Annotated in this window: 84 protein-coding genes and 1 pseudogene (1 of these 85 running past the window's edge); 55 read left to right on the top strand and 30 right to left on the bottom strand. The window is 37.0% G+C overall.

The window, feature by feature from the left end; all coding sequences use genetic code 11:
* From CLV62_RS11455 to CLV62_RS11385, 15 genes are all read left to right on the top strand, one after another.
* Positions 1–1,163, top strand: partial view of a RagB/SusD family nutrient uptake outer membrane protein gene (locus CLV62_RS11455; protein ID WP_110310918.1) — the 3' portion only. It extends 754 nt beyond the left edge of the window; only the last 1,163 of its 1,917 coding nucleotides appear in the window; the start codon falls outside the window, past its left edge; it ends in the stop codon at positions 1,161–1,163.
* Between the two features lie 19 nt (positions 1,164–1,182).
* Positions 1,183–2,796 (top strand): DUF5123 domain-containing protein, encoded by a 1,614-nt coding sequence (locus CLV62_RS11450; protein ID WP_170120049.1) that lies wholly within the window; start codon positions 1,183–1,185, stop codon positions 2,794–2,796.
* 109 nt (positions 2,797–2,905) lie between these two features.
* A complete protein-coding gene (locus CLV62_RS11445; protein WP_110310916.1) occupies positions 2,906–4,543 on the top strand; it encodes a glycoside hydrolase family 28 protein in 1,638 nt (545 codons plus the stop codon).
* 34 nt (positions 4,544–4,577) lie between these two features.
* Entirely contained in the window at positions 4,578–5,960 is a 1,383-nt protein-coding gene (locus CLV62_RS11440; protein WP_110310915.1) for a pectate lyase family protein, read from the top strand.
* A gap of 110 nt (positions 5,961–6,070) precedes the next feature.
* On the top strand, positions 6,071–7,243 hold the full coding sequence (locus CLV62_RS11435) for a glycoside hydrolase family 88/105 protein (protein WP_110310914.1): 1,173 nt from the start codon (positions 6,071–6,073) through the stop codon (positions 7,241–7,243).
* Positions 7,244–7,377: 134 nt separating this feature from the next.
* Complete coding sequence (locus CLV62_RS11430) at positions 7,378–10,524, top strand: SusC/RagA family TonB-linked outer membrane protein (RefSeq protein ID WP_245904080.1); 3,147 nt, start codon at positions 7,378–7,380, stop codon at positions 10,522–10,524.
* A gap of 18 nt (positions 10,525–10,542) precedes the next feature.
* A complete protein-coding gene (locus tag CLV62_RS11425) occupies positions 10,543–12,201 on the top strand; it encodes a RagB/SusD family nutrient uptake outer membrane protein (RefSeq protein ID WP_110310913.1) in 1,659 nt (552 codons plus the stop codon).
* Positions 12,202–12,283: 82 nt separating this feature from the next.
* Entirely contained in the window at positions 12,284–13,237 is a 954-nt protein-coding gene (locus CLV62_RS11420) for a pectinesterase family protein (RefSeq protein WP_110310912.1), read from the top strand.
* Positions 13,238–13,302: 65 nt separating this feature from the next.
* Positions 13,303–14,853, top strand: a complete 1,551-nt coding sequence (locus CLV62_RS11415) for a glycoside hydrolase family 28 protein (protein ID WP_110310911.1) — start codon at positions 13,303–13,305, stop codon at positions 14,851–14,853.
* 57 nt (positions 14,854–14,910) lie between these two features.
* On the top strand, positions 14,911–16,542 hold the full coding sequence (locus tag CLV62_RS11410; protein WP_110310910.1) for a rhamnogalacturonan acetylesterase: 1,632 nt from the start codon (positions 14,911–14,913) through the stop codon (positions 16,540–16,542).
* 6 nt (positions 16,543–16,548) lie between these two features.
* Positions 16,549–17,334, top strand: a complete 786-nt coding sequence (locus tag CLV62_RS11405) for a rhamnogalacturonan acetylesterase (protein ID WP_110310909.1) — start codon at positions 16,549–16,551, stop codon at positions 17,332–17,334.
* A gap of 5 nt (positions 17,335–17,339) precedes the next feature.
* Positions 17,340–18,962 (top strand): glycoside hydrolase family 43 protein, encoded by a 1,623-nt coding sequence (locus CLV62_RS11400; protein ID WP_394337203.1) that lies wholly within the window; start codon positions 17,340–17,342, stop codon positions 18,960–18,962.
* A 102-nt stretch (positions 18,963–19,064) separates the two neighbouring features.
* A complete protein-coding gene (locus tag CLV62_RS11395; RefSeq protein ID WP_110310907.1) occupies positions 19,065–20,051 on the top strand; it encodes an alpha/beta hydrolase in 987 nt (328 codons plus the stop codon).
* A gap of 152 nt (positions 20,052–20,203) precedes the next feature.
* Entirely contained in the window at positions 20,204–20,803 is a 600-nt protein-coding gene (locus CLV62_RS11390; protein WP_110310906.1) for a LuxR C-terminal-related transcriptional regulator, read from the top strand.
* Complete coding sequence (locus CLV62_RS11385; RefSeq protein WP_110310905.1) at positions 20,800–21,498, top strand: hemerythrin domain-containing protein; 699 nt, start codon at positions 20,800–20,802, stop codon at positions 21,496–21,498. Before CLV62_RS11390 ends, CLV62_RS11385 begins: the two co-directional genes overlap by 4 nt.
* A gap of 62 nt (positions 21,499–21,560) precedes the next feature.
* On the opposite strand, the gene CLV62_RS11380 is transcribed toward CLV62_RS11385, so the two are convergent.
* From CLV62_RS11380 to CLV62_RS11370, 3 genes are all read right to left on the bottom strand, one after another.
* Complete coding sequence (locus CLV62_RS11380) at positions 21,561–21,929, bottom strand: VOC family protein (RefSeq protein WP_110310904.1); 369 nt, start codon at positions 21,927–21,929, stop codon at positions 21,561–21,563.
* A 93-nt stretch (positions 21,930–22,022) separates the two neighbouring features.
* Positions 22,023–22,826, bottom strand: a complete 804-nt coding sequence (locus tag CLV62_RS11375; protein ID WP_110310903.1) for an AraC family transcriptional regulator — start codon at positions 22,824–22,826, stop codon at positions 22,023–22,025.
* Between the two features lie 154 nt (positions 22,827–22,980).
* Positions 22,981–24,243, bottom strand: coding sequence for a phosphoglycerate kinase (locus CLV62_RS11370; RefSeq protein WP_110310902.1), 1,263 nt, complete (start codon positions 24,241–24,243; stop codon positions 22,981–22,983).
* Between the two features lie 598 nt (positions 24,244–24,841).
* Here CLV62_RS11370 and CLV62_RS11365 point away from each other — a divergent pair.
* The 15 genes from CLV62_RS11365 (at position 24,842) to CLV62_RS11295 (ending at position 41,001) form a co-directional block, all read left to right on the top strand.
* The gene (locus CLV62_RS11365; protein ID WP_050709890.1) at positions 24,842–25,834 is read left to right on the top strand and encodes an AAA family ATPase; all 993 of its coding nucleotides are present in this window, start codon (positions 24,842–24,844) and stop codon (positions 25,832–25,834) included.
* A gap of 123 nt (positions 25,835–25,957) precedes the next feature.
* Complete coding sequence (locus CLV62_RS11360; RefSeq protein ID WP_110310901.1) at positions 25,958–26,836, top strand: DUF58 domain-containing protein; 879 nt, start codon at positions 25,958–25,960, stop codon at positions 26,834–26,836.
* A 72-nt stretch (positions 26,837–26,908) separates the two neighbouring features.
* A complete protein-coding gene (locus CLV62_RS11355) occupies positions 26,909–28,018 on the top strand; it encodes a hypothetical protein (RefSeq protein WP_110310900.1) in 1,110 nt (369 codons plus the stop codon).
* A gap of 14 nt (positions 28,019–28,032) precedes the next feature.
* Entirely contained in the window at positions 28,033–29,016 is a 984-nt protein-coding gene (locus CLV62_RS11350; protein WP_110310899.1) for a vWA domain-containing protein, read from the top strand.
* Between the two features lie 70 nt (positions 29,017–29,086).
* Positions 29,087–30,109, top strand: coding sequence for a vWA domain-containing protein (locus CLV62_RS11345; protein ID WP_110310898.1), 1,023 nt, complete (start codon positions 29,087–29,089; stop codon positions 30,107–30,109).
* Positions 30,110–30,179: 70 nt separating this feature from the next.
* Positions 30,180–30,920 (top strand): tetratricopeptide repeat protein, encoded by a 741-nt coding sequence (locus tag CLV62_RS11340; RefSeq protein ID WP_110310930.1) that lies wholly within the window; start codon positions 30,180–30,182, stop codon positions 30,918–30,920.
* Between the two features lie 5 nt (positions 30,921–30,925).
* Positions 30,926–32,182: a BatD family protein gene (locus CLV62_RS11335; RefSeq protein ID WP_110310897.1), complete on the top strand. Its 1,257-nt coding sequence runs from the start codon at positions 30,926–30,928 to the stop codon at positions 32,180–32,182.
* A gap of 100 nt (positions 32,183–32,282) precedes the next feature.
* Positions 32,283–34,118, top strand: a complete 1,836-nt coding sequence (locus tag CLV62_RS11330) for a BatD family protein (RefSeq protein WP_110310896.1) — start codon at positions 32,283–32,285, stop codon at positions 34,116–34,118.
* A 7-nt stretch (positions 34,119–34,125) separates the two neighbouring features.
* Positions 34,126–34,884, top strand: a complete 759-nt coding sequence (locus CLV62_RS11325; protein ID WP_110310929.1) for an SH3 domain-containing protein — start codon at positions 34,126–34,128, stop codon at positions 34,882–34,884.
* A 272-nt stretch (positions 34,885–35,156) separates the two neighbouring features.
* Positions 35,157–35,885 (top strand): phosphatase PAP2 family protein, encoded by a 729-nt coding sequence (locus CLV62_RS11320; RefSeq protein ID WP_110310895.1) that lies wholly within the window; start codon positions 35,157–35,159, stop codon positions 35,883–35,885.
* Between the two features lie 56 nt (positions 35,886–35,941).
* Positions 35,942–36,196, top strand: a complete 255-nt coding sequence (locus CLV62_RS11315; protein ID WP_110310894.1) for a DNA-binding protein — start codon at positions 35,942–35,944, stop codon at positions 36,194–36,196.
* 7 nt (positions 36,197–36,203) lie between these two features.
* Positions 36,204–37,322: a universal stress protein gene (locus tag CLV62_RS11310; protein WP_110310928.1), complete on the top strand. Its 1,119-nt coding sequence runs from the start codon at positions 36,204–36,206 to the stop codon at positions 37,320–37,322.
* Between the two features lie 171 nt (positions 37,323–37,493).
* Positions 37,494–39,551, top strand: a complete 2,058-nt coding sequence (locus CLV62_RS11305) for a dipeptidyl-peptidase 3 family protein (RefSeq protein WP_110310893.1) — start codon at positions 37,494–37,496, stop codon at positions 39,549–39,551.
* Positions 39,552–39,763: 212 nt separating this feature from the next.
* Positions 39,764–40,426, top strand: a complete 663-nt coding sequence (locus CLV62_RS11300) for an outer membrane beta-barrel protein (protein ID WP_110310892.1) — start codon at positions 39,764–39,766, stop codon at positions 40,424–40,426.
* On the top strand, positions 40,420–41,001 hold the full coding sequence (locus tag CLV62_RS11295) for a hypothetical protein (protein ID WP_110310891.1): 582 nt from the start codon (positions 40,420–40,422) through the stop codon (positions 40,999–41,001). Before CLV62_RS11300 ends, CLV62_RS11295 begins: the two co-directional genes overlap by 7 nt.
* Positions 41,002–41,087: 86 nt before the next feature.
* Here CLV62_RS11295 and dapA read toward each other — a convergent pair whose 3' ends face one another.
* The 3 genes from dapA to ligA form a co-directional block, all read right to left on the bottom strand.
* Positions 41,088–41,981, bottom strand: coding sequence for a 4-hydroxy-tetrahydrodipicolinate synthase (gene dapA / locus CLV62_RS11290; protein WP_110310890.1), 894 nt, complete (start codon positions 41,979–41,981; stop codon positions 41,088–41,090).
* Positions 41,982–42,168: 187 nt separating this feature from the next.
* On the bottom strand, positions 42,169–42,690 hold the full coding sequence (locus CLV62_RS11285; RefSeq protein ID WP_110310889.1) for a DUF6913 domain-containing protein: 522 nt from the start codon (positions 42,688–42,690) through the stop codon (positions 42,169–42,171).
* Positions 42,691–42,778: 88 nt separating this feature from the next.
* A complete protein-coding gene (gene ligA / locus CLV62_RS11280; protein ID WP_110310888.1) occupies positions 42,779–44,776 on the bottom strand; it encodes an NAD-dependent DNA ligase LigA in 1,998 nt (665 codons plus the stop codon).
* Positions 44,777–45,218: 442 nt separating this feature from the next.
* Between ligA and CLV62_RS11275 the strand changes: the two genes are divergently transcribed.
* The 7 genes from CLV62_RS11275 (at position 45,219) to CLV62_RS11245 (ending at position 59,532) form a co-directional block, all read left to right on the top strand.
* Positions 45,219–48,209 (top strand): SusC/RagA family TonB-linked outer membrane protein, encoded by a 2,991-nt coding sequence (locus CLV62_RS11275; RefSeq protein WP_110310887.1) that lies wholly within the window; start codon positions 45,219–45,221, stop codon positions 48,207–48,209.
* Positions 48,210–48,226: 17 nt separating this feature from the next.
* Positions 48,227–49,900 carry a RagB/SusD family nutrient uptake outer membrane protein gene (locus CLV62_RS21505; protein WP_146212730.1) on the top strand — a complete coding sequence of 558 codons (1,674 nt, stop codon included), beginning with the start codon at positions 48,227–48,229 and terminating at the stop codon, positions 49,898–49,900.
* Positions 49,901–49,913: 13 nt separating this feature from the next.
* The gene (locus CLV62_RS11265) at positions 49,914–50,855 is read left to right on the top strand and encodes a PKD domain-containing protein (RefSeq protein ID WP_170120048.1); all 942 of its coding nucleotides are present in this window, start codon (positions 49,914–49,916) and stop codon (positions 50,853–50,855) included.
* Between the two features lie 10 nt (positions 50,856–50,865).
* Positions 50,866–52,302 (top strand): DUF4832 domain-containing protein, encoded by a 1,437-nt coding sequence (locus CLV62_RS11260; protein ID WP_110310885.1) that lies wholly within the window; start codon positions 50,866–50,868, stop codon positions 52,300–52,302.
* A 276-nt stretch (positions 52,303–52,578) separates the two neighbouring features.
* Positions 52,579–56,682 carry a hybrid sensor histidine kinase/response regulator transcription factor gene (locus CLV62_RS11255; protein ID WP_110310884.1) on the top strand — a complete coding sequence of 1,368 codons (4,104 nt, stop codon included), beginning with the start codon at positions 52,579–52,581 and terminating at the stop codon, positions 56,680–56,682.
* Between the two features lie 96 nt (positions 56,683–56,778).
* Entirely contained in the window at positions 56,779–58,362 is a 1,584-nt protein-coding gene (locus tag CLV62_RS11250) for a glycoside hydrolase family 31 protein (protein ID WP_110310883.1), read from the top strand.
* Positions 58,363–58,413: 51 nt separating this feature from the next.
* Positions 58,414–59,532: an acyltransferase family protein gene (locus CLV62_RS11245; protein ID WP_110310882.1), complete on the top strand. Its 1,119-nt coding sequence runs from the start codon at positions 58,414–58,416 to the stop codon at positions 59,530–59,532.
* 80 nt (positions 59,533–59,612) lie between these two features.
* Here CLV62_RS11245 and CLV62_RS11240 read toward each other — a convergent pair whose 3' ends face one another.
* The 9 genes and pseudogenes from CLV62_RS11240 to CLV62_RS11200 all read right to left on the bottom strand — a co-directional run bounded on the left by CLV62_RS11240 (position 59,613) and on the right by CLV62_RS11200 (position 75,681).
* A complete protein-coding gene (locus tag CLV62_RS11240) occupies positions 59,613–60,230 on the bottom strand; it encodes a 4'-phosphopantetheinyl transferase family protein (protein WP_110310881.1) in 618 nt (205 codons plus the stop codon).
* Between the two features lie 241 nt (positions 60,231–60,471).
* On the bottom strand, positions 60,472–61,236 hold the full coding sequence (locus CLV62_RS11235) for a carboxylesterase family protein (protein WP_110310880.1): 765 nt from the start codon (positions 61,234–61,236) through the stop codon (positions 60,472–60,474).
* Positions 61,237–61,320: 84 nt separating this feature from the next.
* Positions 61,321–63,075 carry a family 43 glycosylhydrolase gene (locus CLV62_RS11230; RefSeq protein WP_110310879.1) on the bottom strand — a complete coding sequence of 585 codons (1,755 nt, stop codon included), beginning with the start codon at positions 63,073–63,075 and terminating at the stop codon, positions 61,321–61,323.
* 71 nt (positions 63,076–63,146) lie between these two features.
* Complete coding sequence (locus tag CLV62_RS11225; RefSeq protein ID WP_110310878.1) at positions 63,147–64,508, bottom strand: glucoamylase family protein; 1,362 nt, start codon at positions 64,506–64,508, stop codon at positions 63,147–63,149.
* A gap of 116 nt (positions 64,509–64,624) precedes the next feature.
* Positions 64,625–66,893 (bottom strand): annotated as a pseudogene (bglX, locus tag CLV62_RS11220) (beta-glucosidase BglX).
* 23 nt (positions 66,894–66,916) lie between these two features.
* Entirely contained in the window at positions 66,917–67,951 is a 1,035-nt protein-coding gene (locus tag CLV62_RS11215) for a glycerophosphodiester phosphodiesterase (protein ID WP_110310877.1), read from the bottom strand.
* 60 nt (positions 67,952–68,011) lie between these two features.
* A complete protein-coding gene (locus CLV62_RS11210) occupies positions 68,012–69,547 on the bottom strand; it encodes a RagB/SusD family nutrient uptake outer membrane protein (RefSeq protein WP_110310876.1) in 1,536 nt (511 codons plus the stop codon).
* A gap of 19 nt (positions 69,548–69,566) precedes the next feature.
* Entirely contained in the window at positions 69,567–72,611 is a 3,045-nt protein-coding gene (locus CLV62_RS11205; protein WP_110310875.1) for a SusC/RagA family TonB-linked outer membrane protein, read from the bottom strand.
* A gap of 271 nt (positions 72,612–72,882) precedes the next feature.
* On the bottom strand, positions 72,883–75,681 hold the full coding sequence (locus CLV62_RS11200; RefSeq protein ID WP_110310874.1) for a triple tyrosine motif-containing protein: 2,799 nt from the start codon (positions 75,679–75,681) through the stop codon (positions 72,883–72,885).
* Between the two features lie 260 nt (positions 75,682–75,941).
* Between CLV62_RS11200 and CLV62_RS11195 the strand changes: the two genes are divergently transcribed.
* The 6 genes from CLV62_RS11195 to CLV62_RS11170 all read left to right on the top strand — a co-directional run bounded on the left by CLV62_RS11195 (position 75,942) and on the right by CLV62_RS11170 (position 82,386).
* Positions 75,942–77,378 (top strand): TldD/PmbA family protein, encoded by a 1,437-nt coding sequence (locus tag CLV62_RS11195; RefSeq protein ID WP_110310873.1) that lies wholly within the window; start codon positions 75,942–75,944, stop codon positions 77,376–77,378.
* A gap of 128 nt (positions 77,379–77,506) precedes the next feature.
* Positions 77,507–78,226, top strand: coding sequence for a DUF1003 domain-containing protein (locus CLV62_RS11190; protein WP_110310872.1), 720 nt, complete (start codon positions 77,507–77,509; stop codon positions 78,224–78,226).
* Positions 78,227–78,343: 117 nt separating this feature from the next.
* Complete coding sequence (locus CLV62_RS11185) at positions 78,344–79,054, top strand: DUF5020 family protein (protein ID WP_110310871.1); 711 nt, start codon at positions 78,344–78,346, stop codon at positions 79,052–79,054.
* Between the two features lie 20 nt (positions 79,055–79,074).
* On the top strand, positions 79,075–80,394 hold the full coding sequence (locus tag CLV62_RS11180; RefSeq protein ID WP_394337202.1) for an NCS2 family permease: 1,320 nt from the start codon (positions 79,075–79,077) through the stop codon (positions 80,392–80,394).
* An 85-nt stretch (positions 80,395–80,479) separates the two neighbouring features.
* The gene (locus CLV62_RS11175) at positions 80,480–81,811 is read left to right on the top strand and encodes a TldD/PmbA family protein (RefSeq protein WP_245904078.1); all 1,332 of its coding nucleotides are present in this window, start codon (positions 80,480–80,482) and stop codon (positions 81,809–81,811) included.
* Positions 81,812–81,825: 14 nt separating this feature from the next.
* Positions 81,826–82,386: a zinc ribbon domain-containing protein gene (locus CLV62_RS11170; RefSeq protein WP_110310870.1), complete on the top strand. Its 561-nt coding sequence runs from the start codon at positions 81,826–81,828 to the stop codon at positions 82,384–82,386.
* A gap of 91 nt (positions 82,387–82,477) precedes the next feature.
* On the opposite strand, the gene CLV62_RS11165 is transcribed toward CLV62_RS11170, so the two are convergent.
* Together CLV62_RS11165 and spt are read right to left on the bottom strand one after the other, a co-directional pair.
* Positions 82,478–83,791, bottom strand: coding sequence for a T9SS type B sorting domain-containing protein (locus tag CLV62_RS11165; protein ID WP_110310869.1), 1,314 nt, complete (start codon positions 83,789–83,791; stop codon positions 82,478–82,480).
* Positions 83,792–83,902: 111 nt separating this feature from the next.
* Complete coding sequence (spt, locus tag CLV62_RS11160; RefSeq protein WP_110310924.1) at positions 83,903–85,114, bottom strand: serine palmitoyltransferase; 1,212 nt, start codon at positions 85,112–85,114, stop codon at positions 83,903–83,905.
* Between the two features lie 360 nt (positions 85,115–85,474).
* On the opposite strand from spt, the gene CLV62_RS11155 reads away from it, so the two are divergent.
* From CLV62_RS11155 to CLV62_RS11125, 7 genes are all read left to right on the top strand, one after another.
* Positions 85,475–86,341 carry a murein hydrolase activator EnvC family protein gene (locus CLV62_RS11155; RefSeq protein ID WP_110310868.1) on the top strand — a complete coding sequence of 289 codons (867 nt, stop codon included), beginning with the start codon at positions 85,475–85,477 and terminating at the stop codon, positions 86,339–86,341.
* A 7-nt stretch (positions 86,342–86,348) separates the two neighbouring features.
* Positions 86,349–87,497, top strand: coding sequence for a 1-deoxy-D-xylulose-5-phosphate reductoisomerase (locus tag CLV62_RS11150; RefSeq protein WP_110310867.1), 1,149 nt, complete (start codon positions 86,349–86,351; stop codon positions 87,495–87,497).
* Between the two features lie 110 nt (positions 87,498–87,607).
* Positions 87,608–88,945 (top strand): RIP metalloprotease RseP, encoded by a 1,338-nt coding sequence (gene rseP, locus CLV62_RS11145; RefSeq protein ID WP_110310866.1) that lies wholly within the window; start codon positions 87,608–87,610, stop codon positions 88,943–88,945.
* Positions 88,946–89,050: 105 nt separating this feature from the next.
* Complete coding sequence (locus CLV62_RS11140) at positions 89,051–90,001, top strand: methylenetetrahydrofolate reductase (protein ID WP_110310865.1); 951 nt, start codon at positions 89,051–89,053, stop codon at positions 89,999–90,001.
* A gap of 80 nt (positions 90,002–90,081) precedes the next feature.
* Positions 90,082–91,200, top strand: a complete 1,119-nt coding sequence (locus CLV62_RS11135) for a DNA polymerase III subunit (protein WP_110310864.1) — start codon at positions 90,082–90,084, stop codon at positions 91,198–91,200.
* 139 nt (positions 91,201–91,339) lie between these two features.
* Positions 91,340–92,926, top strand: a complete 1,587-nt coding sequence (locus tag CLV62_RS11130; RefSeq protein WP_110310863.1) for a PSP1 domain-containing protein — start codon at positions 91,340–91,342, stop codon at positions 92,924–92,926.
* On the top strand, positions 92,874–93,398 hold the full coding sequence (locus tag CLV62_RS11125; protein ID WP_245904077.1) for a gliding motility lipoprotein GldH: 525 nt from the start codon (positions 92,874–92,876) through the stop codon (positions 93,396–93,398). The genes CLV62_RS11130 and CLV62_RS11125 overlap by 53 nt, the downstream gene beginning before the upstream one ends.
* A gap of 98 nt (positions 93,399–93,496) precedes the next feature.
* Here the strand turns inward: CLV62_RS11125 and hemH are convergent, their stop codons facing one another.
* The 3 genes from hemH to CLV62_RS11110 all read right to left on the bottom strand — a co-directional run bounded on the left by hemH (position 93,497) and on the right by CLV62_RS11110 (position 96,643).
* Positions 93,497–94,465: a ferrochelatase gene (hemH, locus tag CLV62_RS11120; protein WP_110310861.1), complete on the bottom strand. Its 969-nt coding sequence runs from the start codon at positions 94,463–94,465 to the stop codon at positions 93,497–93,499.
* A 543-nt stretch (positions 94,466–95,008) separates the two neighbouring features.
* Positions 95,009–95,986, bottom strand: coding sequence for a type I phosphomannose isomerase catalytic subunit (locus tag CLV62_RS11115; RefSeq protein ID WP_110310860.1), 978 nt, complete (start codon positions 95,984–95,986; stop codon positions 95,009–95,011).
* A gap of 204 nt (positions 95,987–96,190) precedes the next feature.
* Positions 96,191–96,643, bottom strand: coding sequence for a YhcH/YjgK/YiaL family protein (locus CLV62_RS11110; RefSeq protein WP_110310859.1), 453 nt, complete (start codon positions 96,641–96,643; stop codon positions 96,191–96,193).
* Positions 96,644–96,875: 232 nt separating this feature from the next.
* Between CLV62_RS11110 and CLV62_RS11105 the strand changes: the two genes are divergently transcribed.
* Positions 96,876–98,435, top strand: coding sequence for an NAD(P)/FAD-dependent oxidoreductase (locus CLV62_RS11105; RefSeq protein ID WP_110310858.1), 1,560 nt, complete (start codon positions 96,876–96,878; stop codon positions 98,433–98,435).
* A gap of 61 nt (positions 98,436–98,496) precedes the next feature.
* Here the strand turns inward: CLV62_RS11105 and CLV62_RS11100 are convergent, their stop codons facing one another.
* The 3 genes from CLV62_RS11100 to CLV62_RS11090 form a co-directional block, all read right to left on the bottom strand.
* On the bottom strand, positions 98,497–99,765 hold the full coding sequence (locus CLV62_RS11100; RefSeq protein WP_110310857.1) for a replication-associated recombination protein A: 1,269 nt from the start codon (positions 99,763–99,765) through the stop codon (positions 98,497–98,499).
* Positions 99,766–99,797: 32 nt separating this feature from the next.
* On the bottom strand, positions 99,798–100,865 hold the full coding sequence (locus CLV62_RS11095) for a tol-pal system YbgF family protein (protein ID WP_110310856.1): 1,068 nt from the start codon (positions 100,863–100,865) through the stop codon (positions 99,798–99,800).
* 111 nt (positions 100,866–100,976) lie between these two features.
* A complete protein-coding gene (locus CLV62_RS11090) occupies positions 100,977–102,041 on the bottom strand; it encodes a hypothetical protein (RefSeq protein ID WP_110310855.1) in 1,065 nt (354 codons plus the stop codon).
* Positions 102,042–102,436: 395 nt separating this feature from the next.
* On the opposite strand from CLV62_RS11090, the gene ilvA reads away from it, so the two are divergent.
* The 3 genes from ilvA to CLV62_RS11075 all read left to right on the top strand — a co-directional run bounded on the left by ilvA (position 102,437) and on the right by CLV62_RS11075 (position 106,409).
* The gene (gene ilvA, locus CLV62_RS11085) at positions 102,437–103,699 is read left to right on the top strand and encodes a threonine ammonia-lyase IlvA (protein ID WP_110310854.1); all 1,263 of its coding nucleotides are present in this window, start codon (positions 102,437–102,439) and stop codon (positions 103,697–103,699) included.
* A 440-nt stretch (positions 103,700–104,139) separates the two neighbouring features.
* Complete coding sequence (locus CLV62_RS11080; RefSeq protein WP_110310853.1) at positions 104,140–105,012, top strand: endonuclease/exonuclease/phosphatase family protein; 873 nt, start codon at positions 104,140–104,142, stop codon at positions 105,010–105,012.
* A 173-nt stretch (positions 105,013–105,185) separates the two neighbouring features.
* Positions 105,186–106,409, top strand: a complete 1,224-nt coding sequence (locus CLV62_RS11075; RefSeq protein WP_110310852.1) for a GNAT family N-acetyltransferase — start codon at positions 105,186–105,188, stop codon at positions 106,407–106,409.
* A 102-nt stretch (positions 106,410–106,511) separates the two neighbouring features.
* Here the strand turns inward: CLV62_RS11075 and proS are convergent, their stop codons facing one another.
* Complete coding sequence (gene proS, locus CLV62_RS11070) at positions 106,512–107,993, bottom strand: proline--tRNA ligase (RefSeq protein ID WP_110310851.1); 1,482 nt, start codon at positions 107,991–107,993, stop codon at positions 106,512–106,514.
* 280 nt (positions 107,994–108,273) lie between these two features.
* Positions 108,274–110,055, bottom strand: coding sequence for a biotin/lipoyl-containing protein (locus tag CLV62_RS11065; protein ID WP_110310850.1), 1,782 nt, complete (start codon positions 110,053–110,055; stop codon positions 108,274–108,276).
* A gap of 585 nt (positions 110,056–110,640) precedes the next feature.
* Here CLV62_RS11065 and CLV62_RS11060 point away from each other — a divergent pair.
* Positions 110,641–111,276, top strand: a complete 636-nt coding sequence (locus CLV62_RS11060) for an ExbD/TolR family protein (RefSeq protein ID WP_110310849.1) — start codon at positions 110,641–110,643, stop codon at positions 111,274–111,276.
* Positions 111,277–111,451: 175 nt separating this feature from the next.
* On the opposite strand, the gene gldD is transcribed toward CLV62_RS11060, so the two are convergent.
* The 5 genes from gldD to CLV62_RS11035 all read right to left on the bottom strand — a co-directional run bounded on the left by gldD (position 111,452) and on the right by CLV62_RS11035 (position 115,023).
* On the bottom strand, positions 111,452–112,045 hold the full coding sequence (gene gldD / locus CLV62_RS11055; protein WP_110310848.1) for a gliding motility lipoprotein GldD: 594 nt from the start codon (positions 112,043–112,045) through the stop codon (positions 111,452–111,454).
* Between the two features lie 160 nt (positions 112,046–112,205).
* A complete protein-coding gene (locus tag CLV62_RS11050; protein ID WP_110310847.1) occupies positions 112,206–112,685 on the bottom strand; it encodes a single-stranded DNA-binding protein in 480 nt (159 codons plus the stop codon).
* Between the two features lie 190 nt (positions 112,686–112,875).
* Positions 112,876–113,394, bottom strand: coding sequence for a mechanosensitive ion channel family protein (locus CLV62_RS11045; RefSeq protein ID WP_110310846.1), 519 nt, complete (start codon positions 113,392–113,394; stop codon positions 112,876–112,878).
* Between the two features lie 151 nt (positions 113,395–113,545).
* The gene (locus CLV62_RS11040) at positions 113,546–114,058 is read right to left on the bottom strand and encodes a ferritin (RefSeq protein WP_110310845.1); all 513 of its coding nucleotides are present in this window, start codon (positions 114,056–114,058) and stop codon (positions 113,546–113,548) included.
* A gap of 221 nt (positions 114,059–114,279) precedes the next feature.
* A complete protein-coding gene (locus tag CLV62_RS11035; RefSeq protein ID WP_110310923.1) occupies positions 114,280–115,023 on the bottom strand; it encodes a TPM domain-containing protein in 744 nt (247 codons plus the stop codon).
* Positions 115,024–115,343 lie beyond the last annotated feature (320 nt).

Below are 115,343 nucleotides of genomic sequence, written 5' to 3'. Positions count from 1 at the left end.
GAAGATCAGATTATCTTGAATATTATAAGATAGCACGTACTCAGTGTCTGGAGATAATGAATGTAGGAAAATACAGACTGAAATCCAGCTATGTAGATATTTGGAAAGATGTGTGTGCATTGAAGGCTGATGGTCTTAATGGAGAGAACCTTTATGAAGTTGCACTGGGATTAAGCCAGAGTGGAGAAATAGGGTATAGTATTGGTGTGAGATTTTATACTAATACCAAATATGGATATGGTAATAACTCGAATGTTGTAAATACAAGTGCTTATTATTACTATTCTTTCGAACCGGAAGACCCTCGTAGAGATGCTACTATTACTACTATAGCATATAGTAATGCAAGTGGCGATCAGAAAGAGGTATTCCAAAGTAATCCCCTTTCGTACAACTTTGCAAAATGGGATCAACGCTGGATGGCTGAAAATACAAAATGGCTGGATCAGAATAAGGAAGCAAATGGAAAATGGGGATACGGTGTAAACTGGATCAATATGAGATATGCTGATGTTTTATTGATGTTCGCCGAAACAGAAAATGAGCTAAACGGACCTACGGACGCAGCCAAAAATGCTTTGAAAGAAGTACGTGCCCGAGCGTTTGCCGGAACCAAAAATGAGTCCAAGAATGTAGCGGATTATGTGAGCAATTTATCATCGAAAGAACAATTTTTTAATGCACTTATAAATGAGCGTGCATGGGAATTTGGAGGAGAAGCGATTCGCAAATTTGACCTTATTCGTTGGAATCTGTTAGAGAAAAAAATCTTAGAGCAGCGCAAAGCATTTCAAGATATGATTAGTGGTGCAGCTGTGGAGGTGTTTGATAAAAAGTATTCATCACTGCCTCAAAATTTATTCTATAAATACAAAGCCGATAAGGAAAATATCGATAAAGACAGTACAAGTTATTATGTGGTAAATGCGGAGTTAGAGGCTTTAGATGACAATCAATTGAAGGCTCGAGGATATACTAAGGTGAAGTGGATGTCGGGATTCTCGGAAGAGAATAAAAGAATCTATAACGAAAGAATCCAGCTATTTAGCTCAGGACTTTTCAAAGATTATAACGGTGTATGTGTTAACCGTTATTTATACCCTATTCATAGTAGTGTGATTGGAGATTACCAAGGAATTGTTACAAATTCTTATGGCTATTAACCCATTAAAAATAAACAGAATGAGAAAGAACTTTTTATTTAAATATATATTAAGCGGTCTGTTAATTTTAGGACTTGCAGTTTGTTTTACATCTTGCGAGGATGTGAATGATTGGGGAACAGATGACAGCTATAATAGGGTATTCAGTCCTGTAACTTTCGAAACATCCAGAATCGGAGCTACATCTGTCGATCTAGTATTCTCGAATGTGTCTAACGCGGGGGCGTATGTTATGGAATTTAGTAAAGACAGTTTAGAGTTCAAGACAATAACTAATACTATTGAAATACCGGCTGACAGTATTGTTCTCGATTCCACATTTGTTTCACAGTTATTCATGATTACAGTAAAAAAGCTTGATCCTGAGATCAGATACTCTGTTCGTATGAAAGTGACTTCGAATAAAAACTTGCCGGAGTCAAGATGGGTAGCTTTGACTTTTAAGACTCCCGGAGAGCAGATTCTCAATGCAGTAAGTGATATTACAGAAAGTTCGGCAACTATAACATGGGAAGCAGAATCGGAAGTAACTCATATTTTGTTATCAGGAGGAGGTTTTAATAAGAAAGAGATTAGATTATCAGCGTCAGAGATAGCTGAGAGTAGACTCGAATTAAAAGACCTGAAACAGAATACACTATATAGTATTGAAATTTATAACGGAGAGAAAAGGAAGGGAGTAAAAACATTTACTACTGCTCAAAAAATATCGGGTGATGGAAAGCAATATGTCCTAAAAGGAACTGAGAATATTGTTGAGTTCTTAAATACTATAAAAGATACTGAGGTCGTACTGGTAATCCCTACTACCGCAAAATTTGAGATAGGTGATGCTTGGACACTTCCTGCACATATCAAGTCTCTTACATTATGGGGACTAGCCGGAGAAGGACAAGCGTCCATTAACTTTAAAGAAATAAAGCTGGATAATTCGGTTTCAAACTTTAAAATCTGGATACATAACATGAAGGTTTCGGGAACTGATGCTGCGGCTGACTATGTATTAAATGATAATCCGACTACTGCAAGATCAATCTCTGAATTTAAGATGGATAATTGTATTATAGATTCATTTAGAGGAATTATCCGCATGCGTGCAGCATTAACAGTGGGACTGATTGATATAGACAACTGTATAATCAGCAATATTGGAAGTTATGGTCTTGTATCTATTGATGCGACTTCTGTATCGGTAGGAGATATTAGCTTGAAAAACAGTACTGTGTCTAAGTTGAATAATACAAATGTTATTACCTGTAAATCGAAACCTGCATTAGTAAGCATTAGTCACTGTACATTCTATGACGCACAGGCAAAAGATAAATATATTATAAACTTTGATGGTAAAGCTGCTAATATGGCAAGCCGGTTGGGTATAAACGATTGTTTATTTGCTGCTTCAGATGCTTCAATTTCTACACGTGCAACCAACCCCAAGTTAGAAGATACGTTTGTTTTTGATTCATACAAAACAACCGATTATACAGTTGCTTCGGGTTATCCGTTGACTGGCGTATCAGATTATAATAATACTTCTGCCAATTTATTTACTGATCCTTCAACTGGTAATTTCAAGATTAAGGATACTAGTATAGGTGGCGATAAACAACCGGGAGATCCTCGTTGGTGGTAAGTGAAATAAAGAGCTAATTATAAATTAAGATAGGGGAAGTAAGAATTGTAGCTGTAAAACAAATAGGTATAGTCTGTAATCTTACTTCCTTTATTAAAATAGAAAAAGAATGAACACATTTAAAAAGATTGTATTTATCCTGACTGTTTGTCTTCCGGTATCGGGTTTACTTAATGCCGGTGACAGATATACTTATTTGTATAAGGATTTACCCTTCGAAATGCCGATCTTGGATCGTCCTGTATTTCCAGCAAATAATTTGTCAATCACAGATTTCGGAGGAGTACCCGATGGTGCGACTTTAAATACTGAAGCTTTTGCGAAAGCGATAGACGCTTTATCTAAAAAAGGAGGAGGAACCCTTACTGTGCCTTCGGGTATTTGGTATACAGGTCCTATTGTTTTTCAGTCGAATATAAATCTGCATCTCGAAAAGGGAGCTTTAATACTATTTTCGTCGGACTTCAATTTGTATCCATTGGTACATACAGTATTCGAAGGGCTTGATACTCGTCGTTGCCAGTCTCCTATCTCTGGTCGTAATTTGAAGAATATTGCTATTACAGGTGAAGGTTCTATAAATGGTTCTGGTGATACTTGGAGACCTTTGAAGAAAAGTAAAGTGACTGATAGCCATTGGCAAAGAGTCGTGAAGTCGGGCGGAGTTGTTAAAGATGGTAATTATTGGTTTCCGACAAAAGGTTCTCTAAAAGGGAACGACATGAGTGACATGAATGTTCCTAAAGGCGATTTATCTGATGAAGAATGGGATTCAGTAAAAGACTTTTTGCGTCCGGTAATGGTTAGTTTTATCGAATGCGAAAATGTTTTACTCGAAGGAGTTCTTTTCGAAAATTCTCCGAGTTGGAATATACACCCATTGATGTGTAAGAATGTGATTGTAGATAATGTATTTGTTCGTAATCCGGGCTATTCTCAGAATGGAGATGGACTGGACTTAGAATCATGCACAAATTCTATTATAATAAATAGTACCTTCGATGTGGGTGACGATGCAATCTGTATCAAATCCGGAAAAGATGAGGATGGACGTCGTCGTGGATTACCTACCGAAAATGTAATTATTGATAACTGTAAAGTATTTCAAGGGCATGGCGGTTTTGTTGTAGGAAGCGAAATGTCGGGAGGTGTCCGTAATATATCGGTTTCGAACTGTCAGTTTTTAGGAACAGATGTTGGCTTAAGATTTAAGAGCCGTAGAGGAAGAGGAGGTGTTGTAGAGAATATTTACGTCAGCAATATAAACATGTTCGATATAGCTACCGAATCATTCCTGTTCGATCTGTATTATGGAGGCAAATCGGCATCCGAAGCATTAGAAGATGGAGACGAAACACCGGCAGATAATATTGTTTATGAAGTAGATGAGACTACCCCTGTATTCAGAAACATATATGTGAAGAATTTAACTTCAAGAAATGCAAGGCGTGCGATGTATTTCAATGGCTTGCCCGAGATGAATATAACAAATATTAATCTAGAGAATACAACTATAACTGCAACTTATGGAGGTGAGTTATCTGAATCGGATGGTATCACATTTAAGGATGTGAAGATAATAGCTAAAGAAGGACCTGCACTAATCTTGAATAATGTAAGAAACATGGATGCTACAGGATTGAGATATCCGAATTCATTGAAAGAAGTTGTGAAAATCACAGGTAAACTTACCGAGAATATAAAGTTGCCTAAGAGTCTTAAGCCAGAGAATATTACTAAAGAATAGATAATATAACTCTACAATCTTAAAACAAAGGATAATGAAAAAAATACTATTGTTTTTGTGTTGGATATTGCTTTGTTGTACCATTCAAGCCCAGACTCCGGCTTTTCCGGGGGCTGAAGGAGGAGGAATGTACACTACTGGAGGACGTGGAGGGAATGTTTATTATGTAAATACCTTACAAGACACAGTTGTCGGGAATAAAAACACGAGAGAAGGTAGCCTTCGCTGGTGTCTCAAAGGAGAAGAACCGAAGGTTATCTTGTTTAAGGTTGCAGGAGTGATTCATCTGAAATCGAAATTAAATATTCTATCGAATACAACCATTGCCGGGCAAAGTGCGCCCGGTGATGGTATTTGTATTGCTAATTATCCGGTAAAGATAACAGGCGATAATGTTATCATTCGCTTTATTCGCTTTAGAATGGGCGATTTATCTGGCGTTGAAGATGATGCTTTGTCAGGTAATAAGAATAAAAATATTATTATAGATCATTGCTCCTTAAGTTGGAGTACCGATGAGTGTGGGTCTTTTTATGATAACGAAAATTTCACCCTACAATGGTCTATCTTATCTGAAAGCCTGAGAGCGTCTGTTCACCGAAAAGGAAGCCATGGTTATGGCGGAATATGGGGTGGCCAAAAAGCATCTTTTCATCACAACCTATTGGCACACCATGATAGCCGCAATCCTCGGATGTGTGGAAGTCGTTATACTGCGACTCCCGAATTGGAACTGGTAGATTTCAGAAATAATGTAATCTACAACTGGGGGAGCAATAGCGGATATGCAGGGGAAGGAGGCAGATACAACTTTGTGAATAATTATTACAAGGCATCGGCAACATCTTCTCATCCTAACAGAATATTTTCACCCAATGCTGATGAAGGAGCCAATAAACAAGCTCAAGGTGTCTGGGGGCAATTTTACCTAGCCGGAAATTATATATATAATGATGAAGTGACAACCGAAAATAATATACTTGGCTTTCAACCAAATCCTTCAACTAAAAATAAAGAAGAACTTATATCGTTAGTACCATTTGAAGTATCTTCTGTTGAAACCGATGATGCTGAAACAGCTTTTACAAAAGTATTAGCAAAAAGCGGAGCCAGCTACAAAAGGGATAAAACGGATGCACGTATCATAACCGAAGTAAGAGATGGTTTGACTCCAGTGAGAGCTTCCCGTGATAGTAAAACTAGACCCGGAATGATTGATTCTCAAAACGATGTTGGTGGATGGGAAGTGTACAGCTTCAATTCTCAAGATGTAGTTTTAGACTCTAACGGAGACGGAATTCCCGATGGATGGTTAGAAGCCAACTATCCTAATAAAACAGCAGCTGAGCTTAATTCAGAAGGATATACCTATCTTGAAGTCTATCTGAATAGTTTAGTTGAAAATATAATGGAATAAGGCTAAGACATAAGACTTTATTATTCTGTAATTGCAATACATCTATTAGTTCTTACATGGGGCTAATATTCAAATATTTGCTGTTGTTTACCTAACAAATCAAAAGAATCATGAAAAAACAATTTTTGATATTTATTATTCTGTTTGCAACTATTTGTAGTGGATCGGCTTTTGCGAAGAAGCCTTATTCGGTATGGATGGTTGATTCTGAAATAAAGAGGAATCCCGAATCATGGATGCTTGATTTCTCGAAAGAGCCAAAATGGAACTACTGTCATGGTTTAATGCTGCAAGCAATACTTCAAACCTGGCAAAAAACAAACAATCAGGAATATTTTGATTATGCCTATTCTTATGCGGATCTGATGATCTCCGAAGATGGACAAATCAAGACATACAAACCCTTAGAATATAATATCGACAGGGTAAATACCGGAAAGATACTATTCCCTATCTATGCAAAAACAAAAGAGGAGCGTTTCGCAAAGGCCATGACTTTGTTACGTAACCAGATGAAAACTCATCCACGTACAGCAGATGGAAGTTTCTGGCATAAAAAGATATATCCACATCAGGTGTGGCTGGATGGTCTTTATATGGCTTGTCCGTTTCTGGCTGAATATGGAAAAGTATTTAATGAGCCCGAGTTATTTGATGAGGTTACCTTGCAGATATTGGATGCACATAAATATCTGTATGATTCAAAAACGGGATTATATTATCATGGATGGGACGAAAGTCGCGAACAGAGATGGGCAAACAAAGAAACAGGACTGTCTCCAAATTTCTGGTCACGCAGTATAGGGTGGTATGTGATGGCAATCGTGGATGTTTTGGATTACCTACCGGAAGATCATCCGAAAAGACCCGAAATAATACAAATATTGAGAAATGTAAGTGCTGCTGTAGAGAAATACAGAGACCCTAAGACAGGTATGTGGTATCAGGTGACCGATATGGGTTACAGAAAAGGTAATTATATAGAATCGAGTGGTTCCGCCATGTTTATATATACATGGGTTAAAGGTGCACAGAAAGGTTATCTGGACAAATCATATACTCAGAAAGGAAAAAAAGCATATAATCAATTTGTCAAGCGATTTTTGAAGAAAGAAGCCGATGGAACAATTTCTATAACCGACGGTTGTTCGGTAGCGGGATTGGGCGGAGAAAAGGTATATCGTGACGGAAGTTTCGAGTATTACATCTTAGAACCAATAAGGGATAATGACCCTAAAGCGGTTGGACCATTTATTATGTTGAGTTTATTATTAGGTAAATAAAGAAGAAAAAACATTTTGACTACCCTGAGTAGTCAAAATGTCCCCCGTGAAACTGGTAAATATACTTTACTATTGCAACAAGTTAACTATATAAATCAAAACTTTAGACCTTAATTCCTTAATTTAACCACACCATGCAAAAGACAATTATGAAGACTTTGTCTGTAATGTGTGCCCTCTTTTTCCTCGTGTCTTGGCAAAGTGCATATGCACAGGGAAAGGAAATATCGGGTACAGTAACAGATTCAAAAGGAGAGACCTTAATAGGGGTTTCTGTTACAGTAAAAGGTTCTACTACAGGTACAATAACAGATTTAGACGGAAAATATTCGTTGTCTGTTCCCGGTACTTCAAAAACTCTGGAAGCCAAGTATATTGGTATGCAAACTCAGGAAATACCAATTACGGGGGCTGTTGTAAATATTGTAATGAGAGAAGATTTCTCCCAATTGGATGAGGTCGTTGTTATCGGATACGGAACAATGAAGAAAAACGACCTGACAGGGTCGGTCGGTAGTGTTTCATCAGATAACCTTGTTGCAAGAGGTGCAACAAGTGTGTTGGAATCACTGCAAGGACAAGTAGCCGGAGTTAATATTTCTCAAAACTCAAGTAGAGCAGGTGGACGATTTGATATTCAGATCCGCGGTAAAAGTTCGATGTTAGGAGGAGGTCCTCTTTACGTTGTTGACGGGGTTGTAACTGATGGTATTGACTTCCTGAATCCTGCTGATATTGAGCGTCTTGATGTTTTAAAAGATGCTTCTTCTACAGCTATTTTTGGTTCGAGAGCAACCAATGGAGTTGTTATGGTGACCACCAAGCAGGGCAAGCCTTCCGATACCGGTAAAGTTTCTATCACTTATGATGGCTTTTATGGTTCTAAAAACGTAGCTCGTATGCCTGAGTTTATGAATGGAGACGAGTTTTCAGATTATCGTTTTGCAAGATATAATACAATGACTAGCGACCAGCTAAAAAATGCATATGCAACGGGTATACCTCAATATGCTATAACGAGCGGCGATCTCAATAATTTCTGGAATGGTAGTGAGGTGATGAAAAAAAAGTTCCGAACCAAAGATTATACAAACTGGCCGGATCTGATTACACAAAACGGACAACAGCAGAATCATTTTATAAGTATAAACGGAAATAATAGAAATCTAGCTTATCGTATAGGAGTCGGTTATCAGGATGAAGACGGAGTTTTCGTAAACGATAACTATAAAAGATACAATATCAAGGGATCTGTAGATAATAAGATTAACGATAAATTTTCGGTTGGTTTTTCTGCGAATATGGCTATGACGGAAAAAGATTTCGGAAGTAATAATGCTGTTTTAAACAGTTTCAGAACCAATCCGTATTTTATACCATATGATAAAAATGGCGATTTGGTATTACTTCCCGGAGGAAAAGATATATTTAAGGGTAGCGGACAGTTTTCGGGGATCATAAATCCTCTTATTGATTTGCAAAATGCAGATGATAATACTAAAGCTTATGATGTGCTGGCAAATGTATATGTTCAGTATAATCCTGTAAAGGAGATAACTATAAAGAGTAATTTTCTACCGACTTATAACAAAAGCCGCCATGGAATCTACAACGGAGTAAATACTGCAGCTCAGTTTGCTGCAGGTGTTAATGCCGCAGAGGTGACAAATGAGGAGAGATTTACATATACATGGGATAATCAGGTTAATTATCAGAAAACTATAGGAGACCATGATTTCAATGGTATGTATTTATTTAGTATTTATGACAATAGCTACAACAAAGATTATACAAAGGTAAGAGGTATTCCATTTGAGACAAGTTTTCATAATCTGGAATCGGCGGCTAATATCGAAAAAGTACTCAGTGATTTTCAGCGTATAACGATGCTATCTCATGCTCTTCGATTTAATTATACATACAAAAGCAAATATCTGGCTACAGTAACAAGTCGTTGGGATGGCTCTTCTAAGTTTGCCAAAGGTCATAAATGGGGTATGTTCCCCTCTATGGCATTGGCATGGAGAGCATCGGAAGAGGACTTTATGAAATTTGATGCATTAAGCAACCTTAAAGTAAGAGCGAGTTTCGGTTATACCGGAAATAATGGAGGAGTAGGGCCATATGATACACAAGCTCTTGCCAAACAGAAATACTGGTATGATTATGGAGGTATGGCGGTTAATGGTTATGGACCTAACGGATTGGTATATACTAATCTTTCGTGGGAGAAATCAAGAGAATTCAATTTCGGACTAGACTATGGATTTTTTGGAGGGCGTATCAATGGTACAATCGATTATTATAATAAATTATCAAGTGATGTTATTTACAAACGTACTATGCCTCTCGAAACAGGAGCACTTGGTGGGGTAATGTGGGATAATGTAGGTAAAATTAGAAACAGTGGTATTGAACTGGCTCTGACTACGATGAATATTGTCACAAAAGATCTTCAATGGTCTACTACTTTTGTATTTGCTGCCAATAAGAACGAAATAGTAGAGCTTTATGGTGCAAAAGTAGATGACAGAGGAAACAAATTATTTATAGGTGAATCTTTAGATGCCCTTTACAATTATAAAATAACGGGAGTATGGACTGCTGCTGAAGCTGCTGAAGCTGCTAAATACGGTCAGTATGAGGGACAAACCAAAGTACTTGACAGAGATGGAAATTATGTTATAGATGAAAAAGATAAAATGATTCTCGGATCTGCTTTACCTGACTGGACAGGAAGTGTTACATCTAATCTGAGCTGGAAGGATTTTGATTTTTCATTTTCGATTTACACAAAACAGGGGGTGAATGTATTGAGTCCTTTTATGGTGGAATTTACAGACTATAAGGATCGTGGACGTAACAAATTAAAGATGGATTACTACATTCCTGCAGGTGCAGCTATACTGAATGCGGATGGTACAGTAGGAATTTCAACCGGGCATAATAGTCAGGCATACCCTTATCCTAACAATAGTGGAATTAATAATGGAGGAGGTAGATTCTGGAGTATCTCAAGTGATGCCGAAGCGGGTGCAAATAATTATGTGGATGCATCATTTATAAAAGTTCAGAATATAACTTTTGGATATACACTTCCTCGCAAATTATTGTCAAATATCGGAGTATCAAACCTGAGGTTATATGTAAATGTTTTGAATCCTTTTGTATTTACCGACTATAAAGGCTTTGATCCTGAGTGGGCTGCGGCATCTATTTCAGATGGTAGTGGTGGACCAAGCTCTGTAACTTATCAGTTTGGTGTAAATCTTAAGTTCTAATAATAAATTGAGCAAAAAATGAAAAAAATATATTATATATTATTCCTACTCATTCTTCCGTTGGTTGGATGTAGTGATTTTTTGGAACAGGATAATAAATCGAATGTTCCCAGAGATCAGTTTTATGGAACGGCTGAAGGTTATGGAAGTTTAATGAATACTGTATACTCTTCTTTACGTGCGGTATATGGAATAGAACCTTGGATATTTTGTGCAGGAACCGACCTGTATGCTTCGGGTAGAAATAAAGTTCCCGATGGACTGGGTACTTACAAAGGTTTGTTGAATTCCGATGGTGATGTAAAGAAATTTTATGCAAGTTGCTATGCAGGTATTCAGTTGGCAAATACGGCTATTTATTATGCCGATCATACAGAGGCGACAGATTTGTTAGGTCAATATAAAGCAGAAGCCCGATTTGTTCGTGCATATTACTATTATTTGCTGGTTCAGAACTTTGGAGGAGTAGCTCTTGTGAAAAATATGATAGATTCGCCGATAGTATCATTCGAGCGTGAGTCTGCAACTGCTACATATGAATTTATAATTACGGAAATGGAAGACTTGAAAAAAAGTCTGCCTGCTAAAACATCTGTATTTGGAAGAGTCGATCAACGAACAGTCAATCATTTTCTGGCAAAAACATATTTGTGTCGTGGTTATGAAACATTTGGCACTGTCTCGGATTTCACTAAAGCTGCCGAATATGCAGATGCAGCTATAGGTGGTCAAGTATTATCGATCAACTTTAACGACTTATTTTGGCCTGAAAAGAAGAATCAGGAGAATGAAGAGGTTATATGGTCTGTGCAATACGATGCTTCGTCAATATCTAGCCCTACTGCGGGAAATATGCAACAGGCATTTTTTGGTACTTATTTGGGTGGAGCTGAAGATGGAAATAAATATACAACATCAAATCTTACTCCTACTATCCGCCTGCATCAGTTATTCTCAAAAGGCGATACTAGATATGAGGGAACTTTCATGGTTCAATTTTATACTCATTATTACGATTTCTATACTAAAAACAAGCAATTAGATGCCGAGAGGGTGCTATATTACTATCCTCCTGCATGGGCAGTTGCAGATACGGCTGCATGGCGTGCTGCAAATCCGGCTACAAGGTCTAGAACAGTTATTATCCCTATGCAGGAAAATACACTTACAGTATCGGGTAAGCCAACTACTTATATTGCTGCGATGTCGGGTGATGTATATGGTGTAGCTGTAGTACGCAAGTTCGATGATCCAAACTCCGTTTTCAGTACCACAAGCAGTACCCGTGATGTAGTATTGGCACGTGTAGGAGAAACTTATCTGGTGGCAGCCGAAGCTTATTACAAGGCGGGTAATAATGCAAAAGCTGTAGAACGTATAAATGTAGTTCGTAAGCGTGCTGCTGCTGCAGGTTATGATATGAGCGTAAAAGAATCCGATTTGTCAATAGATTTTATTTTGGATGAAAGAGGCAGAGAATTGGCTGGTGAATACCACCGATGGATGGACTTGAAGCGTACAGGCAAACTGATTGAGTATGCTGTAAAATATAATCCAAATGTTGTTGGTGCTGATTATTTTAAAGGTGTAGATGGACAAAATAAAATATTGCGTCCGATACCTTTAGATGCTATAAATCTAAACCATGCAAAAGTAGAACAGAACCCCGGATACTAATTATTTTAGTGTCTACTAGATAAAAATCGTAAAGGGTAAATAATTTATTACCCTTTACGATATTAACCCAATTTTTGATCTTATGAAAAAACTTATTTTACTCTGCCTGTTATTTATGTCGTTGGGTATTTTCGCCCAAGGTGAACGTGATATTGTTGTAGACCGTAATGGACGAGGCCATTTCCGTACCATTCAGCAAGCCATAGATTCAGTTCGGGCATTTGACCCGGCAGGACCTGTCACTATTTATATTCGTGCAGGAGTTTATAAAGAGAAACTGATACTTCATTCATATCTTACAAATGTAAAACTGTTGGGTGAGGATATGGAAAAGACGATCATCACCTATGACGATCACGCCAATATAAATAAGATGGGAACATTCAAAACATACACGTTCCTTATTCGTGGAAATGATATTACAGTGGAGAATCTTACCATTGAAAACTCATCACTACAATTAGGGCAGGCTGTAGCTCTGCATGTCGAAGGTGACAGGGTTATATTCCGCAAATGCCGTTTCTTAGGGCATCAGGATACTATTTATGCCGGAAAGCAAGGACAAAGGCAATATTTTGAAGATTGCTATATTGAAGGTACCACAGATTTTATTTTCGGACCATCGACCTGTTGGTTTGAACGTTGCGAAATTTTTTGCAAAAAGAACTCTTATATCACGGCAGCCAATACTCCGGAGGATATAGAATTCGGATATATTTTCAATAATTGTACAGTAAAATTAGCCGAAGGGGTTAACGAAATGTATTTAGGCCGTCCATGGCGTGCTTATGCTATGACTCTCTTTATGAATACATATTTACCCAAAGGCATCAAACCCGAAGGATGGGATAACTGGAGAAATCCGGAGAATGAAAAAACAGCCCGTTATATGGAATACAACAACTCGGGAGAAGGTGCGAATACCTCTGGACGTGTAAAATGGGCAAAAATATTAACGAAGAAAGAAGCTGAAAAATATACGATTGTTAATGTTCTGAGAGGATGCGACAATTGGAATCCTACAATAAATAAGTAATGTGAAATAGTACCTATTGATGCTGCACTTATTAAAATACAAAAAAGACCTTAAAATATTTAATTATGAAGAAGACGTTTCTACTCATTATATTTTCGCTCTCGCTGTTGGCGTTAGAAGCCAAAGTCTACAATATGCAGGCTTTGGGTGCTGATGTGACAGGAAAGAAAATCTGCACGGATTTAATCAATAAAACAATTAAAAAAGCAGCAGCCGAAGGTGGAGGAACTATTTATTTCCCTGCCGGAAATTATCTGACAGCGGCTATACACCTCGAAAGCAATATTACTCTAGATTTGGAATCGGGGGCTGTACTCAGTTTCTCAGACAGATTCGAAGATTATCTTCCTTTCGTAAAAGTACGCTGGGAGGGTGTGTTTATGAATAGCCTGTCACCGCTAATTCATGCCGAGAAGGTCGAAAATATCACCATCAAAGGTCGTGGAAAGATAGACGGACAAGGCTTTAAATGGTGGGACGAGTCGAGACGTTTCATCAACGAGATTAATGCTAGCGGAAAAACATCGTCAACCAACCAATTGCAACAACAATGGCTGGATGCAAATAAAGATATAAAGGTTTCACCTTATTATGAGAAGACCTTAGAGCGTAAATTTTTCCGTCCTCCTTTTATTCAGTTTTTGGAATGTAAGAATATCCACATAGAGGGGATCACCATTGTAAACTCACCTTTCTGGACAATCAATCCCATTGGATGCGATGATATTGTGATACATGGTGTAACTATTAATAACCCATCGAGTAACCCTAAAGGGCATAATACGGATGGAATTAATCCCGAATCGTGTCGAAATGTACGTATCTCGGATTGTTTTATAAGTGTGGGTGACGATTGTATTACCATTAAGTCGGGGCGTGATGAAGATGGGCGCATATACGGCAGACCCTGTGAAAATCTAACGATAACAAACTGTGTAATGCTTGCAGGTCACGGCGGCGTAGTTATAGGCAGCGAAATGTCGGGTGGAGTAAAGAAAGTTACTATCTCTAATTGTGTTTTTAATGGAACTGATGCGGGAATCCGTCTAAAAGCTTCCAGAGGTCGTGGTGGTATTGTTGAAGAGATAAGAGTTACTAATATTGTGATGAATAATATTCAGCGTAATGCTTTTATCTTCGACCTGTTCTATGATAAAGATTCAAAGGAAGAACCAGTTTCGGATCGTACGCCTGTTTTCCGTAATATACATATCAGTGATGTTACAGGTAGTGATGTGAAAAAGGTCGGTTATATAACAGGTATAAGTGAGATGCCAATTTCTGAAATTTCATTTTCGAATATAAACATGACTGCCGATGATGGTTTTACGGCTAAAACAGCGACCAATATTCAATTCCACAATGTCGATTTAGCAGTGAAGAAAGGCGCTTCTTTCGCTTTTGATGATTGTAAAGACATTGTATTGAATAACGTAAGGTCGAAAGTTCCACTAAGCAATCAGCCGATTGTTGAATTGAAGAATGTAAATAATGTTTTGGTGAATAATTGTTTTCAATTGGTTCCGGCTGATATCTTTTGCCAGATAACCAACAGTAATGTTATATGGGGAAATAATTTCCTGAATAACGTAAAAACACCAAGACTCGATAAATAAGGTCACAAACCTTTTTTATTACTTTGCTCTGTATAATACCAATAGTTTATTAATGTTATGAGATATCGTAAATTACTTATCACCTTTTTGCTTCTGTGCACTCTTTTTTTAGGAGGAACTCTTACCGCTCAAATTAAGATTCTTACTATTGGAGACTCAACAATGGCAAACTATGATGAGGATAAAAATAGCGGAGAAAAGGAAATGAGAGGATGGGGACAAATGCTGCCTCTATTTTTGAAAGGTGATATTCGATCGGTAAATGCGGCTAAAAACGGGCGAAGTTCCAAATCGTTTTATTATGAATTTTGGAAAAATCTAAGAAATAGCCTAAATCCCGGAGATTATGTTTTTATTCAATTCGGACATAACGATGAAAAGGCCGCCGGATTGGATACTGATCCTAATGATGAAACCGGACGGGGAACAGCCGCTTGGGGACAATATCAAGGCTATCTTAAAAGATATATAGACGAGTCGCGTGAGAGGGGAGCTATGCCTATTTTATTTACTCCTATAGTCAGGCGGTTATTCGATGAAAATAATCAAATCACGGGTCAAGGATTGCATAGCCTGACGGAACTGGCTCCTGACGATTCAACAATGAACTATCCTATGGCGATGCGGTCTCTTGCCCATGATTTATCGGTGCCATTGGTTGATATGACTCTTTTGACACAAAAGATGGTTTTAGAATATGGAGCAGAAAAATCGAAAGAAATTATCTATGCTAATAATGATAATACTCATCTAAAAGCAATGGGAGGAATATTATATGCAAGATTGGCTGTTGAGGATCTTATGAAGCAGAATATATTGACCGATTACTTGACCTTGTCGTCAGATATAAATATAAAGCCTGCGGAATGGGATTTCGGATCGCAGTTTTTAGGAAAATCAACAGTAAAGATGTTTACCTTGCAGGGATTAGATCTTACTCCAAAATCCGGAACAGTAGAACTTACTGTTGAATCTCCGTTTGAATTATTAACTAAGCAAAATGGAACACCTCAGAATAAATTAACGGTATCCTACACTGATGGTAATTTAAGTTATCCTGTTTTTGTGAAATTTAGTCCGGAAAAGGTTGAAAAATACGAAGGGAATCTGACCCTGTTGTCGGACGATAATATACGTCAGGAAATTAGTCTGAAAGGTATTGGTTTTTCCCTTAAAGGAGCTGAAAAGAAGCAAACCGACTGGTCTGTTATTTCTCGAGACACCCCATTAATAAACAATAATGTTGAGGTGAGAGCTAAAGCTGTAGGTCTGGAATTTGTGGATAAGAATAATGAAGTATTAGTAACTATATTGGATAATAAATGGCCTTCGGGGGATATCGATTTGAATGCTTCCCGTTATTTAGAGCTGGCTATAACAGCACCGAAAGGTACATTCTTTATAGACTCACTGCACTTTGAAATGGGAGCAGTTGGTGGCAAATATATGACCTTTACAGCTCAGGGATCAATCGATCAGAGTTTTTCTGAAACCGAAGATATTACGATTATGGATGATTTGCCGAACGAGAAGTTTAAGACATATACATTCAATAAAGTATTGAAGATACCTCAGGGTGAAACATTCTATATTCGGTTCTATCCCTGGTATAAAATGGAGGCATCAGATAAGTATATCAATCTAAAGAATGTTCAGGTTAAAGGGTTTTTATTCGAAAATAGTAATTAAGCACCAATGAAAAAACTCCTGCTTATATCTGTCACCTTTGTTACCTTATGCCTGTTTTTTGCAGGGACCAAAAGACCTGTGCATATATTTATGGCAGGCGATTCCACTATGGCACTTAAGCCTCTGTATAAAAATGTGTGGGATAGTATTGCAGGTGATAGTATTAAGGAAGCTTTTCCCGAAAGAGGATGGGGGCAGCTTCTCCCTGAGTTCTTTAACGATAATGTTGTAGTCGAAGACTATGCCCAAAATGGAAGAAGTTCACGCACTTTTATAGAACAAGGCTGGTGGCAGAAGATTATAGACAATATACAAAAAGGAGATTATGTAGTTATTCAGTTTGGACATAACGATTCGGCAGAAGATCGCCCGGATCGCTATACTTCACCAAAACAGTATGTTGAAAATCTTTCTCGTTTTGTGGATGAGGTAAAAGCAAAAGGAGGAAAACCAATAATTTGCACTTCGGTAGTACGAAGGCGATTCGACTCGAATGGAGTATTTCAGGATTCGCATGGTGAGTATATAGAATTGGCTCGGCAAGTCGCGAAAGATAAAAATGTAGAGATGATAGATATGTATGAAAAGAGTAGAAATCTATTGATTAGCTTGGGAAAAGATCAGTCAGCTTCATTATTTTTGCATATCGCATCAGGCGAAAATAGAATCTTTCCGGAAGGGAAAACAGATAATACGCACTTCAAAGAAAACGGAGCACGAATAATGGCATCCTTATTCGTAGAAGGATTGAAAGAGAATGATGTAAAACCTTTAATCAAAGAAATAAAATAATGAAAATGATCAGAAAAAGCATACTTGGCCTATTGCTATGCTGCGCAATGTCAGGAATGAATGCTCAAAATAGTATCTCAAAAACATGGGTTGCCGATCTGGGTAATGGCTCTTATAAAAATCCTGTTCTGTATGCCGATTACTCCGATCCTGATGTTTGTAGGGTTGGCGACGATTATTATATGACAGCGTCCAGCTTCAATTGTGTACCCGGATTGCCGATACTTCATTCGAAGGATCTGGTAAACTGGACTATCATTGGTTATGCCATTGATAAATTGACACCCGACTCAATTTTTTCGAAAGTAGAGCATGGTGGTGGAGTTTGGGCTCCTGCGATCAGATACCATAAAGGCGAGTTCTATATTTATTATGGTGATCCCGATCAGGGAATATTTATGACTAAAACAAAAGATCCGGCAGGTGCATGGGAACCTCTTGTTATGGTGAAAGAGGGAAAAGGTTTGATCGACTCCTGCCCGATTTTTGACGATAATGGGGATGTGTATCTGGCTCATGCTTATGCCGGTAGCCGTGCAGGCATCAAAAGTCTTTTGGCTGTAACAAAGCTTACTCCCGACGGAAAGAAAGCAGTAGGAGAGTCACGTATTATCTACGATGGACACGATCTTGATCCTACTATTGAAGGACCAAAATTCTATAAACGTAATGGATATTATTACATATTTGCTCCTGCAGGAGGGGTTGCTACAGGATGGCAATTAGCTATGAGATCGAAAGATGTTTTCGGACCTTATGAGCGTAAAGTGGTAATGGATCAGGGAAAAACACCCATTAACGGGCCGCATCAAGGGGCATGGGTAGATACTCAAACGGGTGAAGATTGGTTTATACATTTTCAGGATGTGGGAGCAGTTGGTCGAATTACTCACTTACAACCAATGGTCTGGAAAAATGACTGGCCTGTAATTGGCGTAGACAAAGACGGCGATGGCTGTGGTGAACCTGTTCTTACACATAAGAAACCCAACGTAGGCAAAACGTATCCTATTGCAACGCCTGCCGAAAGCGATGAGTTTTCTACCAATACTTTGGGTTTGCAGTGGCAATGGCATGGTAATCCTCAGTCGTGGTGGCATTTTGCGAATAAAGAGCAAGGTTGTTTGAGTTTATATTCGGTACCTGTTTCGGACGATTATAAAAGTCTGTGGGATGTGCCTAATTTATTGTTGCAAAAGATTCCTGCACCGGATTTTACAGCTACTGTAAAATTGACTCTAAAACCTGATCTTCGATTTACAGGTGAGAGAACGGGATTAGTAGTGATGGGTTTGGACTATGCTTTACTATCATTTGAAAATACTGCTGATGGATTTATTCTTTCTCAATCGGAATGTACAAATGCAGAGAAAGGTACTAAAGAATCGGTTAACTCATCTGTAAATCTAAAAGACGCTACTGTTTATCTACGGGTAAAAATGACTTCGGGAAACAAATGCATATTCAGTTATAGTACTGATGACAAAAAATATATAACATTAGGTAACGAGTTTAAAGCGAAAGAAGGTAAATGGATTGGTGCTAAGATTGGTACATTCTGCTCTCGTCCTATTCCCAAAAATGATGGAGGAAGGGTCGATGTAGACTGGTTTAGGTTGGAAAAATAATCAAGATTGATTATTAGTTTTTTTTATCTGGTTATGGTTATTAAGAGCGGAGGTTTGTAAAGTAGTTTTACCTCTGCTCTTAATTTATTTAGAAAATAGCTTATGAGACATTTATTTATAGTGATAACTTTTCTACTGACAGGGGGAAGTACTTTGTCTGCTCAGGTAATAATAGATGGTATCCCTCGCGATACGTCTTTTACGGTTTATAGTACCTATATAAAGGAAAGCAAGAAACGTACGTATATAAAAATAGTGAAGCCTCTCTTGCCTGATAATGTTATTGCAAAGGACGGAATAATATACTCTACGCCTTCCGCAAACAGATCTTTACATCTCAATATTTATCGCCCTGATGATGAAAAGAAATACCCTGCTTTATTGATGATACATGGAGGTGGCTGGAGTTCCGGCGATTTATCTTTGCAAATACCTATGGCAGAACAAATAGCCGCTAAAGGATATGTTACCATTCCGGTAGAATACCGATTATCTCCCGAAGCTATTTATCCCGCAGCAGTGCACGATCTTAAAACGGCTCTTCGATGGATAAGAGCAAATGCCGATCAGTACGGAATTGATACAACACGAATCGCAGTATCGGGATGCTCGGCAGGTGGACAACTTGCAACTTTATTGGGAGTAATTAACGGACAAGCATCTTATGAGGGATTAGGAAGAGAGTACTCCAACCACACAAGTAATGTGCATGCTGTAATAAACATTGATGGTATTTCCGATTTTACTACAAAAGAATCGCTTGACGGAGTTTTAGAAGCAATTTCTAAAAATAAAGTATCAGCTTCCGTTAAATGGTTTGGTACTACTTATGATGAGAATAAAGAACCGTGGATAGAAGCTTCGCCTGTCTATTGGGTCACAAAAGAATCTGCCCCGGTTTGTTTTATAAACAGTTCTATACCGAGGTTTCATGGCGGACGGGATGAATTAATAGAGAAACTGACGGTTTATAATATTAGTACAGAAATATATTCTTTGCCTGATACACCTCACCCCTTTTGGTTATTTGAGCCCTGGTTTGAACCAACAGTGAAGTATATGACCGATTACCTCGATAAAGTATTCTAGGTATTGCAAGGGTATCTTTGCTTAAAAGTCGATGTATCAATAGGCTGATGTGATATTTTTCTGTTAAAACTTTAAACCAACACTTGCCTGCTCGGATTTAAATAACGTTCTTTGTGCTTATAAAGAATGATTCTAGATAAGGAGCTGAAACAATGGCAAATTTAAGTAAAGTTTTAGCGGTTGCTGAAACTTCGTATATAATAAGAAAGGGATTAGTATACACTCTATCTCAATTACCTATCGTATCGAAGGTGGTTGAACTGAAAGAATTGGAGGATATTAATTATCAGCTTGGAATATTGAAACCGGATGCAGTACTCATCAATCCGATGTTGTTGGGACATTCGCATAAAGGGGACGTAAGGCAGCATTTAAATATAGAAAAACATATACCTTTGATCGCATTGGTGTATAATATGATAGACGAGCGATTTTATCAGTCCTACGATGCTGTGATCAGAATAAACGATTCGGAATCTAAGATTGAAGAAGTCCTCTCGGCTTGTCTGAATAAAGATGTCTCGAAAGTTTCCGATCAGAGTGAATTAAGTGATCGCGAGAAAGAGATATTAATAAGTATTGTAAAGGGTATGAGTAACAAAGAGATTGCCGAACACCATAATATATCGATACATACAGTTATTACACACAGACGAAATATAGGACGGAAATTAGAAATACATAGTGTTTCGGGACTTACAATCTATGCAATATTAAATAAATTAGTGGACATTAAAGACATACAATTATGAGCAATATAACGGTGAAATATAGTAAGGCAATGAAAATGTCGGATCTTATTGATGCTGATTACAAATTATTGCTTTTGTTGACTCGCCTTAAATTTTCATTAGGCTTTGGAGATAAAAGTGTGGGGGCTGTTTGCGAACAGTACGGCTTCAATCCCGAATGTTTTTTGTTCTTGGCAAATATTCAGTCAAACAAACCTATTATGGATGTTCAGGAAGCATTTAATAAGCTTCCGTTGCAGCCATTTCTGTATTATTTGAAATGCTCTCATGAGTATTTCTTGGAAAGCAGGCTGCCTAATATCAGAAGGAAATTGAAATTGATTTTTTCAGAGGAAGAATCAAGCCTCGAAAAATTGGTGTTAGACTTCTTTGATAATTACAAGAAAGAAGTATATGACCATATGAAGTACGAGGATAATACGGTGTTTCCATATGTTCAGTCTTTAATGAATAAGTCAAATGAAGATAAATACTCTATCAATATCTTTGAAGAGCGACATAATAATATAGAAGAAAAGATTGCCGATTTAAAACGTATTCTTCTTAAATATGTTTCAGGGGTAAAGGATCAAACTTTAATGACTAATATTCTACTTGAATTATATATGTCGGAAGAAGAACTAGCGTCACATACATTCATTGAAGATAGCCTTGTTATACCTCGGGTGAAAACAATTGAGAAAGGCGTTCTTTAATACGTGACTAAAGAGATTTAGATATAAAGAGTCAGTATTTATTGAATACTGACTCTTCTTTTTTATAAATCGGAGTAAAGTCCTATACTATTACCTTCTGAATCTAAGCAAACTGCGAAGTAGCCTCTGTTTTCTGCCTCAATTTTAGTCTTTGGAATAAGAATCTTTCCACCTTCTTTTTCGACAATAGAAAGTGACGCCTCCATATTCTCGCAATTAAGGCTAATTAAGATACCATCTTTCGAAGGTTTAAAAGTGGGTGACCACGAAATAGCTCCGGGACATATTCCATCTTCTTCTGGAAAGAATGCCATTTTCTCCTGTCCCCAATCGTGAACTGAAAATTTAATCTTAAAAACTGATTGGTAAAACTTGACAGCCCTTTCTAGATCGGTTGCAGGAATCTCAAAGAATGCAATTAACTTTTTCATAAAATCTGATTTTTAGTGGAAATATTACTCTTTATTTGACTTTACAAAAGTAGAATTACATGTCTCTGAAAACTTGTAAAAAAAGGACATTCATTAAAGGGTTGAGAAATAGTCGGAGTAGGGCGGACAATTTGCCATAAATTCGGTAGGGGTACAACCTGAAAAGGTTTTGAACTCTTTTATAAGATGAGGTTGGTCGTAATAGCCACACTCAAAAGCTAATTGAGTTAGACTTATCTGAGGATTTGTCTGCAAAATATATAACGCCCGTTGAAAGCGGATGATTCGTGTAAATTCTTTAGGTTTAGCGCCCACGTACTCAGTAAATATGCGTGTGAATTGTTTGTTACTGAGACAGGTCATATCTGATAATGAATTAATGTTTATCAATGGTTGGTTATTCACTGCTTCGATGGCGGTAACTATCCGTTTATAATTGTGGTCATCAAAAGAATGAAGCTGTTTTATGAAATGCTTTTCGATAAGTGCTATCGATGATAAGCTATCCGTATTATCTTGGATTTGATTCGCAAGCTCTTTAAGTGAAATATCTCCTATATCATTTACAGAAATGCAACTATTGAAAAACTCACTCATGGGTAGAGCGAAAAATGCTCTGGCACCGAAGGGTTGAAATACAACAACTATCATATCCACATTTCCGGTTGAGGTAAGTTCTGTAAATTCGGTGGATAGTCCTCCGATAAATGATTGGGGTTGTAGCTCTTTAGAAGTCTCCGAAAACATTCTGCTTCCCCTATGAAAGATGAGGTTAATACAACCAACAGGAATACTAGTCTCTGATATCTCGGAAATAGTATCGACTTTCAATAACCAGTAATACCTTATATAAGGGGCAAGTACAGGTGATGGATATATAATATTGAAAGTTTCCATAACAGATTAGAATATAGCAGTTAGTTGAACCTCAAAGTTAAAGGATAATTTGTTTTTGTAATTGTAAAAAAAGGACATTTAAATTTTAGATAGAAAAAGAGCTTATTCCAATTAGGAATAAGCTCTTTTGGCTTTATGTATTTAAGCTTTTAACTTAAAATCCTCTGATCGCTTTGATTCCTGGAAGAACTTTACCTTCGATAAATTCAAGTAAAGCACCACCACCAGTTGATACATAAGAAACCTGATCGGCAAGACCAAATTTGTTTACACATGCAACAGAATCACCACCTCCTACAAGAGAGAAAGCACCGTGTTTAGAAGCTTCGGCAATAGCTTTAGCAACAACTTCAGATCCGTGAGCAAAATTGTCGAATTCAAATACTCCAACTGGACCATTCCAAAGAATCGTTTTAGAGTTTTTGATAACTTCCGAAAACTCAGCTTCACCTTTAGGACCAATGTCAAAACCAGACCATCCGTCAGGAATTGCATTAGCTTCAGCAAATTGAGTGTTAGCGTCGTTGCTGAATTTGTCTCCTAATTTAGCGTCGCTGGAAAGTATTATGTTTACATTGTTAGCTTTCGCTTTAGCCATAATTTCTTTTGCCAACTCTAGTTTATCGTCTTCACAAAGAGAGTTACCGATCTTTCCACCTTTAGCTTTTTCGAAAGTAAATGCCATACCACCACCGATGATAAGGTTGTTTACTTTAGAAAGTAGGTTCTCGATAATATCAATTTTAGAAGAAACTTTAGATCCTCCGATGATTGCAGTAAATGGACGTGCTGGCTCCAACATGATTTTGTCTACAGCGTCTATTTCTTTTTGCATCAAGAATCCAAACATTTTGTGTTCTGCATCAAAATAGTCAGCGATCAATGCTGTAGAAGCATGAGCACGGTGAGCAGTACCAAACGCATCGTTCACATAAACATCAGCGTAAGAAGCCAAAGTTTTAGTGAAATCTTTTTGTTTTTCTTTGATTGCTTTTTTTGCAGCAGCTTTTTCGTCATCAGAAGCATCATCAGCTAAACCTCTTGGTTTGCCTTCTTCTTCAGCATAATAACGAAGGTTCTCTAACAATAGAGCTTCTCCGGGTTGTAGAGCGGCAGCTTTCATAGCAGCTTCTTCTCCTGCACAGTCATTTGCAAATTGAACATCAACACCCAAAAGTTCAGATACATGTCCAAGAATGTGCTTCAATGAATATTTGTCTTCAACTCCTTTAGGACGACCCAAGTGCGATGCAATGATTGGGCTACCTCCGTCAGCAAGGATTTTTTTCAAAGTAGGAAGAGCTGCACGGATACGTGTGTCATCAGTGATGTTGAAATTAGCATCAAGAGGCACATTAAAGTCAACTCTCACAAATGCCTTTTTACCGGCAAAGTTGAATTTGTCAATTGTTATCATAACTGTTTGTAATTAAAAATATTTAGTTTTTATCGTTTTAGCTTTTCCTAAGTGGGTTTTGAATCCAAAGGGACACAAATATACAAAATTATGTTTGAAGATATTTTTTGTTCTATTACAAAATCGTATAAGTAACGTAAAATAGTTACGAGCTAACAGCCAACTGTTATCAGTAAACATACTTGTTAGCTCGTGTACATATAATTGATAACTGACAACAGGGAAGGTCTGAGACCTTAATAAAAGTAAAACAAGATTCATTATATATTGATAATTGGATTTATTGACTATTTTTACGACCGATCGTTGGAGGGATGGTTGTTTATTGTGTCATCGAGTGTTTTAGTTGGAGCATGTAAAGGTGTTTTCTGTAATAAATGAATTTTCGGGAATTGGATAATTCAGTTTTACAAGAAAGTTGAGGTAAGCCCGAAAAGGCACATTTACAGATGATTTGTTGAGTTTGAGAACGATTTGGAAATTGTATTGATGGCTTAATCTTTTTTAACGACAAAATATTCATTCTGACATTTAACATTTATAAATTTGTCACGCTTTTAACGAAAATCAAAAAATAACAATATAATATTTTCTACTTATGGCTCAAGTTGATATTCGAGAATTAAATGAACGTATAGAGAGTAAGAGTGCGTTCGTTAATATGATAATGATGGGTATGGACAAGGTGATTGTCGGACAAAAACATTTGGTCGAATCACTATTGATCGGACTATTGTCTGATGGTCATATATTACTGGAAGGTGTACCCGGATTGGCAAAAACGCTTGCAATCAAAACACTAGCTTCGTTAATTGAGGCAGATTATCACCGTATTCAGTTTACCCCCGACTTGTTGCCTGCCGATGTTGTCGGTACAATGATATACAGTCAAAAGAACGAAGAGTTCCTTATCAAGAAAGGACCTGTATTTGCTAACTTCGTATTAGCGGATGAGATTAACCGTGCTCCTGCTAAAGTACAAAGTGCTTTACTTGAGGCTATGCAGGAACGTCAGGTAACTATTGGCGAAACTACATTGAAATTACCAAAACCATTCCTGGTAATGGCAACTCAAAACCCGATAGAGCAAGAAGGTACATATCCGCTACCGGAAGCTCAGGTAGACCGTTTTATGTTGAAAGTGGTAATTAACTATCCTAAGAAAGAAGAAGAAAAACTAATTCTTCGTCAAAATATCAATGATGCTTACGAAGAAGTAAAACCTGTATTGAAAGCTGATGAAATACTTGAAGCTCGCAAGGTTGTAAAGGATGTATATTTGGATGAAAAAATAGAGAAATATATTGTTGATATAGTATTTGCAACACGTTTCCCTGCTGATAATGGTCTTCCATCATTGAAGAATATGATTGCATTTGGTGCTTCACCTCGTGCATCTATCAGTTTAGCACTGGCTTCAAGAGCTTATGCATTTATCAAACGTAGAGGATATGTAATTCCCGAAGATGTAAGAGCTGTTGCTCACGATGTATTACGTCACCGTATCGGTCTTACATACGAAGCGGAAGCAAGTAATACTACTTCTGACGAGATTGTTAGCGAAATACTAAACAAGATAGAAGTTCCTTGATCCTCGGTTGGATAATAACCGATACAAAACGAGTATCCTTTTATTATAGCATTGCAACATGTTTAGGTTGTGATGTTAGCCAAACCAATCAAAAGGTCTGTGACCTTAAAGAAAACGTAGGACATGGAAACAAGTGAATTACTAAAGAAAGTACGTCAGATAGAAATCAAAACCCGGGGATTGTCTCGCAATATTTTTGCCGGACAATATCACTCTGCATTTAAAGGCAGGGGGATGGCATTCTCGGAGGTAAGGGAATATAATTATGGTGATGATATTCGTGATATTGATTGGAATGTGACTGCCCGATATAATAAGCCTTTCATCAAGATTTTTGAAGAAGAACGCGAAATGACGGTTATGTTGCTAGTTGATGTGTCTGGAAGTCTTGACTTTGGAACTCAGAATGCAACAAAACGCGATATCATTACTGAAATAGCGGCTACCTTGTCTTTCTCGGCTATTCAGAATAATGATAAGATAGGTGTGATATTCTTTACCAATAAGATAGAGAAGTTTATACCTCCTAAAAAAGGAAAGAAACACATTCTATACATAATTCGTGAGCTTCTTGATTTTCAACCCACTCATACACAAACCGATCTTACTATGGCATTGAAGTTTTTGACTAATGCCATAAAAAAGAGATGTACAGCTTTTTTAATCTCCGATTTTCTGGATGTGTTTGACTATCAGAATGCTTTGACTATCGCTAATCGTAAGCACGATCTTGTGGCATTGCAGATATATGATAAGCTTGAAGTTGAACTGCCTTCGGTTGGTTTGATGAAGATGGTCGATGCCGAAACTCAGGAGGAAACTTGGATTGATACATCCTCTAAAAAAGTCAGAGAGCGTTATAACAGATATTACCAGAAGATGCTGTTTGAAGTACAACAGTCTTTCACAAAGAGCAGGGTGGATAATGTATCGATGAGTACCGATCAGGATTATGTAAAGGGTCTTTTGGCTTTATTTCAGAAACGAAACTATATGAGATAAATACGGGTCTTTTTGAGAGATTACTCAATAAATAGACTTGTAACTCGTAACTTATAACTTGTAACTACATATATGCTAAGGAAAAAGATATTAATACTAACTATTCTATTCAGTTGTATTTCTATACAGTTTTCGGTTGTTGCCCAACGATCAACAGCTAAAGCCACTGTACAGCCTTATGAAATAGCGATAGGACAGCAAGCTACCATTAGCTTAGAAGTTATTGCCCCCAAAGGGCGGCAAGTGGTGATGCCTGTTTTTGCCGATACTTTGGTAAGCGGCGTAGAGGTTCTCGCTATGCCTAAGGCAGATACCATTTATGCACACGAGGTAATGACTATCACTCAACGGTATATAGTTACTTCATTCGATTCGGCATTGTATCATATACCTTATATACCTGTTATAGACGGTAAGGATACAATCGAATCAAATGGTTTTGGGCTCAAAGTTGTATCACCCAATCTATCGGAAGCTACTCTCAGTTATCTGGAGCAATTAAAAACGCAACAGACCGATTCTGTCGAATTTGACAAGTTGGGAGTTTATGATATAAAAGCAATTCAGAAACCACCTTTCGTATGGCAGGATTATATTATTTATATCGTTATAACCTTGTTGGTACTCCTTCTTTTGGCAGCTATCGGTATCGGTATATATATGTATATTCAGAAAAAGAAGAAAGGTTATTACTTCAAACCTGTTGTTGTTGAACCTCCTCATGTTATTGCCTTACACGCTTTGGATCATGTGAAAGTAGAAAAACTTTGGCAGCAAGGCAAAGAGAAAGAATACTTTACGGAAGTAACCGATATATTACGGAAATATATAGAGGATCGTTTCGGTGTTAGTGCTTTTGAGATGACATCCGACGAGATACTCCATATTGTGAATAACTTTGTGACTGCCGAATCGTCGAGTGACAGCTTAAAACAGATATTGAAATTAGCCGATTTAGTGAAGTTCGCTAAATATAAACCATTTCCTGATGAAAACGATTTAAGTTTGGTAAATGCCTATTTGTTTGTGAATCAAACGAAGAAAGAAGAGGTTGCACCTCCTGCTGATCCGAACGAACCGAATCAGGGTAGTAGCACATCACAGGGAGAAGAGCCTATAAACTGGCGGATTACCGGAGACAAAGGCGGTAGTGAAAACAAGTCAACAAATGCTAATAGCTAAAAACTAAGTCCAAAATGGAATTTGCAAACCCTCGATATTTATTTTTGCTTTTATTACTGATTCCGCTCATTGGGTGGTATATTTTTAAGCTGAGAAAGGTTCAGGCGACCATCAAAATGTCGTCTACTGCCGCTTTCAGAGGAATCAGATCATCCTGGAAAGTACATTTGAGACATCTCCCTTTTGTTGTACGGCTTGTTGCAATAGCTTTAGTTATAATAGTTATAGCACGTCCTCAGGCGAGTAATTCGTGGGAAACATCACAATCGGAAGGTATTGATATTGTGATGGCGCTCGATGTGTCGGGATCAATGTTAGCACAAGACTTGAAACCTAATAGGGTAGAAGCTGCCAAAAAAGTAGCAGCCGAATTTATTTCGGATCGTGAACAAGATAAAATAGGACTTGTGATCTTTGCCGGAGAAAGCTTTACACAAGCTCCTTTGACTACCGATCATGGTGTGCTATTGAATTTGCTGCATGAAATAAGACCGGGTATGATTGAAGATGGTACTGCAATCGGTTTAGGACTGGCAAACGCAGTAAACAGATTAAAGGATAGCCAATCGAAATCTAAAGTAGTCATATTATTGACCGACGGCTCTAACAATAGAGGACAAATCGCACCGATAACAGCAGCTGAGCTTGCTCAAAGTTATGGTATACGTGTTTACACAATTGGTGTGGGAACGCAAGGTACTGCACCTGCTCCGGTTATGACTCCTTTTGGTGAACGTATCCAGAACGTACCTGTTGATATAGATGAAAAAACGCTTACTGAAATAGCTTCTGTTACTGGCGGAGAATATTTCAGAGCGGTTGACAATCAAAGTCTTAAGAATATATATACGCAGATTGATGAAATGGAGAAATACCTGATCAGTGTAAATAAAGTTACCCGTAAACAAGAACTGTATTTGCCTTATGCTTTGATGGCTATAGCCTTATTGTTGGGTGAACTTGTTTTGCGCCGAACAATATTCCGCAGTATTCCATAAGTGTAGCAATGTATATGGTATTAAGTAGTAATAAAAAGGTCTTAGACCTCACCGAATATAAAATTTAGATATGTTTCGATTTGCTAACCCCGAGTATTTGTATCTGTTGTTTATACTGCCTGTTCTGGTAGTAGGATTTATCCTGTTGAATATACAGAAACTGAAAGTTGTAAAGAAATTGGGAGATTTAAAGCTGATAAAGCGATTAATGCCCGAACTTTCTTTAAAACGTTCGTATTTGAAATTCTGGTTGATTTTTGCTGTAATTGTTTTTGGCGTAATTGTAGCTGCGCGTCCTCAATTCGGTACAAAAATAGAAAAAGTAGATAAGAAAGGTATTGAATTGGTGATCGCCATTGACGTATCTAATTCGATGTTGGCACGAGATGTAAATCCTGACCGATTATCTAAGGCTAAGCAAATCTTGACTCGAATCATTGATGAGAGAAAGAATGATAAAGTGGCTATTGTAGTATTTGCCGGAGAGGCTTATGTACAATTACCGATGACTACGGATATTCAATCGGCAAAGATATTCCTCGAAAATATAGATCCCTCTTTAGTACCTGTTCAGGGAACTGTAATTGGAAGTGCTATCAATATTGCCATGAATAGCTTTACGAGTGATAAAGAAGTCGATAAATCGATAATTCTTATTACTGATGGTGAAGACCATGAGGATAATGGAGTGCAATTGGCAGAACAAGCCGCAGCTGCAGGTATTCAGATCAATGTAGTAGGGGTAGGAACTCCCGAAGGTTCACCTATTCCCGTATCTCCTACAAGCAATGAAATGAAGAAAGACAGCGAAGGTAATATTGTTGTTACTAAGTTGAACGAAGATATGTGTAAGCAAATCGCTCAGGCAGGAAAAGGTATGTATGTAAGAGCTGATAATTCTAATAATGCATTAAAAAGCTTGCAAGCCGAACTTGATAAACTGCAAAAGAAAAATGTAGAAGGAAGTGCATACTCTGAATACGATGAGAAGTTTCAATTCTTCGCTTGGTGTATGTTGATTCTGTTGTTAGTTGAAATATGTATTTTCGATAAGAAAAATAGAATATTCAGAAACATCAGATTATTTAGATAATAAAGGTCAATACTTCTGCTTTGGTAGAACGATATGACAAAAAATGGTTGAAAGTACTTATAAGGTGATTATGAAACAAATAACTCTTACTATATTAATGTTAGCCGTTTCTTTCGGGCTTTTTGCTCAGCGTGAGGTGAGAAAGGCTGTCAGAGAAGGAAATAAATCGTATAATGAGCAATTGTACAATGCAGCCGAAGCCAGTTACAAAGATGCTTTGACTAAAAACGTATCTTCAAAGGAAGCTATTTATAATCTGGCGAATACATATTATAAGCAAGGTAATATAGATGAGGCTTTGAAAACTTATCAACAATATCTTGCTGCCGAGAATACAGATCCTGTAAAGATGAGTACTGCATGGCATAACGTAGGAAACTCTTTCCTGAGAAAAAAAGACCTTAAACAATCGATGGAGTCTTATAAAAAGGCATTGAGATTAAATCCTAATGATGAGGAAACCAGATACAATTTGGCAACGGTTCAAAAGATGATTCAAGATCAGGACAATAAGGATAAGGATAAAGACAAGGATAAGGATAAAAACAAAGATCAGAACAAGGATCAAAATAAAGACCAGAATAAAGATCAAAATAAGGATCAGGATAAAGATAAAGATCAAAAACAAGATCAGAAGAAAGACGATCAGAAACAAGATCAGCAAAACCAGATGTCGCAGGAAAATATTCAACAATTACTGCAAGCGATCGAACAAGACGAAAAAGAAACACAAGAGCGTGTTCAACAACTAAAAGCTGCAGAACGAAAGAAGCAGAACGAGAATAATAGAAAACAAGGTAAAGACTGGTAAGATAGATGGGTGTGACTAATAAGGCTGCAACATTTAAGTTTCTTGTTATTTTACTTTTGTTTGCTTCTATTGAAATGCTGAACGCTGGAGATATAACTTTTGAAGTAAAGTATCCTCGGGTGGTTAATGCTGGTGAAACATTTCGTTTAGAATATATCTTAAAAGGGAGTAGAGAGGGGATAAATTTCATGCCTCCTAAGTTTTCTGATGGATTTGAAATGAAAAGTGGACCACATATCTATAACTATTCAGGCTCATCGGATGGCGATTATGAGATATGGAAGTCATTTCTTTACATTGTGCAGGCTAATAAAAAAGGAGTTTTTACAATACCTGTTTCTGCTATAGAAGTTGAAGGAAAAGAATATAAAACAAGTATAGTTGAGTTGAAAGTACTTGGAGAGCATGAGAGTAAGGAAGAGTATTACGACATTGATGCTTTTTTGAGAACGCAAGTTTCAAGACCAGAGATATATGAAGGTGAAGCTGTTGTTTTATCTTGTCAATTGTTTACAAAAGTACGGTTGCTTTCAGTCAAACAAATAGACTATCCCGTATTGGATGATTTTGAAGTCGGAAGTAAACCTTTTTATGATCATCAGGGTATTCCGGTTTTTAGAAAAGAAGATTACAATGGAAGCCAATATTCGGTGTCGGATTTACGGAAAATTATTATCTACCCCAATCGTACAGGTAAACTGGCTATAACAGAGGTTGAAGCGTCTTTGAGTTTTGATACAAGGATATTGGATCGGACAAAAAGAGGATATTATGCCGGTGAAGATCAAGTTAGAGGTGTAGATAAGTTGTTTAAGTCTGAACCAATATCAGTAAGAGTTGTTAGATTACCTGGGAATAAACCGGACGATTTTTCAGATGCAATAGGTAAATTTAAACTACGATCCGAAATTAAAGGTTCTCAGCCAAAGGTTGGAGACCTTTTTGCTCTGAGCTTGATTGTTGACGGGGTGGGTGATTTAAGTATAGCTTCGGCTCCGGTTTTAGATCTGCCTGAGGGTATTGAGGTGTATGATATGAAGAGTGAGGATTATTCGTTCTTTGGAGATTTGGGAATACAGAGTGACAAAACTTTTGGATATCTGTTGATCGCTCAGAAAGCAGGTACTTATAGAATTCCTCCCGTGAGGTTTGTGTATTTGGATACCGATTCGGGTACATATAAAGTACTCACTTCTTCGGAGTATACGGTTACAGTAACAGAGCCTAAGCTCAAAGGTACTGTAGTTGCCGGTCTATATTGATATATATATTTATATTTGCAGAAATATAATAAATGAGAATAAACCAGTATTTATATAAATAGGGATTAGTTAAAGAAATATGATAATGTACAGGCTAAAGATGCAAAGACATTTGTTATTATGGATACTTTTATTCCTTAGTTTAGGATTAAATGCCCAGAATGTAAAATTTACAGCTAATGCTCCTGCCGCAGTTGCTAAGGGAGATCAATTCAGACTGGTTTACACATTAAGGGGAGGAGACGGAAGTAATATTAATGCCCCGTCGTCGATCAAAGGATTTGAAATTTTATATGGACCGGCTATGTCGTCGAGTTCCAGTACTCAGATTATAAATGGTAATGTGACTACAGATTCTTCGGAGTCTTATATTTATACATTAAGTGCCAGTTCGGAAGGTACATTCACTATTCCGGCAGCTACAATAACGGTTAACGGTAAAAGTTATACTTCAAATACGGTTCAGGTAAAAGTATTACCTCCCGATAAAAATGCACAAGCTCAGCAATCGGGCAATGGTGGAGGCGGAGGCGGTCAAGCTTCCACTGCAACATCTACTGCTCAGAATATAAATTCTACAGATGCCTTTATACGGGCGATAGTATCTAAATCGAAAGTTTCAGAGCAAGAATCTTTTGTAGTTACTTTCCGTTTCTATACTACACTTGAAGTTCGGGATATTGGTAAAATAGAATTTCCCGAATTTGATGGTTTTATGGTTGAAGAACAACCTTTAACACCTACTCGTCAGATGGTTTTTGAGCATTATAATGGTCGAAACTATTATGCTGTAGATTTAAGAAGGACACTTCTTTTTCCGCAACGGTCGGGTAAAATAACTATACCGTCGGGTAAGATAGAGATGGTATTTAATGTGAAGTCAGGCAAAACCGTTCAAACGTTTTTCGGACCTCAATATGTAATGACCGATGTCAAGAAAACCATGACTACAAGCCCTCTTACTATTGATGTAAGCCCATTGCCGGACGGAAAACCTGCTGATTTCTCAAATGGAGTAGGTACATTCTCCATGACACCTTCTATCTCGGCTACGGATATAAAAGCAAATGATCCTGTGACAATCAAGCTGGTTATTTCGGGTACAGGTAATATGAAGTTGATTAAGACCCCCACATTGGAACTTCCTAAAGATTTTGAGTCTTACGATCCCAAGATCACCAATGATTTGAAATATACGGATAATGGTCTCACCGGAACAAAAACGATTGAATATCTGTTTATTCCCCGTTATCAGGGTACGTTCAAAATACCACCTTTGTCATTATCCTATTTCGATATTAAGACAAGGTCGTATAAAACAATTTCTACACCCGAATATACACTGAATGTGGCGAAAGATCCGCATGCAGGAAGTAACTCGGCTACGAGCTTCACCCAGTCGGATGTTCAGGTAGAGCAAGATATCAGACATATTAAAACAGGTAAACCCTCTTTGGTTTCTGTAGACAGCTTTGTTTTCGGATCACTTGGTTATTGGTTGTGGTATATAATACCATCGCTCTTATTTGTAATTTTCTTTATTCTCTATCGAAAACAAATTCAGGAGAATGCGGATATTGCCAGAATGAAAACCAAGCGAGCTAATAAAGTGGCAGTTAAGCGTCTTAAATTGGCAGGAAAATATCTACAGGCTCATAAGAAAGAGCAATTCTATGAAGAGATATTACGTGCGGCTTGGGGTTATTTAAGTGATAAGCTTGTTATTCCTGTAGCTGAATTGAGCAGGGATAATATCGAACAGGAACTGATCAGATTCGGGGCTTCTCAGGAACTGATAACCAAGTTTATTTCCATATTGGATACCTGCGAGTTTGCCCGCTATGCTCCTGTTGAATCAGACACGGCAATGGACGACCTGTATAAGGATGCAGTGGATGCAATTGGTGAAATGGAAAATTCTAGAATCAAAAAGTAAGTTTGGTATGAAACAGTTATTAATATCATTTTTAATCATAATTTCCACCTTTGGCATAAGTGCTCAAAATGTGGCGGAACAAGCTGCTAAAGCATATCAGGAAGGCGATTTCAGAGATGCTATAACCCTTCTCGAAGGCGAAATAAAGGCTCAGAAAGAACAAGGTAAAGTGTCATCCGAATTATATTATAATTTAGGTAACGCATATTTCAGGGTGAATGAAATTCCTTTGGCTATACTGAATTATGAACGGGCTCAGTTATATAATCCGGGAGACCGCGATATAAAGCATAATATAGAGTATGCCCAAACGAAAATAGAAGACAAAATTCTTACAGCAGATAATTTCTTTCTTAAGATGTGGTTCGAAGGCGTAAGGGATCTTCTTCCTTCCAATAGTTGGGCTATGTTGTCAATTGTATTCTTTATTTTTTTTGTAGGTAACCTGTTCTTGTTTTTCTTTAGTGCAAAACTGGTATTGAAGAAGACCGGATTTTATACGGGAATAGTATTGTTCGGACTGCTTATCTTTACAAATGTATTTGCTTATACTCAAAAGAAGAATGTCGAGAATAGAGATACGGCTATCGTTATGGCAGGTTCGGCTCCTGTTGTGAGTTCGCCAAACACCACTTCCAAAGAATTATTTGTTTTACATGCAGGTACTAAGGTTACAATAACCAAAGTGGATGGTAGCTGGTATGAAATAGAAATTGCTGATGGTAGTGTTGGTTGGATTCAGGTAGATAAATTAGAAATAATTTGAGGAGTTACAGGAAACAGTCTGAGTAACTTATTATGATACGAATTTATCTATCTAGCAGAGAACCGTAGCGGCGTAAAAAAACAGTAAACAAGGGAAAAATAAAACCCGTGAAAAAAGTGTTACTTTTGTTACCTTTGTAACCTTTTTGACGATTATCGTTTGATCTATAGTTGTTTACCTAAATCTCAAAAGTGACACTTTTTTAGTCATCTACCGTTACTTTTGTTACCTTAATTGTTTACTTTCTGTAACTAATAACTTATAACTGGCATATGATAGAAACTAATCCCGAGAGTCTGGTTGAACAGATTTTACCTTACGAAAGAGAAACTTTCCTTTGGTTAAATGAATTCCATAACGTCTTTTGGGACAGTTTTATGTGGATGTATAGTGGTAAAGCAACTTGGATTCCTTTGGTATTAGTTGGTTTAGGTGTTTTTTTCTATAAAATGCCGTGGAAACAATCTGTATTATTACTTGTCTGCATGGTATTGGTCGGTTTATTGTGCGATCAATTATCAGCAGGAGTAATAAAACCGATATTCGAACGATTGCGTCCGACCCATCATCCCGATTTTAAGGATTATGTAACTATTGTAAATAATTACAGAGGGGGGCGGTTCGGCTTTATCTCCGCTCATGCAGCCAATGGTTTTGGTATTGCAACTTTTCTGTCCCTGGTATTTAAATACAGGCGTTTTACAGTCGTTATCTTTTCGTGGGCGACTCTTACATGTTATTCACGTATATATTTAGGTGTTCATTTTATATCGGATGTAATAGGTGGAATGCTTTTAGGCGGTATAGTGGGTTTTCTTGTATATCTGCTTTTCCAATACGGACGTTTACGGCTTCTAAAGCAAACTCCGGAAGAATTACGTGTACCTGCTTACTCTCATTTTCGAGCCAATATTGTCTGTATAACCATAGCTGTGATAGTCATAACACTTTTTATCATAAGCTTTATGAATTTTATGTACGGGTTTCGTTGGTTCTTTTAAAATGATTGCTTAATTTTAAAGCAACAATCTTAGTCTGAACCTTAACATATTTCATCATGACAAAAACTATTGCATACAATGAGCTTCGTAAGATTAAAGACAGTTTGCCCGATGGAAGTATTCATAAGATGGCAAAAGAATTGAACCTGACTGTAGAAACCGTACGGAATTATTTCGGTGGACATAGTTACAAAGAGGGTCAAAGTTGTGGGGTACATATCGAGGCAGGTCCCAATGGTGGGATTGTATTACTCGAAGATACCTCTATACTGAATATGGCTTTAGAGATGATTGACAAAGAAAAAAAGTAAAAACATTATGGGCGATAAATTCGTAACACTTGCCATTCATACAAATGAAAAGGCTCAGATTTTGAAATCGGTACTTGAGAGTGAAAATATCTCGGTGTTGATGGAGGATGTCGGGGACAAAGATTCCAATGCAATAACAGGGGTACGTCTGAGAATTAATGAATCGGATTTACCTAAGGCATTGAATGTAGTGGAAAGTCGTAACTTATTTAGCTACAGTGAACCCGAGACCTACAGAACAGACGATGGACGCAAGCGTATTCTGGTACCTGTCGATTTTTCAGATTACTCATTAAAGGCTTGCCGGATAGCTTTTAATCTAGCCAAAGAAATTAAGGCTAAGGTTAAAATTATCCACGTATATTTTAATCCCTACTATCCTACCGCATTACCTATGGCAGAGGCATTCGCCTACCAAGGTAAGGAGGAAGCCGATTTTCAAAATATACTGGAAAGGGTAAATAAGGATATCCAAAAACTATGTAATACTATTGATGAAAAAATAGCAAGCGGAGAATTTCCACCAATCAATTATTCTTATGTACTGAAAGAAGGATTGCCCGAGGAGGAAATTGTAGCTTATGCTAAGGATTATAAGCCTTCATTGATAGTGATGGGAACACGAGGTAAAGATCAGAAAAGTGCTGATCTGATCGGTAGTGTTACAGCAGAAGTTATTGAGATGACCGGAATACCTCTATTGGCAATCCCCGAGAGAACGTCTTTTACCGATTTCCACCAAGTAAAGAATATTTCTTTTCTGACTAATTTCAGTCAAAGAGATTTAGTATCCTTTGCTGCAATGATGGAGTTTTTCAATCATGAGGAGGTTAAAATACATCTGACTCATATTGAAGATAAGAAAACGGATAAGTGGACTCTTATAAAACTGGAAGGAATACAATCGTATTTCGAAAAACAGTATAGTAATATTAAAATTGATTATAAACTGATATCGAGTACTGATAGCCTCGTAAGTCTAGAGCAGTTTGTAGAAGCGGCCAATATAGATATAATAGCATTGACTACAGCAAAGAGGAACTTATTTACACGTATGTTCCGTCCCAGCGTATCTCGCAAAATGTTATTTCAATCTGATATCCCGTTATTCGTTTTACGGGGGTAACTACTTATTTGTTTTTGCAAGCATATCGAATATAGAATCCGCCCGTTTATTATCGGGTAGATTCTATATTTGTTGTAAATAAGGTCTGAGACCTTTTTGTAACTTCGATAAGTAAAATAGCAAAACCTGCTATGATTTATAGATGCATCATTATATACTATTAATAAACCAATGAAGAAGACTATCGCGATGGCAATGACAGGACTGTCGATCGTCTTAGGAAGTTGTGGGGGGAATAACCCGCAGAATACAACTTCGCAAGATGATGATTTTAAGTATGAAGTAGACGCATTTGCAGATTTGCAGATATTGCGTTATAAGGTTCCCGAGTTTGAGTCCCTGACTTTGGAGCAGAAAGAACTAGTATATTATTTGGCTCAGGCAGCAGCCGAAGGGCGTGATATTTTATTCGATCAAAACGGAAAATACAATTTGGCAATCCGTCGTACATTAGAGGCTATATATGCAAATTATAGTGGAGATAAAACTGATAAGAATTATCAGGAATTCGAAACTTACTTGAAAAGAGTTTGGTTCTCGAATGGAATTCACCATCACTATGGAGAGGAAAAGTTCTTACCGGGATTTTCAAAAGAATTCTTTGAGGCAGAAGTCAAAAAGCTTCCTGCGGATAAAGTTCCTGTAATGGAAAATCAAAGTATTGACGATTTCTTTGCAATGATAGAGCCTGTGATGTTCGATCCGAATGTAATGGCGAAGAAAGTAAATCAGGCTGACGGTGTAGACTTAATCAAAACCTCTGCTAACAACTATTATGGTGAAGGAGTAACACAGGACGAGGTCGAAGCATTCTATGCCAAAATGAAGAACCCGAACGATTCCACTCCAATCATGTACGGAATGAATAGTCGTCTGGTAAAAGAAAACGGCAAATTAGTAGAGAAAGTCTGGAAAGTGGGAGGATTATATTCTCCGGCAATAGAACGCATCGTAGGGTGGCTCGAGAAAGCTAAAGGTGTTGCCGAAAACGATGCGCAAAAGACCGTTATCGAAAAACTTATCTCATTCTATACAACAGGTGATTTAAGAACATTCGATAAATATGCTATAGCTTGGGTTCAAGATTCATTATCGCGAGTAGACTTCGTGAATGGATTTACCGAAAGCTATGGAGATCCTCTGGGAATGAAAGCCAGTTGGGAATCTACAGTTAACTTCAAAAATACCGAAGCTACAAAGCGTACCGAGATAATCAGTACGAATGCACAGTGGTTCGAAGATCATTCACCCGTTGATCCACGTTTCCGCAAAGAAGAGGTAAAAGGCGTAACCGCTAAGGTTATTACCGTTGCCCAATTGGGAGGTGACTGTTATCCTTCTACGCCTATTGGTATAAACTTACCTAACTCGAACTGGATACGTAAAGACTATGGGTCTAAGTCTGTGACTATCGAAAATATAATGGAAGCATACGATAAGGCTGCCGAGCATAGCGGATTTAGCGATGAGTTTGTATGGTCGCCTGTTGAATTGGATTTGCTTCATAAATATGGTTTTATCACAGATGTATTACATACAGATTTACACGAGATACTGGGACATGGCTCGGGACAATTGATGCCTGGAGTTGATCCTGATGCTCTGAAGGCTTATGGTTCGACTATTGAAGAAGCTCGTGCTGACCTGTTCGGTTTGTATTATATTGCTGATCCTAAATTAGTAGAGCTGGGTATTATTCCAAGTGCAGATGCATTTAAAGCAGAATACTATCGCTTTATGATGAATGGCTTGATGACTCAGTTGACACGTATCGAGCCGGGCAAAACTATAGAGGAAGCACATATGCGTAATCGTCAACTAATCGCCAGATGGGTATATGAAAAAGGTAAATCTGATAATGTAGTTGAATTTAAAGAACGTGACGGCAAGACTTTTGTTGTTGTAAATGACTATGCTAAACTACGCAATCTGTTCGGTCAATTATTGGCTGAAATACAGCGTGTGAAATCGGAAGGAGATTTTAATGGAGCTAAGAGTCTGGTCGAAAATTATGCTGTACAGGTAGATCAAAAGCTGTTAACAGAAGTTCTAGCGAGGTACAAAGCTCTTAATTTAAAACCATATAAAGGTTTTGTGAATCCTGTTTTTGAGGCTGTAACAGACAAAGACGGTAAAATTATTGATGTCAAGATTTCCTATAAAGAAGGCTATGTAGAGCAGATGTTGAGATATTCTAAAGACTTCTCCTCATTGCGAACCTATAATTGATTAACTCACGATCATTGATAAATGTGAAAAGAGCTTGCCATTTTATTCGGCAAGCTCTTTTTTAATTGGGGGTAAAGATATTTATTGCTACATTAGGAATAATGCAAATTTTGATTATTTTTGCACTATCTAATCCTAACTTATAAGTGAGAGAATATACTCTCATCCTTAAAGAATCAACCTTAAATATAATAACTAACCATCTTGTGATTATGAGTAAAAAACTATTCTGTACACTACTGTTGACTCTATTGGTCGGCTATTCTTTTGCTTCGGACTTAGATTCCGACGAACCGACCCAGAAACGAGAAACATTACATGACACTAAAACCTCTTTCAAGGATTTTAGGTTTTCTGTCGGTGGTGGCTATGCCAGACGCCTTGGTAAAAAAGACGACATGGGCGATGCAACCCTCAATAAATTATTAGATAAAGTACAAAATCAAGTATTTCTGGAAATTGACGGACAATATTTTTTCAAAGAAACATGGGGCATAGGTCTTAGTGTTAATAATGCTTTTGGATCAGGAGACGTTCAAGGGCAAACATTTAAGACTAATCTTTTATATGTTGGACCTACTTTTTCTATGCGTTTCGATTTTGATAAATTTCTTTTATTAGGTAATATTGGTTTCGGACCTTTGTTTTATGGTGAAGATTATCAGGGAATTATTGCAGATACGTTTAATAAAACAACACTTGGATTTCAGACCAATTTCGGAGCAGAGTATAAATTAAACCGAAACTTGGGTTTGGGTATAAAACTGGGATGGATTTCCGGGAGTTATAATTTAGAAATGAATGGTGGTGAAGACTATAGAATGAATCTCTCCAATTTTAATATTGGTACTTATTTAAGCTTTAGAACATGGTAAAGAAGAACATACTAACCGTCTTATTGCTGGCTTGCATTGCAATGGTCAGCACAAGTGCTACTGCTTCGAAGAAGGTGACGCCCGATTCAGGGAAGTGTCTGATATATTTTATCCGTCCCGGAGCGTCGGCATTAGCTATCAAATTTAAACTATACGACAATGAGGTGCTCGTAGATAAATTAGGACATAGTAATTATATTGCCTATGAGTGTGATCCGGGCGAGCATATTTTTGTCATCAAATCAGAGAATACCGATTACCTGGAAGCAAATCTCGACGCAAATAAAGTTTATCTGGTAGAATGCTCAGTCCAGCCGGGAATAGTAAAAGCCAGGGTTGCGTTTGATCCGATTTCTCCTGAGCACAAGAAATTTGAAAAGAAGAAAAAGGATATTTTGAAGCTAATCGGTAATGCCAAGAAAGGCAAAGAAGCAGACCAAGACGAAGACGAGACCGAATTTGAAGGGATGAGTTCTACCATGAAGAAATTTTATGAAAATAAGGAAAAAGGGAAGAAGATAAAACAACTTAATCCTGATATGGCTGTAGAACTCGAAATGGAAGAAATACTGTAACTTGTTTCTATACTTATAATAAAATCCTGATTTTGATTCAAAATAGATCAAAGTCAGGATTTTATCATTTTAACACTGGTGTCAAATCAGCATTTTATATTCAGTTCATTTAGTACCAATCGTATTTGCTCGAATGTAGTGATACGTGTAGGCACTAAGGGTAAACGAAGCTTATTTTCGATATATCCCATCATGTGCAACATCGATTTTACTCCCGCAGGATTTCCATCTATAAATAGAAGCTTGAAGAGTTCGCTAAAGCTATGATGTATAGTGAGTGCACTTTGATAATCTCCTTCTAGAGCAAGGCGAGTCATTCGGCTGAACTCCTTAGGAAAAGCATTTCCGATAACAGATATAACACCAATTGCACCTAATGTGATAAGCGGAAAGGTAATACCATCGTCACCCGAAATAACATCAAAATTTTCAGGCTTACGTTTGATTATGTCATCCATCTGGGCCATATCTCCCGATGCTTCTTTAATAGCCACTACATTACTAAATTCATTAGCTATGCGGAGTGTTGTTTCAGCAGTCATATTTACCGCTGTGCGTCCGGGTACATTATAAAGTATAACCGGTAGCTTAGATGCTTCAGCAATAGCTTTGTAATGTTGGTATATGCCTTCTTGCGAGGGTTTATTGTAATATGGAACGACAGATAGAATAGCGTCAATTCCCTCAAAACTATCGTTTTTCAACTGATCAACAATTGCACGGGTATTATTTCCTCCAACACCCAAAACAATGGGTATTCTTCCGTTTACTCTATGGATAACTGTTTCTACAATTTTAGTTTTCTCAGCTTCGGTCAGAGTAGCAGTTTCGGCGGTTGTTCCCAGTACAACAAGATAATCGGTGTTGTTTTGTATCTGATAATCAACAAGTCTGATCAGAGCTTCATAATCGACACTCTCATCTTCTTTGAAAGGAGTAATAAAAGCGACTCCTACACCTCTTAGATTAATTCTTGACATAAGTTCAATTCAATCTTTTTTCTTGTTGACCTTCTTTCTGAAAGTTGATGTAAAGATAACACAATTTTAACTAGTGTAAAATACTATAAGTCTCTTTTTCAGTTATAGAAGTATCAATTTGTAATATTACAATTATAACTATCTATCGTTATTCTATTTATCGAAGCAATAAAAAGGTGTAAAATTTTTATTGTATATGTGCCAGATAAATTTTCAACTGTTCGTATGCTTCGAAAAGGCTTTGGTCTTCTTCTTTGAGAATTATAAAATCATACAATTTCTCTTCTCTCTTTGTAAAACCTAAGCAAAAATTACTTTTGTTGCGTACAAGTAGAGATTTAGTATAATCATTTGGCTCTAAAGATAAATCGAGAAAAGTATCATATTTGAGATTATCAAATTCAGCAAGTATGGCAGGACGAATCAAACGTTTCCAGTCAAGATCCCTGTGAGTATCTATAATTCTCACATTAGAAGGCAGGGTAGGTAATGGTGCTTGTCCTTGTACCGATTTGGGTTTTACTGTCCATGGCATAACGTATTTGCCGTGTTTTTTCATATCCTCGATAATAGGAACCACCATTTCCCAATCCTGAATATCAAATAACACAACAACATTTTGCATTCTCTCAAAATTGAGAAATTTATGTTGTCTCTTGTTGTTCTTTAATTCAGACTGTATACTTCTCTGTAAAAAATAATCGAGCATATATAAATAAAGTGTTTAATGATAAACTTTAGAATTATAGCTAGCTATTGTAGTCATACTTGCCAAAGTAATAAAAAGATCTATGACCTTATTCTATCATTTTTAAAAACTCATCCTCTGTGAGGATATTTACACCTAGTTTCTGCGCCTTCTCTAATTTAGCAGGCCCCATATTAGCTCCGGCCAGAAGGTGATTTGTTTTAGCAGAAATAGAACCACTGTTTTTACCACCATTAAGGTCTATCAGTGTTTTATATTCGTCTCTGGAATGTTTCTCGAATGTTCCGCTTATTACAATTGTCAAACCACTTAATTTATTGGTCTGTTGATCTGTAATAGTTTCACAAGTTTCGAATTGTATTCCAAACTGACGTAATTTACTAATAATATCTTGATTTTCTTCTTTCCTGAAGAAATCAACTATACTTTGTGCAATGCGTTCGCCTATTTCATCGACTTCAACAAGCTGTTCAACAGTTGCTTGCATCAATAAGTCTATTGAAGGAAAGGCTTTAGCAACTTTTTTAGCCACTGTTTCACCTACAAATCGTATTCCCAGTGCATAGAGCACTCTCGGATAGGGTATGTTTACCGAATCGGCAATGCTTTGAATCAGATTCTTGGCACTCTTTTCAGCCCATCGTTCGAGTTCTGCAACTTGCTCCCATTGTAAGGTATACAGATCGGCTACATTATGTATGAGCCCTGCATTGAAAAGATGTTCGACTGTTTCGGAACCGCCCGCAATATCCATTGCTTTGCGGGTAAGATAATGTTCGATTCGTCCTTTAATTTGAGGAGGGCATCCCATATAATTGGGGCAGTAATAAGCAGCTTCTCCTTCGTCTCTAATCAGAGTTGTTCCACATTCGGGACATTCTGTGATAAATTCCACTTTAGGATTGCCTGCCTCTCTGGCATCAATATCCACACGAGTTATCTTAGGAATTATTTCGCCTCCTTTTTCTACATATACCATATCATTGATATGCAGATCCAGTGCATCCATGGCATCGGCATTATAGAGTGATGCCCGTTTAACTGTAGTGCCCGACAGTTTTACGGGATCAAGGTTTGCAACGGGAGTAATTGCTCCTGTACGCCCCACCTGATATGAAACAGACAATAGGCGTGTAACTTCTTGCTCTGCCTGAAATTTATAGGCAATTGCCCATCGGGGCGATTTAGCTGTATACCCCAGATTCTTTTGTTGCAACAAAGAATTTACTTTCAAAACGATACCATCAGTAGCAACAGGCAAGTTTTTTCGTTCGGCATCCCACTTCTTTATAAAAGCAAATACTTCATCTAAAGTGCTGCATTTAATTGTAGCATCCGATGTCTTGAAACCCCATTCACGTGCTTCTAGCAGGTTTTCGTAATGACCATTTGCAGGCAAATTTTCGCCAAGCATGTAGTATAAATAAGCATCCAGTTTACGAGATGCTACAATCTTAGAATCTTGTAACTTAAGAGTTCCCGAGGTTGCGTTCCTGGGATTTGCAAAAAGGTTCTCTTCCTGCTCTGCTCTTTCTTTATTTAAATCCTCAAATACTTTCCAAGGCATTAGTATCTCTCCCCTTATTTCAAATGAAGGGGGATAATTATTGCCTCTCAATGATAAGGGTATACTTCTGATTGTTTTTACATTGGCTGTAATATCGTCTCCTTTTACACCGTCTCCTCTGGTTACTGCTTGAGTCAGTTTTCCGTTGGTATAGGTGAGAGATATAGAAGCTCCATCGTATTTTAATTCACAAACAATTTCGAAATCATCGTTCAGGTCTTTTTTTACTCTATTGTAAAATTCCACCACTTCGGCTTCCGAATAGGTATTCGAAAGTGAAAGCATCGGATAGATGTGTTCTACCTGATTAAATGTTTTGGTAATATCGCTACCCACACGTTGAGAAGGAGAACTAGAGTCTGCGTATTCGGGGTGAGCAGTCTCTAGATCGATAAGTTCTTGCATTTTCTTATCGAAGTCAAAATCTGATATTGTGGGGTTAGACAACACATAATAGTTGTAATTATGTATGTTAAGTTCTTCTCTTAACTGGTCGATTTGTTGCCCGATAGATTCCATTTGTTGATATGTTATAATTCTCTTAGATTACAAAAATACGAAATTAATTAGAAATGCAGATGACTACTTAAAAACAAGTAGTTGCTATTAAATGTTTTTAGGTGACAATATCAACAGAAAAGGATCTGAAATACGATTTAAAGCAACCTTCCCATTGCCAATTTATTACCATTTTTATGCGATGAAATACCATGATTAAAGCTGCTCACATATCCTATCACCATACTCAAAAAGCTGTACCGGGGTAGTCGTTTCATAGTCACGGTGAATAATTACATTCTACTCCAAGTTTCTTTTCATCTAAACACATTACTGCATAATCAGACAAGAAATTATTACAATCAGACAAGGCTTTCTATCTCCTAAGTGATACCTTTGTTTATCAGAAAAGCCAATTCTCAGGTTGGCATTTGTTAACGAATCTAATACTAAATGAAGTTTTATGAAAAATCTAATACTGATTTTATGTTTGACGTGTCTGCCGTTTTTATCTTTGGCTCAAACGACCAAAGTTCAAGGTAAGATTATTTCGTCAGAAGATAGGATGCCCTTAATAGGGGCTACCGTAAAGGTTAAAGGAACAAATATCTCGTCCAGTTCCGATTTGGATGGTAATTATGTTATCGATGCAGACGCCAAAGCTACCTTAGTTTTTTCTTATATAAGCTTTGAGACAAAAGAAGAGTCGGTAAATGGAAGAAAAGAAATTAATGTTTCCCTTTCTTCTGATGCTAAGATTTTGGAAGATGTTGTGGTAATGGGGTATTCCAGCATGAGGAAAGCCGAACTTTCGAGTGCTGTTGTTACCTTAAAAGGCGATCAGGTAACGGACATAACTACGTCCGATATAGGTAACATGATACAGGGGAAAGTTGCCGGGGTTATGGTATCCAGCCCATCGGGGCAACCGGGGTCTACAGCTGTAATACAAATAAGAGGAACAGGTTCAATTTCTGCGGCTCCGGATCCTTTGTTTGTCGTTGATGGAATACCGGGAGGTTCATTCAACCCCAATGACGTAGAGACGCTTACCGTATTAAAAGATGCAGGGGCAACCGCACTATATGGTTCTGCAGCTGCCGGAGGTGTCATTGTAGTTACCACAAAAAGTGCATCAAAAGACCAGCCGACCAAAGTAAACTTCAAATCCAACATTGGATTAAAGAATGCCCTACAAGGAAATTTTAGTATGATGAATGGTGCTGAAATCTATGATGTACATGCTCAGTTATTTCCTGAAGCAATCTTACTAAATCAACGTCCCGAAGAACTGAGAAATAGGAATTTCGATTGGCGTAACGCTGCTTTTCAGACCGGTAATATACAAAACTACTATCTTTCGACCTCGGGAGGAACAGCAGGACTTAACTATTTCTCCAGTATAGATTATTATAAGGAAGATGGTACATTGAAAAATACTAATTTCGACAGAATTTCTGCGAGATTAAATTTGAACAGAAAATTGTATGACAATTTAGATATGAATATTCGCCTCAATTATACTGAGAATAATGGTCGCGAAGCTTCAAGCTACATTAATCTGGAAGGAGCATACGGAAGTATGCCTTGGGATAATCCTTTCGATGAAAATGGCAATCCCGTAAAAATTAATGGAGATAAACGTCCTGACAATGGTCAACCTTGGTATACTCAGGATAAACGTAATTTTTTCTTCAACGAACAATACAATTATGCCAAAAATAAGGCACAAGACCTCGTTGCAGATCTTCAACTAAACTGGAATATATACAAGTGGATGTCATTATCTACAACGAATCGTGCATCCAGAAGTAATTACAAATATTCAAGGTATATAGATTCAAGAACAATTGATCCCGAATATGCAACCGGATATTTACTAAATAATATTGGTCTGCATTCTTCATGGGGTTCTACTAATCTTCTAAAATTAAACCATAGTTTTAGTGATCACTCTTTGTCGGGTATGTTAGGTTTAGAATTTGGAAAGAGCGTTGACGACTTTTCATCCGCAGCGGGAATAGGTATGCCCGGAGGCATGGATGCACTTGGTGCAGCTACACCTAAATCTGTTGACGGACATAAATACACGGCTGCGTCATGGTCTGCTTTTGGTCAAATTCAATATAATTATATTAATAAATACTTCCTTACCGCTTCTTTTCGAGCGGACACTAATTCCAGATTTGGAAAAGATACACGCACAGGTTACTTTCCCTCCGTTGCAGGGTCTTGGTTGCTAAGCAATGAAGCTTTTTTATCAAATAATGATGTTATTTCTTTCTTAAAACTCAGAGCAAATTATGGAGTAACGGGAAACTCCAATATAGACCTTTTCAGGACAATGGCTGTATATACACTTAGTTCGATTACTTCGAGCTATCAGAATAATGTAGGAGCAGTAGCGGAAAGGCTTGCCAATCCCGATCTCTCTTGGGAATCAGCTTATATGTCAGGTTTGGGTGTAGACATAAGTTTGTGGAAGAGACTACATATAAATCTAGACGTTTATAATATTGATAATAAAGACTTGCTGCTGGAAGTGCCAAAACCTACAAGTACAGGCTTCTATAATAGACTTGAAAATGCCGGAAGCGTACGCAACAGAGGGGTGGAAATACAAATTAGCTCTGACAATATTAAAACAAAAGATTTTAATTGGAACACGTCTTTTAATATAGGTTTTAATAAAAATAAGGTGATGTCATTACCTAACAACGAAAGTTTCCTTCAAAAATACGGAACTACATCTATCGCTCAACAAGTGAAAACCGGTCAGGATATTTTCAGCTGGTACATGCCGAAATGGCTTGGTGTTGACTATGTAAACGGTGATCCTGTTTGGGAAAAATTAATCAGAGACGACAATGGAAATGTCATAGGAAGTGAAGGTACAAACGATTATGCCCAAGCCGATTTGCAAGTGGTTGGTAAAGCAAGTCCAAAATTTACCGGAGGTTTTACCAATACTGTTGAATATAAAGGCATTGGTTTATATATTGCAGGTAGCTTTGTTTATGGCAATGATGTCTATAATTATACCCGTGAAAAATATGATTCGGATGGAGCGTATTTGGGATATAACATGATGAACTTACAATCGGGTTGGATTCGCTGGCAAAACCCCGGTGATGTTGCAACCCATCCGAAACTGGTAATGAATGGGAATAAGAATTCAAACAAAACATCGTCACGTTTTCTGGAGGATGGTAGTTTTCTGCGAATAAGAAATATTACACTATCCTATAATTTACAGAAAACATGGATCGAAAAGTTGAAAATGCAATCATGTAAAGTTTTTGTTTCGGTCGATAACGCTCTAACTTTTACTAAATTCTCAGGAACAGATCCTGAAGTGAATATGAGAAAGGCGTCATGGAGCCTGCCCGGTTTATATTCTGAGAGCTATCCTGTAAGCCGACAGTTCATATTTGGTATTGATATTAATTTTTAAAAAGAAATAATATTGTTATGAGAAAAATAATACTACTAATGGCGGTGACATTGTCGATGATTTCATGTGAAATGGATTATCTGCCTAACGATAAGTTAACCCCGGAACAGATGGAAAAAGATCCATCGAGTGCCGAATACGTTACTGAAGGAAACTACTCCATGTTTAAAAACCAAATGGAGTATCAAAATGAAACATACAGCGGCAATACATATGTACGGCATTATTTTCAGATGTCGGAGTTTATAGGAGATAATGTCTGTCTTGCGGGACGCACAAGCGATCCCTTATATGAGGCTTTAACATATAAACGAGCAGCCAACCTATATAATATAAATTACCTGTGGTGGTGTAGCTATAAAATAATCAATGGTGCTAGCTCTGTAATAGAATCGGTTCAAGAGGGTGCTAGTGTTGAAACAGACCATCTTAAAGGCGAAAATTATTTTATTCGTGCCATAGTAAATTTTCATTTATCCACACTGTGGTCTAAACATTATTCTCAGGGACGTGACAATATAGGAATCGTAATAAGAAAAAGCTCGAGCGATACGGAAACAAAACGTGCTACAGTAGGCGAAGCTTACGATTTAGTAGTTTCGGATCTTGAAAATGCCATTAGATTGATGAGTCAGGGCAAACGTAGAGGAAATGCCGGCTATATTTCCAAAGAGGCAGCTCAGGGGTTGCTGAGCCGTGTATATCTATATATGGGGGAGAATGAAAAAGTAATCAGCGTTGTAAATGAAATGTTAGCAGGAAATACTCCCGATTCAAAATTAGAACCATCAAGTAGTTTTCCTAATTATTTTGCTAAGGCACTTAGCTCTGTAGAAACGCTTTGGGCAGTAGCTCACACTAATCTGGAGTCGCGTGGAGCATCTTCTATCGGTTCGATGTATTTTACTGCCCCTGGTCCAACAGGTGGCGGCTGGGGCGAAATTTACGCTTCCGATCCTCTATTGGATTTATACGAGAGAAATAAAAATGACTTGCGGTATGGCTTCATTAGTCCTAAAACAATTTCGAAAACCAATTATATGATACGTTGGGCTATTCCCACCGATGATGATTTCTATCAGAACGAATTGAGGGACGTTACTTTCGATGCAGGTGCAAATAAATATTATTTCATGGACGAGTCTTCTCAGATATATGTTGAAAAAGAAAAAGTGAACGGATACGAACAAAACTATATAAATTTCAAAGGAGAAAAATTAAGGGTAAGACTTTCTTTGAAAATGGAAAATCGTTACGGATGGCCTAAATATTTCGTTACGAAGTTTTCATACCAGGATGGTGACCCAATGCTTAGTTCACCCGTAATGCTTCGTTGGGGCGAGGTTATTTTGAATAGAGCCGAAGCATATGCCAAAACCAACAATACGGCCAAAGCTCTTGATGATGTAAATACCATACGCAAACGAGCAGGATTGTCGGGAAATCAGCTTTTTAGTACAACTAATATGCAAGGCTATTCCAATGTTTTGGATGTTGTTTTAGATGAACGAAGACTCGAACTCGCTTTTGAAGGACACCGTGCCTTTGATATTTATCGTAATAAACTTTCTCTCGACAGAAGATACTCGGGGGTACAACCTTGGGAGGTTGTTGAATACAGCGATAACAGATTACAATATTTAATTCCTTTAGATGAAATCACAACAAGTGGAATACCTCAAAATCCTTAAAATACATAGAATTATGAAAAATATCATTTTAATATCGAAATTACTTTTGTTGACGGTTGTATCATTTACCATATCATCTTGCTCCGATGATGAACCGATACAAATAGCATTGTATTTACCAATTGCCGATTTTTCTCACGAAGATTTTGACAAGAAAATTGTATTTACTGATAAATCGGAAAATGCGGATAGTTACTATTGGACTTTTGGAGATGGAGAAACTTCAACAGAGCAAAATCCGACACACTTTTATAGGACGAACAAGAAGTTTACGGCTGAACTGACTATCAGAGGAGAGAAAGGAAAAACAAGCTCAAAAAAGATGATTATTGATTTGTCGGATGGGAATTCTCCCGGAGGAACAGAAGACGTGAAGATTACTTTAGATGGAAACTTTAGCGATTGGTTAGCCGTACCTGCTTCTATGCTGGCAACTTCTAAAATAGCTTCGTATGTAACCGATTTAGTGTCGCTGAAAGAGGTTAAACTCTGCGGAAACGAAGATTATCTGTTCTTCTATATCAAAGCGGATGGAACCAAGTTTAATGTCGTTCAGTTTTATATTGACAAAGATAATTCGGAGGAAAGCGGTTTCTTGGGATGGTCATGGGCTAATATGGGTGCCGAATTCTTGTTCGAGGGTGGTAAAGCTGAGAATCTTGCTCCTACAGTGTTTGAATACGATGATGCAAAGGGCAACGGAGGTACCGAATGGGCTTGGATAGAACGCTATAAACCGGATAGTAAGGCAATAGAGATTTCTAATTTTGTAGCCGGAGAAAATAATATAGTAGAAGTAGAGGGTAGAATAATTCGTTCTTTTATTCCAAATCTCGGTCGGACTATTAAGGTAGGTGTTGTCGGTGTAAATGCTGAATGGGCACAATCGGGGTTACTACCGTCTAAACTCGAAGATGGAGGTTTAAATCAAGCAATGACTGTAAAACTACCATAAACTTATCAATATGAAGCTAATGAATATTCTGGTTTACTTCTCATTATTATTTATGGGATTGTCGTGCAATGAAGAATCCACCACTATCCCCCAAGAACCATATCTTGAAAAATATTATATTGAGAGTGGTAATGTTATAATGAATCCTGAAAGGGGATTTTATACTTACCGTGAATTTGTTTCGGGTAAAGCAACACCTCTGACAGCGGAAGCGGTTAAAGGGATTTATAACGAGGGGTACAGTCTCATATATACTGTTTACTATATGCCCGACTTTACGGATAAACTCATCTCAAACGATTATTTGCAGGTGATTAAAGCTAATATGGAGGCATTAAGAGCCGGGGGTTGCAAATCTGTCCTGCGGTTTGCTTATTCTTATGACCAAAAGCATACGCCATCGGATGCACCTTGGGATTGGACGAAGCAACATATTGCACAGCTTAAGCCTATTTTACAGGAATATGTTGATGTTATTTATGTGCTTCAAGCAGGTCTTGTAGGAACTTGGGGGGAATGGTATTATACCGATAACTATATCTTTGAACCTAAAACAGAAGAGGACTTTATACCACGAAAAAATGTAATTGATGCTTTATTAGATGCACTGCCTCAGGAAAGAATGATCGGTATAAGAACTCCCGGAGCAAAGATTAAATCATACAACCTTACTGTTGCAGATACTGTAACTGTATCAACCGCATTTAATGGTAGTAAGATGTCTCGTCTGGGAGGTCATAACGATTGTTTCTTGGCTGATAATGACGACCGGGGAACATACAATGGGGCTAACAGAGAATACAAACGTTTTTGGCAAAACGAAACCCGTTATCTGGCGATGGGTGGCGAAACCTGCCAGCCTTCGAGCTATTCGGAATGTTACAATGCCTTGGAGGAATTTGAGAGATACCATTGGTCATATATCAATATGGATTATCACGCATCTGTAATAAACGATTGGCTGGTGAATGGTTGTATAAACGAGATAAAAAAACGCTTGGGCTATCGGTTGGTTCTTCTTTCGGGTAAATATACAAATGAGGCTGGAGCAGGAGATGCGTTTGAAATAAATTTAAAGCTTAAGAATATGGGATGGGCATCTCCTGTTAATCCCCGAAATGTAGAAGTTATATTTATATCTAAAACAGATAATAAAGAAAGATATAAAGTAGCTGTTGATACGGATCCACGTTTATGGTATCCGAAAGAAATACAGGAACTTAATATTAAGCTTGGAATTCCTTCCAATATTAAACAGGGCGAATATGATATTTATTTAAATTTACCGGATCCTAAATCTACTTTATCCGAAAATAAGGAATTCAGCATTCAATTGGCAAATACCGATATGTGGGATAGTAGTACAGGGTATAATAAACTGCATACTGTAAAAGTATCAGGCTCTAAAGGTAACGCATATTCAAACGATGTATTGAAAGCATTTTAATCTAATAGATTACCCAGAGTGGGAGGGTATATCAAAAGAGATTTAGCACACAGAATACACTGATATTACAGATTTTTTTTAAACGCAAAGTCGCAAAGACGCAAAGTTTTCTTATGCACCCTTTCATTCTTTACTCCCTCTCAGTAGGAGAGGGTTGGGGTGAGGTGCCGAAATCTGTATTATCAGTGTATTCTGTGTGCTATCCAGACTTTTGAGACAGCTTCTTGTTATACTTTAGATGGACAATAAATAGGTCTGAGATTTTAAAATGAAACTATGAAAGGAATTGTGTTAACACTATTGGCATTATTATTTACCGGGATTACTTTTGCACAAAGTAATTCAGGTCTTTCCTTCAATCATCTTACACGCAATGATGGTTTACTGCATAATAATGTCACGTGTGTACGACAAGATTCCCTTGGTTATATCTGGATTGGAACGCATCGGGGTCTTAACAGGTATGATGGATATAAACTCGATTCGTACAAATACGGATCGAATGATATAAACTCGGTTTACAACAACAGAATATATTCTATTGAAATAGTTAATCACATTTTGTTTATGGCTACCGAAGCAGGGCTTGTTTGCTTTGATATTTGCTCCAAAAAATATATCAGCTATAATTCAACAGATAATGAATCTGCCTTCTATTCGCAAGTTGTTGACATAAAAAAAGATGGGAATAATAGGCTTTGGCTCATCTCACGGCAGAATACAGTGAGAGTGGTTGATATCTATAATAAAGGCAGGTTGTTGTTAAACCCTAAAGATATAGGTAAAGAAAAGGAATTTAAATCTTCGAAGGGTAAGCCTAAGTTCACGTGTGACGAAAAAGGGAATATCTATATTTTCGGGAAAGAAAAGCTTTCATACTATTTTAATAACAGCATGGGCGAAATTGTTTTTGGCGGATATGTGGTTGAAAATTTAGATCCCTGGATTCAGGAAATAGCAATGGATAATGACTGTATATGGGTTTGCGATGCAAATAAGTTACAGAAATACGTGCTGCGGAATGATCGCAATATGGTTTTGGAAAAAGAGATTTTATTTAAAGAATACAATATTTCAACATTTTGTATAGATAAAGAATTTGTTTGGATAGTTACCAATGATGGCTTGTTGAGAGTGAAAAAAGAAGGGGAGAATGCCGGCTTTATGAAGTATAGCAATATTCCGTGGGATAAAAGCTCTATCAGTAACGACATTAATAATATTTATATTGATAATAATGCAAATATATGGATTCCCAGTTGGGATAGCGGACTATCGTATACTAATAATGAAACAAAGTTCTTTAAGCTTATAAGGTATAACCCTGAGACTTCAACAACCAAACTGAAATCGGAGTTTATAAGTTCGCTCCACTACAACGATGATTATGTATATGTAGGAACTAAACATGGCGGTATTAGCCGGTTTAATACAAAGACTAAGGATGTCGAACTTTTTCTGTACGACAAAAGCCTCATACCTTCTGTCACAAGTATTATAGCGGATGGTAGAAACGTATATGCTGCTGTTTCCAACAGCATTGTTATTATTGATAAGAGCAGTAAGAAAATTTCAGAAAAAATAGTAGCCTCAAATTACATTTTCTGTTTAGCTTTTGATAAATATAACCGGGTATGGGCTGCTACTTCCGAAGGACTCGATTGTTTCGAACCATACGGAGGGCGTTATAAGAAAGGGTTTACGGTGACAACCTCATCTTCAAAACCTTTGTCGACAAATCTTCTACATAGTATATATTCGGATTTGGAAAAGAATGAGTTAATAATCACCTCCGCATCGGGAATCAATAGAGTTCTATTTGGTAAAGCCGGTACTATCGAGGATATTATTCATTATAAATCGCAGCATGGAAAATCAGGAAGTTTAAGTAGCGATTATTTGTGGCCAATCGACAAGGAAAACGATTCTACATATTGGGTCGGTTCACTGGGCAGCGGATTAAACAAGGTAATATTTAGAGATTCGGATAGTAAGTACGACTACAAAGCCGATTTTTTTGGTGTGGAATCGGGAGCACCTTCAAATGATATAGAAAGTGTGGAAATAGACAAATATGGCAATGTTTGGTGTGGAGGTTACTCGTTAACCTGTTTCAACCCAAGTTCTAAAAGATTCAATACTTTTGATGTAAGCGATGGACTTCAAAGCTATATGTTTGGAACTTCTTCTTCCTGCAAAGATGCTGATGCGAGTTTGTATTTTGGAGGAGCCGATGGTATGAATTATTTTACACCCTCCAATAATATTGATGAGACCGTTTCGCCTACCGTTTCTTTTTCAAGAATATATCTCGATGGAAAACCGGTAGATTCTGACATCGAATACTCCACTACTATCACTTTAAAACACTACAATAATAATTTCTCGATAGATTTTTCTCCTTTACTTTATAAAAAAGGAAAACACACCCGATACAGGTATAAATTAGATGGATACGATATAGATTGGAGATATATAGAAATGGGAGAGGAGCTCAAAGTCTCCTACCATAAAGTTCCTTACGGAGAATATACTCTTAATGTTAATTCGGGAGGATGGAAAAGCTGGGATGAGGAGATGTCTGTCATTAACATAACAATACTTCCTCCGCTTTGGTTGTCATGGTGGGCAATTACACTCTATTTCATTCTTTTGGTTACGCTCGTTTATTTTATCAGCAGATCATTAATTAAATGGTTGCAGATGAAGCAAACCATTGTTTTGCAAAAAAAACGTGAAGAGCAAAACGACGAAATCATGCAAATGAAGATAGATTTCTTTACGGATGTCGCCCATGAATTCAGGACACCATTAACTCTCATCAATACCGGAATTGCGGAAATAGAAGAATTATACACAGACGTAAAAAAAGATAAGTTCTTCGGGTTAATCAAAAAGAATAATAACCGTTTATTGAGGCTCATAAATGAACTATTGGATTTTTATCGTTTTGACATTAACGGGATAAGCCTAAATACAACATATGTATCAGTGGCTGATTATTTTAATCAAATATTTGAAGAGTTTTCGGATTGGGCACATTTGAAGGAAATCGAAATGCAAATCGAAATGCCTCCAAATGATATAAACCTATGGCTGGATGAAGAACATTTGAGTAAAGTAATTTCTAATATCGTATCGAATAGTATTAAAAATTCCACTAAGGAAGATGCATTTATAAAAATATCAATCTTGGTAGATAATTTATCAAAAGATGCTCCGTTCTTTAAATCCTCCTATTCCTATCTTGATAATTTGTATGGAGAAAAGCATCTGATAATTAAAGTTCTAGATAATGGAATAGGAATAGAATCACGATTTTTGCCTTTGATTTTTGAGCGTTTCTATCAAATAAGCAATAAATCCAATAAAGGTTCGGGCATTGGTCTTTCACTGGTTAAATCTATCCTGAGAATACATCATGGAGGACTAATTATAAGTAGTGAATTAGGCAAAGGTACTGAGTTTGTAATAGGAATTCCTTTGGATGGCTCTTATCTCAAGGAGATAAATAAATCAGAAATAAGTAAATTTAATAAAGAAGAGTCGCCATCCAGTTTAGTGAGTGAGCATCAGGAACTGAATAATCGGGAAGAAGTAAACATTACAAATAGTAATAAGCCTACAATCCTTTTAGTTGATGATAATAAAGAGATTTTAATGGTTCTTAAATCGGTATTAAAGAATGATTACAATATCCTGACAGCTTTGGACGGAGAAGAAGCTTTACTAATATCTAATTCGCACTATCCTGATCTTATTATTACTGATGTAATGATGCCAAAAATGAATGGTATCGATCTTTGTGCCGGATTAAAAAATAATCTGCAAACTTGTCTGATTCCTGTTATAATACTTACAGCAAAAGCCTTGATCGAAAATCAGATAGAGGGAATAGAGAGTGGTGCAGATGCTTATATTGCAAAACCTTTTGATCTAAGGTTAATAAAAGCAACAGTAAACAATTTGCTCAAAAAGGTAAAACAAATACAAGAATTAAATCAAAACAACACCTATTTAAATCAAGGTATAAAACAGAAATTGAAAGATGAAGAAACCTATCTCTTTTTTACAAGGTTTGTGGAATTAGTCGAAAAAAATCTTTCCAATTCCAGCTTCTCTGTCGATTTCCTTTGTTCTGAGTTAATGCTGAACAGGACAAGGCTGTATAGTACGATAAAGGATATAACGGGTATGACTTTAGGGCATTATATTTTAAAACTTCGGCTTGAGAAGGCTGCCAATCTTTTAAGGACAACTAATCTGACAGTCACAGAAGTAGTCTTTAGTGTGGGAATCGAAAGCCCGTCGTATTTCACTAAAGCTTTTAGAGCTCAATTCGGAGTTTCACCTTCTGATTTTAAAAATAAACATCATTGATAAATAAGCTCGCAGAGCTATTTGTTGCTTTGGTAAGTGTAACAACTGGAGCTAGTTATATTTGTAAAATATATCATTTAATACTTAACAATAACCATGAAGAAAATTATCTTTTTTTATTTACTCTTTTTATCGATAAATCTAAGTGCTCAACATACTTCGGAAATTGCCATATTGCCTAACGAAAAATGGTGGGGAGGAGCAACCAAGCAAGGCAGCTATATGCCCTATACCGAAAGTCCTGTGATTGACTTGAGATATGATAATTTCGACAATCAGACCGCACCGTTTTTAGTCTCTAACAAAGGGCGTTATATCTGGAGCGATGCTCCCTTTACCTACCAATTCAAGGATAATAAAATACATATTACATCTTCGAGCGAAAAAATAGAGGTGAGTATGGCGGGAAATACTTTGAGAGAAACTTACTTGGCTGCCTGCAAAGCCCACTTTAACCCATCGGGGGAAATGCCTCCACACATTTTGTTTAATAAGCCTCAGTACAATACATGGATAGAGCTTATGTACGACCAAAGTCAGGCGGGCGTGCTTGAATACGCAAAGAATATTCTGGCTAATGGATTACCTTCTGGAATTTTAATGATAGACGACAACTGGCAAAAGTATTATGGAAATTTCGAGTTTAAGAAAGAAACTTTCCCTGAACCCAAAGCTCTCGTAGATGAGCTTCATTCCAAGGGATTTAAGGTGATGTTGTGGATATGCCCTTTTGTTAGCCCCGATAGCAGGGAGTTCCGCTACTTGAAAAGTAAAGGATACTTAATCAAACAGAAAGGAACCTCAGAACCTGCAATGATACATTGGTGGAATGGTTATAGTGCGTGTTACGACTTAAGTAATCCGGAAGCTTATAATTATTTGCTCTCTACACTTAAAAATCTTTGTGAGGAGTACAAGATAGATGGATTCAAATTTGATGCAGGAGACGCTAAGATGTATAGGGAGGAAGATATTGATGTGTATGACGGAAAATCATTTGGAGCTTATCAAAGTGAACTATGGGCTAAGATGGGATTAGAATTTCCCTACAATGAATATCGTGCCTGTTGGAAAATGGGAGGGCAAGCACTTGTGCAACGTTTACACGATAAAACTTATTCGTGGGAAGATATACAGCTATTGATTCCCGATATGCTTTCACTCGGTCTTTTAGGGCAAGCTTATAGCTGTCCGGATATGATTGGCGGCGGAGAATATTCCAGTTTCCTTAACACTAGTTCCGATAGTTTTGATCAGCAATTAATCGTCAGATCATGTCAGATTCATGCCATGATGCCCATGATGCAATTCTCTGTAGCCCCTTGGAGAATATTAGACAAAAAACATTTGGATATGTGTGTCAAATTTGCAAAACATCATGAAGCTTTGGGAGATTATATTCTTTCCTATGCAAAAATAGCATCCCAAAAGGGTGAACCGATAGTGCGTTATATGGAATACTCCTTTCCCAATGAAGGCTTTGAAAATTGCATAGATCAGTTTATGTTAGGTGATAAATACTTGGTTGCCCCCGTTTTAACAAAAGACAATTCCCGAAAAGTCAAGCTGCCTGTCGGAAAATGGCGTGATGACGAAAATAAAATATACAAAGGAGGAAAAGAATATATGTTGACCGATATTCCATTGGATCGTTTGCCTTGGTTCGAACAAGTTAAATGAAGAATCGGAGGTTAATTAAATACTATTAAACTTTTAAACTCATCGTAGAACATGGAAGAAGTAATAAAAATAGAAACAAAATCGGAACGCCTAGCCTCAATTGATATTTTAAGAGGGTTCGATATGTTCTTTTTAGTAGGTGCGGGCGATATATTACGCCGACTATTCGGATCGATTAATTCAGATATGGTAAACCCTATAATGTATCAGCTTGAACACGCGGATTGGGTCGGGTTTACTGCATGGGATATTATTATGCCATTATTTCTTTTTACGTCAGGATTGTCGATGCCCCTGTCGTTCGAAAAACAGATAAATAACGGATTAACAAAATCCGAATTGCATATCAAGGTTATCAAACGTTTTTGTAAGCTTTTCTTTCTGGGATGGATCGTTCAAGGAAATTTGCTTGATTTAGATCTTGGTAGTTTTCATGTGTATAGCAATACGCTTCAAGCTATTGCGGCGGGGTATTTGATTACTTCACTTGTTGTGCTTAATACAAAGAAGCTTTCCACTCGATTACTCTGGGGTAGTGGACTGCTTATATTGTATTGGTTGTTGTTGATGTTTGTACCTGTTCCCGGATATGGAAGCGGTATTTTAACACCCGAAGGCAATTTAGCAATGTATGTGGATAACCTCCTGCTTGGAGGCTTTAGAGATGGCACTCAATATACATGGGTACTAAGCAGTCTGGGGTTTGGAGCAACAGTATTATCGGGTTATTATGCCGGGTATATAATGAAGCAATACCCCGATCCCAAACAGAAATTGATGAAATTATTACTTTTCGGAGCTGCTTTAATAATAGCGGGTATGTTACTGAGTTTGCAAATGCCTATTATAAAAAAAATATGGTCGCCTTCTTTGGTTTTATTCAGTAGTGGTATTTGTTTTATTCTTCTCGCTTTCTTTTATTGGATTACTGATATGCGCAAAATTGATTGCTGGTGGACTAAAGCCTTTAGGTATTTGGGTTTAAATGCAATTGCGGCTTACTTGTTGTACACAACTATGGGGCTTGATCTTATTTCGGAACATCTACTGCGTGGACTTCAACAATACTCTACTGATTTATTTCCATTTTTCATTTCACTAGGTCAGTTTGCTATATTGTTCTTGATTATAAAGTTTATGTATAAGCATAAAATATTTTTGAAAGTATAAAATAAAGGGAGTCAACGAGGGCAACCGCATTAAATCTTTGAACTTTGTCGTATTTTATCTTTAAGCCGGTGAAGATTTTATTAAACCGTATATGTCACCACATAATTATCGGTTACAATATATTGAATCTGAAATTGAAGATTGTTTTCGGTAAATGTTTCGGAAGCCTTGAAGCTTCCTTGCTGCTGAGGAGCAAATGGGTGAATGTGGAAGTTGTTCTTTAAGTCTATCTTTTCCTTACTTAATGCTTTATACATTGTTTCTTTGGCTGACCAGTGTAGTAACAGATGTAGTATTTCATTTTCGGAGTCAATGTATTCCAAATCTGATATAAAGCGGGAACGAACACGTTTTACTCTGTCGGAAATATATTCTATATCAATACCTACCAATGGAGATTGAGAAAGTATAACTGCTACATAATCTTTAGTATGCGATATGGATAGATTTATAGAATGATCTTCGAAATATGGTTTTCCGTTGGGATGATAATTTATTGTCTTTTCTTCATTCAAAAGAGTTTTAAGAAGCACTCTTACAGCTATTCTTTCGAATGTTCGGGCAGAAGAAGACACCGTTTGCGTAAAATCGACTAAGTCCTGCTTATTATTGAGTTGAGACAGTAGCAGCTCAGGGGCTTCTTCCATTTTCCAGATTCCCCACTTGTAGTTACTATTTTCCTCTTTATGAATAAGCATTGTTTTAATATTAAATAAAGGTCTTGGACCAATTTGACTTATACTTCGTGTTGTTGAATACTAGTTGTTACACTTGGCAAATGTACTAAATAAGTAAAAGAAAGTATTTAATTATATATTTTCAAATGATAACTTTCTTTAGTTGTTTCATCAATCAAAAGAATAAAAAGGTTTTAATTTTAAAAAAAGAGTCTTTAAGTATTAGATACTCAAAGACTCTTAAGCTGATTTCTATGAAAAATCATTTTTTGTGGCTGTATAACCACGGAACTAGTTCTTTATTTTGAAACACATTTACCCAACTGCCATGATTCACATCGGGATACTCGGTATATTTAACTTCGTTTCCGGCAAATTTTAAACTCTCGTACATCTGTTGCGAAAACTGTACGGGAACTACATTGTCTGCCGATCCGTGAAATATCCAAAGAGCTGTATTCTTCGTATAATATTGTACTTTAGAAATATCTCCACCACCGCATATGGCAAAAGCTGCGGCAAAAGTATTCGGCATACGCCACAGGAGTTCGTATGTACCCATACCTCCCATCGATAAACCCCCTGCATATACTTTACTTTGATCTATTTTTCCGGAGTTCAACCAATTGGTTATTAAGGAAGTTAAAGTCTCCATAGAAGGTGTTGCTTTATCCGAAAGTCCGAATGTAAATGTAGTGTGATTATTAAAGGTATGCTTTTCTACGTTTGCCCAATAGCTTGTGGCTGGACATTGAGGAGCAATAACTATGGCTGGATATTCGGCTTGAAAACTATTAATCAAGAAATCTTTACCATGTGTAAGTTGTTTTTCGTTGTCATCACCACGTTCGCCGGCACCATGTAAAAATACCAGAAGCGGATATTGTTTGGTTGCGTCGTAATCTTTGGGAAACATTACCTTATAGGGTAGGGTATAGCCGTTGATCATATAGCTTGCTGCCTCAAACTGTGCATAAGTGAGAGTGGAACAGAAAAACAAGAGTACAATGAATAATTTTGATTTCATATTTTCAACAGTTATCAGTTATCAGTCAACAGTAATTGGTTAGCAGTTAGCAGCTATTTGATAACTGTTAACTGCTAACTGACTTTATTTAGCTTCTCCTCGTGTCCAGGTCGATGTACTGTTTTCGTTGATGGCTTCAATGGCAAAATAATAAGGTTTGGTTCTATCCATACCCGCATAGTAATACTCGTTTACATTGTGAACCATAACGCTGCTATATAATTTGTCGGGTTCTATCCCGATATAGATATTGTAAGCGTAAGCATTTTCAACAGGTTTCCATTTCAACCATGCACTACGTTTGTCTGTTTCAGTGCGTAATACCATGAATTGTTCAACGGCGTTAGGTTTTTCACCTGCTCCAAATCCAAATGCACGAAATCCTGAAATTGCAAATTTACCGGTGGGCATATGGATGTTTTCAAGCTTTAGATAGCGTGCTTTAACAGGTTTTTCCAGTTGTACATAGTCATGAGGTACATCTGTTTTATTACTGCTTTTATCTATCAATACATCCCATTTTTTTCCATCTAAAGACGAATATACTTTATATTGATGGAACTTACCTAGAGTTTTACCCATAAATTCGGCATCCTGATCAGCATAATTCAATTGTACGGCATATACTGTCGAAACTTCACCTAAATCAGAGATTAGCCATTCTCCTCTATCGGCAGTTTTAGCACTCCAATAAGTTTTAATGTTTTCGTCTACAATATTATTGGCATAATGTGTGCTCAAGGTAGATGATACCAGTACTGGTTTGTTGTAGTTGAGAAGCATCCATCCTGTAAATTGGCTTTTCAAGTGGTCGGCTTCTCCTGTTGGAATATAGTGTGGATAATCTCCGAAAGTAGTATTACAATACATATTGCCTTCGCTGTCAAATCCGGCAGGCCATATTCCGATACGGCGCTCGAAGTTATTCTTTACATTGATAACCATAGTCGATGTATGCCAATAGTTGTTCCAACGGTCTTGGAAAGTAGCTCCATGCCCTGCTCCACGTATAAAACCTCCGGCTTTCATGCTCAAAGGTAAAGAGGCATGTTCAAAAAAGCCGAGAGGGCTATCGCTTACTGCATATCCATCTGCATAGTGGCTGAATTCAGTTCCGGGACCTCCCCATTGCAGGTAATATTTACCATCGTGCTTTGTCATCCATGCACCTTCCATAAATGGTTTAAGGAAAGTATTATCCATGTGTTCTCCGAAACGATGCCATCCTATTTTTTGATCATCCAGCAATAGCATCTCTTTTCGGGTTCCTATTGGTTGGAATGTTTTTCTGTCTAACTCGATACCATACAATGGGTATACATTGCTGCTGCCGTTGTACATATATAGCTTGCCATCGTCGTCGGTAAAGAATGCTGGATCCCATCCGCCAATGTCGAAATGTTCGACTGCTTTTTCCCATTTATTATTTTTAGGATCGGTACTAATCCAGATAGGGAATATACGAGAGTATGTTGATCCGAAAACAACCAAAGTATCACCCATTGTCCATGCAGCAGGAGCGCAAAGGTCATCCCATTTATTGGCTGTTTGTTCTACTGCTTCTTGTGTAAGGAAAGGACGCGATACAAAGTTCCAGTTCAGCATATCACTACTCCACCAATATCCACTTTGATTTGTTGAGAAAAGATAGTAATCTCCCTTGTAATTTACAATGGCAGGATCGGCGGATGTACGATGTTTTCCCCATTCGGTAAAGTTTGGAATCGGGCAATATCCGTAATCAATATTAATAGGGTTACAATATGTATTTTGCTGTGCATGGGTGTTTAGTCCCAAAATACAGAGCATAAGAAGTAGAGTGTATTTGAATATTTTCATGATGGTTATTAGATAAGTGATAAATACAAAGAGCCTGTCTTTGGAACAAGCTCTTTGTTGTGTTTATGACCTTATTTTAAAGAAGGGCTTCCAAAATTTAATTTTTTCAATCCGTTTTGAACATCAGGATGGCTCATGAATAGTTTCCAAAGCAATTGACTACGGTAGTTCTCTATCATAACAGAGATCGGACCTTGATCTATTGCCAGGTAACGTTGAGGATACCAATTGTCAGTTTCGCTATATGCATCATAGAAACCATATTTACCCCACATTTTGTCTCCCATAGAATAAAGGTTACGCATAACTTTCATTGACTCTTCGGGTGTGTAAACAATTGAAGAAAGAGCAGCGGTTGGGGTAATAACGCCATGATCGCCTCTTTCAGCTGGTTCATGAGCTGCATATCCGACAGTAGAATAACTTGCAGTTAGTCCCCATGCATTTTCGCCATATCCTTTAAAACCTTTAGGGTTACGAATGCAATATGCACGATTAACCAATGTGTAGTTTTTCATTTCTTCGAAATAGTTAGGACTATACTTGTCTTTTAGATCTGTTGGATTCAATCCTAAGAAAGAATAATGAGCCCAGAATAAAGGACCAGCCTCTGTTCCCTGGTAACGTAAGTTTAGTGTGATGCCTTCTATTGTATGGGGCTCTACTATTGCTCCGTTTTCAGCCCAGCCTTCGTGATATACTTCGGCAGGCACTCCGTGAGTTGGAGAAGCTGCTGCAAGAATGTAAGTAATAAGACATTCGTTGAAACCATGAATAGCAAAGTTCATTTCCCAAGAATGCTCAGGACTCCAGTGCCAGTATAATACATTTTTGCCATTACGGTGCCAGTTCCAATCTACAGCTCTCCATAGTTTGTCGATACGGGCGGCCACAGCTTTTTCTGTATCAGTTCCGTTTACATAATATTGATGAGCTGCCAAAAGACCTTGCATAAGGAATGATGTTTCTACTAAGTCACCTCCATTGTCTTTGTCGCTGAACCCTCTTACTTTACCGGTTTCGCCATACCACCAGTGAGGATAAACTCCGTGGAAGCTATCTGCTTTTTCCAAGAAAGAAACAATCTTGTCCATTCTTGCTACACCTTCTTCACGCGTAACATAGCCACGATCTATACCGGCAATGATTGCCATGATACCAAATCCGCTACCTCCTGAGGTTACTACATTTGCATCATCCAGAGGATATTCTCCATCTATATGATAACGTTCGCGAGCCATTCCGCTTGTTGGCTCTGCACCATCCCAAAAATAATTAAATGTACGACGTTGAACACTATCAAGCAGAGCTTCATCAGTAATTTGTACCGATGGGTTTTCCTTACTGACGTCCGTATTATTATTGGTGTTTTTACAATTTGTAAAGACCAATAAAAGACTAAATAGTATAAATGGCGTTAATACTTTTTTCATAAGATAATTTTCTAAAACGTATAAAAATAGGTCTATCTGTGAAATATGGAAAGAGATTGCCCGAATTTGTTCTGACAACCTCTTTCACTTGGCGTTATAGAGAACCTAAGAACAGTTTAATTTAAAGTGAATCGGGCTGTTTTGATATTTTGGCTATCACCACCAATCATTACATCAAAGTCTCCTGGTTCGAATACATATTCTAAATCGTAGTTATAGAATTTAAGTAATTCGGGAGTAATTTTGAAACTTACTGTTTTGGTTTCTCCAGCTTTTAATTCTATTTTCTCGAAACCTTTCAATTCTTTAACAGGGCGAGTTACACTACCCACTAAATCACGGATATACAATTGAACAACTTCTTTTCCATCATATTTTCCGCTGTTTGTTACAGTGATGCTGGCAGTAAGTTCTCCGTTTTGGTCCAATTTAGCAGAGCTAAGAGCAACATCTCCGTATGTAAATTGAGTATAGCTCAAACCGTATCCGAATGGATAAAGAGGCTCATTAGTAACATCAATATAGTTGCTACGGAATTTTTCGAACCATTTGCCTTCAGCTAATGGACGACCTGTATTTTTGTGATTGTAGAAAAGAGGAATCTGACCTACATTTTGGGGAAAAGTTGCTACCAATTTACCACTTGGGTTAACGTCTCCGAATACTACATCTGCAATTGCAGGAGCAGCTTCGCTACCACCAAACCATACATTCAAGATAGCAGGAACATTTTCATTTTCCCATGTAAGAGTCAATGGACGACCTGTGAACAATACCAATACTACAGGTTTACCTGTTTTTAGAAGTTCAGCCAATAATTCTTTTTGAACATCAGGAATATCTATGTTTGAGCGACTGCTTGCTTCACCGCTGAATTCAGAAGATTCTCCCAACGCAGCAACAATAACATCAGCATCTCTTGATGCTTCAAGAGCTTCATTTAGCAATTGTTCTTTGGTACGGTCATCTCTGTTTAATGTACGTCCAAACATAGTTGCATTTTCTTCCAGTTTAGCATCTGCCGTAAGGTTACTACCTTTAGCGTATACTACCTTCACGTTTTTACCGCCAACTGCCTGCATTGCTTCAATAACAGTTTGAGGTTTATCTAAATTAACGGCTACACTCCAGGTTCCGGGCATATTAGAGCGGCTATTAGCCAATGGGCCAACTACTGCTATTTTACCTTGTTTTTTTCAGAGGTAGAACGTTTCCTTCATTCTTTAGAAGTACGAAACTTTCTGATGCTATTTTACGAGCTACAGCACGATTGGCATCTGTATAGATTTCTTTCTTAGCACGTTTAGAATCCATATACTTGTAAGGATCTTTGAATAAGCCCAGTTTATATTTGGCTTCAAGTATACGGCGACAAGCTTGGTCGATATCAGCCTGTGAAACTTTTCCTTCTTTTAATGATTTAGCAATTGTTCCTGTAAACCCTTCGGCTACCATATCCATATCGATACCTGCTTTCAGGGCACGAGCCGATACTTCCTGTAAATCACCGATACCATGTTCTATCATTTCGCTTATTCCCGTAAAATCGGTAACAACAAAACCATTGAATCCCCATTGAGTACGAAGTACATCTGTCATTAACCATTTGTTGGCTGTAGCAGGTACGCCATCCACTTCATTGAATGATGCCATAACGCTGCCTACGCCTGCTTCAACGGCAGCTTTGTATGGATACATATATTCATTCATCATACGAATGCGACTCATATCTACAGTATTGTAATCACGCCCTGCTTCACCCGCACCATATAATGCATAGTGCTTAACACAAGCCATGATGTGTGTATTGTCCGAATAAGTGTTGTCACCCTGATAACCACGAACCATTGCTTTTGCAATCGCTCCACCTAAGAAAGGGTCTTCGCCACTACCTTCCGAGACACGTCCCCAACGTGGATCACGTGAAATATCTACCATTGGGCTGAATGTCCAGAATATACCGTCAGCGCTGGCTTCTATGGCAGCAATACGAGCCGATTGTTCTATCGCTTTCATATCCCATGTTGCAGCCAAGCCTAATGGAATAGGGAACACTGTTTCGTATCCGTGAATAACGTCCATACCGAAAATCATAGGTATTTTCATACGGCTTTCTTCTACAGCTACACGCTGTACGTCACGAATTTTATCAACACCTTTGATATTAAATAAACCTCCAACCTGACCTTGTTTGATCTTGGTTGCAATGTCACTGCTTTTGGCCTGACCGGTTGTTATATCTCCTGCACCCGGTAAATTGAGCTGCCCGATTTTCTCTTCGAGAGTCATTTTACTCATCAGATCGTCGATGAATCGATCCATTTTTACATCTCTTGCATTACTCTGCTGTGCTCCAACACTAATTGCGGCACAACAAAAAAGCATAGTTAATAGTTTTTTCATATCTATTATTTATAATGTGTATCAATAAATTTCAAAAGTAATTCGGGCTCATCGGTAGTAATATAATCGACACCCTGTTGTAGCAGATGTTGCATTTGCTCTTGGGTATTTACCGTCCAAACATTGGTTGTTAAGCCTAGCTGTTTCGCTTTCTCTGTAAGCTTCTCATCGTTATAAAAAGCACTATAATGATAATCTATTCCATCTACTTTGGCTGTAGATAATTCTTCCAAAGTTTTATTAGTTTCCAAGTATGAAATAGTTGCAGTCGGGTCTAATTGTTTTACATGGAGTAGGGCTTCGTAGTCGAAACTTATATAGTCAACCCAAGCCTGAGCCTTGTATTTATGAACCAACTGAACAGCCGATTCTGCAAGAGCCAAACTGCGCTCTTTTCCTTTTTGTGAACCTTTAAGTTCTAACACCAAGCGTGTTTTATTTTGTTGTTGTATACATTCAAGATATGCCTCAAGTGAGGGAACAAAATCTCCATTTTCTAATGGAATCTCCATCAATGTCCGGGCAGGAGTATCTTCTACAACCTTGCCACCTATTGTTGGATCATGAGAAAGAATCACTTTATTGTCGGATGATAGCCAAACGTCAAATTCGGCAGCTTCGCATCCTAATTCTATTGTATTTATTAATGCACTCATCGAGTTTTGGCTGGCTTCATGATTTTTCCATGCTCCTCGGTGAGCTATTACTTTGTTATGGATAAATTCATCTTTCACTAATTCGAAAGCTTTATTACCACAACTGCTTTTTATTATGATTTCGTATCTGAAAGGTGATGATGCAGAGAGTTCTACATCTGCTTTCAACCTAATATAACCGGACTCATCAATTAGAAATAAGTTTGATGTGTCTTTTGCTAAAGTTACATTCTCGTTATTTGAGGATATAAATTTTCCGATTACAGCTCCTTTTACATTGACTGGTATAGTATACTTGTCAAGAGTCGGTAATATTGTGCGTGCTGAAATAGATAAGCACGACATGCAGACTAATAGAAATGATATTGTTTTTTGAGCTCTCATGGAATTTATATAAAAATATAATAGGGACAAAAGTGTGTCCCTATTATATTAATTTATTCTTTAGAAATTAGGGTTCTGTACTAATACTCCGTTCGATTTGTCTATTTCGACCTGAGGTATTGGCAGTAATGCATGTTTATCCTGATAATTAGTTTTACCGGCAGCATGTAATACTTCTTTAGCTATTCCCCAACGTACCAAGTCATAGAAACGATCCGGTTCAAGACCTAGTTCTACGCGTCTTTCGTGGCGAATTGCATCTCTTAATTCTATTTGGCTGGTAGTTGTTACTTTAGGCAGAATAGATGTATTGTTACCACGAGCGCGACTTCTTACTTGTTCGAGATAGTTAAGTGCATCAGAGTTCATACCTAATTCGTTAGAAGCTTCGGCAGCCATTAGAACAACATCAGCATAACGTATTAATCTGATATTTACCCAGAATCCGGCATTTGTAAACAGCTTACGTAAAGCAGGGTCAGTATATGCTTTTTTATTAAATGCAGCACCCATTGCTCTGGATATAGGCGATTCTCCGAAGGGAGTGTTGGTATTCTCAGGAGTTATAGGGGGAACTACATCACCAACCTGACGACGGAAATATAATAAGGTCGCATCTTTACGTGGATCACCCGGCTCGTAAGCTTTATTCATTAGTTCAGTAGTTGCCATATGCCAACCCCATCCTAGATTCCACATGCCTCCTCCTCTGACTCCTTGTACTTCTGCAAATTGGCTTCCTATACTTGTTGCGTTAGGTTTAGCTGAAGTAGACATACATTGTATTTCAAAAATCGATTCAGGAGAATTTTCGCCATTATCAGTGAAAATTTTGTCATAAGGAGTACTTAAATTATAGAATCCCGAATTGATAACGTCTCTTGAAGCAGCTAGCATATTGTTCCAATCATTACGCATCATATAAGTTCTAGCTTGTAAAGATCTTGCTGCTCCCCAAGTTAATCGACCTGTAAAATCATTACCCCAGTGTGTTGGTAAATATTTTACCGATGTTGCCAAATCAGCATCAATAAGTGCATATATATCGGTAGCCGGAGATTTAGGTATGTTTGCCTGAGCAGGATCAGTTATCCTAAAATCTATTTTAGGAACTTCCCCATAAGCTCTAACTAAATTAAAGAAAGCATAAGCTCTGAAAAATTTAGCTTCGGCATAATTAATGCTATCTTCCTTTGTTTTAGTTGATTGCCTTTCAATACCATCTATAGCAGTGTTGCTGTTAACTATGATCTTGTAATTTTCCTTCCAATAGTCAGCAATTGGACCATTAGTAGTATTGTATTCGAAGTTATCGAAGAAAGCTGCTTGATCGGCACCATCATTATCTTCACTACCTTTCTCCGAATCTTCCGAACGGAAGTTATGTATAGCAAAAGCTGGAATTCCTGCGGTTATATGATAACCTCTCACCAGTGCATAAAGCTGAAATGCGCGTCCTTGGTTTATACCTCCGGGTGCATCATCTTCTGTTAAATCTCCTAGAGGGCTTCTATCCAGAAAGTCGCTACAACTTGTTAGAGACAGTCCGGCTATAAGTACTGCCGGAAGTATATATTTTTTTATTAATCGTTTCATAAAAATATTTTTTATATAATTAGAAAGTAAGATTTAGACCAAAAGTGTATATTGCGGGCATAGGGTAAGAGCCATTATCAATACCAAATGCAGTAGCATCTCCTCCTAATTCAGGAGTATAACCTGTATTGTTTTTCCAAGTTTTTAAGTTTTGAGCATTAACAAATACTTTCAATGCTTTTAGACGTACTTTTTTTAGTGCATTTTGATCGAAAGTATAGCCTATTTGAATGTTTCTAATTCTAAAGAAACTACCATCCTCAATATAATAAGTAGAATTCTCATTATTGATTGTACGAGTTGTATTCAATACTGGCTCAGAGTTAGATGTTCCTTCTCCATGCCATCTGTCAAGGCGATGAGACATAAAATTGAATTGAGACCAGTTATAGTTATCCCAGGTTCTGTATATTTCGTTTCCATATACTCCCATGAAATCAATACCGAAGTCAAAATTCTTGTAATTAAGACCTAATGTGATACCATAAGTAAGATCAGGAGTTGGATTACCGATCATGCCCCTATCGGCTGTTGTTATTTTACCATCACCATCCATATCTTTAAATTTAAGATCTCCAGGTTTTACAGTCGTAAGAGTGTTTGGTGTAGAATTTGCTATATCTGCTTGAGATTGGTATACTCCTTCCACCGTGTAGCCATAGAAAAATCCAATAGGATATCCGGCTGTAGTATGTGAAATGTTTTTGTCTCCTTTGATGATAGTATAGCCATCTTGAACCAGTGATTTTACATTGTTGTCAATTGTAGTTAAGTTTCCACTTATGCTATATCCCCAGTCTGAGTTAATTTTGTCATTCCAAGAAGCAGCTACTTCAAAACCTTTATTTTGTATTTCTCCCAAATTTCCTAATCCAGGAGTTGTTCCTGCGATTCCTGGGATTTCAGCTAGAAGGTCTTTTGTGTTTTTCTTGTAATACACACTTTCTATGCGTAATCTGTTTGCAAGCATATTCATCTCAAAACCCGCTTCCCAAGCTTCAATCTTTTCCCATCTTAAGTTGGGATTTGGGATGTACTTCAAAGAGTATGAAGGATATTCTATTGAAGGATTACCAAATATGGCAGATGTTTCATTTGTTAGAAGAGGTTGTGCAGGATATGGAGTCTCCATATTCTGATTACCTAATGTTCCCCAAGACCCTTTTATTTTTAAGAAGTCAATAAAAGACTGATTTTGCATGAAGTCTTCTTCGGACATAACCCAACCTCCACCGGCAGAATAAAAATTTTGCCATTGGTTACCTGTGTAGAAGAATGCCGAAGAACCATCACGACGGAAAGAACCGTTAAATAGATATCTATTCTTATAGCTATAAAGTGCTCTTGCAAGAAGCGATACTGTTGATCTTTCCCATTGCTTGCTATCAGTTTTAGAAGTACTGGGGTCGCCCATGCTTATATACCATTTATCTGGATTGTTAGGAATAGGTAGTCCCGTTCCTTGATTCCTTTCAGCAGTTAGATTAGTCAGACTATTATAGAATGTCGTAAAACCTGCTGTTGCTGTAATATTGTGGTCACTAATCTTCTTTGTATAAGTCAATAAGTAATCAGCTTGTATTTTAGTCTCATCTTCTTTAATTTGTTGTATAGCTGTTCTCTTATCACCTAAGATTTCGGTCGGATTGTCTCCTCCTATTGAAGGATTATATACCGTTATAATTGGCGTATACTTACGACTGTCATCTGATCTGTAGTCAAAAGCAAACATTGTCTTAAAAGTGAAGTTAGTAAGAAAGTTCACTTCTCCGTATATATTACCGCTTCCACGATAATTAAGAGCTTTGGTCGTATTATTTCTGGCACTGATATCTATCATAGGATTTTCAATCTGTGCACTTTGGAAACTAGGTAGAACATGGTATAAGCCAAATTCTTCATTGAATACAGGTGCTACAGGTGCAGCGTATAGAGCTTTAAGAACCGATTTCTGATCCGCAGGTGTCATTCTAGCTCCATTAAATTGAAATCCGACTTTAATATTTTTAGTGAAATTATAGTCGCTACTTAAATTTGCAGTAATCTTACCGAATTTTTCATGTAAGATGTTACCTTCTTCCGTAGAATAACCTACGCCCATATAAAATTTACTTTTCTCGGTAGAACCAGTTACGCTAACGTTACTGTTAGACATAAATCCGGTTTGGAAAATTTCGTCTTGCCAATCTGTATCAGCCTGCCACTTAGTAAAGTCATAAGGATTAGATCCTTGGTTTGCTAATTGCTCATTGTAAAGCTCTTTAAATTGGGCGGCATTCGTCAGCTTAACCTTGTCTACAACCTGTTTGAACCCAAAAGCTGTATTGATATTCACAAGTGTTTGCCCTTCTTTTGCTCTTTTAGTATTAATGATGATAACACCATTAGCACCACGTACCCCGAAAATTGCTAAAGAGGAAGGGTCTTTAAGGATTTCCATTGTCTCGATATCGGCAGGATTCAGGAAGTTAATATTGTCATTAAATAATCCGTCTACTACATACAAAGGCTTGTATCCATTGATAGAGTTTGTTCCCCGGATACGAATTTCAGGATCCTGACCGGCTTTACCTGTATTTATTACTTGGACACCCGCTACTTTACCTTGTATGGAGGCTAATGGGTTTGTTGCTGGTTTTGTGAATACATCATCACCTTTTACTGTTACGATAGACCCGGTTAAGTCTCTTTTTTTCGCTGTACCGTAACCGATAACAATAGCGGTTTCCAGTTGATGTGTATCATCAATTAAAACTACGTCGATCTTACTTCTCGATCCAACCGTAATTGTCTCAGGTTTCATACCTAAGAATGTAAACTGAAGAACGTCGCCTGATTTCACATTAATAGAATAATTACCATCAAAATCGGTAACTGTTCCTGTTGTGGAACCTTTTACTGTGACACTAACTCCAGGTAATGGATCTTTTTGCTCATCGGTGACTACTCCTGTTACTGTAGTCTGAGCAAATGCATTGGAAATGCTTGCTGAGAAGATTAAGAATAGCAGAAGACAAAACTTCATACTTATTCTCCTCGTAGAGGTTAATCTAGTTTCTTTCATGGATTTCTGATTTTACTGTTAAACATTTTTCATTTACCCTAAACAAGTATAACATTCCTTAAATGTAGTGTGTAGATTTTATGGAATATTATCTAATTTTTGCAGTATATGATTTAGAACAAATGTAAAAACAGTAAGTTCAATGGGTGTGAGATTTGTCACATAACGAATACATCTGTCTGTATTTTAACAATAATGATACCTCATTATTACTACTCATTTATTTGTAGTGTATTTGTTTACAGATTTTTATATTATTTTTTTGACTCTTTTATATTTGTAAAAAGAAGTCATTTAAGTGTTGGTGGGAAGGTATATCAAGCTTTTTGCGTAATCTGTAACGGCTATTTTCTACTGCTCTGACCGAAATATTCATTAATGCAGCTATCTCTTTAGAATCTAGGTTTAACTTCAGACAGGCGCAAAGACGTAAATCGTTAGCCGTAAGTTGTGGATAAGTTTCTTTTATTTTTTTAAAGAAATTTGTATGTTTTTGTTCAAATTTGATAAGGAATGTCTTCCAATCCTCTTCACTGTCTAGGCTGCTGTTTAATAAAGTATTGATCTTTTGATATAAAGGAGTCAGAGTTTTGTTATTTTGTTTGGCAGAAAACTCTTCTACTTCATTCTTTATCTTTAAAATAAGTTCATTACGCTGTATTATGAAAGATGTTTGGGACAGAAGCTCTGCATTTTTCTCTTCTACCTCTTTTTGTAAATGCTCATTGATAAGATTGAGGCGTTTAGTCTCTAACAGGCGAAGCTTCTTTATATGGATTTTCTTGTATTTATACTGAATGTATAATATGATAGATGCGATAAATACAATAAACAGCAGGCAATAAGCTAGAACAGCCCAACCTGACTGATGCCAAGGAGCTAAAATTTCGAAAGAGAATCGTATTTCCTCAGATTTATTTCCTTGTCTATCAGTAGCTACTACTATAAACGTGTATTTCCCTTTGGGCAGACGCTCATAAGTCATGGAATTTTGATTTCTCAATGCATGCCATTGATCGTCCAAGCCTTCGAGTTTATATTCAAAGGAGATATTTCGAGTCAGAGTTTCTGCTGTTGAGAAACGAAATTTTATGGTGTTAAATGAATGACTTATCTGATTAAAATTATTATCCAGATAAACAGATTCTCCGTTGGTATTAGATATTTTAATCGACTTAAAGTAGGGTTGTGCTATCGGATCATTCTTAGCTGTCACTTTATTCTGACATAATAGAAAACCATTATCAAGACAGATAAGGCTTAGGTCATTATCTAAAGTGACGATGTTTTCATAATTGTCGATCATCGAAAAGTTTTTATAACCGATGTCTATAATGAATTTTATCTGAGCTTTGTTATCAGCATATATTACATTATAAATAAGATCGTTTCCTATAATCCAGAAATTCTCAGGAGTAATATTTACCACCTCTTTTAGTCCGGCTATATTACTGAAGCATTCGTTTAAGGCATGTTCGGGAACAATCGTTCCTTCAATATCATTGTATGTATAGAATTTATTATTCCCTAAAAAAGCAACACGTCCCCCTACTTTAAATAGTTTCAGTTTGTAAGGAATATCTTGTTTATCTTCATGCCCATAATACTTGAATGATTCTATTTTCGAAAAATCATCATTGAGCCGGGTTCTGTAAATTCCTTTATTCATATGTTGCAACCAGACATTATTTAAATGGTCTGTTTGCACTTTTTTTATCGGTTCTTGTACTTCATTGAGTATATGTAAGGTTTGTGCTTTTTTATCTATAGACATCAAGCTGATATATGTACCTAACAAAAGATGATCTTTATCTTTCTCCATGGTATAAAATACACCGGTATTTATGGTATAAGGAGATGTTACGGATAAATTTTGATCAATAATCAACAAGCCCTGATTGTGAGAACAATATAGTTTGTCATCAATAACATTCAGATTCCATATCTGCCCCCCTGTTTTTGGAAGGAGTGTAAATTTGGATAGCGCATTCATGCTGTAAAGATCATTTTTTTCAATATAATACACCCCTTGATTAGTTCCTATAAATAGTTTTCCCTTATATAATGCTGCGGAATAAACAGCTCCGATTTTTCCTGTTGGGTCGGTCATACAGCTTATACCATTTAGATACTGTATGCAGGAAATACCTCTGTCGAGTCCGGCCCATATATTATTGGAATGATCTTCATATAATGCCAGTACTGTATTATTGTGTAGATATGTTTCGGTATTGAAATGATTCGTAATATTTCCACTTGGAGAGACCTCATAAATACCACTCAATATGGTTCCGAAGTAATAGTTGCCATTACTTGCAGCCAGTCCACAATTTACATTGTTGTCAATAAGAGCTTTGTTGTTGTTCCATACTTTGAATTCCGATCCATTATAAATATAAAGCCCCATCGTAGATGTGCCTATGATGTATTTATTATCAGGAGTAGGGAGTACGGTTTTGACTTCGGTCTGTGAAAAAATCTCACTACCCGGTATTTTTACATATTGATTCCCTACTATCTTAAAAAGACTTCCACCCATTTCCTGAATCCATAATTCATCCTTTACTTTCATAAGGAATAGTATGTTCTTTTCCTGAGGAAATTTATAGACGTTGTTCTGATCGTATATGTATATGTTTTTAAAGGATTGAAAATAAACGAGATTATCTTTTTTCCATATTCTCCAAATATCATCATTGTGGAGTCGTCCACCCGGAAGATTGTCACTCAACGATGTATATTTAAGTATACCACTGATATCTCTGTCCCATCGGCCAAACTCTTCGTATCCTCCTGTAAAGATTGTCTGATTTGAAGTCGCATATATTGCTCTTACAACATCTGCTTTGTGCAATTTGTTGAGGTACCAGTCGATACCGTCGAATTCCAATAATCCGAGATCGTTTCCTATATACATTATTCCTTTTTCGTCTTCACTTAACGACCAGTTTTTGTTACCGGCATGATAATCGTTCCTGCTAAAGTTTATAATGTTAGGATTATTGGCTGTTGCTACGGAATATGATAATATAAAGACACTTATTAATGTCAAAAATATGTGGCGGGTCATTTTTTACTGACTTTTTATTGTATTTAGTGGTATGGTTTCTGTAATGAAAAGATAAAGATATAGAAAAATAGATTAATTTTGATGCACGAAAATAGTATAAGGTTGCAGGTCTGTTTATAACAATCCCTCTTAATCTCCTTTTTTGGGGAAACAACTCCCGTTTTTGAAGGGTTAGAGAGGCTCTAAATGTAACTTTGGTTATGATCCTATTAAAGATATAATTAGGTCTGAGATCTTAAATAGTTGAAAAGAATTAATACATGATAGAATTTAGTGATGATGTAAATATACATACTGTTTTGACTCATTTTCGGGTAACTGCAGAAGATTTACAGAAAGTATTGCATGAGGCTTTATCGAAGGGCGGCGATTATGCTGACCTTTACTTTGAGCATACTATAAATAGCAGCATATCTCTTCGGGATGGAGAGGTAAACAGGACATCTTCGAATATCGATTATGGAGTGGGAGTAAGAGTTGTAGTAGGAGAGCAAACAGGATATGCGTATGTTGAAAATACAGCATTAAGCGATATGCTTAGAGCCGCCCGAACTGCTGCGGGAATTGCCCATACTCCGAAGCAAAGTAATCCTGTAAATATAACAGAGACTCATTTTCCTAATTATTATAAAGTAAGTAAGTCGTGGGAAGATGTTTCGGTAAATGAGAAGAAATCATTTATAGAGAGGCTCAATGCACGAATATTCGAAATGGATCCGCGGGTAATAAAAGCTACCGTTAGTTTGAATCACTCCACATCCTATATCCTGTTTTTTAATTCGGAAGGTATTCTTTCTTGGGATTATCGTCCGATGGCTATAATGTACGGAGGGTGTACCATGGAGCAGGATGGTAAAATAGAAAATGGTTTTGCCTCACGTGCTTATCGCAAAGGATTTGACTTTCTGAATGATGATCTTATCGAAACATTGGCGAGAGAATCAGTCTCTCAAACAGCACTAATGTTTGATGCCGTGAAACCCAAAGGTGGAGAAATGCCTGTAGTAATGGGCGCCGGAGGCTCCGGAATATTATTACATGAGGCTATAGGTCACGCTTTTGAAGCTGACTTTAATCGTAAGAATGTTTCTATATTTTCCGATTCGTTAGGTAAGTCGATTTGTAACTCCAATATAAATGTTGTGGATGATGGTACAATAGAGTTTGCCAGAGGTGCTATAAATTTTGATGATGAAGGTATTGAAAGCCAAAAAACTTATATCGTAAGAAATGGTGTTCTTGAAAGCTACTTGCACGATAGAATCAGTGCTAACTATTATGGTGTAAAACCAACAGGTAACGGACGCCGCCAATCGTTCCGCCATGTACCTATGCCCCGTATGCGTGTAACATATATGGAGTCGGGTAATATGACTAATGAAGAGATGATTGCAAGCGTAAAGCAAGGTGTTTACGTCGATAATTTTAGTAATGGACAAGTTCAGATAGGTGCAGGTGATTTTACGTTTTATGTAAAAACAGGCTATTTGATAGAAAATGGCAAACTGACCCAGCCCATAAAAGATATTAATATCATAGGAAATGGCCCGAAAGCTTTAGCTGATATTATGATGGTGGGTAATAATCTGAAAATTGATGAAAGCTCGTGGACTTGTGGTAAGGATGGGCAAAGTGTACCTGTAGGGCAAGGTCTTCCTTCGGTTTTAGTCAGTAAACTGACAGTAGGGGGAGAGTAAATCCGGTTCTAAATTCGCATCATTAAGTAAATGAAAGTATTTAATAATATACTTTCGAATAGTAGCAGGTTATTGCTGTTGCTTTATCAACGAGATAAAAAGGTATGAGACCTTAAAATGAGAATGTAATGAAAGAATTTATTAGTGATATATCAAACGAAAAATTTCCGATCTCCCAAAGGATTTCCGGAAAATCAATCAGATCATCTATTCTTGAGTTGATTCAAAAGGAGCATCCTGACTTTGATAGAAGTAAATTTCTTGCCATTCCGGAAATGAATCTTTTTCGTGAGAAATACATTTCGGCATATCTGACGGGGCAGCTGGGTGCATTATCGGAACTTGAACAAAAAGTATTGTCCTCTGTCAAAGAGCGTTCAACATTGAGCGATAAACTGGACGATGACGAACAAAATCCAAAACTAACTGTCGGGCAGAAAATTGCAGACCAAGTGGCTACTTTTGGCGGAAGCTGGACTTTTATTATCTCTTTCGGTGTTTTTATTTTTCTATGGATATCATTAAATATATTTTGGTTTGCCAATAAAGGATTCGACCCTTATCCTTTTATTCTTTTGAATCTTCTACTTTCCTGTCTGGCAGCTTTACAGGCTCCGATAATAATGATGAGCCAGAATCGGCAAGAAGAAAAAGACAGAGATCGTTCCAAGAAAGATTACATGATTAACCTGAAATCTGAGCTTGAGGTAAGGGCCCTGCATGAGAAAATAGATCATTTAATGATATATCAACAGCAAGATCTTATTGAGATTCAGAAGATTCAAATTGAAATGATGAACGATATATTGGCACAGGTAGAGAAAAATAATAAGAATAATCAATTCTGAGGCCACAGGCACCTTTATTGCTTGGGAAAGTGTATATTCCACTAAACAATAAAACATTAAATAGCTTACACTTTATTTGTCAACTAACAAAAAGTAATTAATCGAGCAAAGAAATCTATGAAAAAACATCTACTTCTTTCGTTACTTCTATTCGCAGTATCTATTATCTCTTATTCGCAGGAAATTCAACTGCACTTCGATCCACGACACAGTTTAAACAATGATGTTGCCGAACGGAATTATTTTACGGCAACATTTCAGATGTTCAAACCCGATAAATGGGGAACTACTTTTGGTTTTATCGATATTGATTTTAATCAAAGCAAGGGTAATATCGGTTTAGCTTATCTGGAAATTTATAGAAATATAAAGATTGGTAACAGCCCTATTATGCCCCATATTGAATTTAATGGAGGGATTGTAAGAGGTGATAATTTTTCGGGTTTTTCCATTCCTAATGCATATCTGGTAGGGGGAGCATACGACCATGCTTTTGGTCCTGTGTTTATTAGTACCTATCTGACCTATAAGTATAATACTTTTGATAAAGTGAGTCACGACGTACAATGGACAGGAATCTGGAATACTAACTTATTTGACAACAAAGTAACATTAACCGGATTTATTGATGTCTGGACAGAAAATAAAGACCGTGTAACAGGAAAAGGAGGAAAGAAAGTTATTTTACTCACCGAACCTCAATTCTGGTACAACGTGGATAAAAATTTAGCTTTTGGTAGCGAAATAGAGATTACCAATAACTTCTATGCCAACTATAATAATAAGCTATATGTGTTTCCGACTATAGCAGGTAAATGGACTTTCTAATGAATAGATCAATGAATAATATGTTAGAGAATATTTTTAAACTGAAAGACAATAATACAACCGTTCGCACAGAGTTGTTTGCGGGATTGATAACCTTTCTGACCATGTCTTATATTCTGGTCGTGAATCCCAATATTTTAGGAGAAGCGGGTATGGATAGGGCTGCTGTTTTTACGGCCACGGTTTTAGGCTCTATTATTGCAACACTCTTCATGGCATTTTTTACCAATTTACCGGTAGCTCAGGCTCCGGGAATGGGGCTGAATAACTTCTTTGCATTTACTGTGGTGCTCACTATGGGATATACCTGGCAATTTGCTCTGACAGCAGTTTTTATAGAGGGTATTATCTTTATACTTCTTACGTTCTTTAATGTTCGGGAACTGATTGTGAAAAGTATTCCACGAGTTCTTAAAGAAGCCATTCCCGTAGGAGTAGGTTTATTTATCACACTGGTTGGACTGAAAAGTGCAGGGGTTGTAGTTGCTAATGATGCAACACTGGTTTCTTTGGGCGATATGGCGAATCCTCACGTGTGGATTGCATTAGCAGGAGTTGTTATAACTGGTGCATTATTGGCTCTCAATGTCAATGGAGCGATTCTTATCGGTATAGTTGCTGCTACCATCGGCGGTATTTTTGCAGGCGTTGTTCATTTTCCCGAAGGTAATTGGGTAAGCTTGCCTCCTTCTTTATCACCCACATTTGCTCAGTTCGAATGGGATAAGGTTCTTAGTTTCGATATGGCATTGGTTGTATTTACATTCCTTTTTGTAAATCTGTTCGATACTGTGGGAACTCTCATCGGAGTAGTTTCTAAAGCCGGATTAACGGATAGTGAGGGTAACTTCCCTCAGATAAAAAAGGCTTTGTTTGCCGATGCCTTAGGTACAACTATAGGATCTGTTTTGGGAACAAGTCCTATTACTGCATATGTAGAAAGTTCATCGGGTGTGGCAGCCGGAGGACGTACGGGATTAACCTCGGTAAGTACAGCTTTTATGTTTGTGTTGGCTTTATTTTTTGCGCCGCTCTTTCTTATTGTTCCTGCTTCTGCAACATCACCAGCTCTTATAGTGGTAGGTCTGTTTATGATTTCGGCAGTAGCAAAAATTAATTTTGAGGATATTACAGAATCATTACCTGCTTTTATAACTTTGATTTTTATGCCATTTACGTACAGCATTGCACAAGGTATAGTATTTGGTATTCTTACTTATTTCTTTGTAAAGATATTGTCAGGCAGATATAAAGATGTTTCGACAGTTATTTATGTATTAGCGGTTTTATTTATTATAAAGCTGGGTCTCGATGCTGCTCATATATGGGAGAAAATGTAATTCAGGTACTCTCTGATAAAAAGGTCTAAGACCTTTATTTGGTTGAATAATACAAAGGTCTAAGACCTTACTTAAAAAGAACAAAATGAATCTCATAACAGATCAATATAAAAGTATAGCACAATGGGCCATGGATATAGCCTTGAAGAACGGATGTTCTTCTTCACGAGTATCTTTAACCGTAGCCAATAATAATTCTTTTGAGTATCGAAATAGTCAACTGGACAAGTTACATCAAAGCTCAGAAAATAAGCTATACATCGAATTATATGTAGATGGTCGGTATGGTACACTTTCGACTAATAGGCTCGAAAAGTCGGAATTGGAGCCTTTTATCAAAAACGGTATTGCTTCCACACGATTTTTAGCTCCCGATTTGTGTCGTCAGTTGCCTGATATGGCGCGTTGTTATAAATCGGATAATGATGAAGACCTAGATTTATTTGATGCTACATTTTTTGATTATTCGGTTGATCAGAAACTGGAACTGGCAAAAGCTACAGTAGAAGAAATCTATGGTACAGATGAAAGAATAGTATCTGTTGTTTCGAGTTATGACGATGGCTGTGGAGCCGAATATATGGTGGCTAGTAACGGGTTTGAAGGCGAAATACAAGATACTGCTTTTAGTTTAACCTCCGAGGTTGCCTTGAAAACGGCCGGTGATGCGCGCCCCGAATCATATTGGTATGACAGTAAATTATATTGGTCTGATTTAGAGAAAGAAGGGATTTCAAAGAGAGCTTTCAAAAGAGCCTTGCAAAAACTCGGGCAAACTAAAATAAGATCAGGTAAGTACAATTTGATTCTGGATAATACTGTTTCAATGAAATTATTATCTCCGCTTATTTCGGCTATGTACGGAAGTGCTATTCAGCAAAAAAGTACATTCCTGTTAGATCGATTAGGTGATAAAATAGTATCTGACAGACTTACTGTTACCGATAATCCTCATTTGAAACGTTCGTTCGGATCGCGGTGGTATGACGGTGAAGGCGTTGCTACAAAAGATCAGGTATTGATTGATAAAGGTGTTTTAAATACCTATTTTATTGATACTTATAATGCGCTTAAATTGAATGTATTGCCAACTATAGCATCTCCATCTATTATAAAATTAGAACATGGAACCAGAAATCATACTCAATTATTAGAGTTAATGCATCATGGTATTTGGGTGACAGGTTTTAATGGTGGAAATACCAATAGTACTACCGGAGATTTTTCATTTGGAATAGAAGGTTTCTGGGTTGAGAATGGCATTGCTACCACTCCTATCAGTGAAATGAATATTACAGGTAATATTCTTGATTTATGGAACAATCTGGTTGAAGTCGGTAACGACCCTTTATCCTTAAATGCCTCTCGGCAGATACCTTCTTTGTTATTTGAGAATGTTAGTTTTAGTGGATTATAGAATATAAAAAACCTATGGAAAACATTAAGTGTAATAGATGTGGTAACGAAAATCGGAATAATGCGAGATATTGTTCCGGTTGTGGCTATGAATTGCCAAAATCTACAATAGAAGAAGAAACAAGTAATCGGAATGTGATTTCTATACCTGTAACGACAGGCAGAAGAAAAAGTATTAACAGTATATTAGGTGTATTAGTTGGACTGGCTGTCTGTTTTGCAGTTCAGCATTTCTTATTCAAGACACCTTCATTTGATAAGGTAATGATGGAAAGTGCAAGCGAGATAAATAAATCTTGTCCGATAATGGTGGATGCCGAAACACGGCTAGACAATGCTGTCGCTCTTCCTAAGAATATTCTTCAGTATAATTATACTTTGATGAATATGGATGCTGAATTAGTTGATACATTGGAGATGAAAAAAGTACTTGAACCTAATATTGTAAATTTTGTTAAATCTAGTCCACAAATGAAGGTTTTCCGCGATAATAAGACAACCATAAATTATCATTATAAAGATAAAAATGGAGTTTATCTGTTTATTGTTTCGGTAACTGCGAATCAATACGAATAGTTATTTTGTTTCTTAAGGTGTATTATTTCTTTACTTTGAAAGAATTATACAGAGGCTTTATATACAAAGGATGAAATTTAAAAATTCATCCTTACTTTTTGCGAATCACATTTACATCACCTGCTTTTTGATAGCGTTCGTTGTCAGACCCCAGTGCGTCTATAACCCAGAAGTATACACCTGTATTTACATACTTGCCTTTATATTTTCCATCCCATCCTTTCGAAGGGTCTGTCCATTCATATATTTTGTTTCCCCATCGGTTGAAGATCGAACATTTAAACTTGATTAAAGATTTATATTCCCCTATCCTGAATACTTTAGCTGTTTCGCTATTTGCATCCGGAGAGAAATAATTGGGTGGTATTTCGAGTGAAGACGTCGAAATTGAAAATTCCACACTTGTACTGGTTAAACATGAAGAGCCTCTGCTAACGGACTCCAAAACAACCTTGTAATTCCCCGATTCGTTGAATGTATAGCGAATATTTCTATCCGTATAACGTACTATCGGGTTCTGTAAATCGGAGGTATTATAAATAAACCACGTATAAAAATGCGCTGTAGGCTCATTAGCATAACCAAAGAAATTTATTTCAGCAGGAGCCGAACCGCCTAATTCAGTGGTTATTCCGGAAGGTGCAGTTGCTGAAACTTGTTCTGCTACAATAAAGGCCTTAGTGGCAATGGCAATATAAGCTGTACTCTCTTTATATATATTTAATCCGAAGTGTTTAGCAAATTGATCTCCGCTTATTTTAAACTTAGTATCAGTTAGAGGAGGATCAATTGTTCTATATGTGCCGAAGTCTATGGGGCCTATCTCTTCTACCATAGGAGTGAATTCTTTATTAGATCTATCCAGATCAGGGTATTCAATAACATATTTTCTTATTATTGAGTATTTTCCTCCGGTAGTGGTATAATAATGCAGATCGTCTGATTTTTCGATTAGTAATTTTAAAGAGGTGCATTGATCTTCTATTTCTGCAGATCTGTCCGGCTCTATGGAGTTCAGTACCGGTAAATGTTGACTGTAATCTATAATCCATATTACAGGATTGGCCTTACCATTTATTTCGGCAAAATATCCTCTTGAATCCTGCAGATTAGTAATGGTATAGGTTGTCTTATTTCCGCTATTACTGGTAGATATCTCAGAGTAAGGAATCAATACCTTATCGTCAATAGAATGTGTGTACTTATAGAAACGTACAACGGCTGCATCCGATGTATAACTTATACTTGCTCCTGAAAATGTATTTAAGAGATAAATTTTTTCTATACCTGTACCTCCTAATCCATCTGTATATTCATATGGAGGCGCTGTCCCCCCTGAGACAATATATTGTGCAGATGAGGTTATAGCGAATAATAATAAGAGATTAGCCAGAAGATATTTCATTCTATACGGAATTTTTTGCTAAGATAGTAGCTTTTGAGACTTTATTCAACAAAAAACCCTCTATTCTTAAACGAAAGAGGGTTCTGTATTATTATGTAGTAAGCTCTATTTTTAAGCTTTTTCCATGTTATTTGCAAGTACACCCATTTGTTTGAAAATGGTTCCGATTTTATCTAAAGCATAATCCACTTGTTCTTTTGTATGGGTAGCCATTAGCGAGAACCGTATAAGTGTGTCTTTAGGAGCAACAGCCGGAGATACTACCGGATTTACAAATATACCTTCTTCAAATAGAGTACGGGTTATAATGAATGTTTTTTCATTATCACGTATATACAACGGTATAATGGGGCTGCTGGTATGTCCGATCTCACAACCTAGCTGGCGGAATCCTTCTAACGCATAGTTTGTAATATTCCACAATCTTTCTACACGATCAGGCTCATTGATTAAAATATCAAGAGCTGCGCTTGCTGCTGCTGTGGCTCCCGGCGTTGAGCTTGCGCTGAATATATAAGGACGTGAATTGTGACGTAAATAATCGATAATAGCTTCTTCTGCTGCAATAAAACCTCCGATAGATGCTAATGATTTACTGAAAGTACTCATGATAAGATCCATACTGTCAGTCAGTCCAAAATAGTCATGAACCCCTTTGCCATTAAAATTACGACCGAAAACACCTAATCCATGAGCTTCATCGATCATTATGTTTCCATTGTATTTTTTAGACAATTCAACTATCTTGGGTAGATTGGTTATGTCACCTTCCATACTGAATACTCCGTCAACTACAATAAGTTTCACTTTATCGGGTTCACATTTTTGGAGTTGTTTCTCCAAAGAATCCATATCGTTGTGGCGAAATTTCAACTTTGTAGATAGTGAAGCTCTGTTTCCTTCGATAATAGAAGCGTGATCCAATTCATCCCAAATGATGTAATCTTCACGACCTGTTATACAACCGACTACGCCTTGATTTACATTGAATCCTGTTGAATATACCAAAGCATCTTCTTTGCCGACAAATGCAGCTAATTTCTTCTCTAACTCAACATGTATGTCGAGTGTTCCGTTTAGAAAACGTGAACCTGCCATACCTGTTCCGTACTTGCGAGTTGCTGCAATAGAGGCTTCTATTACTTTAGGGTGATTAGTCAATCCCAGATAGGCGTTTGAGCCAAACATTAAGACTTTTCTACCATTGATGATGACCTCCGTGTCCTGGTCGCTTTGAATTTCTCTGAAATAAGGATATATACCTGCTGCACGAGCTTTTCTTGCAGCATCATATCGATATAGCTTATCACTTAATAGGCTCATAACTTTATAATAAATAGGAATATTAATTATAACTACTTTTTGAAAGCTTTTCTTCTCAAAAAAAGCAGGCTGCAAAAATAGCTAAAAAAAATTAAAGAAACGATTTTGGTGGAAATATTTTACAGAATGCACTCTTAAACGAATTAAAATGATCTAATTTAATTTTCTTTAATGAAATACTAAAATGCAACGCCACAATCTGTGTTTCTTTTATTAAATTTGCATTCTTGATTATATTGGAGATAATGAATAGGTGCGTAAGTGCTTTGTAGGTTTCTCGGATAATAGATGCCTTATTATGAAAAAGGATGTATCCTTTGCGTGTCAGAAGCATCAATTACTAGGGAGTGAAATAATTTAATGGCAAAAAGAAAAGATAAGAATCGACATAGTTTTTGGAAACGGTTACATTTCAAGTACCGTTTGTCTATATTAAATGAAAATACACTTGAAGAAGTGTGGAAACTTCGTGTTTCTATGTTTCATGGTATTATGTTGTATGTGACGTCTTTTTTTATCTTGATGGTTCTTGCCTCTGTTATTATCATAACGACTCCTATTCGTAACTATTTACCGGGCTATCTTGATTCTGAAATCAGGGAACAGGCTATTCGTGCTGCAATACAGGTTGATTCTTTAGAACGCCAGCAAAGTTATCAGTTGGCATATCTGGATAATATAAAAGATATCTTTGCAGGAAAGGTTCAGCCGGATTCAGAGAATAAAGTGGATACAGTTACCATCTCGGAAACAGATAAATCTCTGCAGAGTACCGACCGTGAGAAAAAATATCGTTCGGAATACGAAGAGGCAGAGAAGTATAACTTATCAACAATCTCCACTTCCGATGCTACTCCTACCGAAGGGGTGACTTTCTTTCGTCCTGTCAAGGGCATAATTGCAGGAAAGTTTAATCTGCCTTCCCGTAATTACGGTGTGCAGATTGTGACAGCGGGAGAAAGTGTAGTGGCAACTCTCGAAGGATCCGTTGTTTTTGCCGGATATGCAGATAATGGATATATGTTGCAACTTCAGCATAAAAACGGATTTATCTCTGTTTATAAAGGTGTTTCTATGGTCTTGAAGAAAACGGGAGATAAAGTCAGAACAGGAGAAGCTATCGGTATGGTAGGCAGCGGAAAGGACAGTTCTGAAAAGAAAACATTACAATTTGAGCTTTGGTATAAGGGTAACCCTATCAATCCCGAATTATATATATCATTCTAAAAAATAGATGAAACGTAAACTCGCTATATTAGGATCAACAGGATCAATAGGAACACAGGCATTAGATGTAGTCAGAGAACATCCCGATAAATTTGAGGTGTATGCTATCACTGCAAATAATAGTTTGGATTTGTTGGTAAAACAAGCCCGCGAATTTCAACCTGAGGTTGTTGTGATTGCTAATGAAGATAGATATCAGGCATTGAAAGATGCGTTGGCTGATCTGCCGATTAAGGTTTGGGCAGGGATGGATTCTATAGTTCAGGTCGTTCAAAGCGAACCTATAGATATTGTTCTGACTGCTATGGTTGGTTATGCAGGATTAGCACCGACAATCAGCGCAATAAAAGCTAAAAAGCTCATCGCATTGGCTAACAAAGAAACTCTGGTGGTTGCAGGTGAACTGATCACCGAACTGGCTTTAGAAAATAAGGTGCCTATATTGCCTGTCGATTCGGAACATTCAGCTATCTTTCAATGTTTAAATGGAGAAAATAGCCCGATTGAAAAAATACTGCTAACAGCGTCGGGAGGTCCTTTTCGAAAACTCAGTAAAAACGAGTTGGAAAAAGTAACTAAACATCAGGCTTTGAAGCATCCAAATTGGGATATGGGGGCTAAAATTACGATTGATTCGGCTACCTTGATGAACAAAGGCTTTGAAATGATCGAAGCCAAATGGTTATTTGGGCTTGTTCCCAGCCAAGTAGAGGTGGTTGTACACCCTCAGTCGATAATCCATTCGATGGTACAGTTTGAAGATTCTTCTATCATAGCTCAGATGGGATTACCCGATATGCGTTTGCCCATTCAGTATGCGTTTGCCTATCCGAATCGTTTGAAATCTAATTTCGAACGGCTGGATATATTCAAACTTGGTACTATGACATTCGAAGAGCCTGATATGGATCGTTTCCGAAATCTGGCTTTTGCTTTTGAAGCTGCTAATAAGGGTGGAAATATGCCATGTATATTGAATGCTGCGAATGAAATTGTAGTAGAGGCTTTCTTGAAAGAAAAAATAGGTTTTCTCGAGATGAGCGATATTATTGAGAAAACGATGCACAAGGCTTCATTCATTCAAAAGCCAACGTATGACGATTATGTATTGTCGAATACGGAAGCCCGGAAAGTGGCTGCCGCTTTTCTTAGCTAATAACTAAGCGTAAGGCACAAACAAATCATAAACCAAAAGTATATCATTAAATACTTTATTTTACTTAAAGAGATCGACGGTCTTAATTATTTATTATCTAAAACAGACTAATGGAAACATTTTTCATAAAAGCATTACAATTAATTCTAAGTTTATCAATATTGGTTATTGTCCATGAATTCGGACATTTCTTTTTTGCCCGGGTATTTAAAATAAAGGTCGAAAAGTTTTACCTCTTTTTTGATATAGGTTTTTCTTTATTCAAGTTTAAACCTAAAAATAGCGATACAGAATATGGTATCGGTTGGTTACCTCTGGGTGGGTATGTGAAGATTGCCGGAATGATCGATGAATCGATGGATAAAGAGCAAATGAAACAGCCCGAACAACCTTGGGAGTTTAGATCGAAACCGACATGGCAACGCCTTTTGGTAATGATTGGCGGTGTATTGTTCAATGTTATTTTGGCGATATTTATATATGCTATGATTCTTTTCACATGGGGAGATTCTTATATCTCTTTTAAAGATGTGGCTCATGGGATGGAGTTCAGTCAGGTTGCAAAAGATGCAGGTTTCCAAGATGGAGATAAAATCATAAGTGCAGATGGTAAAGAGTTGAAATACCATATGGATAAAACATTGGATATAAATACTCTGATGAAATTTGCAAATGCCAAGGAGATTATTATTGAACGTAACGGAAAGCTCGAAACAATAGCTATGGCTGATGATTTTGCCGATAAGATGATATCTTCTAAGAAGATGGCTTATGAGATGAAGATTCCTCCTGTTGTAGATAGTGTTATGGTTGGAAGTGCAGCTCAAAAAAGCGGTTTAATGAAAGGGGATAGTATTGTCTCTGTAAATGATAAATCGGTAGCATCTTTTTCAGGTATAAGAAAAAATATTAGTGAGAATCTTAATTCTGATGTAAAAATCAGTTATTATAGAGGAGATTCATTGTATCAGACAACAGCACGTGTAGATAGTTTAGGTGTTTTAGGTTTTACAGCGGTTCCTTTGACTTCTATTTGCGAGCTGAAACATGATAAAATTAGCTTTTTTGCATCATTTCCGGCAGGAGTAAATCTGGCAAAAGAAACATTGCAGGGATATATCGCACAATTCAGATTCGTATTTACAAAAGAGGGTTTATCTAACTTAAGCGGATTTGGAGGTATAGGCGGCATGTTTCCGGCTACATGGGATTGGCAGGCTTTTTGGTTTATGACAGCATTTTTATCTGTGATTCTTGCTGTGATGAATATTTTACCAATACCGATGTTGGATGGCGGACACGTCATGTTCCTACTTTATGAGATGATTACTCGTCGAAAACCAAATGAAAAGTTTCAGGAGTATGCTCAGATTGCAGGTATGGTATTCATTTTTGCTTTGCTTATTTATGCAAACGGAAACGATATCTTTAAGGCGATATTCAAATAAGGTCTCAGGCCTTTTATTCTTTTGGCAAGCAAAATAATTATAGTTAGTTATAATTTAAAACTATAACATTAAATATTTACATTACTTAAAAAGTAAATACGGATAATGAAGGTCACAGATTTAATTCAAAATAATGGAAAAACCGCTTTCTCGTTTGAAATATTACCCCCTTTGAAAGGTAATAGCATTCAGAAAGCGTACAATATAATAGATAAGCTTATTGAATTTGATCCTAAGTATATAAATATTACCACGCATCATAGCGAGAATATATACAAGGAGCTACCCGATGGTACGGTAACTAAAGTGAATGTGAGAAAACGCCCGGGTACTGTAGCTATTGCAGCTTCTATACAGAACAAATATAATATCACTGCTGTCCCTCACATGATCTGTAAAGGTTTCAGTAAGGAGGAAACAGAATATGCTTTGATCGATTTAAATTTCTTGGGAATTCATAACCTTCTCTTATTGAGAGGTGATGCTCATAAACTGGAATCGGATCAACTGGCAGGTAATATGAATCAATATGCTACAGACTTGCAAGTGCAAGTTAACCATTTCAACGAAGGTATAACCGCAGATGGTGGTAGCTTTGAGCGTTTTGAAACACCTTTTTCTTATGGAATGGCTTGTTATCCCGAAAAGCATGAAGAAGCTCCTAACTTAGAGTCGGATATCTATTATCTGAAAATGAAGCAGGCACAAGGTGCAGAATATTTTGTGACTCAAATGTTTTTTGATAACAGTAAATATTTTTCATTTGTAGAACGCTGTCGTGCCGAAGGTATTACTATACCGATCATTCCGGGAGTGAAACCGATTTATAAAATTAATCACCTGACTCTTTTGCCTAAAACATTCAGGTCTGATATTCCCGAAGAACTAGCTGCCGAATTGAGAAAATGTCACTCGGATGCAGAAGCTAAGGACGTTGGTGTAGAGTGGGGGATTAAGCAATGTAAAGAGTTGATTCAATATGGAGTACCCAGCATCCACTTTTATGCATTAATGGCTACCGAAAGTGTACGCCGTATAGCCAAAGAGGTATATTGACAGTTATTAATCAACGGTTGTTTTGTGGTGCCTTGTAACTAGTAACTACTTAACAGTTCTTAAAAAGAAGATAAAGAATAGTGTTTTTTAAAGATATAATAGGGCAGGAAGACGTAAAAGAACAATTGATAAGTTCGGTGAAAAAAGGTATTATACCTCACGCCCGACTCTTTTGCGGACCCGAAGGGATAGGTAAATTATCTCTTGCGATCTCTTATGCCCAATATCTGAACTGCCTTGACCCTCACGACGACGACTCTTGCGGAAAATGCAGTTCTTGTCTTAAATACAAGAAACTGGCACATCCCGATCTTCATTTTGTTTTTCCTGTAATAAAGAAGGATAAAAAAGAGGTTTGCGATGATTATATCAATGAGTGGAGGACTTTTGTCGGAGAGCATCATTATTTCAGTTTGAGTCAATGGCTGGCGCATGTCGGAGCTGAAAATGCTCAGGGTATGATTTATGCAAAAGAAAGCGAAGAGATTATACGTAAACTAAGCCTCAAAATCTATGAGGCAAAGTATAAAACGATGATTATCTGGCTACCTGAAAAGATGCATGAGGCTTGTGCCAATAAATTGTTGAAAATAATAGAGGAACCTTACGATAAAACAGTTTTCATATTAGTATCTAACACTCCTGATCAGATAATAACAACAATACAGTCTAGATGTCAGCGTGTCAACATACATAATATCACTGAAAGTGCTATTATGCAAGCTCTGGAGTCAGATTATAATATAACAGCAGAGGATGCTGCTTCGGTAGCTCATATTGCTAACGGAAGCTATCTGAAAGCTATCGAAACAATTAGTTTGGATGAAGAGCATAAGTTTTTCTTCAATCTTTTTGTGCAGATGATGCGGGCTTCTTATGCTCGTAGTATCAAAGATATCAAAACGATTGCTAATGAAATAGCAACGGTTGGAAGAGAAAGGCAAAAGAATTTTTTAGTATATTGTCAGCGAATGATACGGGAATACTTCGTAAGTAATCTCAGACATGCCGAAATGATATATCTGAATCAAGACGAGAGCCGTTTTGGAACTCGTTTTGCACCCTTTATCAACGAAAAAAATATAATAGATTTTACTGCTGAATTGGCGTTAGCCGAACGACATATTGAGCAGAATGTAAACGCAAAGATGGTTTTTTTCGACTTATGTCTGAAAATAACCATGCTTTTAAAAAGATAAGGTCGCAGACCTATTTATTGCTTTGGCAGGTATAAGTACAACTGATAGTTATAATTAGAGATGTTGCATTAAATACTTACTTTTGCTTATATAAACCCACAAAGTCGGAAAAGGGGCTTTGTTTTATTCAAAAAACATTATGGAATTCTATTTTAATCCCGATAAACCAAGCAAGCCGGTAAACGATTGCTTAGGTACTTGTAAAACACCTGTCGGTTGTACATGTGGAAAAAAGAAACAAACGGTTATTGTAAACGGTCTTAAGGTGAAAGCCTGTGGTTGCGGTAAAAATCCCGGGGGAGCCTGTGGAGGAGCTTTGAAAAAGGCTGAAGCAGAGGCTGCAGCGGCAACCGGCTCTTCAGGTGAGCCTTCTTCTGCTCCTGTTGTATCATCAGGTGGCAGTTGTTGTTCATCAGGAGGTGGCGGATGCTCGTCAGGCGGTTGTTCTTCGGGTGGCGGATGTTGCGGTAGTAGTAAAGGAACTCATAAACTGGAGGTTTTTGATTGGCTTTACGACATGCCCGAGTCGCAACTCGAGACTCAAATGGTAGAGGTTCAATTTAAAAATACACGTAAAGGTTATTATTTGAATAGTAATAATCTTGATTTGTATAAAGGTGATGTTGTAGCTGTAGAGGCCACTCCCGGACATGATATTGGCGAAGTTACTTTGACCGGAAAACTTGTTCTTCTACAAATGAAGAAGAGTAATTATAGAGGACAACAAGGTGAACAGAAACGAATCTACCGGATTGCTAAGCCTTTGGATATTGAAAAATACAATGAGGCAAAAGCATTAGAGCATAAAACTATGCTTAGAGCACGTGAGCTAGCCGAAAGTCTGAGCCTGAACATGAAGATCAGCGACGTAGAATACCAAGGTGATGGAAACAAAGCTATATTCTATTATATTGCAGATGAGCGTGTCGATTTTCGTCAATTAATCAAGGTTTATGCGGAACAATTCCGAGTGAAAATTGAGATGAAGCAAATCGGAGCTCGTCAGGAAGCTGGAAGAGTAGGAGGGATCGGTCCTTGTGGTAGAGAATTATGCTGTTCAAGCTCTATGTCTAACTTCGTTTCGGTATCAACATCAGCTGCTCGTTTTCAGGATATATCTTTAAATCCTCAAAAGCTTGCAGGACAATGTGGTAAATTGAAATGTTGCCTTAATTATGAAGTTGATACTTACGTGGAAGCTCAGAAAAAACTTCCTTCCCGTGAGATTGTACTGGATACGAAAGACGGGGCATTCTTCCACTTTAAGACAGATATACTTTCGGGTATGATGACTTATTCTACCGATAAACATTTTGCCGCCAACTTAGTAACGGTTAATAAAGACCGTGTATATGAGGTGATAAAGATGAATAGAAACGGAAATAAACCTGTGAGAATAGACATCGAGAATGTTGAAGTTCAGGAGAAAGCCGGAGCCATGGATATATTGGAGGATAATATAAATCGTTTTGATGGTAATGCCAATAACAAAAACAGGAAGAAGAAAGTTGTAAAAGGTGGCGGACGTCCTCAGGCAGAAACTGCTCAAGCAACAGAACGAGAGCCTAAAGATGTGGCGGTTGTTAATCCTGATAACAGAGAGTCTACCCCTAATCAACAGCGAAACAAGAGTCGAAATAATAATAACAGATTTAAAAATCGACCTCGTAATAATGAAAATCGGAATAACAACCGAAATGACAATTCGCCTCAGAATGAAGTATAAATTTATATACATACTAAGTATATTAATAATAGGATTTGTATGTCTCTCGTGTGAAAAACGAGAGACATATTATCGTTTTAGCGAACTGAAGGATGCTAGTTGGAGTAGATTGGATACACTCTATTTTGATATAGATTCAACGTCTGTTATTCTTAATACTCCTTACGATGTCACGATAGAATTGGTAAACAATTCAGACTATCCCTATCAGAATATCTGGTTATATGCTTTAGATAATTTTGAGGATAGTGTCTTTATACTGGAGGAAAAACAGTATGAATTGGCTGATAAACTAGGTAAATGGCATGGCTCAGGTTTTGGGTCTTTGTACCAATTGCCTCTGTTGTATAAAAAAGACGTGATTTTTCCTGAGAAACGTAATTATCAGTTGAAGATTGTACATGGAATGCGTGATGAGCCTTTATTTGGTATTGATAAAATAGGTGTTAAAATTGAAAGTGCTCAACGTTGATTATTGCTTAAGTAACGGAAAAGATTTAATCTCGTATTTCAGATTTATAACTATCTTTTGCTGTTGTGTTTATCAAAGCAATAAATAGTTCTGTAACCTTATACCTTATTCGTTATTATTTTGATAAGACCTTCAACCCAATATTGCTCAAAGTTTAAACACGGAACAAAGGTAAATTCTTCGCCTCCTGCCTTCATGAAATTATCTCTGGCAACAATGCCTATATCGTAAAGAGTCTCTAAATTATCAGCCGGAAATCCCGGAGTAATAGCTATGACCCTTTTACTGCCATCAATAGGTAGTTGTTGCATGGTCTCATTCAAATCAGGTTTCAGCCATTTACGCCCGATTGCCGAAGAATAGACAATTCTATTCTTTTTAGGGTCAATATCTAATTCTTTACTGACTAACCTTACAGTCTCTTTGATCTGATATACATAATCAAAGTCCTTCCCTTTTTTCCAACCTATTTCTACATGTGTCAATGGTAGGCTGTGAAAGCTAAAAACCAATCTGTCATACCCTTTTGCTATATGAGGTCTCAGGCTTTCTGCCAGAGCATGTATATAGTTGGGGTCATCATAATATGGCTCTACTATTTTCAACCTAAAAGAATATGGTTTTTTATAGAATTGATTTCCAATAGCTTCCACCACTGTTTTGTAAGATGACTGTGCGTATTGTGGAAAAAGAGGAACAACCACTACTTCGTGTAAAGTGGCGCATTTAGCTTTGAGTTTACTTAATGCTTCGGGAATAGATGGTAAGCCGTAGCGCATAGCAATTTCTACCGGCATGTTGGTAGCTTCCTCTATTTTTGTAGCCAATTGCTGTGTATTATATAACAGGGGAGATTGGGTATGTTTGTCATCCCAAATAAGAGAATAATGTGAGGCGGAATTAGAGGCTCTTAACGGTGCTATAATTTTAGTTGCCAGTGTTGTCCTGAGCCAATCCGGTACTGTCATTACCAATGGGTCGGATAACATAGCCCCAATAAAGAATTTTACATCTTCTCTGCTTTTGGTTTTGGGACTTCCTGTATTGATGATAAGAATGCCTCTCATTTGATCTTATTGCAATTAAATATATGTTTAAAAGGAATAAGTATAAAAATACAACAAATTATTGATTATTGCCATTCCCCATACTTTCATTTTTATAGAATGAACTCAAAGACTAGAATTAAGTCTGTTTTCGATGTAATTCTTATTGTATAAATGGAGGGTTTTATATAATTGGCTTTATCTATATTATCTGATTGTTATTCGATATTAGAATAGATCTCTAATGTATTCTATTTTGATAGACTATCTTAGGGTTTCAGAATATTTTATATTATTGTGTCTGTATATGTAGTTTTATATTAGATGATTGTGTATTCTATTCGTGCGGGATACTTCTTTTTCTTATTGAGTTTTCTCGTTTTTATTTTACTTTAAATACAGTTATTTGCTCTTTTGAGATTTTCTCTTTTAGAGATTGTTTATAAAGCTAAATAAGTATTAAATAGGAGTAGTTCTATCTTTATATATCATAAAATAATAGGGATAGAGTTTGTTACTCTATCCCTATTATTTATGGATTCTCAAAGCTCTGATTATATCCGTTTATACATAAGTTTCCAATAGTTGAACATAACTATCAGGAGTTATTGTAATACTTTTTGTATTAGCAGCAGGTACTAATAAAGTCTCGCCTTGTTTCAGTTCTATAGCATTGTTATTCGAATCTTTGATCTCGCAACTACCATCCATGCAGATATAGATAACGAAAGAATCTTTATCAATATGGTTTTGCTTGCAAGGCTTATCTAATTCTAATAAGTTTGTAGTGAAATATTGACACGATTCCAATTGCACAGTATCATTGGGCTTGTGTGAATAATCTATTTGGTAGTTATCATACAATTTAAAATCAATTGCATCCTTAGCTAACTCAGTGTGTAACTCTCTGCCATTGCCATTTGCATCTTTGCGGTTGTAGTCGTAGATACGATAAGTAATATTAGAAGTTTGTTGAATCTCTGCAATGAATGTACCTGCTCCGATAGCGTGTACACGTCCTGCGGGAAGGAAGAAAGAATCCCCTTTTTTTACATCGTGCTTAGCTAAGTAGTCAACGAAAGTATTGTCTTCAATACTTTTTACATATTCGTCCGGGCTAAGAGGTTTTGCAAATCCTGAATAAAGGAAAGCTCCCGGTGCTGCATTAATAACATACCACATCTCGGTCTTACCGAATGAATTATGTCTCTTCATTCCTAATTCGTCATCAGGATGTACTTGTATAGATAGATTATCTCTGGCATCAATAAATTTGATTAAAAGAGGAAATGTTGCTCCGAATTTCTCGAATACATGCTTTCCGACGAGGCTTTCTTTGTATTGGGCAATCAGGTTTTGCAGGTTAAGACCTCTAAGATCTCCGTTATCAACAACAGAGATATTGTTTTCAACGCCCGATATTTCCCAACTTTCACCTATTCCGTCTTGCTGGGGTGATATACCTTTAAATTTACAAATATCAGACCCTCCCCAAATGATCGGCTTTAGTATAGGACTGAATTTCAGTGGATATAAATTCATGATTGTTATATAAATTTGATTAATAAGCAATGTGAAATATTGTTTTTTAGTAAAAGAAAGTATTTAATGTCCTATCTCAAAGCCATAACTCACAGTCTTTGTTATATTTGGTTAGACAACAAATAGGTCTGCGACTTGACATTTTATAATTATAACAGTCTTTATTTTCTTGTACCTGCTAAAGCAATAAAAAGGTTTGCGACCTTATGATTCCATTTTTACTTTGATAACAATCTTAATAACCGAGCCTTCACCGATGCATGGAGCATGTCCATCCTGCGGAAAAAAGATAACAAAGTTACCCGGCATCAAATCAAATTTAACAGTAGGCTTATCCTCAAAGAATTGAATGTCTTTGGTAGTGTCAAAAGGAGCAGCCTCTTTTTTCAAACTTGCTCTTTCAATCCATCCAAAGCCTTCAGTCTTAGAAACGGGTATCTGGATATCCAAATAATTATTATGCACCTCTAATCTTGCCTGTTCCGGAGTTTTCAGATTGCTTTCGCTGATGATTGCAAATATGTTCTTTCCGTCAATTTCAACTTTCCCCAGTTCAAGGTTTTTCATATCCAAAGATTTGATAAACTCAATCGCTTTAGTGAAAAAAGGATTCAGGCTTTCATAGTTTGAAATTTTTTCAATACTGTCTATTATCATGATGTTTTTTATTTAAGATTATACACAAAAGTAACAATTTATTGCAAGAATGGAATACGAATAGGTATAGTAAAGTATTTATTGTTGTTCTAATGAACTCCGTTAAACATTCTTTAGGATATTTATTCAAAAAGGGAACGGCTGTTTTTTACATTTTTTTGATAGAGATAATTTATTAAGAGAGTAAACTATTTTATTTTCGTTTATCTTTGTCATCAAAGAATGAGTTTTTATGCAAAAAGATATAGATTTAAGAGTAAGCCCCGATCAAGCCGCAGATATTAATCTCGTTAAAGGTATTGCAGCCGACCAAACCAATACCAAAATGATAGAGATTACAGATGTACGCATAATGAAGCGTTCGATCGATGCCCGTCAGCGCAATATTTTCATTAATCTGAGAGTTCGCTTGTATATAGGAGAATCTCAGCCTGATGTGTTTTTCGAAAAAACGGATTATCCCGATGTCAGTAAGTCTGCTCAGGCGATAGTAGTTGGAGCAGGTCCCGGTGGATTATTTGCAGCTCTGCGATTGATTGAATTGGGAATTCGCCCTATTGTGGTGGAAAGGGGTAAATCGGTAAGAGAACGTAAAAAAGACCTGGCTACCATTAATAGAGAACATATTGTTAATGGTGACTCTAATTATTGTTTTGGAGAAGGTGGTGCAGGAGCTTATTCGGATGGGAAATTATATACCCGAAGTAAAAAACGTGGAAATGCAGATAAAATATTGAATGTATTTTGCCAGCATGGAGCAACTACCGATATTCTGATTGATGCGCATCCGCACATCGGTACTGATAAATTACCTGCAATTATTCAAAAAATGCGTGAGCAAATAATTTCAGCAGGTGGAGAAGTACATTTCGAAACCCGTATGGATGAGCTAATCATCGAGGATAATGAGGTAAAAGGTATTAAGACAAATACAGGTAAGATATTTGAAGGGTATGTAATATTGGCAACAGGTCACTCGGCAAGAGATGTGTATTACATGCTTCATGATAAAAAGGTAAAGATAGAAGCCAAAGGTTTGGCAGTAGGTGTCCGTGTGGAACATCCTGTGCATTTGATTGACCAGATACAATATCATAATCCCGAGGGGAGAGGTGAATATCTCCCTACCGCAGAGTATAGTTTTGCGGTTCAATCAGGTGACAGAGGAGTATATTCTTTCTGCATGTGTCCGGGAGGGATTGTTGTGGCTTCTGCTAGTGGCGATCGTCAGTTAGTGGTAAATGGCATGTCACCTTCTAATCGGGGATCAAAATGGTCAAATTCGGGAATCGTAGTAGAAATACACCCCGGAGATTTTCCCGAATACCAACAATATGGCGAATTAGAGCTTCTTAAATTTCAAGAAGATTTAGAAGAAAAAGCATGGATTGCAGGTGGTAAAACTCAGGTTGCACCGGCACAGCTTATGGTCGATTTTGTGAATAATGTAACAAGTATAGAATTACCTAAGACATCATATGCTCCGGGCATTGTATCCTCTAACCTGCATGAATGGTTACCTCCATTTATTTCGAAACGCTTACAGGACGGACTTCAAAAAGTAGGAGCAAGTTATAAAGGATACCTGACCAATGAGGCTGTTTTGTTAGCTGTTGAAAGTCGTACCTCGTCTCCTATTCGTGTTTTACGTGATCGAGAAACTATGCAGCATGTCGAAATAAAAGGTCTTTATCCTTGTGGCGAAGGTGCAGGCTATGCAGGCGGAATAGTTTCTGCCGGAATGGATGGCGAGCGTTGTGCCGAAGCTTTGGCAAATGTTTTGAAGGGCTAATTGCTAATTAATATGATATTTTGTAAGGGGTGAATAATTATTCGCCCTTTACTTTTTTAGCTTAATACCTGTTCTTCCACAATTTGCGCAGGTGTTCTAATATCTTCGATTCCGAAGGGTTTGCCTGCGGTTCCCAGAATTGAACATTTTTTATTTCCTTAGGCAGATAATCTTGTTGAATAAAGTTGTCTTTGAAGTTATGAGCATATTGATAATCTTTTCCATAATCTAACTCCTTCATCAATTTAGTAGGAGCATTGCGCAAATGTAATGGCACAGGTAAATTTCCCGATTCTTCTACTAGTGCTAAAGCCTTGTCAATAGATAAATAAGCTGAATTACTTTTGGGTGAAGTGGCAAGATATACAGTTGTTTCTGCCAAAATAATACGACCTTCCGGCCAACCTATTTTTTGAAGGGCATCGAAGCAGGCATTTGCCAACAGCAAAGCATTCGGATTTGCCAGACCCACATCTTCCGCAGCAGAAATAACCAATCGGCGTGCTATGAATTTAGGATCTTCACCTCCTGCAACCATGCGAGCCAGCCAATATATGGCAGCATCGGGATCGCTTCCCCGAATAGATTTAATGAAAGCTGATATTATATCATAATGCATCTCACCGCCTTTGTCGTAGGCAGCAGGGTTTTCCTGTAAACGTTCGGTAACAATCTTATCAGTAATAATGGTATCGCCTTCGTCTGCCGATATTACCAGATCGAGTATGTTTAATAGCTTTCGGGCATCCCCTCCCGAATATTTAAGGAGTGCATCCGTTTCTTGTATATCAATATTTTTCTCTTTAAGGATAAGGTCTTCCGTAACTGCTCTTTGGATCAGTTCAAGAAGGTCGGCTTTATCCAAAGATTTGAGTACATAAACCTGACAGCGTGATAGAAGCGGACGAATAACTTCAAAAGACGGGTTTTCGGTAGTTGCCCCTATCAAAGTAATTACGCCTGTTTCAACAGCCCCAAGAAGTGAATCTTGTTGCGATTTGCTGAAACGATGGATCTCATCAATAAAAAGAATGGGACTTTTAGTAGTATTGAAGAAAGTATTCTTCTTCGCTGTATCGATCACTTCACGCACATCCTTCACTCCCGAATTAATAGCACTCAGAGTATAAAAAGGAGTATCAAGTGTATTGGCTATTATTTGAGCCAGAGTTGTTTTACCTACACCCGGAGGCCCCCACAATAGAAATGAGGGAACACGCCCCGATTCGATCATCCGGCGCAATACGGCTCCTTCGCCGACCAAATGTTTCTGACCGATGTATTCGTCCAATGATCTGGGACGCAAACGTTCTGCTAAAGGCTGACTCATATTTTTCAGTTTACTTGTAAACTCGTTTACTCTTATATTTGTTGAAGCACTTCCTGTAACTGCTCGTTAAAGTGCGTATTACCGTTTCGTTTATCAAATTGTTGTGCTAAGTTAAGTGCAATATCGTAATAGTGATTGTATAAATCGTCCAAATCATAGCTGTTATCTTCTCTATAATAAGGCTGATTACTACTTATAGCCTCTATAAGGCGAGTGCCTCCACCTTTAAATAAAGCAAGTGTTGAAGTTGCAAAGTCAAAACGAATTGCATCTTCCGCTCCAATTTCCCATTTTACATACTTTTCGAAATATGCCCATGCTTTTTCCTTTTCAAATTTAGACATATAGTACATCATCAAAGTTACTTCGTATAACTGAAAAGGGTAATTTGCTAATTCCGAAAATTCTTTATCCGCTTCAGCGAAATATTCAGCTGCTCTCGGATCATTCATTTTACCACCGAAGTAGTAAATAAGTCCACTATAAACAGGTATCGGGTTCATTTGATGAACAGACCGCTGTGCCATAAATTCTTGAATATGAGAAATCGCCTTGTCGAAATCACCTTCAAACATTTCAACATATATTGTTGTGATAAGGTCGTTACTCAATGAAGTCATACTGTCTTCAGGTGCTTTATCTCTTAAATCGAGATATTTGCGGGCGTCTTCTTTGCTTCCCAGAAATAGTGACCAGTTGGACATTATATTGTAGTATTCGCGACTGCTCATCCCACAATCAACAGACCTTTTTCTGAAATCTTCAAGAATGGCTTCTATTTGTACTCGCGATACATTCAGGTTATTGTATGATACTGCCGCCATCCATTTGTACTCATTCAGAATTTCCTCTTCTGAATATAGTTCGGGATCAGAATCATAAGCATTCAATATCCATGCAAATGCAGGGAAACTCTCACGCGAATGTGCAGTAAACTGTTCGTTACGAATTAAATCCATCCTGAGATCATATCCCCAATCCATATCATTATTAGCATCAGCAATATGAATTGCCTGCTTTAATAACATGATTCGGTCATCGGGATTTTTGATATTCTCGGTGTCTAAAAGTATTTTTTGTATCTCAAGATTATAATTCATTCTATTTATAATAAGTATTTCAATGTCTGTTTTTGTTGTAGGGGAGAACCTATGTGTTCGCCCTTATCTCTAGGGCAGACACATAGGTCTGCCCCTACAAGAGGAATGAAATTATATTGATATAGTTTCTTCTAATGCTTTGGAGAATGAATTTGTTCCGTTACGGGCGTCGAATTGTTGAGCCAGATTCTTTGCTTTCTGATAATAGTAATCGTATAACTCAGAGATATTATAATTACCATCGGCTTTGTAATAAGGTAATTTTTCACTCATTGTCAATTGTTTTTCGCCATCTTCTTTCAATAGAGACAGAATGTTTTTCGAGAAGTCGAAACTGATTGAATCTTCTGCCCCGATTTCCCAATCCGCATATTTCTGGAAGTATTCCCAACCTCTGTTTCTGTCGAATTTATTCAGATAGTAAATCAGATCGGATATATTCGAAATGAGCGAAGTGTCGTTTTCTTCAGCCTCTGCAATTTCTTCTTCAGCTTTAGCGAAAAATTCTTCAGCTCTGGGATTATCTGCTTTAGAGAGATAATAAGTCAGATTACAAAAAGTGGCAAGAGGCATAACTCCGCAAGTCAGCTTCTTTGTAATTAAGTCGTTTGCTGTAGTAATAGCTTTCTCAAGCTGACCTTCTATAAGCTCAATTTCAACTTTTGTATCTAATTCACAGGCAGGGCAATGAGACATTCTGTCGCGTGGAGTATTATCACGTAGTTCCAGGTATTTATTGGCTTCCTGCATGTCGCCAATGAATAGATTCCAATAAATCATTACGCTATAATATCCGCGAGGTGTATATCCGTTACGTTCCATCCTTGCTTTTAAGTCAGCCATAATAGACTCTACCTGCTCGCGTGAAATATTCACATTACGCCTTGCAGCTGCTGCCATCCATTTGTATTCCCAAAGAAAATCATCCTCATTGAATAGTTCGGGGTTAGCATCGTATGTACTAAGTATCCAAGTAAACGCAGGAAAGCTTTCGGTACAATGAGAGGTGTCTTTTTCTTGAGAAATAAGATCGAGACGCAAATCAAAACCCCAGTCCAGATCGTTATTTGCATCTGCAATCTGTATGGCTTGCTTTAACAGGTTTATTTTATCTTCCGGATGCGACAATGTATCCAGTTTCAGTAATATCTTTTGTATTTCCAGATTATGATTCATCTATTAGCTTATTTAGTGTTTGGGTAATAACAAAGGTAAAATAAATCTGAGGATATTCAATAAATTATAGTATCTCGATATTTGATAAGTTCGCAGAACTATTTATTGCTTTGGCTGGGCAAAACAGCGATAGGTTGTTATGCCTTTAAAATGTATCATTAAATATTTTCTTTTACTTATATTAGAGATGGTAAACTGTAGATAAAATTAGTAATAGCCTGAAATTATTTACTGTGTTTATTTCGTGTATATAATCTATCTAATTAGTACCTTTGCCAAGGTAAGTAATAGTAAGTATTTAATGCAACATTATCTGGTTATAGCTATCAGCTGCATTTATACTTGCCAAAGTAATAAGAAGGTCTGCGACCTTAAAATGTAACGATACTAATTAAATGCTATCAAAAATTACTGACGAATTTGATCTTCATATCGAAGAAGCTGCAATCAGATTGAGCGAGGTTATCAGAAAAACTCCACTGGAATTAAATCTATCATTGTCCCGAACTTTCGACTCGAATATATATTTGAAGCGTGAGGATTTGCAAGTGGTACGTTCTTATAAATTAAGAGGTGCCTATAATATGATGAGCTGTCTGGATGCCGAGCTTCTGAAAAAAGGGGTAGTGTGTGCCAGCGCAGGTAATCATGCACAAGGGGTTGCTTATAGTTGCAATCAGATGGGTGTCAGAGGTGTTATCTTTATGCCGAAAATTACTCCTAAGCAGAAAATCGAGCAAACCCGAATGTTTGGTAATGGTAATATCGAAATCATTTTAGTCGGAGATACATTTGATGATTGTGCCAATGCTGCCAAGATATATACTATAGAGCATAATATGACTTTCATACCTCCTTTCGATCATCCTCAGGTGATAGAGGGGCAAGGTACAATAGGTCTCGAAGTCTTGAAAGAAATACCGGAAGGAACTATCGATTATCTCTTTATTCCGATTGGAGGAGGAGGTCTTTGCGCCGGAGTAGGTGCATATATAAAAGACCACTCGCCTAATACCAAGATAATAGGTGTAGAGCCTGCCGGAGCACCGTGTATGAAAGCTGCTTTCGAAGCAAAGCATCCTGTGACATTAGCTCATATCAATAAGTTTGTAGATGGTGCGGCTGTACAGCGTGCCGGAGATATTACTTATCCTATTTGCAATAAGGTGATCGACGATATTTGTCTGGTTCAGGAAGGCGAAGTATGTACTACTATTCTTAAGCTATATAATAAGGATGCAATTGTTGTAGAACCTGCAGGAGCGTTGGCTATTACTGCCCTGAATCATTATGCTGACGAGATAAAAGGTAAGAATGTGGTTTGTATTGTTAGCGGAAGCAACAACGATATTAACCGTATGCAGGAGATTAAGGAGCGTTCTTTGATTTTCGAAGGCTTGAAGCATTATTTTATTATACGCCTTCCGCAACGTCCGAATGCCTTTAAAGACTTTCTGAATGAAGTCTTAGGTGAGCATGACGATATTGTTCGTTTCGAATATATGAAAAAGAACGATCGCGAAAATGGCCCTGCATTAATAGGAATCGAAGTGGATTCGGTGGGAGAATATGATAATTTGATTGTCCGGATGCAAAATTATGGGCTCGATTTTACACTGCTCGATCCGAATAGCGACTTAGGAAAATACATTGTATAACTAAAGTTATTTATCTATATATGTAAGGATATAGTAAGGTTTTAACCCGATGACAATAACGGGTGAAATTTTTCTCTCCTCTACATACGCTCTTAGAAAAAGTTCTTAAAAGTAACACAAATAAGAGAAAATAAAATGCGTATGAAAAAGTGTTACTTTTGTTACTTTTGTCACCTTTTAGATTGTTGTTATTTGATTATTAGTGGTTTAGTGAAATCGAAAAAGTAACACTTTTTACTCATTTATCGTTACTTTTATCACCTTAAATGTTTACTTTTTGTAACTTTTGTCACTCTGTTGAGTAGGTGTTTCCATTACTGATTGGCATAATTAAGTAACTTCAACTATTTAATGATGCATTTAATAAACATAACAGCAATAGCTTGTTATAATCAGAAAGTATATCATTAAATACTTTCATTTACTTAATTTATTTTATCATGAAACAAATTTTTATCTGTGCAGTATTATTTATTACTGCATTTGCCGTGAATGCACAAAGTTTCAATGTCGGAACGTATAATGTTCGGAACGATAATTCATCGGATGTAGGTAATATGTGGCAAGATCGTTCTCCGTATATTGCTAAATTAGTACAGTATCACGATTTTGATTTCTTCGGAACTCAGGAGGCTTTACCACATCAGTTGGAAGAAATGAAAGCAGCGTTACCCGGCTATGACTATTACGGTGAGGGTAGAGATGGAAATAATCAAGGAGAGCATTCGGCTATATTCTATAAAACAGCTAAATATAAATTATTGAACAAGGGTGATTTCTGGTTATCGGCAACTCCCGATGTTCCTTCCAAAAGTTGGGACGCACCTTGTTGTAACCGTATTTGTACTTGGGTTGAATTGCAGGATATAGAATCGGGTAAGACATTCTTCGCATTCAGTGCACATTACGATTATGAGAAAGATTATGCACGTAACGAGAGTAGTAAGCTGGTATTGGCTAAGATCAAAGAAATAGCAGGTGATAATTCTGTGATGTTTATGGGTGATCTTAATGGCGGATTGAATAGCTCGTGGGCTCGACTCATTAATGAATCTAAAGTGTTGAGAAATACCTATTATGATGTTGAAAAACCATATGCAAACAATTCATCATATAACGCATGGGGTAAGCCTCTTGGTCAGTTGGATGATTTGGACAGAAGCATTATAAGCAATAACGAAATATTGGATCATATCTATTTCAGTAAGCATTTTAAAACAAACAGATGGGGTATGTTGACCGATACTTATAACATCGGTAAATTTCCATCGGATCACTTTCCTGTTTTGGTAAATGCGGAGTGGGTAAAGTGAGGCGGTTAAATGGAAGAGCTGAATACTAAATAAAAAAGAATTTCTCAAATGAAATAATAAGGAGGTAATAAAAACGCCTCCTTTTGTTATTATAAATTATTATAAACAATTCTGTCTGTATCCCGTTAAATAAGAAGATTTAATACCTTTAGAAAAATATCATAATTCTGGTTATGGAAAGGAATAAAATAAGAGAGCGATTAACATTAAAACCTTTTGGATTAGAATATATAGACCAGTTTAATGAATTATTACGGTATGTATTTCAGGTAACCAATAGCGACATTCAGCAAAGCGGGTATGAGGACGGTGAAATTGTAAAGTCCAAGCGCCCGATACTGAAAAATGCAGAGGTGATCGGTTGGTTCAACGAAGACCAGCTGATTTCCCAATTATGTATTTATCCTTGTCAGGTAAATATTCATGGCAAAATATTCTCAATGGGAGGAGTAACAGGTGTAGGTACCTATCCTGAATATGCTAATCTGGGTTTGATGAACGATTTAATAAAATCGGGATTACAAATAATGAAGGATAAGGGGCAATGGATATCTTATCTTTATCCTTATTCAATACCCTATTATCGCCGTAAGGGATGGGAGATAATGTCAGACCATTTGACTTTCACAATAAAAGATAGCCAGATACCCAAAAATGTCGGAGTAAAAGGTTTTGCGGAAAGACTTCCCGTTACCGATAAGGATGTGATTGCCGTTTATGATAAATTTGCAAGAAACAACCATGGGGCTTTAATTCGTGGTAAACAAGAATGGGAAGAGTATTGGAGATGGGAAAACGAAGATGAACGGACGGCCGCTGTTTATTATGATAAAGACGATGTTCCTCAGGGATATATTTTATACTGGATCGAAGAAGATATATTTCATATCAAAGATATTATTTACCTAAATCAAGAGGCTAGGGTAGGTCTTTGGAATTTCGTCTATGCTCATTATTCGATGGTGGATGAGGTACAGGGCAATATTTACAAGAATGATCCTCTTCATTTCCTTTTGGATGACGGACAGATCAAAGAGACCATAGAGCCTTATTATATGGCTAGGATAGTTGATGTAACTGAGTTCTTGAATAATTTTCCGTTTAAAGAATCAGATATATTCAAGCCTTTTCATTTCGTAGTTTCTGACTCTATTGCCGAATGGAATAATGGAGTATTCGGTCTTGTGAAAAATGACGAAGGAAAGCTCTGTTCTACAAATGAAACGGTAGGTAAGGCAGTCTATTTAGATATTCAGACATTAACGACTATGCTTATGTCTTATCGTAGCCCTTCGTATTTGAATAAGATTGAACGTATTAAAGCTGAAAGTGATACTCTGGAAATACTCGAACAAATAATACCCGATAATCAGCCCTATTTTTCTGATTATTTCTAACCTATATAAAATAAGCGAAGCGAAGCTTTGTCTAACACAGAGCTTCGCTTATTTTATATTATATAATGTTTTGAAGGTATAACAAAAAGGTCTGTGACCTTCTTAATATGCTCTTGCAAATACTACTCGTTGAGTAGAAGGGTTACCTGTAACCATACATTTACCCGGAGTTTTATCTCCCTCTAAAGGTATACAACGGATGGTTGCTTTGGTTTCATTTTTGATTTTCTCCTCAGTCTCAGGAGTTCCGTCCCAATGAGCCATCAAGAATCCACCTTCTTCTATCTTCTCTTTAAATTCATCGTATGAGTCTACGTTGATTGTGCTGGCTGTTCTGAAATCAAGGGCTTTCTTATAGATGTTCTCTTGGATATCATTCAAGAGATTCTTGATGTACACATCCAGATTGTCACATGATACAGTTTCTTTAGTCAAAGTATCACGGCGTGCTACCTCGATTGTATTATTCTCAAGATCACGACCACCCATTGCTAAACGGATTGGCACTCCTTTAAGTTCATATTCCGAGAATTTCCATCCCGGTTTTTTATTGTCCGAGTTATCATACTTGACACTGATACCCAAATTCTTTAAAGCAGAAACAATTCCTGCTACCTTCTCATTGATTTGAGCAAGTTGCTCTTCGCTACGATAAATCGGCACGATTACCACTTGGAAAGGTGCTAACTTTGGAGGAAGTACCAGACCATTATCATCTGAGTGAGCCATTATAAGTGCACCGATCAAGCGAGTCGAAACACCCCATGAGGTTGCCCAAACGTAATCTTGTTTACCTTCTTTATCTGTGAATTTCACATCAAATGCTTTAGCAAAATTCTGTCCCAAGAAGTGAGATGTACCCGATTGAAGGGCTTTTCCATCTTGCATCAAAGCTTCAATGGTATAAGTGTCAATAGCTCCTGCAAAACGTTCCGATGCCGATTTTACCCCTCTTACTACAGGCATTGCCATATATTTTTCGGCAAATTCGCCATATACTTCAAGCATCTTTTGAGACTCTTCCTCTGCTTCAGCTTTTGTCGCATGAGCAGTGTGCCCTTCTTGCCAAAGAAACTCGGCAGTACGAAGAAATAAGCGTGTACGCATTTCCCAACGAACCACATTAGCCCATTGATTCACCAATATAGGCAGGTCGCGGTATGATTGAATCCAATTGCGGTATGTATTCCAGATAATAGTTTCTGATGTGGGACGGATGATAAGTTCTTCTTCCAGTTTCGCTTCCGGATCCACTATTACACCTTTCCCGTCAGGATCGTTCTTTAAACGATAGTGAGTTACAACAGCACATTCTTTGGCAAAGCCTTCAACGTGATCGGCTTCTTTGCTTAAGAACGATTTGGGGATGAAAAGCGGGAAATATGCATTTACGTGACCTGTTTCTTTGAACATATCATCCAACTGACGTTGAATTTTTTCCCAAATTGCATATCCGTATGGTTTAATAACCATACATCCACGTACAGCAGAGTTTTCTGCTAAATCTGCTTTTAGTACCAAATCAAGATACCATTGACTGTAATCCTGACTTCTAGGAGTCAATTCTTTAAGCTCTTTTGCCATGTGTTATTATAACTTTTCTTGAGTAATTTGAATGTTTATTGCCGAGTCTCATAGCTGTAACTGTCTTTGGTTACTGTCCTGATCCAAGCAATAGAAAGGTCTGTAACCTTAAGTATTTGCAAAGTTAGCAAAAAAGACAATTGTATTATAGAAAAAGATTCATTTTACAAGTCAATAACTGACTCTATCAAATACAAAAAAAGCAGTAAGATAAAATCCTACTGCTTTTTCTATTATATAAACCCTATCTACTTATGTGAGTATAGGATATAAATTTATCTTAGTTGATAAATGCAAGTACTTGATTCTTTTGAACCTTAGCACCTTGTTTAGTTTCGATCTGAACAATCTTACCCGATTTCAAAGCTTTCACTTCTTCGATACCATAATATGCTTGAATGAAAGCGATAATATCACCTTCTTTAACCGGCGTTCCTACGACAGGAGCAGTAGACTCGTCAGCTAAATCAATCTGCCAGATTACTTGTCCTGAAACAGGAGCTTGTAATGGTTGAGCATCAGGATATTTTTCTGTTACCTTTTCTATATCAAAGTTAGGTATCTCAACTATAGGACGAGTAACAATAATCGGAGCTCCGGCTGCTGCTTTTGCTTTTTCCAGATCAGCGTTGAAACGTTCTTTAGCTAAGCCCGACTTGTAATCGCGGTACTGACGATCGTGCATCGCCAATTCGAATAATTCCTCATCGTCTTGACCATAATCCCAACCGTTCTCATCCATCTCTTTGCGATAAGTATCAAGAGCATCCGGATATTCTTCCTGAGGATTTCCTGTATAGAATTCAAGATTTTTAGATTTAGCCAGTTCGATAATCTCATCATCCAGTTTACCCGGCAATGTACCTGTTCTGCCCAGAATCATATTCCAGCTATCTTTGTCGATATTAGAAAAACGAGCTTGTCCTTGTGCCATCGAGAAGATGTTCATAAGAGCAATGTTCTTCACATATTGGCTGAAAGGAGTTACTAAGGGAGGATAACCTAATTTAGGCCATATATAAGCAACTTCGTCGAATAGTTGAACCACAAGGTCATTCAATGTAACTTCTGCCTTACCATTGTTGCGAAGTGCCATATTGATAGCCGAGTGCATACCTTTAAGGTCGGCCATCATAGATCCCATCATACCACCAGGAAGACCACAGCCTACAAGGAGAGATGTCATTATTTTGTTAGATGGGTCGATAAAGTATCCTAAGAAATCATCAATGAAAGATTGTGTCAAAGCACGAGCTTCCATATAAGCTTTCATATTAATATCAGGCACAGAAAATCCTGCATCCTTCAACATAGCTTGCAATGTGATAATATCAGGGTGCACCATACCCCAAGCCAATGGCTCGATAGCAGCATCCAGATAATCAGCTCCTGCACGGGCAACTTCTAACATCGAAGCTACCGAGAAACCGGGTCCTGTATGACCATGATATTCGATAGGTATATTGGGGTGTCTGTCTTTAAGAGCTTTTGTCAGTTTACCTAAAAATGCAGGACGCCCTACGCCGGCCATATCTTTCAAGCAAAATTCGTCAGCTCCAAAGTCAACTAATTTATCGGCAAAATTTAAATAATAATCAACTGTATGAATTGGAGAATGTGTAATACAAAGGGCTGTTTGAGAAATCATCCCGGCTTCTTTTGCATACTTAACTGATAATTCAAGATTCCGTGGATCATTCAAACCATCAAAAGAACGAGATATATTAGTTCCTTGTGCACACTTAACTTTAAACATCAAACGACGTACATCTTTTGGTACAGGATTCATACGCAGACCGTTTAAACCACGTTCCAACATATGTGTTTGGATTCCTACTTTGTTGAAAGGAGCAGTCCAGTCACGAACAGCTGTATTCGGATTTTCGCCATAAAGAAGATTTACCTGTTCGAAAGCTCCACCATTTGTCTCCACACGAGCAAAACAACCCATGTCAATAATAACCGGTGCGATTTGTGTTAACTGGTCTACACGTGGCTGATATTTTCCGGATGATTGCCACATGTCACGATAAACGAGACTAAATTTGATTTCTCTTCCCATAGTGTTTTTATGTAATGTTCAAAGATAAAATTGGCTTTCGGTGACCAATCAGATCTTAAAATTATAGTGAATTCTATTGATATATTAAACCTTCGTTAAGGGTATACAAATTTAGAGCTTTCATTTCAATTAAGACGAAAAAAAAAGTTATTAAAATTATCAATTTGACATAAATAATTACGATATTTTTTAAAACTGCACTTATCTCTCAAAAGTGTGCAATAAAATAAGTTCTGCGACCTTCAATCTGTAATGTATTTAAATTACTATCTTATTTAATTGTTATAATAACCCTGTATTTTTATCCTTTATATCTCTTATTCCTTTTTATAGCGTTTTAAGTACGCTTATCCTTACAGAATGATTTGTTTTTCAATAAATTTATATCATATAATATATAAAATACGTATTTCCGGTATATTTTTTATATCTATATAATTCATTACGCTATAATGACTTAATTGAAAATAAATTCTTTTTTCGCTTTTTTCTCCGTTTTTTCTTCACTTCATTTATGGAATTCTAATCCTATTTTACTCTATAATGTAGACAAGCGAATTATAAACAACTTTAATTCTTACCGTCATGGCTGAAATGAATACAAGCTCCGATAATGGAGGCAAAAAGAAGAAGGGGCAACCTACAAAAATGAATCTTCGTGTTGATTTCACCCCGATGGTGGATATGAATATGCTGTTGATAACGTTCTTTATGTTGTGTACAACACTTTCCGCACCTCAGGTGATGGATATAGTAATGCCAGCAAAATCAACGGAGCCTGGTCCCGAAACCCCAGAATCTAAAACGGTTACATTACTCTTGAGTGAGAATGACCAGATATTTTATTATTGGGGAAAAGCAAAATATGACAATCCGAATTTCTTACAAAAAACAGATCTATCGGAAGATGGACTTAGAAACGTTCTTTTGGAAAGAAATAGTGATCTGAATCAGCAAGTTACAGATCTGAAAAGTAAAAAATATAAAAAAGAGATTTCAGAAGAACAGTTCAAGAATCAATTGTCTGAACTTAAGAAATCGAGAGAAAGTATAACTGTAATTGTAAAGCCAACCAATAGTTCAACCTATAATAACTTGGTGAAAACTCTGGACGAAATGCAAATATGTAGCGTTGCAAAATATGCTATAGTAGATGTGGAGAAAGGAGACAATTATTTAATCGAAAATTTCAACAACTTTAGCTTAACACAAGCGAGATAAATATCAAACAACCCTCTTTTATTACTACTTTTGATTGAAACGCCGTAAAACAGAAACTACGCTGATTTACGGCTTTCATTCTTTTTATGGAGATAGGTTTTAGTGATTCAGAATAATTTACTGCTCTGCTTTACCTTTTTAATTAGTTTTGATTATACTCGGATAAATAGTAAAATTATTTATTATTCCAGCTAAATGTGTTTATCATTTCCTGAATATCTTTTATTACAAAATCAGTAATAGGTGCTACAGAGTCCATATCTGCTTTTTCATTATAATAGAACGAACCTCTAAAAAAATGGCTGATACTATCAGTAAGATAAAATTGAGCGGGAGTTGCTACATTTCCGGCTATATAATATAATGTTCCCGATACATTCAGATCTTCATTTTTGTATATTAGTTGGTCTATGGCATCTGCTTTCAATGCGTGGTTATATGCTAAACGATGGCTATCTTCCAGTATTTTAGGTAAGGTGACTTTTGAAATAGGCAAATAAGTACAATAAACTATAGCATTATATTGAGGATAAACAATATTGAACCAAACCTCTCCTTTTTCTTTTGATTGAAGTGTATCAATACGGACAGCATCAGAATACTTAAATGAGAATTTCTGGAAATTATATTCGATATATCCACTCTCTATATTATCTATACGATTATATCCTTTAGGCTTAGGAGTATATTCATTACAGCCAGTGCTAAATAGCAGCAGGTATAATGTAATAAGAATAAAATATTTATAGGGGTTTTTGACTAGTGTCATATGCTAAGAAGCTTTATATGAATGATGCAGCATTGAATATTTAAGATTGTTTATATATAACAAATGCAGATATAATGGAATATAGATCTGCATTTATTTATGTTATATTTAATTGAGATAAAATTGAGGTTTATGACCTTTTTGATATATTTCCCAGTTATTAAAAAGGTAAATCATCTGCTTCGTCAGTTGATGCGGTTGATGTAGATGAGGCAGGGGATTGATATTGAGATGTTGTTGAAGCAGGAGAAGAAGATTGTTGTTGTCCATATCCTCCGCTTGTATTTCCTTCAGATTGAAAGTCGCCTTTCTTACCTAAAAGTTCCAGATTATCAGCATATATTTCTACTACATATCTTTTTATTCCGTTCTGATCGTCATAAGAGCGAGTACGGATTTTTCCTTCAACAAACAGTTGAGTACCTTTTTTTACAAATTGTTCGGCAACCTTAGCCAGGCCCCTCCAGCAAACAACATTGTGCCATTCTGTACGATCGGGAATCTGTGTACCGTTTGCCGCAGTATAGCCACGCTCGGTAGTTGCCAACGGAAAGTTTACGACTGCGCTACCATTATCAAAATATCTGATATCAGGATCTTTCCCTACATTGCCTATTAATATAACTTTATTTACTGACATCTCTTATTGGTTTTATATTGTAAGAACTTTTAAATTGACTTGTTATTCTACTGAGAGACAAATATAATATTTTTTGCTGAAGCAAATAAGGTCGTAGACCTTTTTATTGCCCATCTAATTATAACTATGATTGCAAGTTATGCCCCCGATTGTGTTTATGCTTGCTAAAGTGATAAAAAGGTCTGAGACCTTATTCTTCTATGTCTTCCCATTTACTAATGTGAATAATGGATATTCCTTTCTGAAAGAAAAGAGAATTCGGATATGAAATAATTTCACCGTCAAGAGTTTTCAATAGAGTATGAAAAGATAATATATCTTCTACTATAGCGTCCACAGGCATATCTTTGTCCAGGATGCGAATATGATCGCCAACTCTAAAGGTAGAGGTGAAAAAGATTATAATACCCGCAGTAATATTGCTTAATAACGACCATTGAGCAAACATAGCAACCCCTATTACCGCAAATATAGAAGATAAGGCAACTAATAGATTACGAGGATCAACTCCCCATATAATCACAAAGCAGATTCCGAACATTACATTGATCATGATATTGAAAACTCTGACAACCTGTTTTGTTCGAGCTTCTATTTTTCTACTGAATGTTGCATATTTTATGATTAGTCTTCTTACTACATACTTTATGATAGGTATAGATATTACTAAAATTACCGTTGCTATTATCTGTACAATATATCGTTCCATATTTTATTATAGGGTAAGTAATAAACTTAACTGCTGGCCGTTACTCTGAAATATAGTAATAACTAATTTGCTAAACAAATATTTTTTATTGAAAAGGAAAAGGACAGATTCTTCAATCCATCCCTTTCAGTGTTTTTATCGATTTTATTTCTTAATCGTTGCTTGCAAGTGGAGTATATTTTCTACTTTTCAACTCTCTGTCTAAAGTATAGATACCAAATCCGTTATCCTTGATCATTTCTAAGCTGTCAACCAAATCCTGAGCTGTAGCTTCTTCTTCTACCTGCTCATCTACAAACCATTGTAACATAGATAAAGTTGCATAATCTTTTTCCTCGTTTGTCAAAGTAACAATATTGTCAATCATAGCTGTTACTTGTTTTTCGTGAGCTAAAGCGGCTTTGAATGCGTCTAAAGGAGAAGCCCAATTGTGAGGTACCTCTTTTATGGGACTGATAACTGCCTGCCCACCACGAGCCAGGATATAATTGAAGATTTTCATTGCATGATCGTTCTCTTCCAAAGCTTGTACTTTGAACCAGTTTGCAAATCCGTTCTTACCTTCTTTCGCAAAATGAGCTGACATGGATAGATATAAATATCCTGACCAAAATTCTGCATTAATTTGTTTGTTTAATGCGTCTTCGACTTTCTTACTTACCATAATGACTTTATTTTATAGTTAATAATAATTTGTTTAAATAAATGAAAGTATTTAATGATGTACTTTCGAAATATAACATGCTATAGCTGTTGTTCTTACCAAAGCAATAAAAAGGTCTTAGACCTTAAATGACTGTGACTATTACAAAGATAGGTTATTTTGAACAGACCTTGCTTGTTTTGAATCTCTTTGTGCAGGCGATATTGTATAGAAAAAATCTATTACCAACTACGTCCTGCTCCACCTCCGCCGAAACGACCGCCACCACCGCCTCCGAAGCCTCCTCCTCTCGATCCGCCACCAAAACCACCTCCTATGATTGGAGGGAAAAAACCTCCGCCTCTTGATCCGTTTCCTTTATTATTCTTATTTGCTCTTCTTATAAAGTAGAGGAATAGTAAGACAAGAAGTATACTTACTATAATATCTCCGGCAGTTAACTCATTAGCATCTTCATCAGCTTGAAACTGTCCCGATAAATATCCGATCATAGCTCCAATCGCATTTTTAGTGCCTGTATAATAATCATTTTGCTGGAAGTAGGGTAGCATCTCTTTATCAATAATACGACCGACTCTGGCATCATTGAGTTTTTCCTCAAGTCCATAGCCTGTAGCAATAAATACCCTTCCTCTCTCATTCCCTACCTTGGGTTTGATTAGAATAACTGCTCCGTTATCTTTTCCTTTTTGCCCGATTCCCCATTTCTCTCCTAGGCGGAAAGCATAATCTGAGACATCATATCCTTCCAGATCTTTTACGGTTACTACATAGATCTGAGTCGATGTAGTATCGTTGTATGCAATTAGCATCTGTTCCAGATCGTTGCGTTCCTGCTCATTGAAAATACCCGCAAAATCATTTACCAGACGTGGTGGTGACATTGGTTTGGGTAGATTCTGTGCATTGGCAAATCCGCTGATCATTACCGATAATACTAATAACAACTTATATAAAGAATTCATACCGTTATATTTTGAGGTCGATTTACTAATGACGTAATTTGTTACATTTAAAGCCTCTCTCCCCATAAAAGAAGAGGGTCTTTTCCCTCTTTAGGGAAATTACAAGAGTTACAATAAACAATTCAGGTAACAAAAGTAAACAGTAAATAACAGAAAAATGTCACTTTTGATTATTCCTTAAATTATTGTAAATCAGTTGATAAGGTTTTAAAAGGTGACAAAAGTCTAAGTACATGACAAAAATTTTATAGGATTTGTATTTATCTGACAATAAGGGTTTAACAACCATTGTGCTATATTGTCTAGTCCATACTTAAAGA

The sequence above is a fragment of the Indolivaga alginatilytica genome, from assembly GCF_003201355.1.
Classification (GTDB): Bacteria; Bacteroidota; Bacteroidia; order Bacteroidales; family Dysgonomonadaceae; genus Dysgonomonas_A; species Dysgonomonas_A alginatilytica.
The sequence above is the reverse complement of the archived record's forward strand: the minus strand, read 5'-3'. Positions and strand labels throughout refer to the sequence as shown.

Bases quoted from the DNA above. Each gene is read 5' to 3' on its own strand.
- CLV62_RS11450 (WP_170120049.1), top strand. From the start codon at position 1,183: ATGAGAAAGAACTTTTTATTTAAATATATATTAAGCGGTCTGTTAATT.
- CLV62_RS11445 (WP_110310916.1), top strand. From the start codon at position 2,906: ATGAACACATTTAAAAAGATTGTATTTATCCTGACTGTTTGTCTTCCG.
- CLV62_RS11440 (WP_110310915.1), top strand. From the start codon at position 4,578: ATGAAAAAAATACTATTGTTTTTGTGTTGGATATTGCTTTGTTGTACC.
- CLV62_RS11435 (WP_110310914.1), top strand. From the start codon at position 6,071: ATGAAAAAACAATTTTTGATATTTATTATTCTGTTTGCAACTATTTGT.
- CLV62_RS11430 (WP_245904080.1), top strand. From the start codon at position 7,378: ATGCAAAAGACAATTATGAAGACTTTGTCTGTAATGTGTGCCCTCTTT.
- CLV62_RS11425 (WP_110310913.1), top strand. From the start codon at position 10,543: ATGAAAAAAATATATTATATATTATTCCTACTCATTCTTCCGTTGGTT.
- CLV62_RS11420 (WP_110310912.1), top strand. From the start codon at position 12,284: ATGAAAAAACTTATTTTACTCTGCCTGTTATTTATGTCGTTGGGTATT.
- CLV62_RS11415 (WP_110310911.1), top strand. From the start codon at position 13,303: ATGAAGAAGACGTTTCTACTCATTATATTTTCGCTCTCGCTGTTGGCG.
- CLV62_RS11410 (WP_110310910.1), top strand. From the start codon at position 14,911: ATGAGATATCGTAAATTACTTATCACCTTTTTGCTTCTGTGCACTCTT.
- CLV62_RS11405 (WP_110310909.1), top strand. From the start codon at position 16,549: ATGAAAAAACTCCTGCTTATATCTGTCACCTTTGTTACCTTATGCCTG.
- CLV62_RS11400 (WP_394337203.1), top strand. From the start codon at position 17,340: ATGATCAGAAAAAGCATACTTGGCCTATTGCTATGCTGCGCAATGTCA.
- CLV62_RS11395 (WP_110310907.1), top strand. From the start codon at position 19,065: ATGAGACATTTATTTATAGTGATAACTTTTCTACTGACAGGGGGAAGT.
- CLV62_RS11390 (WP_110310906.1), top strand. From the start codon at position 20,204: ATGGCAAATTTAAGTAAAGTTTTAGCGGTTGCTGAAACTTCGTATATA.
- CLV62_RS11385 (WP_110310905.1), top strand. From the start codon at position 20,800: ATGAGCAATATAACGGTGAAATATAGTAAGGCAATGAAAATGTCGGAT.
- CLV62_RS11380 (WP_110310904.1), bottom strand. From the start codon at position 21,929: ATGAAAAAGTTAATTGCATTCTTTGAGATTCCTGCAACCGATCTAGAA.
- CLV62_RS11375 (WP_110310903.1), bottom strand. From the start codon at position 22,826: ATGGAAACTTTCAATATTATATATCCATCACCTGTACTTGCCCCTTAT.
- CLV62_RS11370 (WP_110310902.1), bottom strand. From the start codon at position 24,243: ATGATAACAATTGACAAATTCAACTTTGCCGGTAAAAAGGCATTTGTG.
- CLV62_RS11365 (WP_050709890.1), top strand. From the start codon at position 24,842: ATGGCTCAAGTTGATATTCGAGAATTAAATGAACGTATAGAGAGTAAG.
- CLV62_RS11360 (WP_110310901.1), top strand. From the start codon at position 25,958: ATGGAAACAAGTGAATTACTAAAGAAAGTACGTCAGATAGAAATCAAA.
- CLV62_RS11355 (WP_110310900.1), top strand. From the start codon at position 26,909: ATGCTAAGGAAAAAGATATTAATACTAACTATTCTATTCAGTTGTATT.
- CLV62_RS11350 (WP_110310899.1), top strand. From the start codon at position 28,033: ATGGAATTTGCAAACCCTCGATATTTATTTTTGCTTTTATTACTGATT.
- CLV62_RS11345 (WP_110310898.1), top strand. From the start codon at position 29,087: ATGTTTCGATTTGCTAACCCCGAGTATTTGTATCTGTTGTTTATACTG.
- CLV62_RS11340 (WP_110310930.1), top strand. From the start codon at position 30,180: ATGAAACAAATAACTCTTACTATATTAATGTTAGCCGTTTCTTTCGGG.
- CLV62_RS11335 (WP_110310897.1), top strand. From the start codon at position 30,926: ATGGGTGTGACTAATAAGGCTGCAACATTTAAGTTTCTTGTTATTTTA.
- CLV62_RS11330 (WP_110310896.1), top strand. From the start codon at position 32,283: ATGCAAAGACATTTGTTATTATGGATACTTTTATTCCTTAGTTTAGGA.
- CLV62_RS11325 (WP_110310929.1), top strand. From the start codon at position 34,126: ATGAAACAGTTATTAATATCATTTTTAATCATAATTTCCACCTTTGGC.
- CLV62_RS11320 (WP_110310895.1), top strand. From the start codon at position 35,157: ATGATAGAAACTAATCCCGAGAGTCTGGTTGAACAGATTTTACCTTAC.
- CLV62_RS11315 (WP_110310894.1), top strand. From the start codon at position 35,942: ATGACAAAAACTATTGCATACAATGAGCTTCGTAAGATTAAAGACAGT.
- CLV62_RS11310 (WP_110310928.1), top strand. From the start codon at position 36,204: ATGGGCGATAAATTCGTAACACTTGCCATTCATACAAATGAAAAGGCT.
- CLV62_RS11305 (WP_110310893.1), top strand. From the start codon at position 37,494: ATGAAGAAGACTATCGCGATGGCAATGACAGGACTGTCGATCGTCTTA.
- CLV62_RS11300 (WP_110310892.1), top strand. From the start codon at position 39,764: ATGAGTAAAAAACTATTCTGTACACTACTGTTGACTCTATTGGTCGGC.
- CLV62_RS11295 (WP_110310891.1), top strand. From the start codon at position 40,420: ATGGTAAAGAAGAACATACTAACCGTCTTATTGCTGGCTTGCATTGCA.
- dapA (WP_110310890.1), bottom strand. From the start codon at position 41,981: ATGTCAAGAATTAATCTAAGAGGTGTAGGAGTCGCTTTTATTACTCCT.
- CLV62_RS11285 (WP_110310889.1), bottom strand. From the start codon at position 42,690: ATGCTCGATTATTTTTTACAGAGAAGTATACAGTCTGAATTAAAGAAC.
- ligA (WP_110310888.1), bottom strand. From the start codon at position 44,776: ATGGAATCTATCGGGCAACAAATCGACCAGTTAAGAGAAGAACTTAAC.
- CLV62_RS11275 (WP_110310887.1), top strand. From the start codon at position 45,219: ATGAAAAATCTAATACTGATTTTATGTTTGACGTGTCTGCCGTTTTTA.
- CLV62_RS21505 (WP_146212730.1), top strand. From the start codon at position 48,227: ATGAGAAAAATAATACTACTAATGGCGGTGACATTGTCGATGATTTCA.
- CLV62_RS11265 (WP_170120048.1), top strand. From the start codon at position 49,914: ATGAAAAATATCATTTTAATATCGAAATTACTTTTGTTGACGGTTGTA.
- CLV62_RS11260 (WP_110310885.1), top strand. From the start codon at position 50,866: ATGAAGCTAATGAATATTCTGGTTTACTTCTCATTATTATTTATGGGA.
- CLV62_RS11255 (WP_110310884.1), top strand. From the start codon at position 52,579: ATGAAAGGAATTGTGTTAACACTATTGGCATTATTATTTACCGGGATT.
- CLV62_RS11250 (WP_110310883.1), top strand. From the start codon at position 56,779: ATGAAGAAAATTATCTTTTTTTATTTACTCTTTTTATCGATAAATCTA.
- CLV62_RS11245 (WP_110310882.1), top strand. From the start codon at position 58,414: ATGGAAGAAGTAATAAAAATAGAAACAAAATCGGAACGCCTAGCCTCA.
- CLV62_RS11240 (WP_110310881.1), bottom strand. From the start codon at position 60,230: ATGCTTATTCATAAAGAGGAAAATAGTAACTACAAGTGGGGAATCTGG.
- CLV62_RS11235 (WP_110310880.1), bottom strand. From the start codon at position 61,236: ATGAAATCAAAATTATTCATTGTACTCTTGTTTTTCTGTTCCACTCTC.
- CLV62_RS11230 (WP_110310879.1), bottom strand. From the start codon at position 63,075: ATGAAAATATTCAAATACACTCTACTTCTTATGCTCTGTATTTTGGGA.
- CLV62_RS11225 (WP_110310878.1), bottom strand. From the start codon at position 64,508: ATGAAAAAAGTATTAACGCCATTTATACTATTTAGTCTTTTATTGGTC.
- CLV62_RS11215 (WP_110310877.1), bottom strand. From the start codon at position 67,951: ATGAGAGCTCAAAAAACAATATCATTTCTATTAGTCTGCATGTCGTGC.
- CLV62_RS11210 (WP_110310876.1), bottom strand. From the start codon at position 69,547: ATGAAACGATTAATAAAAAAATATATACTTCCGGCAGTACTTATAGCC.
- CLV62_RS11205 (WP_110310875.1), bottom strand. From the start codon at position 72,611: ATGAAAGAAACTAGATTAACCTCTACGAGGAGAATAAGTATGAAGTTT.
- CLV62_RS11200 (WP_110310874.1), bottom strand. From the start codon at position 75,681: ATGACCCGCCACATATTTTTGACATTAATAAGTGTCTTTATATTATCA.
- CLV62_RS11195 (WP_110310873.1), top strand. From the start codon at position 75,942: ATGATAGAATTTAGTGATGATGTAAATATACATACTGTTTTGACTCAT.
- CLV62_RS11190 (WP_110310872.1), top strand. From the start codon at position 77,507: ATGAAAGAATTTATTAGTGATATATCAAACGAAAAATTTCCGATCTCC.
- CLV62_RS11185 (WP_110310871.1), top strand. From the start codon at position 78,344: ATGAAAAAACATCTACTTCTTTCGTTACTTCTATTCGCAGTATCTATT.
- CLV62_RS11180 (WP_394337202.1), top strand. From the start codon at position 79,075: ATGTTAGAGAATATTTTTAAACTGAAAGACAATAATACAACCGTTCGC.
- CLV62_RS11175 (WP_245904078.1), top strand. From the start codon at position 80,480: ATGAATCTCATAACAGATCAATATAAAAGTATAGCACAATGGGCCATG.
- CLV62_RS11170 (WP_110310870.1), top strand. From the start codon at position 81,826: ATGGAAAACATTAAGTGTAATAGATGTGGTAACGAAAATCGGAATAAT.
- CLV62_RS11165 (WP_110310869.1), bottom strand. From the start codon at position 83,791: ATGAAATATCTTCTGGCTAATCTCTTATTATTATTCGCTATAACCTCA.
- spt (WP_110310924.1), bottom strand. From the start codon at position 85,114: ATGAGCCTATTAAGTGATAAGCTATATCGATATGATGCTGCAAGAAAA.
- CLV62_RS11155 (WP_110310868.1), top strand. From the start codon at position 85,475: ATGGCAAAAAGAAAAGATAAGAATCGACATAGTTTTTGGAAACGGTTA.
- CLV62_RS11150 (WP_110310867.1), top strand. From the start codon at position 86,349: ATGAAACGTAAACTCGCTATATTAGGATCAACAGGATCAATAGGAACA.
- rseP (WP_110310866.1), top strand. From the start codon at position 87,608: ATGGAAACATTTTTCATAAAAGCATTACAATTAATTCTAAGTTTATCA.
- CLV62_RS11140 (WP_110310865.1), top strand. From the start codon at position 89,051: ATGAAGGTCACAGATTTAATTCAAAATAATGGAAAAACCGCTTTCTCG.
- CLV62_RS11130 (WP_110310863.1), top strand. From the start codon at position 91,340: ATGGAATTCTATTTTAATCCCGATAAACCAAGCAAGCCGGTAAACGAT.
- CLV62_RS11125 (WP_245904077.1), top strand. From the start codon at position 92,874: ATGAAAATCGGAATAACAACCGAAATGACAATTCGCCTCAGAATGAAG.
- hemH (WP_110310861.1), bottom strand. From the start codon at position 94,465: ATGAGAGGCATTCTTATCATCAATACAGGAAGTCCCAAAACCAAAAGC.
- CLV62_RS11115 (WP_110310860.1), bottom strand. From the start codon at position 95,986: ATGAATTTATATCCACTGAAATTCAGTCCTATACTAAAGCCGATCATT.
- CLV62_RS11110 (WP_110310859.1), bottom strand. From the start codon at position 96,643: ATGATAATAGACAGTATTGAAAAAATTTCAAACTATGAAAGCCTGAAT.
- CLV62_RS11105 (WP_110310858.1), top strand. From the start codon at position 96,876: ATGCAAAAAGATATAGATTTAAGAGTAAGCCCCGATCAAGCCGCAGAT.
- CLV62_RS11100 (WP_110310857.1), bottom strand. From the start codon at position 99,765: ATGAGTCAGCCTTTAGCAGAACGTTTGCGTCCCAGATCATTGGACGAA.
- CLV62_RS11095 (WP_110310856.1), bottom strand. From the start codon at position 100,865: ATGAATTATAATCTTGAGATACAAAAAATACTTTTAGACACCGAGAAT.
- CLV62_RS11090 (WP_110310855.1), bottom strand. From the start codon at position 102,041: ATGAATCATAATCTGGAAATACAAAAGATATTACTGAAACTGGATACA.
- ilvA (WP_110310854.1), top strand. From the start codon at position 102,437: ATGCTATCAAAAATTACTGACGAATTTGATCTTCATATCGAAGAAGCT.
- CLV62_RS11080 (WP_110310853.1), top strand. From the start codon at position 104,140: ATGAAACAAATTTTTATCTGTGCAGTATTATTTATTACTGCATTTGCC.
- CLV62_RS11075 (WP_110310852.1), top strand. From the start codon at position 105,186: ATGGAAAGGAATAAAATAAGAGAGCGATTAACATTAAAACCTTTTGGA.
- proS (WP_110310851.1), bottom strand. From the start codon at position 107,993: ATGGCAAAAGAGCTTAAAGAATTGACTCCTAGAAGTCAGGATTACAGT.
- CLV62_RS11065 (WP_110310850.1), bottom strand. From the start codon at position 110,055: ATGGGAAGAGAAATCAAATTTAGTCTCGTTTATCGTGACATGTGGCAA.
- CLV62_RS11060 (WP_110310849.1), top strand. From the start codon at position 110,641: ATGGCTGAAATGAATACAAGCTCCGATAATGGAGGCAAAAAGAAGAAG.
- gldD (WP_110310848.1), bottom strand. From the start codon at position 112,045: ATGACACTAGTCAAAAACCCCTATAAATATTTTATTCTTATTACATTA.
- CLV62_RS11050 (WP_110310847.1), bottom strand. From the start codon at position 112,685: ATGTCAGTAAATAAAGTTATATTAATAGGCAATGTAGGGAAAGATCCT.
- CLV62_RS11045 (WP_110310846.1), bottom strand. From the start codon at position 113,394: ATGGAACGATATATTGTACAGATAATAGCAACGGTAATTTTAGTAATA.
- CLV62_RS11040 (WP_110310845.1), bottom strand. From the start codon at position 114,058: ATGGTAAGTAAGAAAGTCGAAGACGCATTAAACAAACAAATTAATGCA.
- CLV62_RS11035 (WP_110310923.1), bottom strand. From the start codon at position 115,023: ATGAATTCTTTATATAAGTTGTTATTAGTATTATCGGTAATGATCAGC.